Annotated in this window: 99 protein-coding genes, 1 tRNA gene, 1 pseudogene and 2 riboswitches (1 of these 103 only partly in view); of the genes and pseudogenes, 59 read left to right on the top strand and 42 right to left on the bottom strand. The window is 61.2% G+C overall.

The features are described 5' to 3' along the window. The 3 genes from MA884_RS12330 to glgB all read left to right on the top strand — a co-directional run. A protein-coding gene (locus MA884_RS12330; protein ID WP_256230795.1) for an alpha-1,4-glucan--maltose-1-phosphate maltosyltransferase crosses the window boundary here: on the top strand, positions 1–1519 show its 3' portion. The gene continues 479 nt to the left of window position 1, outside the view; 1519 of the gene's 1998 nt are visible here — the last part of the coding sequence; its start codon lies beyond the left edge, outside the window; its stop codon occupies positions 1517–1519. Between the two features lie 203 nt (positions 1520–1722). After that, on the top strand, positions 1723–5067 hold the full coding sequence (gene treS, locus MA884_RS12325; RefSeq protein ID WP_256230794.1) for a maltose alpha-D-glucosyltransferase: 3345 nt from the start codon (positions 1723–1725) through the stop codon (positions 5065–5067). A gap of 11 nt (positions 5068–5078) precedes the next feature. Beyond that, entirely contained in the window at positions 5079–7313 is a 2235-nt protein-coding gene (gene glgB / locus MA884_RS12320; protein ID WP_256230793.1) for a 1,4-alpha-glucan branching protein GlgB, read from the top strand. A 131-nt stretch (positions 7314–7444) separates the two neighbouring features. Here glgB and gudD read toward each other — a convergent pair whose 3' ends face one another. Beyond that, entirely contained in the window at positions 7445–8788 is a 1344-nt protein-coding gene (gene gudD / locus MA884_RS12315) for a glucarate dehydratase (protein WP_160894147.1), read from the bottom strand. A 304-nt stretch (positions 8789–9092) separates the two neighbouring features. Here gudD and MA884_RS12310 point away from each other — a divergent pair, with 304 nt between their 5' ends. Next, positions 9093–9806: a FadR/GntR family transcriptional regulator gene (locus MA884_RS12310; protein WP_256230792.1), complete on the top strand. Its 714-nt coding sequence runs from the start codon at positions 9093–9095 to the stop codon at positions 9804–9806. Positions 9807–10238: 432 nt separating this feature from the next. Here the strand turns inward: MA884_RS12310 and MA884_RS12305 are convergent, their stop codons facing one another. Genes MA884_RS12305 through MA884_RS12295 form a run of 3 tightly spaced genes read right to left on the bottom strand, consistent with a single transcriptional unit; the run spans position 10239 to position 12829 of the window. Further along, the gene (locus tag MA884_RS12305; RefSeq protein ID WP_256230791.1) at positions 10239–11420 is read right to left on the bottom strand and encodes an acetyl-CoA C-acetyltransferase; all 1182 of its coding nucleotides are present in this window, start codon (positions 11418–11420) and stop codon (positions 10239–10241) included. An 11-nt stretch (positions 11421–11431) separates the two neighbouring features. Continuing rightward, positions 11432–12097 (bottom strand): CoA transferase subunit B, encoded by a 666-nt coding sequence (locus tag MA884_RS12300; RefSeq protein WP_003180355.1) that lies wholly within the window; start codon positions 12095–12097, stop codon positions 11432–11434. 33 nt (positions 12098–12130) lie between these two features. After that, positions 12131–12829, bottom strand: coding sequence for a CoA transferase subunit A (locus MA884_RS12295; RefSeq protein ID WP_047227779.1), 699 nt, complete (start codon positions 12827–12829; stop codon positions 12131–12133). A gap of 166 nt (positions 12830–12995) precedes the next feature. Between MA884_RS12295 and MA884_RS12290 the strand changes: the two genes are divergently transcribed. Further along, on the top strand, positions 12996–13898 hold the full coding sequence (locus MA884_RS12290; RefSeq protein ID WP_256230790.1) for a LysR family transcriptional regulator: 903 nt from the start codon (positions 12996–12998) through the stop codon (positions 13896–13898). Positions 13899–14017: 119 nt separating this feature from the next. On the opposite strand, the gene MA884_RS12285 is transcribed toward MA884_RS12290, so the two are convergent. Then, entirely contained in the window at positions 14018–14857 is an 840-nt protein-coding gene (locus MA884_RS12285; RefSeq protein WP_256230789.1) for an NAD-dependent protein deacetylase, read from the bottom strand. 194 nt (positions 14858–15051) lie between these two features. Here MA884_RS12285 and MA884_RS12280 point away from each other — a divergent pair, with 194 nt between their 5' ends. The 11 genes from MA884_RS12280 (at position 15052) to MA884_RS12230 (ending at position 23779) form a co-directional block, all read left to right on the top strand. Next, complete coding sequence (locus tag MA884_RS12280; RefSeq protein WP_256230788.1) at positions 15052–15561, top strand: ferritin-like domain-containing protein; 510 nt, start codon at positions 15052–15054, stop codon at positions 15559–15561. Between the two features lie 57 nt (positions 15562–15618). After that, entirely contained in the window at positions 15619–15882 is a 264-nt protein-coding gene (locus MA884_RS12275; protein WP_092402906.1) for a hypothetical protein, read from the top strand. A gap of 42 nt (positions 15883–15924) precedes the next feature. Beyond that, positions 15925–16119 (top strand): metallothionein, encoded by a 195-nt coding sequence (locus tag MA884_RS12270; protein WP_256230787.1) that lies wholly within the window; start codon positions 15925–15927, stop codon positions 16117–16119. A gap of 292 nt (positions 16120–16411) precedes the next feature. Further along, a complete protein-coding gene (locus MA884_RS12265) occupies positions 16412–16726 on the top strand; it encodes a general stress protein (RefSeq protein ID WP_256230786.1) in 315 nt (104 codons plus the stop codon). A gap of 332 nt (positions 16727–17058) precedes the next feature. After that, positions 17059–17940, top strand: coding sequence for a manganese catalase family protein (locus MA884_RS12260; RefSeq protein WP_256230785.1), 882 nt, complete (start codon positions 17059–17061; stop codon positions 17938–17940). A 109-nt stretch (positions 17941–18049) separates the two neighbouring features. Beyond that, on the top strand, positions 18050–18979 hold the full coding sequence (locus MA884_RS12255) for a ZIP family metal transporter (RefSeq protein ID WP_256230784.1): 930 nt from the start codon (positions 18050–18052) through the stop codon (positions 18977–18979). A gap of 249 nt (positions 18980–19228) precedes the next feature. Then, positions 19229–19882, top strand: a complete 654-nt coding sequence (locus MA884_RS12250; RefSeq protein WP_256230783.1) for a hypothetical protein — start codon at positions 19229–19231, stop codon at positions 19880–19882. Beyond that, on the top strand, positions 19882–20313 hold the full coding sequence (locus MA884_RS12245) for a phage holin family protein (protein WP_256230782.1): 432 nt from the start codon (positions 19882–19884) through the stop codon (positions 20311–20313). Before MA884_RS12250 ends, MA884_RS12245 begins: the two co-directional genes overlap by 1 nt. Continuing rightward, positions 20310–21110: a DUF3618 domain-containing protein gene (locus tag MA884_RS12240; protein ID WP_256230781.1), complete on the top strand. Its 801-nt coding sequence runs from the start codon at positions 20310–20312 to the stop codon at positions 21108–21110. Before MA884_RS12245 ends, MA884_RS12240 begins: the two co-directional genes overlap by 4 nt. A 126-nt stretch (positions 21111–21236) precedes the next feature. Next, the gene (locus MA884_RS12235) at positions 21237–22643 is read left to right on the top strand and encodes a saccharopine dehydrogenase C-terminal domain-containing protein (protein ID WP_256230780.1); all 1407 of its coding nucleotides are present in this window, start codon (positions 21237–21239) and stop codon (positions 22641–22643) included. A 116-nt stretch (positions 22644–22759) separates the two neighbouring features. Next, a complete protein-coding gene (locus MA884_RS12230) occupies positions 22760–23779 on the top strand; it encodes a hypothetical protein (RefSeq protein ID WP_256230779.1) in 1020 nt (339 codons plus the stop codon). Positions 23780–23787: 8 nt separating this feature from the next. On the opposite strand, the gene MA884_RS12225 is transcribed toward MA884_RS12230, so the two are convergent. Beyond that, complete coding sequence (locus MA884_RS12225; RefSeq protein WP_256230778.1) at positions 23788–23982, bottom strand: hypothetical protein; 195 nt, start codon at positions 23980–23982, stop codon at positions 23788–23790. A 268-nt stretch (positions 23983–24250) separates the two neighbouring features. Between MA884_RS12225 and glsB the strand changes: the two genes are divergently transcribed. Then, positions 24251–25159, top strand: coding sequence for a glutaminase B (gene glsB / locus MA884_RS12220; RefSeq protein WP_047227793.1), 909 nt, complete (start codon positions 24251–24253; stop codon positions 25157–25159). Between the two features lie 54 nt (positions 25160–25213). Here glsB and MA884_RS12215 read toward each other — a convergent pair whose 3' ends face one another. Then, positions 25214–25543 carry a hypothetical protein gene (locus MA884_RS12215; protein ID WP_256230777.1) on the bottom strand — a complete coding sequence of 110 codons (330 nt, stop codon included), beginning with the start codon at positions 25541–25543 and terminating at the stop codon, positions 25214–25216. 692 nt (positions 25544–26235) lie between these two features. Further along, complete coding sequence (locus tag MA884_RS12210) at positions 26236–28182, bottom strand: DNA topoisomerase III (RefSeq protein WP_256230776.1); 1947 nt, start codon at positions 28180–28182, stop codon at positions 26236–26238. Positions 28183–28424: 242 nt separating this feature from the next. Between MA884_RS12210 and MA884_RS12205 the strand changes: the two genes are divergently transcribed. Continuing rightward, positions 28425–28832, top strand: coding sequence for a response regulator (locus tag MA884_RS12205; RefSeq protein ID WP_256230775.1), 408 nt, complete (start codon positions 28425–28427; stop codon positions 28830–28832). 249 nt (positions 28833–29081) lie between these two features. Here the strand turns inward: MA884_RS12205 and MA884_RS12200 are convergent, their stop codons facing one another. Both MA884_RS12200 and MA884_RS12195 read right to left on the bottom strand, forming a co-directional pair. After that, positions 29082–30704, bottom strand: coding sequence for an MFS transporter (locus tag MA884_RS12200; protein WP_256230774.1), 1623 nt, complete (start codon positions 30702–30704; stop codon positions 29082–29084). A gap of 206 nt (positions 30705–30910) precedes the next feature. Beyond that, a complete protein-coding gene (locus tag MA884_RS12195) occupies positions 30911–32554 on the bottom strand; it encodes a GMC family oxidoreductase (RefSeq protein ID WP_256230773.1) in 1644 nt (547 codons plus the stop codon). 129 nt (positions 32555–32683) lie between these two features. Here MA884_RS12195 and MA884_RS12190 point away from each other — a divergent pair, with 129 nt between their 5' ends. From MA884_RS12190 to MA884_RS12160, 7 genes and pseudogenes are all read left to right on the top strand, one after another. Then, the gene (locus MA884_RS12190) at positions 32684–33568 is read left to right on the top strand and encodes a LysR family transcriptional regulator (protein ID WP_256230772.1); all 885 of its coding nucleotides are present in this window, start codon (positions 32684–32686) and stop codon (positions 33566–33568) included. Between the two features lie 70 nt (positions 33569–33638). Continuing rightward, positions 33639–34256, top strand: a complete 618-nt coding sequence (lexA, locus tag MA884_RS12185) for a transcriptional repressor LexA (protein ID WP_256230771.1) — start codon at positions 33639–33641, stop codon at positions 34254–34256. After that, entirely contained in the window at positions 34256–34888 is a 633-nt protein-coding gene (gene imuA, locus MA884_RS12180; RefSeq protein WP_256230770.1) for a translesion DNA synthesis-associated protein ImuA, read from the top strand. The genes lexA and imuA overlap by 1 nt, the downstream gene beginning before the upstream one ends. Positions 34889–34895: 7 nt before the next feature. Then, positions 34896–36317 carry a DNA polymerase Y family protein gene (locus tag MA884_RS12175; RefSeq protein WP_256230769.1) on the top strand — a complete coding sequence of 474 codons (1422 nt, stop codon included), beginning with the start codon at positions 34896–34898 and terminating at the stop codon, positions 36315–36317. After that, complete coding sequence (locus MA884_RS12170) at positions 36314–39391, top strand: error-prone DNA polymerase (protein WP_256230768.1); 3078 nt, start codon at positions 36314–36316, stop codon at positions 39389–39391. The genes MA884_RS12175 and MA884_RS12170 overlap by 4 nt, the downstream gene beginning before the upstream one ends. Positions 39392–39560: 169 nt before the next feature. Next, positions 39561–41672, top strand: a complete 2112-nt coding sequence (locus tag MA884_RS12165) for a PAS domain-containing sensor histidine kinase (RefSeq protein ID WP_256230767.1) — start codon at positions 39561–39563, stop codon at positions 41670–41672. A 48-nt stretch (positions 41673–41720) separates the two neighbouring features. Next, positions 41721–41965, top strand: a pseudogene (locus tag MA884_RS12160) (hypothetical protein). Positions 41966–42017: 52 nt separating this feature from the next. Here MA884_RS12160 and MA884_RS12155 read toward each other — a convergent pair. Continuing rightward, positions 42018–42539, bottom strand: coding sequence for a DUF4142 domain-containing protein (locus tag MA884_RS12155; RefSeq protein ID WP_256230765.1), 522 nt, complete (start codon positions 42537–42539; stop codon positions 42018–42020). A 217-nt stretch (positions 42540–42756) separates the two neighbouring features. Between MA884_RS12155 and MA884_RS12150 the strand changes: the two genes are divergently transcribed. Beyond that, positions 42757–42993 carry a YdcH family protein gene (locus tag MA884_RS12150; protein ID WP_256230764.1) on the top strand — a complete coding sequence of 79 codons (237 nt, stop codon included), beginning with the start codon at positions 42757–42759 and terminating at the stop codon, positions 42991–42993. 79 nt (positions 42994–43072) lie between these two features. Here the strand turns inward: MA884_RS12150 and MA884_RS12145 are convergent, their stop codons facing one another. The 3 genes from MA884_RS12145 to MA884_RS12135 all read right to left on the bottom strand — a co-directional run bounded on the left by MA884_RS12145 (position 43073) and on the right by MA884_RS12135 (position 45290). After that, on the bottom strand, positions 43073–43936 hold the full coding sequence (locus tag MA884_RS12145) for a LysR family transcriptional regulator (protein WP_256230763.1): 864 nt from the start codon (positions 43934–43936) through the stop codon (positions 43073–43075). 274 nt (positions 43937–44210) lie between these two features. Beyond that, a complete protein-coding gene (locus tag MA884_RS12140; protein WP_256230762.1) occupies positions 44211–44528 on the bottom strand; it encodes an SCP2 sterol-binding domain-containing protein in 318 nt (105 codons plus the stop codon). Positions 44529–44579: 51 nt separating this feature from the next. After that, positions 44580–45290, bottom strand: coding sequence for a histidine phosphatase family protein (locus tag MA884_RS12135; RefSeq protein WP_256230761.1), 711 nt, complete (start codon positions 45288–45290; stop codon positions 44580–44582). A gap of 229 nt (positions 45291–45519) precedes the next feature. On the opposite strand from MA884_RS12135, the gene sohB reads away from it, so the two are divergent. Beyond that, the gene (gene sohB / locus MA884_RS12130) at positions 45520–46551 is read left to right on the top strand and encodes a protease SohB (RefSeq protein ID WP_256230760.1); all 1032 of its coding nucleotides are present in this window, start codon (positions 45520–45522) and stop codon (positions 46549–46551) included. Positions 46552–46753: 202 nt separating this feature from the next. Here the strand turns inward: sohB and MA884_RS12125 are convergent, their stop codons facing one another. The 4 genes from MA884_RS12125 to metH all read right to left on the bottom strand — a co-directional run bounded on the left by MA884_RS12125 (position 46754) and on the right by metH (position 53480). Then, positions 46754–47248 carry a DUF934 domain-containing protein gene (locus MA884_RS12125; protein WP_256230759.1) on the bottom strand — a complete coding sequence of 165 codons (495 nt, stop codon included), beginning with the start codon at positions 47246–47248 and terminating at the stop codon, positions 46754–46756. Further along, on the bottom strand, positions 47232–48890 hold the full coding sequence (locus MA884_RS12120; protein WP_256230758.1) for a nitrite/sulfite reductase: 1659 nt from the start codon (positions 48888–48890) through the stop codon (positions 47232–47234). The genes MA884_RS12125 and MA884_RS12120 overlap by 17 nt, the downstream gene beginning before the upstream one ends. A gap of 537 nt (positions 48891–49427) precedes the next feature. Further along, a complete protein-coding gene (locus tag MA884_RS12115) occupies positions 49428–49646 on the bottom strand; it encodes a DUF2970 domain-containing protein (RefSeq protein ID WP_092396051.1) in 219 nt (72 codons plus the stop codon). A gap of 123 nt (positions 49647–49769) precedes the next feature. After that, positions 49770–53480 carry a methionine synthase gene (metH, locus tag MA884_RS12110; protein WP_256230757.1) on the bottom strand — a complete coding sequence of 1237 codons (3711 nt, stop codon included), beginning with the start codon at positions 53478–53480 and terminating at the stop codon, positions 49770–49772. Positions 53481–53633: 153 nt separating this feature from the next. Here metH and MA884_RS12105 point away from each other — a divergent pair, with 153 nt between their 5' ends. After that, the gene (locus tag MA884_RS12105) at positions 53634–55925 is read left to right on the top strand and encodes a fatty acid cis/trans isomerase (RefSeq protein WP_256230756.1); all 2292 of its coding nucleotides are present in this window, start codon (positions 53634–53636) and stop codon (positions 55923–55925) included. Positions 55926–56019: 94 nt separating this feature from the next. Beyond that, positions 56020–56604 carry a Fe-S biogenesis protein NfuA gene (nfuA, locus tag MA884_RS12100; protein ID WP_003225494.1) on the top strand — a complete coding sequence of 195 codons (585 nt, stop codon included), beginning with the start codon at positions 56020–56022 and terminating at the stop codon, positions 56602–56604. Between the two features lie 186 nt (positions 56605–56790). Here nfuA and cobM read toward each other — a convergent pair whose 3' ends face one another. From cobM to MA884_RS12080, 4 genes are all read right to left on the bottom strand, one after another. Beyond that, entirely contained in the window at positions 56791–57537 is a 747-nt protein-coding gene (gene cobM, locus MA884_RS12095; protein WP_256230754.1) for a precorrin-4 C(11)-methyltransferase, read from the bottom strand. A gap of 74 nt (positions 57538–57611) precedes the next feature. After that, on the bottom strand, positions 57612–58016 hold the full coding sequence (locus MA884_RS12090; RefSeq protein ID WP_256230753.1) for a cobalamin biosynthesis protein: 405 nt from the start codon (positions 58014–58016) through the stop codon (positions 57612–57614). Continuing rightward, entirely contained in the window at positions 58013–58708 is a 696-nt protein-coding gene (locus MA884_RS12085; RefSeq protein ID WP_256230752.1) for a CbtA family protein, read from the bottom strand. The genes MA884_RS12090 and MA884_RS12085 overlap by 4 nt, the downstream gene beginning before the upstream one ends. Before the next feature lie 11 nt (positions 58709–58719). Then, on the bottom strand, positions 58720–58908 hold the full coding sequence (locus tag MA884_RS12080; RefSeq protein WP_047227828.1) for a CbtB-domain containing protein: 189 nt from the start codon (positions 58906–58908) through the stop codon (positions 58720–58722). Between the two features lie 99 nt (positions 58909–59007). Beyond that, a riboswitch (cobalamin riboswitch) is annotated at positions 59008–59244 on the bottom strand. A 202-nt stretch (positions 59245–59446) separates the two neighbouring features. Further along, positions 59447–59662, top strand: a riboswitch (cobalamin riboswitch). 98 nt (positions 59663–59760) lie between these two features. Between MA884_RS12080 and cobW the strand changes: the two genes are divergently transcribed. The 7 genes from cobW (at position 59761) to MA884_RS12045 (ending at position 68892) form a co-directional block, all read left to right on the top strand. After that, positions 59761–60825, top strand: coding sequence for a cobalamin biosynthesis protein CobW (gene cobW / locus MA884_RS12075; protein ID WP_305518849.1), 1065 nt, complete (start codon positions 59761–59763; stop codon positions 60823–60825). A gap of 3 nt (positions 60826–60828) precedes the next feature. Then, entirely contained in the window at positions 60829–64590 is a 3762-nt protein-coding gene (cobN, locus tag MA884_RS12070; RefSeq protein WP_256230751.1) for a cobaltochelatase subunit CobN, read from the top strand. Between the two features lie 201 nt (positions 64591–64791). Continuing rightward, a complete protein-coding gene (locus MA884_RS12065) occupies positions 64792–65793 on the top strand; it encodes an ATP-binding protein (RefSeq protein ID WP_256230750.1) in 1002 nt (333 codons plus the stop codon). A 53-nt stretch (positions 65794–65846) separates the two neighbouring features. Next, positions 65847–66470, top strand: coding sequence for a VWA domain-containing protein (locus MA884_RS12060; RefSeq protein WP_256230749.1), 624 nt, complete (start codon positions 65847–65849; stop codon positions 66468–66470). Positions 66471–66659: 189 nt separating this feature from the next. Next, positions 66660–68306: a phospholipase D-like domain-containing protein gene (locus MA884_RS12055; protein ID WP_256230748.1), complete on the top strand. Its 1647-nt coding sequence runs from the start codon at positions 66660–66662 to the stop codon at positions 68304–68306. A gap of 66 nt (positions 68307–68372) precedes the next feature. After that, entirely contained in the window at positions 68373–68621 is a 249-nt protein-coding gene (locus MA884_RS12050) for a type II toxin-antitoxin system Phd/YefM family antitoxin (protein ID WP_107322657.1), read from the top strand. After that, complete coding sequence (locus MA884_RS12045; RefSeq protein WP_256230747.1) at positions 68611–68892, top strand: type II toxin-antitoxin system RelE/ParE family toxin; 282 nt, start codon at positions 68611–68613, stop codon at positions 68890–68892. Before MA884_RS12050 ends, MA884_RS12045 begins: the two co-directional genes overlap by 11 nt. On the opposite strand, the gene MA884_RS12040 is transcribed toward MA884_RS12045, so the two are convergent. Then, positions 68868–69341, bottom strand: a complete 474-nt coding sequence (locus MA884_RS12040; protein WP_256230746.1) for a thioredoxin family protein — start codon at positions 69339–69341, stop codon at positions 68868–68870. The two genes, MA884_RS12045 and MA884_RS12040, sit on opposite strands and share 25 nt — an antisense overlap. A 350-nt stretch (positions 69342–69691) precedes the next feature. On the opposite strand from MA884_RS12040, the gene MA884_RS12035 reads away from it, so the two are divergent. The 8 genes from MA884_RS12035 (at position 69692) to MA884_RS12000 (ending at position 76407) form a co-directional block, all read left to right on the top strand. Then, on the top strand, positions 69692–70540 hold the full coding sequence (locus MA884_RS12035; protein ID WP_256230744.1) for a transporter substrate-binding domain-containing protein: 849 nt from the start codon (positions 69692–69694) through the stop codon (positions 70538–70540). A gap of 54 nt (positions 70541–70594) precedes the next feature. Then, a complete protein-coding gene (locus MA884_RS12030; protein WP_256230743.1) occupies positions 70595–71257 on the top strand; it encodes an amino acid ABC transporter permease in 663 nt (220 codons plus the stop codon). Between the two features lie 9 nt (positions 71258–71266). Next, positions 71267–71929, top strand: a complete 663-nt coding sequence (locus tag MA884_RS12025; protein WP_256230741.1) for an amino acid ABC transporter permease — start codon at positions 71267–71269, stop codon at positions 71927–71929. Further along, complete coding sequence (locus MA884_RS12020) at positions 71926–72747, top strand: amino acid ABC transporter ATP-binding protein (RefSeq protein ID WP_305518845.1); 822 nt, start codon at positions 71926–71928, stop codon at positions 72745–72747. Before MA884_RS12025 ends, MA884_RS12020 begins: the two co-directional genes overlap by 4 nt. Before the next feature lie 42 nt (positions 72748–72789). Then, on the top strand, positions 72790–73179 hold the full coding sequence (locus MA884_RS12015) for a RidA family protein (protein WP_047227837.1): 390 nt from the start codon (positions 72790–72792) through the stop codon (positions 73177–73179). Positions 73180–73319: 140 nt separating this feature from the next. Then, a complete protein-coding gene (locus MA884_RS12010) occupies positions 73320–74084 on the top strand; it encodes an IclR family transcriptional regulator (protein ID WP_256230740.1) in 765 nt (254 codons plus the stop codon). Between the two features lie 28 nt (positions 74085–74112). Next, on the top strand, positions 74113–75330 hold the full coding sequence (locus MA884_RS12005; RefSeq protein ID WP_256230738.1) for an amino acid deaminase: 1218 nt from the start codon (positions 74113–74115) through the stop codon (positions 75328–75330). 153 nt (positions 75331–75483) lie between these two features. Next, a complete protein-coding gene (locus tag MA884_RS12000; RefSeq protein WP_256230737.1) occupies positions 75484–76407 on the top strand; it encodes a sugar kinase in 924 nt (307 codons plus the stop codon). A 135-nt stretch (positions 76408–76542) separates the two neighbouring features. On the opposite strand, the gene MA884_RS11995 is transcribed toward MA884_RS12000, so the two are convergent. Beyond that, positions 76543–76818, bottom strand: coding sequence for a peptidylprolyl isomerase (locus MA884_RS11995; protein WP_019690952.1), 276 nt, complete (start codon positions 76816–76818; stop codon positions 76543–76545). 48 nt (positions 76819–76866) lie between these two features. After that, positions 76867–79404, bottom strand: a complete 2538-nt coding sequence (locus tag MA884_RS11990) for a PAS domain-containing protein (protein ID WP_256230735.1) — start codon at positions 79402–79404, stop codon at positions 76867–76869. 134 nt (positions 79405–79538) lie between these two features. Between MA884_RS11990 and MA884_RS11985 the strand changes: the two genes are divergently transcribed. After that, positions 79539–80657 carry a PilT/PilU family type 4a pilus ATPase gene (locus MA884_RS11985; protein WP_256230733.1) on the top strand — a complete coding sequence of 373 codons (1119 nt, stop codon included), beginning with the start codon at positions 79539–79541 and terminating at the stop codon, positions 80655–80657. A gap of 195 nt (positions 80658–80852) precedes the next feature. Here the strand turns inward: MA884_RS11985 and MA884_RS11980 are convergent, their stop codons facing one another. The 10 genes from MA884_RS11980 to MA884_RS11935 form a co-directional block, all read right to left on the bottom strand. Next, positions 80853–82808, bottom strand: a complete 1956-nt coding sequence (locus MA884_RS11980; protein WP_256230732.1) for an acetoacetate--CoA ligase — start codon at positions 82806–82808, stop codon at positions 80853–80855. Positions 82809–83010: 202 nt separating this feature from the next. Beyond that, the gene (gene hbdH / locus MA884_RS11975; protein WP_256230731.1) at positions 83011–83787 is read right to left on the bottom strand and encodes a 3-hydroxybutyrate dehydrogenase; all 777 of its coding nucleotides are present in this window, start codon (positions 83785–83787) and stop codon (positions 83011–83013) included. A gap of 7 nt (positions 83788–83794) precedes the next feature. Beyond that, on the bottom strand, positions 83795–85186 hold the full coding sequence (locus MA884_RS11970) for a GntP family permease (RefSeq protein ID WP_256230730.1): 1392 nt from the start codon (positions 85184–85186) through the stop codon (positions 83795–83797). Positions 85187–85488: 302 nt separating this feature from the next. Beyond that, positions 85489–86904: a sigma-54-dependent Fis family transcriptional regulator gene (locus tag MA884_RS11965; RefSeq protein WP_256230729.1), complete on the bottom strand. Its 1416-nt coding sequence runs from the start codon at positions 86902–86904 to the stop codon at positions 85489–85491. Between the two features lie 146 nt (positions 86905–87050). After that, a complete protein-coding gene (locus MA884_RS11960; RefSeq protein ID WP_256230728.1) occupies positions 87051–88631 on the bottom strand; it encodes an ABC transporter ATP-binding protein in 1581 nt (526 codons plus the stop codon). A 27-nt stretch (positions 88632–88658) separates the two neighbouring features. Continuing rightward, positions 88659–89681, bottom strand: coding sequence for an ABC transporter permease (locus MA884_RS11955; protein ID WP_256230727.1), 1023 nt, complete (start codon positions 89679–89681; stop codon positions 88659–88661). Continuing rightward, positions 89681–90739 (bottom strand): microcin C ABC transporter permease YejB, encoded by a 1059-nt coding sequence (locus MA884_RS11950; RefSeq protein ID WP_256230726.1) that lies wholly within the window; start codon positions 90737–90739, stop codon positions 89681–89683. The genes MA884_RS11955 and MA884_RS11950 overlap by 1 nt, the downstream gene beginning before the upstream one ends. After that, positions 90739–92607 (bottom strand): extracellular solute-binding protein, encoded by a 1869-nt coding sequence (locus MA884_RS11945; RefSeq protein ID WP_256230725.1) that lies wholly within the window; start codon positions 92605–92607, stop codon positions 90739–90741. Before MA884_RS11945 ends, MA884_RS11950 begins: the two co-directional genes overlap by 1 nt. A gap of 130 nt (positions 92608–92737) precedes the next feature. Then, on the bottom strand, positions 92738–93019 hold the full coding sequence (locus MA884_RS11940; RefSeq protein WP_256230724.1) for a peptidylprolyl isomerase: 282 nt from the start codon (positions 93017–93019) through the stop codon (positions 92738–92740). A gap of 96 nt (positions 93020–93115) precedes the next feature. After that, positions 93116–93994, bottom strand: a complete 879-nt coding sequence (locus tag MA884_RS11935; protein WP_256230723.1) for a triacylglycerol lipase — start codon at positions 93992–93994, stop codon at positions 93116–93118. Between the two features lie 328 nt (positions 93995–94322). Here MA884_RS11935 and MA884_RS11930 point away from each other — a divergent pair, with 328 nt between their 5' ends. Then, positions 94323–95384 carry a hypothetical protein gene (locus tag MA884_RS11930; RefSeq protein ID WP_256230722.1) on the top strand — a complete coding sequence of 354 codons (1062 nt, stop codon included), beginning with the start codon at positions 94323–94325 and terminating at the stop codon, positions 95382–95384. A gap of 31 nt (positions 95385–95415) precedes the next feature. Here the strand turns inward: MA884_RS11930 and MA884_RS11925 are convergent, their stop codons facing one another. Beyond that, complete coding sequence (locus MA884_RS11925) at positions 95416–96483, bottom strand: 3-deoxy-7-phosphoheptulonate synthase (RefSeq protein WP_256230721.1); 1068 nt, start codon at positions 96481–96483, stop codon at positions 95416–95418. Positions 96484–97175: 692 nt separating this feature from the next. Here MA884_RS11925 and MA884_RS11920 point away from each other — a divergent pair. From MA884_RS11920 to MA884_RS11900, 5 genes are all read left to right on the top strand, one after another. After that, positions 97176–97610, top strand: a complete 435-nt coding sequence (locus MA884_RS11920; protein ID WP_256230720.1) for an N-acetyltransferase — start codon at positions 97176–97178, stop codon at positions 97608–97610. A gap of 127 nt (positions 97611–97737) precedes the next feature. After that, entirely contained in the window at positions 97738–98379 is a 642-nt protein-coding gene (gene uvrY, locus MA884_RS11915) for a UvrY/SirA/GacA family response regulator transcription factor (protein ID WP_024781217.1), read from the top strand. A 2-nt stretch (positions 98380–98381) separates the two neighbouring features. Further along, complete coding sequence (gene uvrC / locus MA884_RS11910) at positions 98382–100205, top strand: excinuclease ABC subunit UvrC (protein ID WP_256230719.1); 1824 nt, start codon at positions 98382–98384, stop codon at positions 100203–100205. A 32-nt stretch (positions 100206–100237) separates the two neighbouring features. Further along, a complete protein-coding gene (gene pgsA / locus MA884_RS11905) occupies positions 100238–100798 on the top strand; it encodes a CDP-diacylglycerol--glycerol-3-phosphate 3-phosphatidyltransferase (protein WP_256230718.1) in 561 nt (186 codons plus the stop codon). Between the two features lie 63 nt (positions 100799–100861). Continuing rightward, positions 100862–100937, top strand: a tRNA-Gly gene (locus tag MA884_RS11900). 127 nt (positions 100938–101064) lie between these two features. Here the strand turns inward: MA884_RS11900 and MA884_RS11895 are convergent. Both MA884_RS11895 and MA884_RS11890 read right to left on the bottom strand, forming a co-directional pair. Then, positions 101065–102642, bottom strand: a complete 1578-nt coding sequence (locus tag MA884_RS11895) for a GMC family oxidoreductase (protein WP_256230717.1) — start codon at positions 102640–102642, stop codon at positions 101065–101067. A gap of 65 nt (positions 102643–102707) precedes the next feature. Then, complete coding sequence (locus MA884_RS11890) at positions 102708–103481, bottom strand: alpha/beta fold hydrolase (protein ID WP_256230716.1); 774 nt, start codon at positions 103479–103481, stop codon at positions 102708–102710. 88 nt (positions 103482–103569) lie between these two features. Here MA884_RS11890 and MA884_RS11885 point away from each other — a divergent pair, with 88 nt between their 5' ends. Then, positions 103570–105009, top strand: coding sequence for an HD domain-containing phosphohydrolase (locus MA884_RS11885; protein WP_256230715.1), 1440 nt, complete (start codon positions 103570–103572; stop codon positions 105007–105009). A 21-nt stretch (positions 105010–105030) separates the two neighbouring features. Here the strand turns inward: MA884_RS11885 and MA884_RS11880 are convergent, their stop codons facing one another. Continuing rightward, entirely contained in the window at positions 105031–105948 is a 918-nt protein-coding gene (locus MA884_RS11880; protein WP_256230714.1) for a LysR family transcriptional regulator, read from the bottom strand. Between the two features lie 106 nt (positions 105949–106054). On the opposite strand from MA884_RS11880, the gene MA884_RS11875 reads away from it, so the two are divergent. Together MA884_RS11875 and MA884_RS11870 are read left to right on the top strand one after the other, a co-directional pair. Further along, the gene (locus tag MA884_RS11875; protein WP_256230712.1) at positions 106055–106387 is read left to right on the top strand and encodes a nuclear transport factor 2 family protein; all 333 of its coding nucleotides are present in this window, start codon (positions 106055–106057) and stop codon (positions 106385–106387) included. After that, positions 106381–107157: an SDR family oxidoreductase gene (locus MA884_RS11870; protein ID WP_256230710.1), complete on the top strand. Its 777-nt coding sequence runs from the start codon at positions 106381–106383 to the stop codon at positions 107155–107157. The genes MA884_RS11875 and MA884_RS11870 overlap by 7 nt, the downstream gene beginning before the upstream one ends. A 187-nt stretch (positions 107158–107344) precedes the next feature. On the opposite strand, the gene MA884_RS11865 is transcribed toward MA884_RS11870, so the two are convergent. Continuing rightward, on the bottom strand, positions 107345–108394 hold the full coding sequence (locus tag MA884_RS11865; protein WP_256230709.1) for a LacI family DNA-binding transcriptional regulator: 1050 nt from the start codon (positions 108392–108394) through the stop codon (positions 107345–107347). 162 nt (positions 108395–108556) lie between these two features. Here MA884_RS11865 and MA884_RS11860 point away from each other — a divergent pair, with 162 nt between their 5' ends. From MA884_RS11860 to MA884_RS11845, 4 genes are read left to right on the top strand one after another with little or no spacing between them, the layout of a single operon-like run. Then, on the top strand, positions 108557–109645 hold the full coding sequence (locus MA884_RS11860) for a fatty acid desaturase family protein (protein ID WP_256230708.1): 1089 nt from the start codon (positions 108557–108559) through the stop codon (positions 109643–109645). Between the two features lie 36 nt (positions 109646–109681). Then, positions 109682–110002 carry a MocE family 2Fe-2S type ferredoxin gene (locus MA884_RS11855; protein ID WP_060742985.1) on the top strand — a complete coding sequence of 107 codons (321 nt, stop codon included), beginning with the start codon at positions 109682–109684 and terminating at the stop codon, positions 110000–110002. 18 nt (positions 110003–110020) lie between these two features. Beyond that, positions 110021–111253, top strand: coding sequence for an NAD(P)/FAD-dependent oxidoreductase (locus MA884_RS11850; protein ID WP_305518836.1), 1233 nt, complete (start codon positions 110021–110023; stop codon positions 111251–111253). Between the two features lies 1 nt (position 111254). Then, on the top strand, positions 111255–112091 hold the full coding sequence (locus MA884_RS11845; protein ID WP_256230705.1) for a sugar phosphate isomerase/epimerase: 837 nt from the start codon (positions 111255–111257) through the stop codon (positions 112089–112091). A 251-nt stretch (positions 112092–112342) separates the two neighbouring features. Here MA884_RS11845 and MA884_RS11840 read toward each other — a convergent pair whose 3' ends face one another. Further along, complete coding sequence (locus MA884_RS11840) at positions 112343–113572, bottom strand: NAD(P)/FAD-dependent oxidoreductase (protein ID WP_256230704.1); 1230 nt, start codon at positions 113570–113572, stop codon at positions 112343–112345. A 155-nt stretch (positions 113573–113727) separates the two neighbouring features. Here MA884_RS11840 and MA884_RS11835 point away from each other — a divergent pair, with 155 nt between their 5' ends. After that, on the top strand, positions 113728–114297 hold the full coding sequence (locus MA884_RS11835) for a TetR/AcrR family transcriptional regulator (protein ID WP_256230823.1): 570 nt from the start codon (positions 113728–113730) through the stop codon (positions 114295–114297). A gap of 58 nt (positions 114298–114355) precedes the next feature. Here the strand turns inward: MA884_RS11835 and MA884_RS11830 are convergent, their stop codons facing one another. Beyond that, positions 114356–115099 carry an SDR family NAD(P)-dependent oxidoreductase gene (locus MA884_RS11830; RefSeq protein WP_256230703.1) on the bottom strand — a complete coding sequence of 248 codons (744 nt, stop codon included), beginning with the start codon at positions 115097–115099 and terminating at the stop codon, positions 114356–114358. Positions 115100–115343: the final 244 nt, after the last annotated feature.

The following is a 115343-nucleotide window of genomic DNA, read 5'->3' as shown; positions in this document are numbered from 1 at the left end:
GCACCATGAGCTTTCCGGCCTGTTGCCAGCCGAGCAGGTGGCATTATTCCTGGCGCCCCGCAGTGCTGCTCTCATGTCCCAGGCCGATCATCGGCCCTACTTGAGTATCAGCCCGCAATACCCTCTGGACGTGGAACGCACGTTGGCCGAGTTCGCCAGCTGGTACGAACTGTTCCCCCGCTCGATCACCGATGATCCCAAGCGTCATGGCACCTTCAATGACGTGCATTCGCGTCTGGCGATGATCCAGGACATGGGCTTCGATGTGCTGTACTTCCCGCCGATTCACCCCATCGGTCGCAGCTTTCGCAAGGGCCCGAACAACTCCCTCACCGCCGGCCCCGACGACCCGGGCAGCCCCTACGCCATCGGGAGCGAGGAGGGCGGTCACGAAGCGATTCACCCGCAGTTGGGCTCTCGCGAGGATTTCCGGCGCTTGGTGTCGGCGGCGGCCGATCACGGCCTGGAAATTGCCCTCGACTTTGCCATCCAATGTTCCCAGGACCACCCGTGGCTCAAGCAGCACCCAGGCTGGTTCAGCTGGCGGCCGGACGGCACGATCAAATATGCGGAAAACCCGCCGAAGAAATATCAGGACATCGTCAACGTCGACTTCTACGCCGCCGACGCGATTCCCAGCCTGTGGCTGGAGCTACGGGACGTGGTGGTGGGTTGGGTCAATGAAGGCGTGAAGATTTTTCGCGTCGATAATCCCCACACCAAGCCGTTGCCATTCTGGCAGTGGTTGATTGCCGATGTGCGGGCCCAACACCCTGAAGTGATGTTCCTCGCCGAAGCCTTTACCACGCCGGCCATGATGGCACGCTTGGGCAAGGTCGGTTATTCCCAGAGCTACACCTATTTCACCTGGCGTAATACCAAGGCCGAGCTGGCGACGTATTTCACCGAACTCAACGAATCGCCGTTACGCGAATGCTACCGGCCGAATTTTTTCGTCAACACGCCGGACATCAACCCGGCGTTTCTCCATGAGTCGGGGCGCGCCGGGTTTCTGATCCGCGCGGCCCTGGCGACCATGGGCTCTGGCCTGTGGGGCATGTATTCGGGGTTTGAGTTGTGCGAATCGGCCCCGGTGCCGGGCAAGGAGGAATACCTCGACTCGGAAAAGTATGAGATCCGCCCCCGGGACTTCACCGCACCCGGCAACATCATTGCCGAAATCGCCCAGCTCAACCGCATCCGTCGGCAGAACCCTGCGTTGCATACACACTTGGGCCTGACGATCTACAACGCCTGGAACGACAACATCCTGTATTTCGGCAAGCGCACCCCCGACGGCAATAATTTCATCCTGGTGGCGGTGAGTCTTGATCCGCACACCCCGCAGGAAGCCAATTTCGAGTTGCCGCTGTGGGAGATGGGTCTTCCGGACGACGCCCAGACCCAGGGCGAGGATTTGATGAGCGGGCATCGCTGGACCTGGTACGGCAAGTACCAGTTCATGCGCATCGACCCGGCGTACCAACCGTTCGGAATCTGGCGGATCAGCGTGGCGTAAGGCTGTGGGAGCAAGGCTGTGGGAGCAAGGCTTGCCCGCGATGAAGTTGACGCGGTCTTCAGGGGAATCGAGGCGCCTGTATCGCGAGCAAGCTTTGCTCCCACAACGTGAGGATAAATCCCCTCGCCACACATAGACCTCGCCCCATAAAAGACCTCACAAGCCTGTTTCAGCGGCTTTACAGAATTTCTCAGGAGTTGCAAATGGCGAAGAAACCCCGGTCTGCCACTTTTATCAAAGACCCGCTCTGGTACAAGGACGCGGTGATTTATCAGGTCCACGTCAAATCCTATTTCGATTCCAATAACGACGGGATCGGTGATTTTCCCGGGTTGATCGCGAAGCTCGACTACATCGCCGATCTGGGCGTCAACACCATCTGGCTGCTGCCGTTCTACCCTTCGCCCAGGCGCGACGACGGTTACGACATCGCCGAATACCGGGGCGTCAGCCCGGACTACGGGACCATGGCCGATGCGCGGCGTTTCATCGCCGAAGCCCACAAACGCAATCTGCGAGTGATCACCGAGCTGGTCATCAACCACACCTCGGACCAGCATCCGTGGTTCCAGCGCGCGCGCAAAGCCAAGCCGGGTTCGAAGGCGCGGGATTTCTACGTCTGGTCCGACGACGATCACAAGTACGATGGCACGCGGATCATTTTCCTCGACACCGAGAAATCCAACTGGACCTGGGATCCGGTGGCCGGCCAATACTTCTGGCACCGCTTCTATTCCCACCAGCCGGACCTCAACTTCGATAATCCCCAGGTGATCAAAGCCGTCCTGTCGGTGATGCGCTACTGGCTGGACATGGGTATCGACGGTCTGCGTCTGGATGCGATCCCGTACCTGATCGAGCGCGACGGTACCAACAACGAGAACCTGCCCGAGACCCACGACGTCCTCAAGCAGATCCGTGCCGAGATCGATGCCAATTACCCCGACCGCATGCTGTTGGCCGAAGCCAACCAGTGGCCGGAAGATACCCAGCTGTACTTCGGCGATGTCGACGCCCAGGGTTTGAACGGTGACGAATGCCACATGGCGTTCCACTTCCCGCTGATGCCGCGCATGTACATGGCGCTGGCCCAGGAAGACCGCTTCCCCATCACTGACATTCTCCGGCAGACCCCGGAAATTCCGGCCAATTGCCAATGGGCGATTTTCCTGCGCAACCACGATGAATTGACCCTGGAGATGGTCACCGACAAGGAGCGCGACTACCTGTGGAATTACTACGCGGCCGACCGTCGGGCGCGTATTAACCTGGGGATTCGCCGACGTCTGGCTCCGCTGATGGAGCGCGACCGTCGCCGTGTCGAGTTGCTCAACAGCCTGCTGCTGTCGATGCCCGGTACGCCGACCTTGTACTACGGCGATGAAATCGGCATGGGCGACAACATCTACCTGGGCGACCGTGATGGTGTGCGCACGCCGATGCAGTGGTCCATCGACCGCAACGGTGGTTTCTCCCGCGCCGACCCGGCCAGCCTGGTGTTGCCGCCGATCATGGACCCGCAATACGGCTACCAGTCGGTCAACGTCGAGACCCAGGCCGGCGACCCTCATTCATTGCTCAACTGGACCCGGCGAATGCTCGCGGTGCGCAAGCAATCCAAGGCCTTTGGCCGTGGCACGCTGAAGATGCTGTCACCGAGCAACCGACGGATCCTGGCTTACACCCGCGAATACACAGGCCCCGATGGCAAGCACGAAATCATCCTGTGCGTGGCCAACGTGTCCCGTAGCGCCCAGGCCGCTGAGCTGGACCTCTCTACCTACGCCGGCATGGTCCCGGTGGAAATGCTGGGGGGAAACGCCTTCCCACCCATCGGCCAGCTGAATTTCCTGCTGACCCTGCCGCCATACGGTTTCTACTGGTTTGCCCTGGCGACGGAAAACCAGATGCCAAGCTGGCACGTGGAGCCGGCCCAGAGCCTGCCGGACTTCACCACCCTGGTGTTGAAAAAACGCCTGGAAGAACTGCTTGAAGCACCGTCGCGCACCACGCTGGAGCAAACCATCCTGCCGAGCTGGCTGCAGAACCGTCGCTGGTTCGCCGGCAAAGACAGCGCGATCGAGAAGGTCAACATTGTCTATGGCGTGCGCTTCGGCGATCCGCAGCATCCGGTGCTGCTGAGCGAAGTCGACGTTACCAGCGGTGGTCAGACACTGCGTTACCAACTGCCGTTCGGTCTGCTGGCCGAGGACCAGGTGGGCGCGGCGTTGCCGCAGCAATTGGCGCTGTCCCGGGTTCGCCGGGTTCGCCAGGTCGGTTTGATCACCGATGCGTTCAGCCTGGAAAGTTTCGTGCGGGCCGTTTTGCAAAGCATGCAGACCGCTACGGTGTTGCCATGCACCGAGGGCGAGTTGCGCTTCGAGCCGACTGAAGGGCTGACCGAACTGAATCTGGGAGACGAGCCGGAGGTGCGTTACCTGTCCGCCGAGCAGTCCAACAGTTCAGTGGTGGTGGGCGGCAGTCTTGTACTCAAGCTGATCCGTAAAGTGGCTTCGGGCGTACACCCGGAACTGGAGATGAGCGCCTATCTGACAGCCGCAGGTTTCAGCAACATTTCGCCGCTGCTGGGTTCGGTGATCCGCCGCGACAGCGAGGGCGAAGAGGCGCTGCTGATGATCGCCCAGGGTTATCTGAGCAATCAGGGCGACGCTTGGGAATGGACGCAGAACAACCTCGAACGCGCTCTGCGTGATGAGCTGGCCGATGCGGTGTCCGAGCAGGAGCAACACTACAACGCCTTGGGCGAACTCAAGGACTTCGCCGGCATGCTCGGCCAGCGCCTGGGGGAAATGCACGAGGTACTGGCCCAGACCACCGACGACCCGGACTTCGCGCCCCAGGCCACCAATGCCAAGGAAGCCCAGGCCATCGGCAAGGACGTGGCCGCCCAGGTAGAGAACGCCTTGCGTCTGCTCAAGCAGAACCAGGGCCAATTGAATCAAGCGGACCGAGGCCTGGTTGCGCGCTTGCTGGAACACAAGAAAACCGTCCTTGCGCACGTCCAGGAACTGGCCGGCAAGGCTGTCGGTGGCTTGCGCATCCGCGTCCATGGCGACCTGCACCTGGGGCAGGTGCTGGTGATCAAGGGCGATGCCTACCTGATCGACTTCGAGGGCGAGCCGGCACGGCCACTGCATGAACGCCGGGGCAAACACAGCCCGTACAAGGACGTCAGTGGTGTGCTGCGCTCCTTCGATTACGCGGCGGCCATGGCGATTCACCTGAACAACGTCGACAGCACCGCCGACGCCGATGCGGCGCGACAAAGGGTGGCTGATCGTTATTTGAAAGAGGCCCGTCAGGCATTTGTTGAGGCATATCGGCTGGCGGCAGCTAGTCTTGCCCATGAGTGGAAGGATGCTGAAGGCGAAGACGCCGCACTGGCGTTGTTCGGCCTGGAGAAGGCGGCCTATGAAGTGGCCTATGAAGCCGAGAATCGCCCCGCCTGGCTGCCTGTGCCATTGCACGGTCTGTACGGGTTATTGAGCGGGCTGAAACCCTTTTCCGACTTAGCCGGACCGATTTAGTGGAGAGAATCATGAGTGTCTCGAACAAAGAACCACAGGGGCAGGCCAAAGAGTCGTTACTGCCGTCCCCCCATGACATCGACGCGCTGGTGCGCGCAGAACATCAGGACCCGTTTTCCATCCTCGGTCCCCACGGCGATGGCGCCGGCGGGCAGTTCATCCGGGCGTACCTGCCCGGCGCCTTGAGCGTGCAAGTGCTGGCCCGCGATGGTGGCGAAGTACTGGGCGATTTGCAGCTCAGCGAAACCCCGGGTCTGTTCGTCGGCCATTTCGACCGCGCCCAGCCCTACCTGTTGCGCACCCGCTGGGCCGGCGGTGAGCAGGTGGCCGAAGACCCCTACAGCTTCGGGCCACTGCTGGGAGAAATGGACCTTTACCTGTTTGCCGAGGGCAATCATCGCGACCTCAGTTCCTGTCTGGGCGCGCAGTTGACCACTGTCGATGGTGTCGACGGCGTGCGCTTTGCCGTATGGGCACCGAATGCGCGGCGAGTTTCGGTGGTGGGCGATTTCAACGTCTGGGACGGGCGTCGGCATCCAATGCGTATCCGTTATCCGTCCGGTGTATGGGAGTTGTTCATCCCGCGGCTTGGTGCGGGCGAGGGTTACAAATATGAAATCCTCGGCGCCCACGGCATTCTGCCGCTCAAGGCCGACCCGGTGGCGCTGGCCACCCAGATGCCACCGGACACAGCCTCGAAAGTGGCCGCGCCGTTGAAGATCGAGTGGCAGGACGAGGAGTGGATGCAGCATCGCGTTGAGCGGCATCTGCCCAGTGCGCCGTTATCGATCTATGAGCTGCACGCCGGCTCCTGGCAGTGCGAAATCGACGAGGCGGGGGAGGTTGCCCGGCAATACACCTGGCATGAAATGGCCGAACGGCTGATTCCCTATGTCAAGGACCTGGGTTTCACCCATATCGAGCTGATGCCGATCATGGAGCATCCGTTCGGGGGTTCCTGGGGTTACCAGCCGCTATCACAATTTGCCCCGACGGCGCGTTTCGGCTCGCCGGACGATTTCGCGGCGTTCGTCAACGCCTGTCACCAGGCCGAGATCGGCGTGATTCTCGATTGGGTGCCGGCGCATTTTCCCACCGATACTCACGGTCTGGCGCAGTTCGACGGCACCGCGCTGTACGAATACGGTAACCCGCTCGAAGGCTTCCACCAGGATTGGGACACCCTGATCTACAACCTGGGCCGCACTGAAGTCCATGGTTTCATGCTCGCTTCGGCCCTGCATTGGCTAAAGCATTTCCACATCGACGGGCTGCGTGTGGATGCCGTTGCCTCGATGTTGTATCGCGACTATTCACGCAAGGCTGGCGAGTGGGTGCCCAATCGCCACGGTGGACGGGAGAACCTGGAAGCCATCGACTTCCTGCGGCACCTCAATGACGTGGTGGCGCTGGAAACCCCCGGTGCATTGGTGATCGCCGAAGAGTCCACCGCCTGGCCCGGCGTCAGCCAGAGCACGCAACAGGGTGGCCTGGGTTTCGCCTACAAGTGGAACATGGGCTGGATGCACGATTCGCTGCATTACATCCAACAGGACCCGGTGTACCGCGCCCATCATCACAACGAGCTGAGTTTCGGCCTGATGTATGCGTGGTCCGAGCGGTTTGTCCTGCCGATTTCCCATGACGAAGTGGTGCACGGCAAACGCTCGTTGATCGACAAGATGCCGGGCGATCGCTGGCAGAAATTCGCCAACTTGCGGGCCTACCTGAGCTTCATGTGGGGCCATCCCGGCAAGAAGCTCCTGTTCATGGGTTGCGAGTTCGGCCAATGGCGCGAGTGGAACCACGACCAGCAGTTGGACTGGTATCTGTTGCAATACCCGGAGCACCGTGGGGTGCAGAAGCTGGTGACCGACCTGAACCGTCTCTATCGCGAAGAGCCGGCGCTGCACGATCAGGACGACGCGCCTCAGGGTTTCCAGTGGCTGATTGGTGACGATGCGGTCAACAGCGTCTACGCCTGGCTGCGCTGGAGCAAGGAAGGTCGGCCGGTGCTGGTGGTCGCCAACTTCACCCCGGTGCCGCGCGCGGCTTATCGGGTCGGCGTACCGTTTGCCGGACGCTGGGTGGAGCTGCTCAACAGCGATGCCGACACCTATGCCGGTTCCAACTACGGCAACGGCGGCGGTGCCTTCACCGAAGAAGTCGCCAGCCATGGCCAGGCGCTGTCGCTGGAGCTCAATCTGCCGCCATTGGCGGTGTTGATTCTGCGGCCGGAGGGTTAGTAGCAGGTCCTATCATGCACTAACCCTGTGGGAGCGAGCCTGCTCGCGATGCTGTTGCGATGTTGGATGTGCCGCCTTCATCGCGAGCAGGCTCGCTCCCACCTGGATAGGTGCTCAACCAGAAGGTTCGTTCAGCGCACCAGGCACGGCTGCTTGTTGTTGAACGTCCAGCCCGGAATCAGATACTGCATTGCAACCGCATCATCCCGCGCGCCAAGTCCCATCCCTTTGTACAGTTCATGAGCCTTGGCCAATTGGTCGGTGTCCAGCTCGATTCCCAGTCCCGGTTTTTTCGGCACCTGTACGCAGCCACCCTGGATCTGCAGCGGAGCCTTGGTCAACCGCTGGCCATCCTGCCAGATCCAATGCGTGTCGATCGCCGTGATCTCACCCGGTGCTGCGGCGGCCACGTGGGTGAACATTGCCAGGGAAATGTCGAAGTGGTTGTTGGAATGCGAGCCCCAGGTCAGGCCCCATTCGTTGCACATCTGCGCCACTCGAACCGAACCCTGCATGGTCCAGAAGTGGGGGTCGGCCAGGGGAATGTCCACCGACTGCAAGGTGATGGCATGGCCCATCTCGCGCCAATCGGTGGCGATCATGTTGGTGGCGGTTTTAAGACCGGTGGCGCGACGGAACTCGGCCATCACCTCACGGCCCGAATAACCATTCTCGGCACCGCAAGGGTCTTCGGCATAGGCCAGGACCTTGTGCTGGTCGCGGCACAGGCGGATGGCCTCCTTGAGTGACCAGGCGCCGTTCGGGTCCAGGGTGATACGTGCCTGAGGGAAGCGTTCGGCCAGGGCGGTGACAGCTTCGATTTCTTCGTCGCCCTTGAGCACGCCGCCCTTGAGCTTGAAGTCCTGGAAGCCGTAACGCGAATGAGCGGCTTCGGCCAGGCGCACCACGGCGTCGGCGTCCAGGGCCTTTTCGTGGCGTACGCGGAACCAGTCGTTGTCGGCGTCCGGCTCGCTGCGGTAGGGCAGGTCAGTCTGCTGGCGATCCCCCACATAAAACAGATAACCGAGCATTTTCACTTCATCACGCTGCTGGCCTTCGCCGAGCAGGGCGGCTACCGGTACATCCAGGTGCTGGCCCAGCAGGTCCAGCAACGCCGCTTCCAGGCCGGTGACCGCGTGGATGGTGATGCGCAGGTCGAACGTCTGTAAGCCACGGCCACCGGCATCCCGGTCGGCGAAGGCCTGGCGTACGGTGTTGAGAATTTTTTGATAAGTGCCGATGGGGCTGCCGACCACCAGCGAGCGGGCGTCTTCGAGGGTCTGGCGAATGCGCTCGCCGCCAGGCACTTCACCCACGCCGGTGTGGCCGGCGTTGTCCTTGAGAATGACGATGTTGCGGGTAAAGAACGGGCCATGGGCGCCACTGAGATTCAGCAGCATGCCGTCATGACCGGCTACCGGCACGACCTGCATGCTGGTGATGATGGGAGCTTTGGTGGCTTCTTGGGTCTGCATGTTTTTCCCACTCGTTGTTTTTATGCGGGGCATCGCAGGAGGGCGATGTTGATAGACATCATACAACTTGAATTTTTTATCTTACAAGAGAGTCTGGTCGGTTTTTTGGGTGGTTTACGCTAAAAAAAATCGCCATCGCCTTTACTTGCAGGAGTTTTTAGCAAGGAAAAGAAATATCGGGAGGCTCGGTTTAGCACTGGCGAAACCGCTCGCTGACTGCGATGATTGCACTTGTCATACAAGCTAAGGGTTGTGAAGTCTTTACCTCACGACCCGCCTGCTCCGTTTCGAGGACCCACGGCCCATGCAGCCAGACATCGAGGCACCGCCGCGCAAACGCACCCACAACCTGGCCCATGACCTGGTGGCGAAGTTGAGCCAGAGCATTTTGCTGGGGCAGTTGAAACCGGGGGAAAAACTGCCGTCCGAAGGTGCCATTGTGCAGGCCCATGGCGTCAGCCGCACGGTGGTGCGTGAGGCGATATCCAAGCTGCAGGCTTCCGGGTTGGTGGAGACTCGCCATGGCATCGGCACCTTTGTGCTGGAACAGACCGGCGAGCCGGGCCTGCGGCTCAATGTCGACACCGCCGCAGGTGTGCGGGGGATCCTGGAACTGCGCCTGGGCCTGGAAACCCAGGCAGCGGCCCTGGCCGCCGTGCGCCGTAACGAACGCCAACTGCAGCGGATGCGCCAGGCCCTGGATGATTACCAGCGGTTGCTCAGCAATAACGACAGTTGTGTCGACGCCGACCGGCGCTTTCATTTGCTCATCGCGGAAGCCACGGACAACACCTGTTTTGTCGAAATCATGCAGCATCTGGGCAGTGCGATGATTCCCCGAACCCGGGTGAACGTGGTGGAACGCGGTCAAGCGGACCTGGGAAAGCTGGCGCAGTTGGCTAATCTGGAGCACGAGGCAATTTTCAATGCCATCAAACGCCAGGACCCGGACGCCGCCCGTGCCGCCATGTGGCTGCACCTGACCAACAGCCGCGACCGGTTTGGCGCGGGGGCCTGAAGGCTCATCGTCGCCTGACCTACCGGCATCGCGAGCAGGCTCGCTCCCACAGTGGATCAATGGTGTTCTTCGATTTTGTGCTCAAAACCCAATCCCCCTGTGGGAGCGGGCTTGCTCGCGAAGGGGCCGGTACATTCAGCATCGATGCAAGCTGACCCGCCGCCATCGCGAGCAGGCTCGCTCCCACAGTGGATCTGTGGTGGACGCTGAATCTGTGAACACCCAAGAACCACAGTGGATCTGTGGTGAACACCAATCTTGCAACCGCCCGAGATCCCTGTGGGAGCGAGCCTGCTCGCGATGGGGGCGGCAAGTCGTGCTCAAAACCTGCAGGCAAAAAAAACCGGCGCAACCCAGGTTGTGCCGGTCGTGTTGCCAGTGAATGTGCGGATGTTCGTGGGTCCGCGCATTCACTGTCGGGCTCTTTGCCGCTTACGCTCGTTCCAGCGCCAGGGCCACGCCCTGTCCGCCGCCGATGCACAGCGTCGCGAGGCCTTTCTTGGCGTCGCGCTTGATCATTTCGTGGAGCAACGACACCAGCACCCGGCAACCCGAAGCACCGATCGGGTGGCCCAGGGCGATGGCGCCGCCATTGACGTTGACCTTCTCCATGTCCCATTTCAGCTCTTTGGCCACGGCCAGCGACTGGGCGGCGAAGGCTTCGTTGGCTTCGATCAGGTCCAGTTGATCCAAAGACCACCCAGCCTTGTCCAGGCAGCGACGGGTGGCCGACACCGGGCCGATGCCCATGATTGCCGGGTCTACGCCCGCGTTGGCATAGGCGCTGATTTTCGCCAGTACCGGCAAGCCCAGTGCCTTGGCTTTTTCCGCGCTCATCAGCAGCACGGCGGCGGCGCCATCGTTCAGCGACGAGGCATTGCCGGCGGTCACGCTGCCGTCCTTCTTGAACGCCGGTTTGAGCTTGCCCAGGGATTCGGCGGTGGTGCCGGCCCGGGGCTGTTCGTCGGTGGCGAAGGCCACGGGATCGCCTTTGCGCTGTGGAATCAGGATCGGCGTGATTTCATCGGCAAACCGGCCACTTTCAATCGCCGCCACGGCCTTCTGCTGGGAAGCGGCGGCAAAGGCGTCCTGCTCTTGGCGGCTGATGTCGTACTTGTCCACCAGGTTCTCGGCGGTGATGCCCATGTGGTAATCATTGAACGCATCCCACAGACCATCGGTGATCATGCTGTCGATCATCTGCGCGTGGCCCATGCGCAGGCCAGTGCGGGCAGCCGGCAGCACGTACGGGGCCAGGCTCATGTTTTCCATGCCGCCAGCGATGATCACCTCGGCGTCGCCACAGCGGATCGCCTGGGCGCCCAGGTGCAAGGCCTTGAGCCCCGAACCGCAGACCTTGTTCAGGGTCAGCGCCGGCACCGCGTGAGGCAGGCCAGCGAGGATCGACGCCTGGCGCGCCGGGTTCTGCCCGCTACCTGCGGTCAGCACCTGGCCAAGGATTACCTCATCGACCTGCTCGCCCGAAAGACCCGTCTGTTCCAGCAACCGACGAATCACCGCAGCACCGAGTTGCGGTGCGGGAATGGAAGCCAACGAACCCTGGAAACTGCCAATGGCAGTACGGGTAGCGGCGACAATCACGACTTCTTGCATCGAATCTCTCCTCACTGGGCAGCGAATTGCATTTCAGGCACGTGGTCCGGCACGATCAGTTTGCCGGCAGTCTTGGCGACGATTTCCTCGACGCTGACGCCTGGGGCACGTTCTTTGAGAATGAAGGCGCCGTCCTGGATTTCCAGGTAGGCCAGGTCAGTCAGCACGCGCTTGATGCAGCCGGCACCGGTCAGCGGCAGACTGCAACGTGGCAGCAGTTTCGACTCACCGTCCTTGGACGCGTGAGTCATGGTGACGATGATGTTCTCGGCACCGGCCACCAGGTCCATCGCGCCGCCCATGCCCTTGACCAGCTTGCCAGGAATCATCCACGAGGCAATGTTACCTTCCACGTCTACCTCGAAGGCGCCCAGCACGGTCAGGTCGATGTGCCCGCCACGGATCATGGCAAAGGATTCGGCCGAAGAGAAGATCGAAGCACCAATGCGCGCGGTGACGGTCTGCTTGCCAGCGTTGATCATGTCGGCATCGACTTCGGCTTCGGTGGGGAACGCGCCCATGCCGAGCAGGCCGTTTTCCGACTGCAGCATGACTTCCATGCCTTCGGGGATGTAGTTGGCGACCAGGGTCGGAATGCCGATGCCCAGGTTCACGTAGTAGCCGTCCTGCATTTCGCGGGCGACGCGTTGAGCCATTTGTTCGCGGGAAAGTGCCATGTTGTTATTCCTTCATTCGGGCTGGGGGCGGGGTCACTTGCGCACGGTGCGCTGTTCGATACGCTTTTCGAACGTACCGCAAATGATCCGGTCGACGTAGATGCCTGGGGTATGGATCTGCGTCGGGTCCAGCTCGCCGGGTTCGACGATTTCTTCGACTTCCACCACGGTGATCTTGCCGGCCGTGGCCGCCAACGGGTTGAAGTTCTGGGCGGTGTGGCGATAGACCACGTTGCCGAAATGGTCGGCTTTCCAGCCTTTGACGATGGCGAAGTCGCCTGTGATGGATTCTTCCATCAGGTACTGGCGGCCATGGAATTCACGCACTTCCTTGCCTTCGGCCACTGGCGTGCCGACCCCGGTGGCGGTGAAGAACGCCGGGATGCCTGCGCCACCGGCGCGCATTTTTTCCGCGAGGGTGCCTTGGGGGGTAAGCACGACTTCGATTTCGCCGCTCAGCAGTTGCTTCTCGAAAAGAGCGTTTTCGCCGACGTAAGACGCGACGACCTTGCGGATCTGCCGATCTTCCAGCAATACACCCAGGCCGAAGCCGTCAACACCGCAGTTATTGGAAACCACGGTGAGGTCGCGGATGCCCTTGCGCTTGATCTCGGCGATCAGATTCTCCGGGATGCCGCAGAGACCGAAGCCACCGGCAATCACCGTCATGCCGTCTTGCAAGCCTTCCAGCGCTTCTTCGTAGCTACTCACACGTTTGTCGAAACCTGCCATAGACACCTCTTTTATTCTTGATGGGGTCGCAATGAAATGCAGTGTTGCGCCAAGTCATATATTTGTTAAGTTGATTTTTAGGTTGGATTGATTGATAAAACTCACTAATGGCCGCTATCCGCTTGCGGCTTGACACTTACCGCTTGCCGCGGGGAGCACTGCGCCCATGACCCTCAAGCAAATCCGCGCTTTCCTCGCCGTGGCCCAAAGCCTGAGCTTCGCCGTGGCGTGCGAGCGGCTGCACCTGTCCCAGTCGGCCCTGAGCCTGACGATCAAGGCCTTGGAAGAGGGCTTGGGCGGGCGTCTGTTCAGTCGCAACACTCGCAACGTGGCGCTGACGCCCGAAGGCGAATCGCTGCTGCCCCTGGCCCGGCGCCTGATTGCCGATTGGGACAACGCCGAGGATGAAATGCGCCAGCGCTTCACCTTGCAGCGCGGCCGTGTCACGTTGGCGGCGATGCCGTCCTTTGCCGGCAACCTGCTGCCGCCCATTCTCAAGACCTTCCGCGCCCGCTATCCGAATGTCAACGTCACGGTCAACGATGTGATCAACGAACAGGTGCTGGAAATGGTTCGTGATCGGCACGTCGAACTGGGAGTTGCGTTCGAGCCGATGCAGAGTTCGTCCCTGGCCTTTACCCCGTTGTACCTGGACCGTTTCGTCGCGGTGGTACCGCTGGATTCGCCATTGGCCCAGCGCAGCGAGATCCAGTGGCAGACGTTGCTGGAGCAGCCGTTTATCACGCTGCAGCGGCCTTCCACCGTGCGGGTGATGCTGGAAGAGCATTTGCAAAGCCGAGGCATGAAACTGCCAGTGGAATTCGAGAGCCATCAGTTGGCGACGGTCGGCCGAATGGTCGCCAGCGGGTTGGGGGTGAGCGCGGTCCCGGCGTTGTGTGTCGGGCAGATGCATGAGCTGGGCGCCCGCTGCATCACCCTGAGCGATCCAGTGATAGAGCGGGCTATCGGCGTGCTGACCAAGCCGGGGCATGAACTGTCGGCGGCGGCGCAGGCGTTGTTCGATACGCTCAGGGAGCAGGATATCGGTGCGCAGTTGACCACACGATAATCCGCTGTTCCCCTGTGGGAGCGAGCCTGCTCGCGATAGCGGTGGTTCAGCTAGCCTCTATGCTGGATGTGCCGCCGCTATCGCGAGCAGGCTCGCTCCCACAGGGATCTACTGTGCTGTTAGAGCTGGCGGTGTGTCAGCAGTGGCAGCAGTTGCTCACACGGCTCTTCAAGCTTCAGATCCAGCAACTCATCGGCCCGTGTCTTGCCTCGGTTGATCGCCAGCAATGGCTTGCCCTGTTCCTTGATCGTCCGGCACAGGCGAAACGCCGACCAGGCCATCAGCGACGAGCCCACTACCAGCAGGCCGTCCGCCTGTTCGACGGCGTGCATGGCGCGAATGGCGGTGGCGGCGGCGACATTTTCGCCGAAAAACACCACGTCGGGTTTCAAGCGCTCGCCGTCGCAATGGGGGCAGCGGGGCACCTGGAAGCGCGCTTCGAACGCGGCGTCCAGCAGGGTATCGCCGTCCGGCGCCTGTACCGCGTCGACACCGGCCAGGTAAGGATTCTGCGCTTGCATCAACAACTGGATCTGCTGGCGCTCACTGCGCTGTTCGCAATCCAGGCACAACACCCGATGCAGACTGCCGTGAAGTTCGATCACATCGTGGCTGCCAGCCTGGTCATGCAGGGTGTCGACATTCTGGGTGATCAGGCCGCTGATGCGTTGGTGTGCCTGCAACATCGCCAAGGCCTCGTGGGCCACGTTCGGCCGGGCCTGGTGAACCCGCGGCCAGCCAAGCATTGCCCGAGCCCAGTAGCGCCGCCGCGCCTCGGGTTTGGCGAGAAATTCCTGGTACATCATGGGTTGTCGACCCCGTCGCACACCGTCGCTGTCCCGATAGTCGGGGATGCCTGACGGGGTGCTGATGCCGGCACCGGTAAGCACCAGGAAACGGCGCCCGGCCATATGCTCCAGCAATTGATCGATCGGTTGACGGTGGAGATCGTCGGGCATAGGTATCGCTCCGCTGGCCTGGAGTCGTAGAGGTTAGCACCGTGAGTCAGCGAGAGGGCCGCCGTAGCGCCTTTCGTCGCCCTGCGTTGTTGTTTCTTCAAACTTTCTCCGGTCCCGCGACATCCACCCCTATGTACGGTACTTCAGAACTGTCGGCCTGCAATGCAGTGACGACCACAGGTAAGGAGAAGCAAATGGCTACGCCTCAAGAGAACCTGTTGGACTGGCTCAACGACGCCCATGCCATGGAACAGCAGGCGGAAAAAATGCTCAAGGCCCAGGCCGAGCGCCTGGAGCACTATCCACAGCTCAAGGCCCGGATTGAGGAGCACCTGCAGGAAACCCTCGGGCAACAGAAACTGGTGGAACAATGTATCCAGCGCCTGGGCGGCAGTACGTCGATGCTCAAGGACATGGCCGGCAAACTCATGGCCTTCGGTCAGGCGGTGGGCGGCATGACGATGAGTGATGAGGTGGTCAAGGGTGCCATGAGCGGGTATGTATTCGAGAACCTTGAGATCGCCTCCTACACGATCCTCATCGAAGCCGCAAAAGTGGCCGGCGATGCTGAAACACAGCGGGCGTGCGAGCAGATCCTGCCGCAGGAAGTCGCCATGGCCGAGTGGCTGCGCGAGCACCTGCCGCAGATCACCCAAGCGTTCCTGGAGCGTTCGGCCAACCCGCACACCGAAGCCAAACGCTGAACGTGACAAGCGGCCGGCAAGGTGTTTCGGTCGCCTTTAACCGAGAAGAGGAGGCGTATGAAACAGACCACCGGTGAAGTACGGGCCATCAATCGACAGAGGGCAATGGTCGGTGTGTACGTCGAGCAAGAAGATAACCACACAGTCCTTGAGCTCGGTTCAGCCAATGACATCGATATTGGCGACGTCATGGAGTGGGACAGTGGCAAGGCCTTGGGCACCCAGTCTTATCGCAACCTGACCAAAGGCTGGACCGCCGAGGTCTATGTGGCGAACCATGGCGTTGCGGCGGCGAACCTTGAGGTTCAATTGCTGGTGTGATCCTGACGACAACTTTAAAAACCGGAACCCAGGAGAACGAACATGAGCGAGTTAAAGTGCGCTTGCCCCGATTGCCAATGCGATGTGAACCCGCAACAGGTGTTCAACCACGACGGCGAGGCCTATTGCAGTCAGGCCTGCGCCGAGCAACATCCCAACGGCGAACCTTGTCCGGCACCGGATTGCCATTGCGAACGCAGCGGCAAGATTGGCGGGCCAGACGTGAATGGCAATTAACTGGATGACGCGCTGGAGGAAATATTTCCGCCCCGCGATCCCATGTCACCCTGAATATAAATCGGGATAGCGGCCCGTTAACGATTGGCATCGCTCAAGTTGAGTACTTGAATTCATTATCGGACGCCATTTGTTTGATAGGCCGTTGCAACTCGACACCGCGGTCAGAGCGTTGGATTACATGAGCCGTTCGTCGCCATTTGCAAGATATGTTTAAAACCTTGTCGACGCCAGGTTTTCCGAATGCTACGAGCCAGCGGGTTCGCAAACATCAGCTAACGAGGTGAATGAAATGGCTAACACAGGAAATAAGAATCCTGGCAATTTCGCTAACGATCGTGAAAAGGCATCGCAAGCGGGGAAGAAAGGCGGCCACGCGTCAGGTGGCAACTTCGCGAATAATCCGCAACGAGCATCCGAGGCCGGGCGCAAGGGTGGCCAAGCCTCGGGTGGGAACTTCGCCAATGACCCTGAACGTGCAGCCGAAGCGGGCCGCAAAGGCGGCCAAGCCTCGGGCGGCAATTTTGCCAAAGATCCTGAGCGGGCCTCCGAGGCCGGTCGAAAAGGCGGTCAGGTATCCGGCGGCAACGTTACCAACGACCGCTAGCCAGTTTTCGAGCGGGTGGAAAAGGCAATGAAAAAACAGCCAGGATGATGGCGCAACTCTTAATGTCCAATGACCTCGCGGGCCCTATGTTAATAGCATGGGGCCTGGTGGATTTATATATAGCGGGGCTGGTGGTAATTAGTATTCACCCCACGTAAGCGGCCGATAACTTGTTCAGTTGTCGAGCGTTTCTGCAAGTGCGCCTTACCCATTACCGTTCGTCTCGTTTATTAAATAAAAGATAAATTTTAATTGTTTAACTTCTTCAGATTTTCTGTGGGCCTGCCCCGGCAGTGGCCCCTTGGCTTGTGTCCTGAACGAGGAGTTTCATCATGTTCTTACATAACAAACGACTGCAGTACACCGTGCGTGTCGCCGAGCCTAACCCAGGGCTGGCTAATCTGTTGCTTGAGCAGTTCGGCGGTGCCCAGGGCGAGTTGGCGGCGGCGTCGCGCTACTTCACCCAGGCCCTGTCCGAGGATGATCCCGGCCGCAAGGATCTATTGATGGACATTGCCACCGAAGAACTCAGCCATCTGGAGGTGATCGGCTCGATCATCGTGATGCTCAATAAAGGGGCCAAGGGCAGAATGGCCGAAGGTGTGGAAAAGGAAGGCCAGTTGTACCGGGACATCAACGGCGCCGGTAACGACTCTCACATCACCAGCCTGCTTTATGGAGCCGGGTCCCCGCTGACCAATTCGGCCGGTGTACCCTGGACAGCCGCTTACGTCGACACCATAGGCGAGCCGACAGCGGACATGCGGTCCAACATCGCCGCCGAAGCACGGGCGAAAATCATCTATGAGCGCCTGATGAATCTGACCGATGATCCTGGGGTAAAGGAAGCGCTGGGCTTTTTGATGACCCGTGAGATCGCTCACCAAATGTCCTTCGAAAAAGCCCTGCACTCGATCCAGCCGAATTTCCCTCAAGGTAAATTGCCAGGCATGCCAGAGTTCACCAATGTGTACTTCAATATGTCCCAGGGCGAGCCTTCGGTGCGTGGTCCCTGGAACCAGGGCGAGGCGTGGGAATTCGTCGAGAATCCAACGCCGGCGGTGGATGGCGGTGATGGTTTGGCGAGTGTGCAACTGAGTAAAAAAGACGAAGCACTGCTGATGGATATGCAGGCACGCACCCTGTCCAACCCGGAAAGCGACCCCATGACAGGTGCCGACTTGGGTTCAGGGATGCAAGGTGACAAACTGTAGGAAACCGGCGAGGGAGCTTGGCTCCTTCGCCTGAAAATTGCGTCTGATCGTTCCTGGCGTTGCATGAACGATCCGACATGACCTGGCAAAAAACCAGTAAGGATGTTCGATGGACCAGCCCACCTCCCGGATCCGATCGCCCTGGCGTACCTGGCTGGATCCTGTGCAAAACAACCTGCTGCTGGGGGTGAGCTTCTGGCTGGGGCTGGTGGTGGTCGCCGCGTTATTGCTCTACAGCGGTTACAACGCATTGGTGGGGGCCGACCGTCATAATCTGGGGTATGCGGTACTGGGCGGCACCGCCGGTTTTGCCGCCACCGCCCTGGGCGCGTTGATGGCGGTGGTGCTGCGGGATATCTCTTCGCGCACCCAGGACATCATGCTCGGTTTCGCCGCGGGCATGATGCTCGCCGCCAGTTCGTTTTCGCTGATCCTGCCGGGTATCGAAGCGGCACAAAATATCGTTGGCAATCAGTTGCTCGCCGCGTTTGTCGTGGTGCTCGGCCTGGGCCTGGGCGTGGCCCTGATGATCGGCCTTGACCGTTTCGTGCCCCACGAACACGAGGTGAGCGGCCGGCGCGGTCCGCAATCGGAACGCATCAACCGTGTCTGGTTGTTCGTACTCGCCATCACCTTGCACAATTTGCCCGAAGGCATGGCCATCGGCGTGAGTTTTGCGAATGGCGATCTGAAGGTCGGCATGCCCCTGACCACCGCCATTGCGATTCAGGACATCCCCGAAGGACTTGCCATTGCCATGGCGCTGCGGGTCACCGGGATCAGCGCGCTGCGTGCCGCGCTGATCGCGGTAGGCTCGGGGCTGATGGAGCCGCTGGGCGCGGTGATCGGGCTGGGCATGTCCTCGGGCGTGGCCGTGGCGTATCCCATCAGCCTGGGGTTGGCGGCGGGGGCGATGATCTTTGTGGTGTCCCACGAAGTGATTCCGGAAACCCACCGCAACGGCCACGAAACGCCAGCCACGCTGGGGTTGATGATGGGGTTTGCGGTGATGATGTTTCTCGACACGGCACTGGGTTAGCAGGCCGTCGAGCACTGGACCCACGAAGGTTTTAGCGAGATTGGAATCGGGCCTGGCGAATACGTCAGCGCCCGATTTTTTTGTGCCCGCAAACAAACCAGCGGCCTTTGATACCGCGCGGCGTCCCGCAGTGAAACTCGTTTGAACTACGCCCCAACCTGCTCCGTCATCTGTACTGAGAGGCACGTCATCGGGCACCCCTCGGGGCTTCCCGGTATCGAGTATTCATCACGGAGGCGATGGACAGACATGACTATCCCGGACAACAACCCCGAGCGAGAAAGCGGCACTTCGGGCCAGACCCGACCCGAGGATCACCTGAACCACATCAAGGAGGACGTGAGCGAAGCCATCGGCAGCGCTCGTGAGCAGGCCGATACGCATTTCGGCCAATACCGCGATACGGCAGCGGATCAGATCGATGCACTGGCGCGTGGTGCCAAATCGGCCGTGTCGGAGATTGAGGCCAGCGACACCCTGGGTCTATCCCACTATTTGGCAGACATGGCCGATTCGATGAGTGGCCTGTCCAGCAAATTACGCCACATGAGCGCCGAACAATTGCTGCACGACGGTTCTCGGCTGGCTCGGGAAAATCCGGGCCTGTTCCTGGCCGGCAGTGTAGCGGTGGGTTTCGGCCTGTCGCGGTTTCTGAAGGCCGGCAGCTCGCCCGTCCCGGCCGAAGTAGTTGATCCCGCCGCCGGCCGTTCAAGCCCGCCAAGCGGAGGATTTGCCGCCCGTGGACCCTTTGATCCGAACCCTGATCCCATAGCCCCTGGCACCCACACCGCCGGTGGCCTGGCCAGCGGCATCACTCCCGCTTCGCCCAGTACCCAGGACCATCCCAGTGATGCCGCTACTGGCTCGTTGCCAGGTTCGGCCAATACCCGAGGAGAATTGTAATGAACCGACCAGACCCAGATATTCAGCGTCCCGTCGGGACGTCGGTGCCCGATAACGATGCTTCGGTGGTGGGGTTGTTGAAGCAGTTGACCCATGAAGTCCCCTCGCTCTTTACCAAGGAGCTGGCGCTGGCCAAGGCCGAGTTCCAGGCCAGCCTGAATACCCTCAAGGCCGGTATTGCCGGCGTGGCGGGTGGAGCAATCGTGCTGCTGGCCGGTTTTATCATTCTGTTGATGGCGGTGGTCTATGGCTTGAGCACGATCATGCAGCCCTGGCTCGCGGCGTTGATCGTCGGCGGGGTGGTCATGATCATTGGTTTTATCATGGTGCAGTCGGGGAAGAAGCAATTTGAACCCTCCCATTTCAAGCCTGACCGAACGCTCGATGCGCTGAACAAAGACCAGGAAGCCCTGCGGAGGAAAGTCTCATGAAGGATGAACTCAAAACCGAATCCCAAAAGAGCCCGGAAACCATCGAGCGCGAGATCGACGAGCAACGGGCCCACATCAGCCATATCGTCGATGCTTTGGGCAGCAAGTTCACGCCGGGGCAGATGCTTGACCAGGCGCTGACCCTGGTCAAAGGTAACGGGTCGCAGTTTTTCGGCAATCTGGGCACCACGGTACGTAACAACCCGGTGCCCACCGTGCTGACCACGGTGGGGTTGTGCTGGCTGATGCTCGGACAGAACCATCCTCCACGTGTCGGCTATCGCGTCGGCCCGGACCAGGATGCCAGCGGCTGGAGCGAAGGGCTTGCCGGTGGCCTGGACAGTGCCAAGGAGCATCTGCACAGCACCACCGATTCGTTGCGCGACGGGTTTCATCAATTCAAGGACAAGGCTTCGCATCTGGCCGACGGTTTGGGCGCCAGCGCCAGTCATGCCCGAAGCAAAGCTCACGAGACGGGTGAGCGCATGGCCCATGGCTCGCAGGACCTGGGTGATCAATTCAGCCGTCTGCTCAAGGAGCAACCGTTGATGATGGCGGCCGCGGGAATCGCGCTGGGCGCCATGCTCGGCGCCGCACTGCCCAGTACCGCCACTGAGCAGCGGGTGATGGGCAAGACCAGCGCCGATCTGGCCGACAAGGCCAGGCAAGCAGCGCGCGAGGGTTATGCGACGGTGCGCGATAGCGTGAGCAAGACCACTGAGCATCGTGACGAAGCCCCCGCGCGTGCTCAGGCGTCTTCCGGCACGGACCTGTCTGAGGGGCTGGGCACGTCTTAAGTTGAGCGCGGTCCACGGCGCAGGGCCGGCAACGCCTGCGCCGGGTGCCTGTCGTGCCTGACAGTAGCCAAAGTCCGGTGACCGGTATTTCATGGCTCCATCGTTAAAGTTCCGGGGAGACTGCACATGAAGCACCGGGTCAGATTTTCGGGCCATCTGATCTTCATCGGATTTGGCTCCATTACCCGGGCCACGCTGCCGCTGCTGTTGCGGCAGGATCACGTCCCGGTCAATCAAATCACGGTCATCGCGCCCGTGATCGAGAAGAATATCTGGTTCAAGGAGCGGGGCATTTGCTTTGTCCGCAAAGCGCTGACTGAACACACCTTCACTCAAACCCTGGACCGCTTCATCAAACCCGGCGACTTCATCGTCAACCTGTCGGTGGAAGTCAGTTCGCTGGCTTTGATGACGTATGCCTTCGACAAAGGCGCGCTGTACCTGGATACCTGCATCGAGCCTTGGGCCGGTGGCTACGATGATCCGTTATTGGATCTCTCCCATCGCACCAATTATGCGTTGCGTTACCAGATGCTGGGCCTGCGCAAAAAACTGGGCAAAGGCCCGACGGCAGTCGTGGCCCATGGTGCCAATCCCGGTTTGATCAGCCATCTGCTCAAGGCTGGCCTGGTGGAACTGGCGGTGCAATTGAACCATCGCTTGCCACAGAACCGCGAAGGCGTGGACTGGGCCAGGTTGTGCAAGGAGACAGGCATCAAGGTGATTCATTTTGCCGAGCGCGACACCCAGCGCTCCAGCCGTCTCAAGCAGGACGATGAATTCGTCAATACGTGGTCGGTGGAAGGACTGATCAACGAAGGCCGTCAACCGGCCGAGCTGGGCTGGGGCACCCACGAGCGTACCTGGCCGACATCAGCCAGGCGCCACCGCTTCGGCAGCCGCAACGCCATTTACCTCGAGCGCCCCAGCGCCACCGTGCCGGTCAAGACCTGGACACCGTTGGGCGGGCCGTGCCTGGGGCTGATGATCACCCACCACGAAACCGCCTCGACCGCCGACCTGCTGACACTCAAGGACGAGCAGAAACTAATCTATCGCCCCACACTGCATTACGCCTATCACCCGTGCAACGATGCCTTGCTGTCGATCCATGAGTTGATCGGCCGAGGCTGGCAGAGCCAGCATCAGCAACGCATTCTCAACGGTGAAATCGACAGCATCGGGGCCGATGCGCTCGGCGTCTTGCTGATGGGGCATGAACTCAATGCCTACTGGTTCGGCTCGGTATTGACCATCGATGAAGCCCGGGCGCTCTTGCCCTTCAACAATGCCACCAGCTTGCAAGTGGCGGCGGGGGTTTTGTCAGGGATTGTCTGGGCGGTGGAAAATCCGGATCGCGGCATCGTCGAGCCGGAGCAAATGGATTACGAACGAGTGCTGGAAGTGGCCAGGCCTTACCTCGGTACCCTGGTGGGCAAGCAGACCGACTGGAGGCCGACCGGCGCGGCGCACACGTCTTCCCTGGACGGCGCGGCGGATGATTGGCAGTTCGAGCATTTCACGCGGTTTTGAACTGCCATCGCGAGCAAGCCCGCTCCCACATTGGTTTTGTGTGTTTCCTCCAAGCCCCTGTTACTCGCCACCTATACTCAACCCCGTGGATGACTTGAATCCGGGGTGGGGCAATCGTGCTGCGTTCGCTGATGCTGGCCGCTTTGATCGTCCTGGCGGGATGCGCCACGTCGCCGCGCGAGCAGCAGGTCGCCACCGTGGCGGTTTCACAGGACACCTGGCGACAGGTCGACCGGCAGATCATCGCCGCGTCGAAAAGCGCTATTGAACAGGCCGGGCTCTACGCGCGCGGCTCGATGGAGCATTGGCGGCGGTTGGTATACGAACGGACTGAGGTCCAATTCATCCCCTGGTTCAGCAGCTACTGGACCCAGGAATGGCTGGCGGTGAAGGTCAGTTGGTATGCCGCCAATGCCGAAGGCGAAGAGGACGCCGCGGCCAGGCGCTTGGCGATATATCTGCAAGAGCAATACCGCGAGCAGGTGCTGGCACCTGTGGCGGTGGAAATCGACCCCGAGGCGATCAGGGCCAACGCGACAGGCTATTACGTGCGCCTGCTCAATCAACAGGTCCAAGCTATAGCACAACGGCATCGAATCCCGCCTGAGCTGATGAGCCGGCGTTTGCACGGCATTCCTGCCATCAGCTTGGGGCCGCCAGCGGCGCGTAATGCCTCGTTGTACGAGATGGCATATACCGAGCCGCTCAATACACTGCCGGCCTACGCCGCGCTGATCGATCACGTCAACAAGGCCGCCATCACAGGTTCAGGGCCATCGGATGCAGTGATCGCCACGGTGGCACAACGCACCAGTGAAAAGATCGAAGCGCAATTCGCCACGCGAGGTGCGGCCGGTGCGGCGGCAGCCGTGGCCGGGAAAGCGGCGGGGGCGCTGATTTCAGTTGGCGTGGCGGGGATTCGCGCGATCATTCATGAGGGCGAGCGCCCGGAAATGGAAACACAGATCCGCAAGAGCCTGAGCGCCGCGTTCGACGAAGCCTGGTTCCAGTCGCTCAAACATCCCCTCAGCGGGGTGATGGCACCGGTGTACTATCTGGCCGAGGAAATCGAAGGCAGCCTGGTGGCGGCGGACCTGGCCAATCGGGCGGTGGAGTTGCCGGTCATTAAACCGTGACGGACGGTTCATTCTGCCCCGAGGGTGACGCGGCAACCCTTGCGATGGCGGATCTGTTCGTCTGAGGGGCGCTCCTTGATGAATTCGAAGCGTGGCTCACCTTCGCTGTAAATCACCAGCCAGCCCCATTCCAGTTCATTTTCATCCTGCCCGGGCTTGGGGGGCGAGGCCCACCAGGGTTCTTTCTGCATGATCTGACGCATCGATGTCTCCTGCCGATTGATCCCTTCAACTATAGACCGCTCGATTTGATGACAAGCGCCCGCGAAATCTCATGAATTGTGTGGGAGCAAGGCTTGCCCGCGAAGCAGCCGACTCGGTTCCAGACAAACCGCGTGAGCTTCATCGCGAGCAAGCTTTGCTCCCACGGATCGCCTCGCAACAGATGTTGAGTGTGCTCTGATCGCCCCCATCAGCGTCTAGCGTCTGTATCCCCGCACTCGAACGGGGAATGACCGGACCCATGCGCACATGCAAGCATTGTTGAACGAGATCCTCGATGCGGTTCGCCCCCTGATAGGTCAGGGTAAGGTGGCCGACTACATTCCAGCCCTGGGCACCGTTGCGGCCAATCAGTTGGGCATCGCCGTCTACGGCAACGACGGCGAGATGTATTGCTCAGGCGACGCCGAAACGCCGTTTTCGGTGCAGAGTATTTCCAAGGTTTTCAGCCTGGTGCAGGCCATCGGCCATTCCGGTGAGGCAATCTGGGAGCGATTGGGCCATGAGCCGTCCGGCCAGCCCTTCAATTCTTTGGTGCAACTGGAGTTCGAACGCGGTCGACCGCGCAACCCGTTCATCAACGCCGGTGCCTTGGTGATCTGTGACATCAACCAGTCGCGTTTCGCCGCACCAGCCCTTTCGATGCGCGATTTCGTACGACGCCTGTCGGGCAATCCGCAGGTCATGGTCGACGGCAAGGTCGCTGAGTCGGAATACCAGCACCGCGCCCGCAATGCGGCGATGGCCTACCTGATGCAATCCTTCGGCAATTTTCATAACGACGTGGAGGCAGTGCTGCGCAGCTACTTCAGTCACTGCGCATTGCGCATGAGTTGCATCGACCTGGCCCGAGCATTCTGCTTCCTGGCCAACGACGGGTTCTGCAAACACAGCGGCGAACAGATCCTGAGTGCCCGCCAGACCCAGCAGGTCAATTCCATCATGGCCACCAGTGGGCTGTACGATGAGGCCGGCAATTTTGCCTATCGCGTTGGCCTGCCGGGCAAGAGCGGGGTGGGCGGCGGGATTGTTGCCGTGGTGCCGGGGCGTTTCACGGTGTGCGTCTGGTCGCCGGAACTCAATGTCGCCGGCAATTCCCTGGCAGGCATGGCGGCGCTGGAATTGCTCAGCCAACGGATCGGCTGGTCGGTGTTTTAACGCCCAAAAAAAGGGCCCGTTCCAATCAGGAACGGGCCTTTGTTTTAAGCGCGATCAGCAGAGGCGGTCGATGACCCGAACTTCAGAGGTATTGTGCATCGATTGCCACGCCTGGGTCAGCGTTTGCAACACGCGACCCATGAAGTCTTTGTCGGCCGCCGCCTTCTTGCCTACGTAGCCCTGGCCACGACGATACATCTTCAGCCGGGCACACAGGTCTTGCCGGTTCTTCTCGAATTCGTCTTCCTGGGTGAACGGCGACAGGCAGTCCATATGGACCTGGCCATTCTTGCTGATCCACAGGATGTGGCTGTCCAGGGTGTCTTTGTGTGCTGCGAACATGCGAGCCAGTTCATCAATAGATGGTTGATTATTCAGATTCATGTGTAAGCCCCTTGACCATTTGGTTGATCTGTCTGGTGGTTCGCAAAACTTCGCTTCTTTCGGTAAGTGCCTGCCCAGTGCTGTATGGCTAGCACCGAAACCAGGCCGTCAGCGCTCGTCCGTCGTACTTCGACGGGGTCGTGCATCGGTTGTGTAGTGTTATCGAAGGGCTGCTACGCAAATGCGCTACAACGAAGAGAAACAGCGAAAAACCTTCAGGCATTGTCAACTTCGAGGGTCGACCACGCGCGTCATGAGGATCTTCGCCGACGTTTCTCGTCCTTGTCACCGGACGGTCATGCCAGGTCAGCACCTTCAATCTGCCTTGTGGGCAGTCCCTTATCCAAAAAACAGCTCGGCGGTCAGACGAGCTTGCTCAAGCATTTACCTGTACTCCCGATCGGGGAGACGTCTGCATCATGCAAGGCCAAATCGGAGGCGTCAACGGTTTTGTAGTGAATATTTTTTAGCACTACATATTGTCGGACAAAATGGTTTGGGTATGAAAAATTTGGCTGAGCCAACCTCCGTGGCGAGGGAGCTTGCTCCCGCTGGGGCGCGAAGCGGCCCTTAAAACCAAGCCTTCAGGCTTCAGTTTTCGTTGCGTCTTCAGGATTGTGGGGCTGCTGTGCAGCCCAGCGGGAGCAAGCTCCCTCGCCACAGGGGAGCATCGCTGAGTTCTGCTTCCCGACTCAGGTCGCCTTGGCTTTGCTCGTCTTGCGCGGTGTACCGCCGGCCTTGCGCTTGGCTGGCTTGCGTTTGCTTTTCCATGGGGTAGCACCACGACCGGCGGGGCTGGCCGGACCGCTGATGGTCAGGCTCATGCCCTGGCAGCGGGCGATGTGTTTGCTCATCCAGGCGGCCTGGCGGGTCACGAATTCTTCCAGGCTCATCTCACCGTTTTGCACCATGTCCAGCGCCTGCTCCCAGATGGCGGTGGTGCCTGGATCGGCGATGGCACGGGGCACCGCATCGATCAGGCTGAAGGCCGCCGGTGTCGCGGACAAGGCCTTGCCGTTTTTCACCAGGTAACCGCGGTCAAGCAGGCCCTGGATGATCGAGGCCCGGGTCGCTTCGGTGCCGATGCCGGTGGTGTCCTTGAGCTTTTGCTTGAGCAGCGGATCCTCCACCAGTCGGGCAACGTTCTTCATTGCCTTGATCAGGTCGCCCTCGGTGAACGGCTTGGGGGGTTGGGTCCACAGGTCCTTGGGTTTCACCTCGTCGACGGCGCAGTCGTGACCTTCGATCAGGGCCGGCAAGGTTTGTGGTGCCGGTGCTTCACGGCCTCGCGCTGGGGCCAGCGCTTCGGGCAGGGCGCGCTTCCAGCCGGGTTCGACGATCTGCTTGCCCACGGCCCGCAGTGCCTGGGCGGCGCAGTCGAAGTCGGCCTGGGTCCGGTCGTATTCGTGGTTGGGCAGGAACTGCGCCAGGTATCGCGCCCGTATCAGCGTATAGACGGCCCGCTGCTTGCCGGCAAGCTTGTCGAGGTTCTTCGCCGCCGCGGTAGGGATGATGCCATGGTGGGCGCTGACCTTGGCGTCGTTCCAGGCCCGGGATTTGCGCTGCGGCTGCAAGTGCTCGCGCAGTGGCGCAAGACCCGGATCGGCCTGGGCGAGGGCGGCGAGGATGGCCGCAGCTTCGCTGTGCTGGCTCAAAGGCAAAAAACCGCAATCGCTGCGCGGATAGGTGATGAGCTTGTAGGTCTCGTACAGCGACTGGGCAATGTCCAGGGTCTCCTGGGCACCCAGGCCGAGTTTCTTCGAGCAGACCTCCTGCAGGGTACCCAGGTCGAACGGCAACGGCGCCGCTTCGCGCAGGCGCTCGGTGCGCACTTTCATCACCCGGGCGGTAGCGGCGTTACCCATGGCCTGGGCGGCGTCGCGGGCCAGGGCCTGGTTCAGGCAACGCTCCTGGTCGTCGCAAGCATCCGGGGCGGCGCGCCACTGGGCGGTAAAGGCGGTGCCTGCGTGGCTGAGCTGCACGTCGATGGCCCAATAGGCGACCGGCACGAAGTTGGCGATGCTGCGGTCGCGATCCACCACCAGTCGCAGGGTGGGTGTCTGCACGCGGCCTACCGGCAGCACGCCCTGATAACCGGACTGGCGCCCGAGCAGTGTGAACAGGCGGCTCATGTTCATGCCGATCAGCCAGTCGGCCCGGGAGCGGCCGAGGGCCGAATGGTAGAGGTTGAAGGTTTCGGCGCCCGGCTTGAGGGCGGCGAGGGCCTTGCGGATCGACGCTTCGTCCAGGGCTGACAGCCACAGCCGCTGGATCGGCCCGCGATAGCGGCAATGCTCCACCAGTTCCCGGGCGATCATTTCGCCTTCACGGTCGGCGTCGGTGGCGATGACCAGCGACTTGGCTTCTCCCAACAGGCGCTTGACCGCCTTGTACTGGCCGGCGGTTTTCGGCTTGACCGTCATTTTCCACTGGGTCGGCACGATAGGCAGGTCTGCCAGTACCCAGCGCTTGTAGCGGGCATCGTAGGCGTCGGGCGGGGCGGTCTCCAGCAGATGGCCGATGCACCAGGTGACCGTGACGTTCGCGCCCAGCCAGCAACCGTCACCGCGCCGCGTGGCACCGAGCACGGCAGCGATGTCCTTGGCCTGGGACGGTTTTTCACACAGGTACAGCTGCATAGCGCCCTTTTTCCTAAGCAGATTTCATGGGGCTGTAGCATGGTCATGGATGGGCGTCTGAGCAAGTTTTATCTGTATGGATATACAGATAAAACGTTGCGGTGCGTTGCATCAAGGGGGCTGGTGCAACGTTCGGCGGTGTATTCGCACGTAGAATGAATTTCTCGCCAGGGCATCGCTCATAACTTGCAGAGCGGCTGAAACCGCAAAGAACGTTTATGGGGTCAAGGAGAGTCACTTACATGAATTCGATGCCAAAGGGCAACGGACAGGCGACCACACGTTTGATTCTCGTCGTTGAAGATGATCAGACCATTCTGGAATTTCTGTGCGAAATCCTGCAGGACGAGGGCTTTGTCGTTGAACCTAGGGAAAGCGCCGATGCGGCGCTGGAGTTCCTTGAGCGGAGCGCTGGCGAGGTGGACTTGTTACTCACCGATATCACCATGCCGGGCAAGCTGGATGGTGCCGATCTGGCCAACCTGACTGGCGACCGGTGGCCGCAGATCCCTTTGTTGATCATGTCCGGTTTCGAAACCCCGGAAAGCGCCGGGATCAAGCATCACGCCTCGTTCATCGCCAAGCCCTGGGCGCTGGGGCAGATGCTGGATCTGGTGGAGAGCACGGTGAAAAATCATCAGGTGCACTGAGCGTTTGATCTGAGCAACCTTGTGGCGAGGGAACTTGCTCTCGCTGGGCTCTGTAGGAGCTGGCGAAGCCTGCGATCTTTTGATCTTGATCTTGATCTTGATCTTGATCTTGATCTTGATCTTGATCTTGATCTTTCGCTCTTGACTCAATTGTCAGTGGAAAGATCGCAGCCTCGTTGCACTCGACAGCTCCTACGCAGCTCTACGCAGCTCCTGCGGTTTAGTCCTGCGGGGACACGCTTCAAGTCCTCAGTTGGTATCCAGATCCACGTTCCGGGTTTCCCGCAGGCAAATCATGCCCACCACCAGGCTCACCCCGGTAATCACCACCGGGTACCACAGCCCGTAGAAAATGTCCCCGGTGTAGACCACCAGGGCAAACGACACGGTGGGCAGGAAGCCACCGAACCAGCCGTTGCCGATGTGGTAGGGCAGGGACATGGAGGTGTAGCGGATGCGGGTCGGGAACAGTTCGACCATCAGCGCCGCCAGTGGCCCATAGCACATGGCTGAAATGATGATCAGCGCAACGATCAGCGCCACGATCATCGGCCGGTTGATCTGCTGGGCATCGGCCTGTTGCGGGTAGCCCGCCAGGGTCACCGCACCGCGCAGGGCGGCTTCGTCGTAGCCTTCAAGCTTCACATCACCGACGCTGACCTGCACATCACTGCCGGCCGGCGCCGCGACGCTGCTGTAGGGCAGGCCTTGCTTGACCAGGAAGGTCTTGACCTTGTCACATGGGCTATCGAAACGCGCCTTGCCCACCGGGTCGAACTGGAAGGTGCATGTGGCCGGATCGGCGATCACCGTGATCGGCGCCTGACGGCTCGCCAGGTCGATGGCCGGGTTGGCGTAGTGGGCCAGTGTCTTGAAGATCGGAAAGTACAACGCCGTCGCCAGCAACAGGCCAATCATCAGCACCGGTTTGCGCCCGACCTTGTCCGACAGCCAACCAAAAAAGATAAAGAACGGGGCGCCGATGACCACGCTGACGATCAGCAGGCTGTTGGCCAGGGCCGGATCCATCTTCAGGAACTGGGTGAGGAAAAACAGCACGTAGAACTGCGCGGCGTAGAAGGTCACCGCTTGCCCGGCGTTGATACTGAACAGGGCAATCAGCACCACCTTGAGGTTTTCCCACTTACCAAAGGATTCGCGGATCGGTGCCTTGCAGCACTTGCCTTCTTCTTTCATTTTCAAAAAGGACGGTGATTCGTGCAGGCTCAGGCGAATCCAGGTGGAGATGCCCAGCAACACGATCGACAGCAGAAACGGAATGCGCCAGCCCCAGACTTCGAACTGATCTCCCGTGAAATAACGACAGCCCAGTACCACCAGCAGCGAGAGCAGCAGCCCGAGGGTGGCAGTGGACTGAATCCAGCTGGTGTGGAAGCCGCGCTTGCCCATCGGCGCGTGTTCGGCGACATAGGTGGCGGCGCCGCCGTATTCACCGCCCAGGGCCAGGCCCTGGAGCATGCGCAGTACCACCAGGATGATGGGTGCGGCAATGCCGATGCTGGCGTAGTTGGGCAGCAGGCCGACGCAGAACGTCGCCAGGCCCATGAGTACGATGGTGGCCAGGAAGGTGTATTTGCGTCCGATCATGTCTCCCAGCCGTCCGAACACCAGTGCGCCGAAAGGCCGCACGATAAAGCCGGCGGCGAATGCCATCAGGGCGAAGATGAATGCCGTGGTGTCGTTCACCCCGGCAAAGAACTGCTTGCTGATCACCGCCGCCAGGGCGCCATAGAGGAAAAAGTCGTACCACTCGAACACCGTCCCCAAGGACGAGGCGAAGATGACTTTCTGGGTTTCCTGGCTGGTGCCGGCGCTGCGCGTGGCTTCCAGGGACTGAACATGTTCAGACATTTGGGTATCCCTCACAGTGATTGTTTTTGTTGTTCCACTGTCGACGCCGGTCCAGCGTCTCCTGTTTTGCTGCATACCTTGAATTCAAACGTTTCCCCTTGTGGGAGCGAGCCTGCTCGCGATGACGGCAGCACATTCAACCTACTAGGTGACAGATAGACCGCTATCGCGAGCAGGCTCGCTCCCACAAGGGACTTGCTTGTTCTTCAGACCGTGACAGGTTCTTTTTGGGGCGTGGTGCTCCTGGTGTCCGCCTCGAGGATCATCTGTGCGGCCTTCTCGGCAATCATCAGCGTCGGCGAGCAGGTGTTGCCCGAGGTGATGCGCGGCATGATCGAGGCGTCGGCGACGCGCAGGCCGTTGACGCCGTGGACCCGCAGTTGTGCATCCACCACCGCGTCACGATCCTGGCCCATGCGGCAGGTGCCCACCGGGTGGAAAATCGTCGTGCCTATACGGGCTGCGGCCTGGTGCAGTTCTTCCTCGGTTTGCAGGCTGGGTCCCGGCAGGTATTCCACCGGCTTGAAGGCGCTCAACGCCGGGGCGGCGACGATGCGTCGGGTCAGGCGGATGGCGTCGGCGGCGACCCGCAAGTCTTCGGGATGGCTCAGGTAATTGGGTTGGATCAGCGGTGCCTCGTGCGGGTCGGCCGAGCGAATGTCCACCCGGCCACGGCTTTGCGGACGCAAGTCACAGACCGACGCAGTGAACGCCGGGAAACTGTGCAATGGTTCGCCAAAGCGTTCCAGCGACAACGGCTGCACGTGGTACTCGAGGTTGGCCGAGGCCTGTTCCGGCCCCGAGCGGGCGAACGCACCGAGTTGGCTGGGGGCCATGGACAGTGGGCCGCTGCGATCATAGAGGTAGCGCAGCCCCATGCCCATCTTGCCCCACCAAGTGCCGGCGATCTGGTTCAGGGTACGGGCGTTTTCCAACTGGTAGATCAGCCGCAGTTGCAAGTGATCCTGCAAGTTACCGCCCACGCCGGGCAGCTCATGAACCACGCCAATGCCCAGACGTTGCAACAGGTTGCGCGGACCGATCCCCGAGCGCTGCAAAATACCCGGCGAGCCAACAGCGCCGGCGCACAGCACGATTTCCTTGCGTGCCTTGAAAGTCATGCTTTTGCCTTGCCAGCGGGCGCTGACGGCGTGGGCCCGGTTGTCACGCAACAGCACGCGGTCGACTTCGACATCGGTCATTACCGTGAGGTTGGGGCGCTGGCGAACCGGTTTGAGGAAGGCCTTGGCCGCGTTCCAGCGCACCCCGGCTTTCTGGTTGACCTGGAAGTAGCCGCAGCCTTCGTTGTCGCCGCCGTTGAAGTCGTCGACGCTGGGGATGCCGCTCTGTTCGGCGGCGGTGCGAAACGCATCGAGAATTGGCCATGACAGGCGCTGGCGTTCGACCCGCCATTCCCCGGCGGCACCATGGCACTCGGAGTCTCCGGCAAAGTGGTTTTCGCTCTGTCTGAACAACGGCAGCACGTCTTTCCAGGCCCAGCCAGGATTGCCCTCGGCGGCCCAACTGTCGTAATCCGCGGCCTGGCCGCGCATGTAGATCATGCCGTTGATGGAGGAGCAGCCACCCAGCACCTTGCCCCGTGGGTAACTCAGTGCGCGCCCTTGCAGACCCGGTTGCGCCTCGGTCTTGAAGCACCAGTCGGTGCGCGGGTTGCCGATGCAGAACAGGTAGCCGACCGGGATGTGAATCCACGGATAGTTGTCGCGACCGCCCGCCTCAAGCAATAACACCCGGTGTTGCGCGTTGGCGCTAAGCCGGTTGGCCAGCAGGCATCCGGCAGGGCCGGCGCCCACGATCACGTAATCGTATTCATCGACGACAGGTTGCATTCGCGACCTCATTTTTGTTCTTGTGGGATGCATCCTAGTTGTTAGGTTTCGTTAAAAGAATGTTAGTTTTTGCGCAACCGTTGTGCGTTTTTAAACAGTCCTGCCTTCAGGCGTGTTCAAGGATGGCCCATGTTTGACTGGAATGACCTGCGCTACTTTCTGGAACTGCAACGCAGCGGCCGTTTACTCACCGCTGCACGACGCCTGAACACCACCCATGCCACGGTGGCCCGGCACATTGAAGCCATCGAGAAAAGCCTGGGCACCGCGCTGTTTGTCCAGCATGCCCAGGGTTATGAACTGACCCCCGCGGGCGAATCGTTGCTCAAGCACGCCGAAGCCATGGAAAACGTGGCGCTGCTGGCTCAGGAGGACATCACTCAGTCCAGCGCGCCCTTGGGCAAGATCCGCGTGGGGGTGACGGAAGGGCTGGGCATCATGTTTTTAGCCAGCCGCATGGAGGGTCTGTTCCAGCGCTATCCGGGGCTGGAAGTGGAGTTGGTGGCGGTGCCACGTTTTGTCAGCATCCTCAACCGCGAAGCGGAAATCAGCATTCACCTTGAACGCCCGGTGGCCGACCTGCTGGTGACCCGAAAACTGACCGACTACAGCCTGGCGCTCTACGCCAGCCAGGCCTATCTGGACCGCTCGCCGCCGTTGCGCAGTCGCGAGGACCTGGCCCGCCATGCCTGGATCGGCTACGTCGATGACCTGCTGTTCAGCCAGGAGCTGATGTTTCTCAACAGCTTTTGCCGCAACCCTCGAGTGGTGTTCCACAGCACCAGCGTCATCGCCCAGCAACAGGCTGCACGTTCGGGATTGGGGATCGCCGTACTGCCTTGCTACATGGCCAGCAGCGACCCGGCCTTGGTCCCATTGCTGCCGGATGAAAGCATCCGCCGCAGTTACTGGATCAGCACCCGCCGCGAACTGCACAAGTCCGTGCGCCTGCGGGTGCTCTGGGATTACGTGGTGCAGTTGTGCGAGCGCGAGCAGGGACTGCTGCTGCCCTGATCACGCAGTAACCCGTGGGGGTTGTTGACTGACTGGCGGTGCTTGTCAGAAAAAACCGAGAGGAGTACAAATGTACTCCATGACGACTCTCACCCCCCGCCGTACCGCCATCCTGACCTTCATCCGCGAACGCATCGCCGAGCAGGGCCAGCCCCCCAGCCTCGCTGAAATCAGCGAGGCGTTCGGTTTCGCCTCCCGCAGCGTGGCGCGCAAACATGTGCTGGCGTTGACCGAAGCCGGTTTCATTGAAGTCAATCCGCACCAGGCCCGGGGTATCCGCTTGCTGAACCAGCCGCCGCGTCCCGAGTGGCTGGACGTGCCTGTGCTGGGGCGGGTGGCCGCCGGTCTACCGATCGGTGCGGATGCCGAGGTCCACAGTCGCCTGATGCTCGACCCGGCGATGTTCACCAAGGCGCCGGATTACCTGCTACGGGTCCAGGGTGACTCGATGATCGAGGATGGCATTCTCGATGGCGACCTGGTGGGCGTGCAGCGCACGCCCCAGGCCTCCAACGGCCAGATCGTCGTGGCGCGCCTGGACGGTGAAGTCACCATCAAGCGTTTCGAGCGAATCGGCGAACGGATACGTTTGCTGCCGCGCAACCCGGCCTACCAGCCGATCATTGTCGAAGCCGACCAGGACCTGGCCATCGAAGGCGTGTTCTGTGGCTTGCTGAGGCAAGGCTGATGGGCGCTGTCGTTGCGCTGGACACGCTGTTCAACGGTGGTCAGGTCTGGAAGGGCCGGCCCGCGGCCCCGGCCGCCAGCCCACAACCCACCGGTCATGCGGCACTGGACGCGGCGTTGCCCAGTGGCGGCTGGCCGGAAGCGGCGCTGACGGAACTGCTGGTCGCCGCACCAGGCGTGGGCGAGTTGCAATTGGTCTGGCCGACCCTGGCGCGGCTGACGGCGGCGGGGGAGCGGATCGTGCTGGTGGCGCCGCCATTCGTGCCCTATCCCCAGGCCTGGCAGAGCGCCGGGGTAGATTTGCGCCAGTTGTCAGTGATCCGGGCCGATGAGCGCGATGCCTTGTGGGCCGCCGAACAATGCCTGCGTTCGGGCAGTTGCGGCGCGGTGCTGTGCTGGCCCCGCCAGGCTGACGACCGCGCCCTGCGCCGCTTGCAAGTGGCGGCGGAAACCGGCCAGACCCTGGCGTTCGCCTGGCGCTCGATCCAGGAAGCCATCAACCCGTCGCCGGCGGCCCTGCGCATCGCCATCGATGGCCGGCCAGGGCAATTGCGGGTGCTCAAGTGCCGGGGCGGGATGGCCCGGTCGACGCCCATTGCCTTCGCCACGCTCAGCACACAGACCGAGCATTGAGGTTGCGATGCGCTGGGTCTGCATACTCTTCCCGCAACTGGCGCTGGACGCCGCGCTGCGTCAGCGTTCCGATCCCGACGAGCCCTTGGCGCTGTTGACCGGTCCGGCCCAGCGTCGGGTGTTGCAAGCGGTCAATGACCCGGCACGGGCCCTGGGCTTGCGTCCCGGCCAGACCATGACGGCCGCCCAGGCCCTGAGCAAAGGGTTTGCCACGGCTGAATACGACGCGGCGCAGATCGAACACTGGCAACAGTTCCTGGCGGCCTGGGCCTACCGTTTCAGCTCCCAGGTCAGCGTGCATTACCCGCGCACGGTGGTGTTCGAAATCGAGTCGAGCCTGGGCTTGTTCGGCCCCTGGCCGGCGTTCGAGACGCGCCTGCGGGCCGAGCTGACGCAACTGGGATTCCGGCATCGCATTGTCGCCGCCCCCAACCCGGTGGCGGCGCGGGTGTTGGCCAATGCCTACGACGCCTTGGTGGTGCCCGACATCGAAACCCTGCAAGCCTGCCTGGGACAGATGCCGGTTGAGCGTATCGGCCTTGCGCCCGAGGTCGCCACGGCGCTGTCGCGCATGGGGCTGCGCCAGTTGAGCCAGGTCCAGGCCTTGCCCCGGCACACCCTGGCGCGGCGGTTTGAAGCCCAGGTGCTCAAGCACCTTGACGCGCTGACGGGCAACCGTACCCTGGCATTGTCGTTTTACCTGCCGCCGGACCGGTTCGATGTGCGCATCGAGCTCAACTACGACGTGCAATCCCACCAGGCGTTGTTGTTTCCGTTGCGTCGGTTGACCGGTGATCTTTCGGCTTTCCTGTGCGGTCGTGACAGTGGTGTACAACGCTTTGACCTGCACCTGGAGCACGCCGGGTTACCGGACACGCTGATCAAGGTCGGCCTGCTCAGCGCGGAGCGGGATCCTTCGATGCTTTTCGAGCTGGCCCGTGGTCGGCTGGAGCAGGTGCAGGTCGAGGCGCCGGTACGGGGCTTTCGTTTGTGTGCCGAAGACCTGCCCAGTTTCGTGCCCCAACGCCTGGAGCTGTTCGACGAGCGTCCTCAGCAGTCCTTGCCCTGGGAGCAATTGCGCGAACGACTGCGGGCCCGGCTGGGGGACGACGCGGTGCAGGGCCTGGGGTTTCGCGATGACCATCGGCCTGAATGTGCCTGGCAGAAGACCTCTCAACGCCAGCCCCAGGCATGTCCGGTACGCGAGGGCGTCCGACGTCCCGGCTGGCTGCTGGACGAACCCCAGGCCTTGCAGGAGAGCCAGACGCGAATCCTCATGGGCCCGGAGCGCATCGAATCCGGCTGGTGGGACGGTGCCGACGTGCGCCGTGATTACTATCTGATCGAAACCCGTGCGGGCCAACGGGGCTGGGCCTATCGACCGGTGGGCGAGGGCGGTCCGTTGTGGCTGCAGGGCTGGTTCGCATGAACATCGAATATGCCGAACTGCATTGCCTGTCGAACTTCAGTTTCCAGCGCGGTGCCTCCAGCGCCCTGGAGCTGTGCCGTCGTGCGCAACAACAAGGTTACAAGGCCCTGGCGATCACGGATGAGTGCACCCTGGCCGGGATTGTCCGGGCCTGGCAGGCTGCCAGGGAGCTGGACTTGCACTTGATCGTCGGCAGTGAGATCCAGATCGAAAACGGTCCGAAACTGGTGCTGCTGGTGGAGAATCTGCAAGGCTATCAGGCCTTGTGTCGGCTGATCACCCGCGCCCGCCGCCGCAGCGAGAAAGGTCGCTATCGCATCGTGCGCGAAGACTTCGACGAGCCGTTGCCGGGGTTACTGGCGTTGTGGGTGCCCGGTGACAAGGATCCCGAAGGGCAGGGGCGCTGGCTCCGACAGATATTCGCCGAGCGCTTGTGGCTGTCGGTCCAGTTGCATTGCGGGCAGGACGACCGGCGTCGGCTGGCGGACTTGTTGGCATTGGCTGAACGCCTGCGTCTTGCAGTCGTCGCCACGGGGGACGTGCACATGCATGTGCGCGGCCGGCGCGCCCTGCAGGACACCATGACCGCTATCCGGCACCACGTCACGGTGGCCGAGGCCGGCCAGCGCCTGCACCCCAACGGCGAGCGCCATCTGCGCAGCCGCAAGGATCTGGCCGACATCTACCCGCGCGCCTTGCTCGACGAAACGTTGAACATCGCCCGGCGCTGTACGTTCGACCTTGGTCAGTTGCGTTATCAATACCCACGTGAACTGGTGCCTGAGGGCCATACACCTGCGTCCTGGCTGCGGGAGTTGACCGAGCGCGGTATGCGCCAGCGATGGGGAAAAGGTGTGCAGGACAAGGTCCGCCAGCAGATCGACAAGGAGCTGGCCCTGATCGCCGAGCTGCGCTACGACAGTTATTTCCTGACCGTGCAGGACATCGTCAGCTTCGCCCGCGACCGGCATATTCTCTGCCAGGGCCGTGGTTCGGCGGCCAACTCAGCGGTGTGCTACGCCTTGGGTATCACCGAAATCGACCCGAGCCAGACCAGCATGCTGTTCGAGCGATTCCTGTCCAGGGAGCGCAACGAGCCGCCGGACATTGACGTCGACTTTGAACACGAGCGTCGTGAAGAAGTGCTGCAGTACGTGTTCCAGCGCTACGGTCGCCATCGTGCGGCATTGACGGCGGTGGTCAGCAGCTACCACGGTGCCGGCGCGATGCGGGATGTCGCCAAGGCCCTGGGCCTGCCGCCGGATCAGGTCAATGCGTTGGCCGACTGTTGTGGGCGCTGGAGTGACGAGGCGCCGCCCGTGGATCGCCTGCGCGAAGGTGGTTTCGACCCGGACAGCCCTGTGTTGCGTCGGATCTTGAGCCTGACCCGACAACTGATCGGTTTTCCCCGACATTTGTCCCAGCACCCTGGCGGCTTCGTGATTTCCGAACAGCCCCTGGACACCCTGGTGCCGGTGGAAAACGCCGCCATGGCCGAGCGCACCATCATCCAGTGGGACAAGGACGACCTGGACGCGGTCGGGTTGCTCAAGGTGGATATCCTGGCCTTGGGTATGCTCAGTGCGATTCGTCGCTGTTTTGATCTGATCGCGCATTACCGCGGCCAGCAGTACACCTTGGCGACGTTGCCCAAGGACGACGCGGCCACCTACGAAATGATCACCCGCGCCGACACCATTGGCGTGTTCCAGATCGAGTCGCGCGCGCAAATGGCGATGTTGCCTCGGCTCAAACCCGAGTCTTTTTATGACCTGGTTATTGAAGTGGCCATCGTGCGACCGGGGCCGATCCAGGGCGGGATGGTGCACCCGTATCTGCGGCGTAAAAACAAGGAAGAGGCGGTGACATACCCCTCCAAAGCGTTGGAAGAAGTGCTCAAGCGCACCCTGGGCGTGCCCCTGTTTCAGGAGCAGGTCATGCAGATCGCCATCGTTGCGGCTGATTACAGCCCGGGCGAAGCTGACCAATTGCGTCGTTCCATGGCTGCCTGGAAACGCCACGGCGGCCTGGAACCGCATCGGGAACGCCTGGCGGCCGGGATGGCGAAAAACGGCTACACAGCCGAATTCGCCGCGCAGATATTTGAACAGATCAAGGGGTTCGGCAATTACGGTTTTCCTGAATCCCACGCCGCCAGCTTCGCCTTGCTGACCTACGCCAGCAGTTGGCTCAAATGCCATGAACCGGCGGCGTTCGCCTGTGCCCTGATCAACAGCTGGCCCATGGGGTTCTACAGCCCGGACCAGATTCTGCAGGATGCCCGCCGGCATCAGTTGCAGATACGCCCGGTGGACGTGCGCGCCAGTGACTGGGATTGCAGCCTCGAACCCATGGAAGGCCGACAACCGGCGCTCCGCCTGGGGCTGCGCATGATCAAGGGCTTTCGCCAAGAGGATGCCCATCGTATCGAAGCGGCCCGCCGGCATCGGGCCTTCAATGACGTGGCCGACCTTGGCGAGCGCGCGCAACTCGATGCCCGGGCCCAGGCGCAACTGGCCGACGCCGGTGCCTTGCGGGGCCTGGCCGGTGATCGTCATCGCGCTCGCTGGGAAGTGGCTGGGGTACAGAAACAGCTGGGCTTGTTCGCCGGATTGCCCAGTCAGGAAGAGCCACTAGTGGATCTGCCAAAACCCACGGTGGGGGAGAACCTGTTCGCCGATTACGCCAGCGTCGGTACGACACTGGGGCCCCATCCGCTGGCCTTGCTGCGCCCCGAGCTGCGCGCCCGACGCTGTCGCAGCTCACGGGAACTGCAGGATGTGGAGCATGGCCGCAACGTCAGCGTTGCCGGACTGGTCACCGGCCGCCAACGGCCAGGCACGGCCAGCGGCGTGACGTTCGTCACCCTGGAAGATGAGTTTGGCAACCTCAATGTGGTGGTCTGGCGCGATCTGGCCGAGCGCCAACGCAAAGCCTTGGTGGGTTCGCAATTGCTCAGGGTCGACGGACGCTGGGAAAGTGTCGGTGAAGTTCGTCACTTGATCGCCGGCCGCCTGAGCGACCTGACCGAGTTGCTGGCGGGTATCCAGGTGCATAGCCGCGATTTCCGCTGAACCCAACGGCCACACAGCAAGCATGTCCCCAGCCCGGACAGGTTTGCATCATGACCTGCCATGACTTGCCCATGAAACCAAATGCCAGCGCCGCGCTCGAAGCTCTGAGCACAAGGGACTTGTGGTATGCCGATTCCCTGCTGGCATTTTCGAGGTTCAGAATCGACTCATGCAGTTCTTATCCCAGAATCATGGATGCCCCGGTTGGGGCGGTGAAATGGCCGGGCGTATCCAGGCGTTCGATTGGAGCCAGACCGAACTGGGCGCCATCGAGCACTGGTCCGCCAGTCTGCGCAGCGCAGTCCAGATGCTGCTGGCATCGCCTTTGCCGATGGTCATGTTATGGGGCCGTCAGGGCTTCATGATCTACAACGATGCCTATGCCGAGTTCGCTGGTGGACGTCATCCGTACCTGCTGGGCTGCGCGGTAGAGTTGGGCTGGCCGGAAGTGGCCGAATTCAATCGTCACGTACTGGATGTCTGCCTGGCCGGTGGCACCTTGTCCTATCGCAGCAAAGAACTGGTATTGCTACGCAACGGCAAGCCCGAAGATGTATGGATGGACCTTTATTACAGCCCGGTGCCTGACGATGATCAGTCTCCGGGCGGCGTGTTGGCGATCGTTGTGGAAACCACCGAGCATGTGCTGACCGAGCGCGCCCGCCAGGTGGCGGAACGCAGCTACCGCGCCGTCAATGAGCGCATTCAATTGGCCCTCTCGGTCGGGCCACTGCTGGGGTCGTTTGTCTGGGATATCCAGAACGACACACTTTCCGGCGATGAGCGTTTTTCCCGCACCTTCAATTACCCGCCAGACACGCCACTGGATGCATTGCCTGTCGAGGTTGCCCGCCAGAACATCCACCCCGATGACCTTGAAGAAGTAAACCGGCGTGTCGAGCTGACCTTGCGCACCGGGACACCCTATAACGCTGAATATCGAGTGCGCCGCCTGGGTGGTGATTACCTGTGGGTGCTGGCCAGCGGGCGATGTGAATTCGATATGTCGGGTAGGCCCCTGCGTTTTCCCGGTGTGCTGATTGATATCAACGAACGCAAGGCGGCTGAAGCCTCACTGCTCAAGTTCACCCGTGATCTGGAGCAGCGTGTCGCCGAGGAAGTGCATGCGCGGTTGACGGCCGAAGAACAGTTGCGCCAGTCGCAGAAACTCGAAGCCATTGGCGGACTCACCGGCGGTGTGGCGCATGATTTCAACAACTTGCTGCAGGTGATTGCCGGCAACCTGCACCTGCTGGCTCGCCACGAACCGGACAACGTCAATGTGCAACGACGGGTCAGTGCCTCCATCGAAGCGGTGGAGCGGGGCGCCAAACTGTCGTCGCAATTGCTGGCATTTGCCCGACGCCAGCCGTTGTCACCGGCGGTCTACAACCCACGGCGGATCTTCGATGGCCTGGGCGAATTGCTGCAACGGGCCTTGGGCGAAACCATCCAGGTCGAAGTGGCCTTGCCTGCCGAACCCTGGTGCATTCATGTCGATCGCAATCAACTTGAAAACGCTTTGCTGAACCTGGCGATCAATGCCCGCGATGCCATGGGTGGTGAGGGCACCATTGGCCTGATTGGCGAAAACATTGTGCTCGACGAATCCTCTTGCGTCGGCAAAGGCATTCCAGCCGGCGACTATGTGCGTTTGTCGGTGATCGATCGCGGCGCAGGCATGCCTCCCGATGTCCTGAATCATGTGTTCGAGCCGTTTTTCACCACCAAGACCGACGGCCAGGGCACCGGGCTTGGGCTGAGCATGGTGTTCGGGTTCGTCAAGCAAAGTGGCGGACATATCGAGATTATCAGCGACGTGGGCAAGGGCACGCAGGCGCAGATGTATTTCTCCCGCAGTCTGCAGCCTGAAACAGGGGAAGAGACGCCACACGGCCCGCTTCAGCCCGGCGGGCAAGAGACGATTTTGGTGGTGGAGGATAACGAAGAGGTGCGCAGCGCGTCGGTAGAGCTGCTGGAACAATCCGGCTATCGGACACTCACGGCCGCCAACGCTGATGCGGCCATGGAGCTTTTGCTCGAAGGCACCTTGGTTGACCTGATTTTCACCGATGTGGTCATGCCCGGTCTGATCAAGAGTTCCGACCTGGCGGCCTGGGCCAAGGTACAGACCCCGCCGGTACCCATACTGTTCACCTCGGGCCACACCCGGGACATCATCTCCCGCAACCACCAATTGAGCCCCGATACCCATCTGCTGAGCAAACCCTACGGCCCGGAGGCATTGATCACTATGGTGAGGACTGTATTGGGGCGTTGATCGCGGCGCGGTAAACAAATGGAACCGAAGCCGCCGTGTCACCTTCAAATGACCATGACCGGTCATCAATCCGGCCTGTCATGAACGAGGTGTCTATGAACCAAGATCCTGCAAACCCCCAGCCAGTCAGCCCCGCCGGGGAAGACCAGGCCCAAAGCGCCGACAACGAGGTCGATCAAAAAAATCACCACCAGGACAACGACAACACTTTCAGCCCTGGTTTCAAGCCTGACCCGGACCGCCCGGAATCCGGTGAGAGCACTGACGCCGATATCGACACGGACGGCGGCTAGCAGAGCCCATGACAAGCCCGACTCGATGGTCGGGCTTTTCCATGCTCAAGCTTTATTTGCTCGGATGAGCGGCCTGGAGTTTCTTGGCCATCTCCAGATGTTTTTCCAGGTCTGGAAGCATCTTCTGAGCGAACGCCTTCAGCTCGGTGTTGCCGGGCTTCTTGTCGTCAGTGACGGTTTCTGCTTCTTTCTTGAACAGGGCAATGGTTTCTTCGTGGGCCATCACCTGGTTGTTGGCGTAGGCCGCATCAAACGACTCCTCGCGCATATCGAGAATCTTGGCCTTGGCCTGCTTCACCAGCGTGGTTTCGTCCGGCACTTCGATATCGTGTTTTTTCGCCAGCGAGATCAACTCCTCGTTGGCTTTGGTGTGGTCGGAAATCATCATGTTGGCGAAGTCCTTGACGTCCGCCGAGCTGCTTTTTTCCAGGGCCAGTTTGCTGGTTTCGATTTCCGCGATACCACCGGCCGCCGCGTTGTCGACGAAGTCGTTGGAAGTCGCGGCCCAAGCCATGCCCATGCTGGTACTCAAGGCAACTGCCAGGCCGAGTTGACGCAGGGTAAATCCGTCCATAGGTAAGTCTCCACACAGGTTATACAAGGGACTTGTGTCGTCCTGTTCAATGGAGAGCGACGGGCGGACAAAGGTTTGATCGCAAAGCGTGCCGGTACGACGAACGGTCACCGCTGGTCGGATTGACGGTCGACAGAACCCCGTCGGCGAGGCCATTCTGATGGTCGACGAGCGCCGTAGACGGCGTTAGCCATCGTTCTACCAAAGGAGGTGTTCCATGCCGGTGAACCACGATTTGTGCCAGGATCTCAACTGCACAAAAGACGACATCCAGCAAAAACGCAGCGAGAATCCAAGGCTCGACTCGTTACTTCTCAAATACTCCCAAATTGATGCCGAAGTGGTCGACGCCGAGAAGCCGTCGTCCGCCGCACTGTCCGATGTTGCCCTGAAGACGCTCAAGGAGAAACGCTTGCAGGTCAAGGACGAGATCGCGCAGTACTTGCAGGAATAGCCATACGGCCGGGCTAGTGGTGAGGGGCCCTTGGTTTCGCAAGGGCCCTTTGGCTAGAGGCTTGTGTACCGCAAATCCGTCAGGTCAGCGGGTCCCAGCGCTGGGACCAGTCGCTGCCGCTCGTGACGATCTGGCGCAGCACTTCGAACGCTTGCTGCAACGCCGCTGAATCCCGATCCCGGGAGTACACGAGGTAAGTCGGGTAGTTGAATTCCGGCGCCTTGGGCACCCGCTCCAGGATGCCGCTGTCCAGGTAGCTCTGCACGACCCGGGTACGGAAGTAGCCGCTGCCGCCGTTTTCCAGGATGTACTGCAGGGCCAGTGGGCCGAGGTTGAAGGTCACGGCCGCCTTGGCCTTGTCCGGCAACGCGGTGTCGTGCTGGCGACGGAAGTCTGCACTCCAGTCGATGTACACGTAGGGCTCGGGACGGCTGGCCAGGCGTACCAGGATCAGTTTCTCCTCCAGTAACTGTTCCACTTGCAGCCTCGGCCAGTATTCGGGCTGATACACCACGGCGGCATCCAGCAGGCCCAGTTCCAGTTGTTCCAGCAGTTTCTCGCCGTCGCGGATGTCCATGCGCAGGGCATGGCCGGGGATTTTCTGGCGCAGTTCCTCAGCCCAGGCGAGCATCAAGGGATTGCACAGGCTGACCTCGCCACCGAGGTGCAGAACGTTGCGAAAGCCTTCGGGCAAGGGCAGGTCCCGGCGGGCCGCTTCCCAGGTCTGCACCAGTTGATTGGCATACACCACGAAGGCTTCACCGTCGGCGGTCAGGCGCGCGCCGGCACGGTTGCGCACAAACAGCACGCAGCCGAGCTGGCTTTCAAGCTTCTGGACCCGCGCTGTGATGGCTGTCTGGGTGACGTGCAGCTTGTCGGCAGCCGCGGCGAGACTGCCGTGGCGAACGATTTCCAGAAAGGTGCGGGCGAGGTCGATGTCCATGGTCAGGCCGATGCGGGGAAAGCGGGGATTGTACGATACCTGCGAACCGACGCAGGGCCCTTTGCCGGATGTGCCGGCGCTATCGCGAGCAGGCTCGCTCCCACAATTGCTCCGGGTGATGAAGATTGAGCTTCGCCCCAGATCCCTTGTGGGAGCGAGCCCGCTCGCGATAGCGCTGGGTCAGCCAGTGGAGATGCTCAAGTGAAAACACAAATCCCGCCACAGGGGCGGGATTCGTTTGCAGCCAGGGCGCCCGGAGAAAGGGCGGGCAGACTCAGGCCGGGAACAATTCGGACAGTTTCATCGCCAGCATCATGTCGCCTTCGGCGCGCAGTTTGCCGCCCATGAACGCTTGCATACCGTCGGTATCGCCGCTGACGATGCCCTTGAGGGTTTCGCTGTCCATGATCAGCGTGCAGTTGGCGCTTTCATTTTCACCTTCTTGCAGCTCACAGGTGCCATCCTTGACGATCAGGGCGTATTGCTTGTCTTCATCGGTGATGTTGAAACCAAATACCAGGTCCAGGCCGGCAGCGGCGGCAGGGTTGAACTTGGCTTTCATGGCTTGTACGGCGTCGGCTACGGAGGTCATGGTTTCGATCCTTATTTGGGTTATACAGCAAGGGTCTACAGTAATCCGGACTCAGCGAAAGGTGATGAGGTCCGGGGCCTTCAGCAGTTGCAGGTGGGCATGACTGTTGAAGGAAGCCAGGGCCACCTCGCGGCCCCTGAATTTCAAGTGGTTGAGCGAGGTGTTGACGATTTGCCAATTCAGTTCGAAGGCCTGCCGCGCAGGCATCTGGGTGATCAGGTGGAGCAGGGCGGTGATGGTCCCGCCGGAGGTGAATACGGCGATTTTCTGGGAATTGTCGGCTTGCTCCAGAATGCGCTGCAGGCCGGCCTGGACCCGGTCGACGAAGCCCAGCCAGCTTTCCAGTTCGGGCGGGTCGTATTGGCCGCCGAGCCAGCGTTCGATGATCAACGCGAAGATGCGCTGGAATTCGGCGCGGTTTTGTGCGGCGTTGCGCAGGATGTACAGGGCTTCGGGTTCCTGGGGGAGCATGTCCGGCAACAGGGCGCGGATTACCGCGTCGGCGTCGAACTCATTGAACGCCGAATCGATTTCCAGTTCGGGAACCGGTAGCCCGGCGGCGGACATCCGGTCCAGCGCACCGGTGGCGGTATCCTGCTGGCGACGCAGGTCGCCCGAAAGACAGCGATCGAACACGACACCCAGCTCGGCGAGGTGGCTGCCCAGCACTTGCGCCTGGCGTACACCGTTTGGCGAAAGGACATCGTAGTCGTCCGCACCGAAGGAGGCTTGGCCATGTCGAATCAGATAGATACTGCCCACGTCCGCGTCATCCCGGTACGTTGAAGGTTTGGCGAGGTTATGAGGATGGCGGTGAGCTGTCAATGAAAAAACATACGCTTGTTTGAAATGCCCGTTACAGCCTTGTCCAGCTGCCCTTGCGTTAAGGTAACCATAGGTTTCATGGCTGGTCGCGGCGCAGGCGCATGGGTATGCTGGACGCGTTGAGTGCCCGCGCTTGAGCGGCGTTTTGAATTTATTAGGAGCCATCGTGGAGTTTTTCATCGAATACGCCAGTTTCCTGGCCAAGACTGTGACGCTGGTGATTGCCATCCTGGTGGTGCTGGCCAGTTTTGCTGCCCTGCGCAGCAAGGGGCGGCGCAAGTCTGCCGGCCAGTTGCAGGTGAGCAAACTCAACGACTTCTACAAGGGGCTGCGCGAGCGCCTGGAGCAGACGCTGCTGGATAAAGACCAGCTCAAGGCGCTGCGCAAGACGGAAGGCAAGGCTGAAAAGGCCGCCAAGAAAAATAAGGACAAGCCGGCAGCCAAGCCTCGGGTATTCGTGCTGGATTTTGACGGTGACATCAAGGCTTCGGCCACCGAAAGCCTTCGTCATGAAATCACCGCATTGCTAACCCTGGCGACCCCGAAGGATGAAGTGGTGTTGCGCCTGGAAAGCGGCGGCGGCATGGTCCACAGCTACGGCCTGGCCTCGTCGCAACTGGCCCGGATTCGTCAGGCCGGCGTGCCGCTGACGGTGTGCATCGACAAGGTCGCGGCCAGCGGCGGCTACATGATGGCGTGCATCGGCGAGAAGATCATCAGCGCACCTTTTGCCGTTCTTGGCTCCATCGGCGTCGTGGCCCAGTTGCCTAACGTCAACCGTCTACTGAAGAAACACGACATCGATTTTGAAGTGCTGACGGCCGGTGAATACAAGCGCACGTTGACGGTGTTTGGCGAAAACACCGAGAAGGGCCGGGAAAAGTTCCAGGAAGACCTGGACATCACCCATGAGTTGTTCAAGAACTTCGTGTCCAACTACCGTCCGCAACTGGCCATTGATGAAGTGGCGACCGGAGAAGTCTGGCTGGGCGTCGCGGCACTGGACAAGCGCCTGGTGGACGAGCTGAAGACCAGCGATGAATACCTGGCCGAACGAGCCAAGAGCGCCGAGCTGTACCACCTGCACTATGCCGAACGCAAAAGTTTGCAGGAGCGCATCGGCATGGCGGCCAGCGGTTCGGTGGACCGGGTGCTGCTGAGCTGGTGGAGCCGCCTGACCCAGCAGCGGTTCTGGTAACGGCTAATCCCTGTGGGAGCGAGCCTGCTCGCGATGACGGTGGCACATCCAGCATCACCTGCTCAGGCGAGCCGCTATCGCGAGCAGGCTCGCTCCCACATTGGGTTCAGGGTGGGCTGAAGATCAGGTTCCGCACCAATCATCCATCCATAAAAAAGCCCTGAACCGGAACACCCGGATCAGGGCTTTTTTGTATCAGGTTTCAGCGACGACGAAACAACGGCAGCGGTTCGTCAGTAGCCGCCTGGTAGGTCACCGAGAAGTCCTTGAGGCTTTCGAGGGCCTCAAAGGGGTCCTTGTCGGCGCGCAAGGCAAAGGCGTCGAAACCGCAACGGCGCATATAGAACAATTGGTCACGCAACACATCGCCAATCGCCCGCAATTCACCCTTGAAACCATAGCGGTCACGCAGCAGGCGGGCGTTGGAGTAGCTACGCCCGTCGGTGAAGGCCGGGAAGTTCAGGGCGATGACCTGGAGCTGATTGGCGTCATCACCGATTTCCTCCGCCTCTTCGTCAGCGTCCAGCCACACACCCAGGCCGCCATCGCGGGCCTTGAGGGCGTGAGCATGATCGCGCCACAGGGCCAGAGGCACGATCAGGTCGTCGCAGTTGGAAATACCATCGAGGGTCGCGTCCTTGGGCAACAAGTGCCAGGTTTCGTCGATAACCTCGTCGTTCTTAATTATTCGCTGCATAGACGCGTTCCTTGAAGAGGTCGATGCCGATACGTTGGTAAGTGTCGATGAAACGCTCGTCTTCGGTACGTTGTTCGATGTACACGTCGATCAGCTTCTCGATCACGTCAGGCATGTCGTCCTGGGCAAACGACGGGCCGAGGATCTTGCCCAGGCTGGCATCGCGGCTGCCGCTGCCACCCAGGGAAACCTGGTAGAACTCCTCGCCTTTCTTGTCCACGCCGAGGATGCCGATGTGGCCGACGTGGTGGTGGCCACAGGCGTTCATGCAACCGGAAATGTTCAGGTCCAGCTCGCCGATGTCGAACAGGTAGTCCAGGTCGTCGAAACGACGCTGGATCGACTCGGCGATAGGGATCGACTTGGCGTTGGCCAGGGAGCAGAAGTCACCGCCCGGGCAGCAGATCATGTCGGTCAGCAGGCCGATGTTCGGCGTGGCGAACCCTTGCTCGCGCAACTCGCCCCACAGGGTGAACAATTGGCTCTGTTCAACGTCCGCCAGGATGATGTTCTGTTCGTGGGAGGTGCGCAGTTGACCGAAGCTGTAGCGCTCAGCCAGGTCGGCCACGGCGTCCAGCTGCTTGTCGGTGATGTCGCCCGGCGCGACGCCGGTCGGCTTCAGTGACAGGGTCACCGCGACGTAGCCCGGCTTCTTGTGGGCCAGGGTGTTGCGGGTGCGCCAGCGGGCGAAGCCCGGATGTTCCTTGTCGAGTGCGGCCAGCTCGGCGTCTTGGTTGCCCAGGGCCTTGTAGTCCGGGTCGACGAAGTGCTTGGCTACGCGATGGACTTCGGCTTCGGTCAGTGTGGTCTGGCCGCCGCGCAGGTGAGTCATTTCAGCCTCGACCTTCTCGGCGAACACTTCTGGCGTAAGGGCCTTGACCAGGATCTTGATCCGCGCCTTGTACTTGTTGTCACGACGGCCGTAGCGGTTGTACACCCGCAGGATGGCGTCGAGGTAGCTCAGCAGGTCTTGCCATGGCAAGAACTCGTTGATGAACGCGCCGACCACCGGCGTGCGGCCGAGGCCGCCGCCCACCAGCACCCGGAAGCCCAGCTCGCCCGCGGCGTTGTAGACCGTTTCCAGGCCGATGTCGTGGACTTCAATGGCCGCACGGTCCGACGTCGAGCCGTTGATGGCGATCTTGAACTTGCGCGGCAGGTAGGCGAATTCCGGGTGGAAGGTGGTCCACTGGCGAACGATCTCGCACCAAGGGCGCGGGTCGATCAACTCATCGGCCGCGACACCGGCGAACTGGTCGGTGGTGACGTTGCGCAGGCAGTTGCCGCTGGTCTGGATCGCGTGCATCTGCACGGTGGCCAGCTCGGCGAGGATCTCGGGCACATCTTCCAGGGCCGGCCAGTTGTACTGGACGTTCTGGCGGGTACTGATGTGGGCATAGCCTTTGTCGTAGTCGCGGGCAATCTTGGCCAGCATGCGCACCTGACGCGAGGTCAGTTGGCCATAAGGCACCGCTACGCGCAGCATCGGGGCGAAGCGCTGGATATACAGGCCATTCTGCAAACGCAGAGGGCGGAATTCTTCTTCGCTCAGCTCGCCTGCCAGATAGCGTCGGGTCTGATCACGGAACTGCTTGACGCGGTCCTCAATGATTCGCTGATCGTACTCGTCATATACGTACATATAAGTCTCGGTCTCAGGCTTGGGCCGATCAGAAACAGCTGCATGTTGGCTCGCTGGAATCGGGTTCTGCCTCGGCAATTCTGCGCGCACGGCCGCGCACTCCTAGGGAGCCGGTGCAAGATACCTGTTTTGGGTTATGCGCAAAAGTGATGTTTGAGTATATGTAAAGAACCAAATCGACTAATGAGATTGATTATTGCCTAACCCACATTTGTCGTGCGGGCAATCATCGTCTTAACTGTGGACGAGTCCCTATGCAATCACCTACAAAACCGACAAGAGGCGATGCAATGAGCAATCCGACCAAAGCAAGGAAAAGCGACAGTTCTGTTGATGCCTGGGCCATTTTGTTTCTGATTATCCTGGTGGTGGGCACCGCGGTGTTCTGGGTCAGTCACCAATAGAGCGGTGGTGAAAAAACTGTGGGAGCGAGCCTGCTCGCGATAGCGGTGGTTCAGTCAATCATGAAGTGACTGACAAACCGCTATCGCGAGCAGGCTCGCTCCCACAGGGGGGGTAGGTGTGTCGTAGATAGATTTACAGCCCCGCCAGGTGCACCACCAGCTTGACGATGCCAAACAGCGTCAGGGCGAAGATCACCGTGAAGACGATGCCCAATACCACGAAGTGACTCGGCTTGCCGTGGGTGAAGTCACGGGCGCGGTTCTTGCCGCTCTGCACGCCGAAAGCGGCAGCCAGCACGCTGTGCATCATCTGCCACAGGGTCGGCGGCTTGTTGTCGATCGGATCGTCCATAAATCCCTCGTCTGCCATGGGTTTGGAACAAGCATAGACAAAAAAAGATCGCAGGCTGCGCCAGCTCCTACAGGAACACACAAAACCCTGTAGGAGCTGGCGCAGCCTGCGATCTTTTTCTTGTTAGTTGTCGTAACCCAAATTCGGCGCCAGCCAGCGCTCAGTCACACTCAAGTCCTGACCTTTACGCGCGGTATAGCTCTGGACCTGATCCTTGTCGATTTTGCCCACGGCGAAATATTGCGCCTGGGGATGGGCGAAATACCAGCCGCTGACGGCTGCCGCCGGGAACATGGCGTAATGTTCGGTGAGGAACACGCCGCTGCGTCCAGCCTTCAGTTCGCTGGCCGCGGGGTCGAGCAGGCGGAACAGGGTGGCCTTCTCGGTGTGATCCGGGCAGGCCGGGTAGCCGGGGGCAGGGCGGATGCCGGTGTATTGCTCCTTGATCAGGGCGTCGTTGTCCAGGCGCTCGTCCTTGGCGTAGCCCCAATGTTCCTTGCGCACCTGCTGGTGCAACCATTCGGCACAGGCCTCGGCCAAGCGGTCGGCCAGGGCCTTGACCATGATCGAGTTGTAGTCGTCGCCGGCTTCCTGGTAGGCCTTGGCGACTTCTTCGGCGCCGATGCCGGCGGTGGTGATGAAGCCGCCCACGTAGTCGGTCACGCCGCTGTCCTTGGGTGCGACGAAGTCGGCCAGGGAGAAGTTCGGCTTGCCGTCGGTCTTGATGATCTGCTGGCGCAGGTGATGCAGGCGGGCCAGTGGCTTGCCATCCTCGCCATAGACTTCCAGATCGTCGTCATGCACTTGGTTGGCCGGCCAGAAGCCGAACACGGCGCGGGCGCTGATGAGTTTCTCGTCGATCAGCTTGCGCAGCATCGCCCGGGCATCGGCGTACAGTGCGGTAGCCGCTTCCCCGACCACTTCGTCGGTCAGGATGCGCGGGTACTTGCCGGCCAGGTCCCAGGAGATGAAGAACGGTGTCCAGTCGATGTATTCGGCCAGCACGTTGAGGTCGATATCGTCCAGCACCCGGGCGCCGGTAAAGGTCGGCTTGACTGGCTGGTAGCTGCTCCAGTCGAACTGCGGCTTCTTCGCCACGGCGGCCGGGTAGCTCAAACGTTCGGTACGGGCGCTGCGGTTGGCGGTGCGCTCGCGAACGTCGATGTACTCCAGGCGGGTTTTCTCGACGAATGCCGGCTTGAGTTCCTTGGACAGCAGCTGGGTGGCTACGCCCACGGCGCGCGAGGCGTCGGTGACATAGATCACCGCATCGTTGCTGTACTTGGGTTCGATCTTCACCGCCGTGTGGGCCTTGGAGGTCGTGGCGCCACCGATCATCAGGGGCAGGTGGAAGTCCTGGCGCTGCATCTCGCGGGCCACATGCACCATCTCGTCCAGGGACGGAGTGATCAGGCCGGACAGCCCGATGATGTCGCACTTCTGCTCCTTGGCCACCTGCAGGATCTTCTCCGCCGGCACCATCACGCCCAGGTCGACCACGTCATAGCCGTTGCAACCGAGCACCACGCCGACAATATTCTTGCCGATGTCGTGGACGTCGCCCTTGACCGTCGCCATGAGGATCTTGCCCTTGGCTTCCGGCTTGTCGCCTTTTTCCGCCTCGATGAATGGAATCAGGTGAGCCACGGCCTGCTTCATCACCCGGGCGGATTTCACTACCTGGGGCAGGAACATTTTGCCGGCGCCGAACAGGTCACCGACGATGTTCATGCCGGCCATCAGCGGGCCTTCGATGACTTCGATCGGGCGGGCGAAAGACTGGCGAGACTCTTCAGTGTCTTCGACGATGTGCGTGGTAATGCCCTTGACCAGCGCGTGTTCCAGGCGCTTGTTCACTTCCCAGCCACGCCACTCTTCGGTCTCCGCTTCCTTGACGCTGCCGTCGCCCTTGTACTTGTCGGCGATGGCGAGCAGGGCGTCGGTGCCTTCAGGCGTGCGGTTGAGGATCACGTCTTCCACGGCGTCGCGCAGTTCCAGCGGGATCTGGTCGTAGATCTCCAGTTGGCCGGCGTTGACGATGCCCATGGTCAGGCCCGAGCGGATTGCATACAACAGGAACACCGAGTGAATCGCCTCGCGCACCGGGTTGTTGCCCCGGAACGAGAAGGACACGTTGGACACGCCACCGGAGGTCAGCGCATAAGGCAGTTCGTCGCGGATGTAGGCGCAGGCGTTGATGAAGTCCACGGCATAGTTGTTGTGTTCTTCGATACCGGTGGCGACGGCGAAGATGTTCGGGTCGAAGATGATGTCTTCCGGCGGGAAGCCGACTTCATTGACCAGGATGTCGTAGGAGCGCTTGCAGATTTCCTTCTTGCGCGCTTCGGTGTCGGCCTGGCCGGCCTCGTCGAAGGCCATCACCACCACGGCGGCACCGTAGCGCTTGCACAGCTTGGCATGATGGATGAACTGCTCGACGCCTTCCTTCATGCTGATGGAGTTGACGATGCCCTTGCCCTGGATGCACTTGAGGCCTGCTTCGATCACTTCCCATTTCGAGGAGTCGATCATGATCGGCACGCGGGAGATGTCCGGTTCGCCGGCAATCAGATTGAGGAAGGTCACCATGGCCTTCTTCGAATCGAGCATGCCCTCGTCCATGTTGATGTCGATCACCTGGGCGCCGGCCTCGACCTGCTGCAGGGCCACTTCCAGGGCTTCGGTGTAGTTGTCGTCGCGGATCAGCCGGGCGAACTTGGCCGAACCGGTGATGTTGGTCCGCTCGCCGACGTTGACGAACAAGGAGCTGCGATCAATGGTAAACGGTTCCAGGCCCGACAGGCGGCAAGCCCGGGGAATCTGTGGAATCTGTCGCGGCGCGTAGCCGGCCACGGCCTTGGCGATGGCTTCGATATGCGCAGGCGTGGTGCCGCAGCAGCCGCCGACGATGTTCAGGAAGCCGCTCTGGGCAAACTCTTCGATGACCTTGGCGGTGTCCACCGGCAGTTCGTCGTATTCACCGAATTCATTGGGCAGACCGGCGTTAGGGTGCGCCGATACGTGGGTGCTGGCCTTGTTCGACAGCTCTTCGAGGTACGGGCGCAACTCGCTGGCGCCCAACGCGCAGTTCAAGCCCACGGAAATCGGCTTGGCGTGGGCGACGGAGTTCCAGAAGGCTTCGGTGGTCTGGCCGGACAGGGTGCGGCCGGACGCGTCGGTGATGGTGCCGGAGATCATGATCGGCAGTTCGACGCCTAATTCCTCATACACCCCTTGCACGGCGAAAATCGCTGCCTTGGCGTTCAGGGTGTCGAAAATGGTTTCGATCAGGATCAGGTCGGCGCCGCCTTCGATCAGGCCCTTGGTGGCCTCGGTGTAGTTCTCCACCAGTTCGTCGAAGGTTACGTTGCGATAGCCGGGGTTGTTCACGTCCGGCGACAGCGAGCAGGTGCGGCTGGTCGGGCCTAGCACGCCGGCAACGAAGCGCGGCTTGTCCGGTGTTTCCAGGGTCTTGGCGTCGGCCACTTTTCGGGCCAGGCGCGCGCCTTCCAGGTTCAGCTCGTAGGCCAGGCTCTGCATGCCGTAGTCGGCCTGGGACACCTGGGTGGCATTGAAAGTATTGGTTTCCAGGATGTCCGCGCCGGCATCCAGGTAGGCTTTTTCGATGGCGCCGATCACATCCGGGCGACTCAGTACCAACAAATCATTGTTGCCCTTGACGTCGCTCGGCCAGTCGGCGAAACGCTTGCCGCGGTAGTCTTGTTCCTCAAGCTTGTAGCTCTGGATCATCGTGCCCATGCCGCCGTCGAGGATCAGAATGCGTTCCTTGAGGGCCTGCTGGAGAAGATAAAGGCGAGCGCTGCGATCGGACATAGGACTACCTGGAAAAAGACCATTACGAAGGCGGGGATGATAGCAAACCTGTACAGGATTTGATCATGGGCGGTTTTTCATGAATTTTGCTCATGTTTGCAGGGCGATGCCAGCCCGGTAGAATCGCTGCACTATCTCTTAGGGACCCGAGACATGCCGTACCGCGTCTTATTCGGCAGTCTGTTGCTGCTGTTGGCTTTTAACTCAGCGGCAAAGGATCCCGCCCCGGCGATTTCCTACACGCGCGACATCCAGCCGATCTTCACGGAAAAATGCGTGGCCTGCCACGCTTGCTATGACTCTGCGTGCCAGCTGAACCTTGGCAGTGGCGAAGGTGCGTCCCGGGGTGCGAGCAAGCTGCCGGTCTATGACGGTGAGCGACGCCAGGCTGCCGAGCCTACCCGCTTGTTCTATGACGCCTCCGGCCAGCGCGCCTGGCAGCGCAAAGGCTTCTATTCCGTGCTTGATGCGCAAGGCACCCAGGCCGCGCTGATGGCGCAAATGCTCGAACTGGGGCACAACACACCGTTGCAACCCAACGCGAAGTTGCCGGAGGAAATCGTGTTGGGTCTGAACCGTAACAACAGCTGCCCAATGCCGGGGCAATTCGACGAGTACGCCGCCGCGCATCCCAAGGAAGGCATGCCCCTGGCGGTCACTGGCCTGACCGATCAGCAATATCAGACCTTGCAGCGCTGGCTCGCCGCCGGGGCTCCCATCGATCAGCAAGCGCTGGCGCCGAGCGCCGCCGAAGCCTTGCAGGTGCTGCAGTGGGAAAACCTGCTCAATGCCCCCGGCGCCCGGGAAAGCCTGGTGGGCCGGTGGTTGTTCGAGCACTGGTTCCTGGCGCACATTTATTTCAAGGATGGCGAGCCGGGGCATTTCTTCCAGTGGGTACGTTCGCGCACGCCTACCGGCCAGCCAATCGACCTGATCAACACCCGCCGCCCGAACGATGACCCTGGCACCCACGTGTATTACCGGCTCTGGCCGGTGCAAGGGGTGATCGTGCACAAGACCCACATCACCTACGGGTTGAGCGCGGCGAAAATGGCGCGGATCAAGAGCCTGTTCTACAGCGGCCGTTGGCAGGTCACTGCGTTGCCGGGGTACGGGCCGGAGCGCCGGGCCAACCCGTTCTCAACCTTCGAAGCGATCCCGGCCCAGGCTCGCTATCAGTTCATGCTCGATAACGCCGAGTATTTCGTGCGCACCTTTATCCGCGGCCCGGTTTGCCGGGGCCAGATCGCCACGGATGTGATTCGCGACAACTTCTGGGCGCTGTTCCAGGCTCCCGAACATGACCTGTACATCACCGACCCCAATTACCGCGGCCAGGCCACACCGTTGCTGGCGATGCCTGGGCAGAACGACGATGTGGGCAGCGTCCTGAGCCTGTGGCTGGACTACCGGGACAAGCGCAACGAATACGAAGCCTTGCGTCGCGACAACTATGCCGACCTGCCTGCGCCCAGTTGGTCGACGCTGTGGGCCGGCAACGACAATGCCTTGCTGAGCATTTTCCGGCATTTCGACAGTGCTTCAGTCACCAAGGGCCTGATTGGCGAGGTGCCGCAGACGATGTGGCTGTTCGACTTTCCATTGCTGGAGCGCACTTATTATCAGTTGGCGGTGAACTTCGATGTGTTCGGCAACGTGTCCCACCAGGCCCAGACCCGACTTTACTTCGACCTGATTCGCAACGGTGCGGAGCAGAACTTCCTGCGCTTGATGCCAGCCGACTCCCGCGAGGATTACCTCAACGATTGGTATCAGTCGGGTGGAAAATTCAAGATGTGGCTCGATTACGAGGCCATCGACGACGACAAACCGACCGCTTTCAAGCTTGACGAAAGGGACCCCAAGCGCGATTTCGTCCGGCAACTGCTGGTCCGTTACGGCGACTTGAACGCGCGGCCCGATCCGATCAACCGCTGTGAGGGCGCCTATTGCTCGCGTCCGAACATTGATCCGGCCTTACAGAACGCCGAACAGGCCCTCAGTCGCCTGGCTTCCAGGCCAGCGGCGGGGCTGAGCGTCATCAACCAGTTGCCCGAAGCGACCATGCTGCGCATCGAAACCGTCGGCGGCCGCCGTGAGGTCTACAGCCTGCTGCGTAACCGCGCCCACAGTAACGTGGCATTTTTGCTGGGCGAGGCGCTGCGTTACCAGCCGGGGCTGGACAGCTTGACGGTCTATCCGGGCGTGCTGAGCAGCTACCCGAACTTCATCTTCAACATCCCCGCCGAGCAAGTGCCGGCCTTTGTCGACGCCATGGAAAGTGCCCGGGACGGGCAGGCGTTCGAGCGGGTTGTCGAGCGCTGGGGGATTCGGCGCAGCCACCCGCAGTTCTGGCAGTACTTCCATGACCTGAGCCTTTACATGCAGGAGGTGGAGCCACTGGAAAGTGGCGTATTGGACATGAATCGCTACCAGAACCTCTGATCAGGATATCCGGGTGCTTTTCCGACAAAAATACTAGGACTTTGTCCGGCGCGATGATTGGCGTAAACTGCCGGCAAGCCTGCGAGGAATTTCCATGACCGCCATTACCATTACCGATGCTGCCCACGATTACCTGGCTGACCTGCTGTCCAAGCAGAACACGCCGGGTATCGGGATCCGCGTCTTCATCACCCAGCCCGGCACCCAGTACGCCGAAACCTGCATTGCCTACTGCAAGCCGGGGGAAGAGAAGCCCGAAGACACCGCGTTGGGGCTCAAGAGCTTCACCGCTTACATCGACTCGTTCAGCGAAGCGTTCCTGGACGATGCGGTGGTCGACTACGCCACCGACCGCATGGGCGGCCAGTTGACCATCAAGGCGCCGAACGCCAAGGTGCCGATGGTCAATGCCGACAGCCCGGTCAACGAGCGCATCAATTATTACCTGCAAACCGAAATCAACCCGGGGCTGGCCAGTCACGGCGGCCAGGTTTCGCTGATCGACGTGGTGGAAGACGGCATCGCCGTGCTCCAGTTCGGCGGCGGCTGCCAGGGCTGCGGCCAGGCTGACGTGACCTTGAAGGAAGGCATCGAGCGCACCTTGCTCGAGCGTATCCCGGAGCTCAAGGGTGTGCGCGACGTGACCGACCACACGCAGAAAGAAAACGCCTACTACTGATAGGTGTTCGCTGCGAATACAAAAAACGGTGTGTGGCGAGGGAGCTTGCTCCCGCTCGATTGCGAAGCAATCGCAAGGCAACCGGTGTGTTCTTCGTGATGGGCGCATGAATTGCCGGGGGCCGCTTCGCGGCCCAGCGGGAGCAAGCTCCCTCGCCACAATTACTTGAGAGTCTGTCAGATCGAGTCAGGGTCTGTAGAGATGCGCATGCCCGGCGCGGTACAGTGACGACTCACTGAACACATCATTACCCAGCACGCGTCCCACCAGGATCAGCGCCGTGCGCCGAAAGCCCCTGGCCTGGACCTTTTCGGCGATATCAGCCAGCGTACCCACCACCCAATCCTGATCCGGCCATGTCGCCCGGTGAATCACCGCAATCGGGCAATCCGCGCCGTAGTGGGGCAGCAGTTCGCTGACAATTTTTTCCAGATGATTGACGCCCAAGTGAATCGCCATGCTCGCCCCGTGCTGCGCCAGGCTGCCCAGTTCTTCGCCGGCAGGCATCGCGGTTTTGTCCGCATAGCGGGTGAGGATCAGGCTTTGGGAAACGTCCGGCAAGGTCAGTTCGGCGCCCAGCAGGGCGGCGCAGGCTGAGGTCGCGGTCACGCCGGGAATGATCTCGAAGGGGATGTCCAGTTCCCGCAGGCAACGAATCTGCTCGCCGATGGCACCGTACAGGCTCGGGTCGCCGGAGTGTACCCGAGCCACGTCCTGGCCCTTGAGATGGGCAGTCCTGATCAATTCGATAATCTGCTCCAGGTGCAGCTCGGCGCTGTTGACCACCTGTTCGGCGCTGTGGCCTTCCAGCACGGCCATGGGCACCAGGGAGCCGGCATAGATGATCAGCGCGCAGCTACGGATCAGTCGCTGGCCTTTGACAGTGATCAGTTCCGGGTCGCCAGGGCCGGCGCCAATGAAATAAACGGTCATGACCGGTTCCTAAAAGGTGAGTGAGCGACGCTGAATGAAGATCGCTCATGATTGAGGGCGCGAATTATCGGGATTCAGGCCGTGACCGCCAATGCCAACGTGACGCTGGGGCCTTTCTGGCGGGGAATCAGCAATGTTGCGGGCGTCGTGCCCAACCGATCGGCCAGGGCCAGGGCAGCGCTTTCGGCGATGCCATAGCAACCGGTGTGCTCAAAAGCGATCTCGGAGCGGTGACTGAGCCGCTCCTGGTAGCTGGACAATTGCCCGGCATTGAAACAGGTCAGCGGCAACTTCAGTTGCTCGGCCAGCTCCAGGAGACCCGGCTCGTCTTGCTTGAGGTCGATACTGGCCAAGGCTCGAACCCCAGAGAGCTCAATGCCGTGCGCCAGCAACGTCTGGTCAAGCAATGCCCGCAACCTGCTGGCAGGGCAGCCGCGCTGACAGCCCAGGCCGACCACCAGGATCGGCCCGTTGCTCATGCGTCGTGGCGAGCCTGGTCGCCGCGACGGAACAACCATGCGCTGACCAGGCCCAGGGCCAGCCAGAACGCGACGTTGGTCACTTGCGAGGCGAGCTTGAACTGGCTTTCAAGTGCTTCGGGCGCCAGCATCGAGTGGACCTCAGGCTGCGGCGCGCCGATGACATGGGGCACCAGCAAGGTCGCCACGCCCAACAGTTTGAGCAACCAATGCCTGCCGAAGACAATCAGGGCGATGCCCACCGCAGTGGACGCCGCGGTGCCGATCCACCACATCTGCCGCTGGGCCAGATCGGCCGCTGCCGTGCCGGGCAGCTCCGGTGGCAGGCCGAGGGTAGGCGCCAGGACAAAAGTGGCATAACCGGCCAGACCCCAGAGCAATCCCTGGGACGTGCGAGTCGGCGCACGCAAGGTGTACAAGCCCGCCAACATCAGGGCGAAACCCACCGCGACCACCAGATTGCCGCCCGTGGTGGAGAGCACTCGTTGCCAACCGTCTTGCGGCTCCCACGCTTGGGCGTCATGGGCATGGGCAACCCCAGCGGCGTGCTCATGGAGCTCGGTAGCCGGGGCGCTTTCGTAGGTCTCGGCCTGCAGAATCAGCGGCGATACCCAGAAACTCTGGAGGAGGGTCAGCAGCAGGGCGGCCAGCAGTCCGCTGAAACCGGCGGTTTGCGCGATACGCTTGATCATGTCGTCAGGTCTCAATGGCACGGGAATGCGGCGCTGTGGCGGGTGTCGTGGGCCGCGTTGTGCACCGCTTCGATATGGGAGAAACCGGCGAAATAGACAAGGCCCGCGCCGAGGATCGAGGCGAAAATCGCTGCGCTCAGGCGCTGGCTCAGGGTTGTGGAACTGCTGGCGGTACGGGCGGTGCTGCTGATGGTCGACATGGCGCTTCCCTATGGTCTTGTCATCGGGTGAATCGAGCGCAATGAAACCCCGGGCGCAGGCCCGCCAAGGTTCGAACAGCGCCCGCCCACCGCGGGTTTGTTGATGCATGAGTCATGGGCCGGTCTCCGGGCTCGCGAGGGGCAGGGCTTGTACCTGGCCGGCAGCGTCACCTTCCCATGCGCCCTTGTTGTAGCAGGGCATGCACAGTGGATCTGACGCTTCTCTCGCTTACCGTTGCGGGGGCAGCACCGGACTGACGTGGCTTGCAAGCAAGCACACGATTCACCGGTTTCCCGTTTCACCCTGTGAAGGGCACCCAAAACTAGGCGCACAGGAGAGCATGGGCGGGGGCTGGGCGTCAATTGGCGGATACCCCGTTGTGCCCATCGCGAGCAGGCTCGCTCCCACAGTTGAGCTTTGTTGAACATGCAATTGTGTGATCGGCGAGATTTATTGTGGGAGCGAGCCTGCTCGTGATAGCGCCCGCAAGACACCACAGAACTCACCAGCGGAGATTGACCCGCCCCCACACCCTGCGTAGCCTTGCGCCTTCGAGGTTCTTCGGCATTGGCCGAAGCTAAGAAGGGAACGCGGTCCAAGCCGCGGCTGCCCCCGCAACTGTGAACGGTGATGTTTCTGCAAGGCCACTGTGCATGCTCTTTTACCAAGGGTGCACGGGAAGGCGCAGCAACTGCCAGTCGAATGACTGGCCCACCGTCAGCCAGGAGACCTGCCTCGACACAGATTCTCACTACAACCGGGCGGGGTGACCCGGTGGCGAAATCTTCCGCGTGCGCCCAAGCGTGCGGGTTGTCGTCCCGTTTGCCCGCCACCTTGCCAAAGGGCATCCGATGAAAACACTGGCCAAACTCCCTGTCACCATCGTCACCGGTTTCCTCGGCTCGGGTAAAACCACCTTGCTGCGGCACATGCTCGATAACGCTCAAGGGCGGCGCATCGCGGTGATCGTCAACGAATTCGGTGAGCTGGGCATCGACGGCGAAATCCTCAAGCAGTGCTCGATCGGCTGCACCGAAGAAGAAGCCAACGGTCGCGTCTATGAGCTGGCCAACGGTTGCCTGTGCTGCACCGTGCAGGAAGAGTTTTTCCCGGTGATGCGCGAGTTGGTGGCGCGGCGCGGTGACCTCGATCACATCCTTATCGAAACCTCCGGCCTGGCGCTGCCCAAGCCGCTGGTCCAGGCTTTCCAGTGGCCGGAAATCCGCAGCGCGTGCACCGTCGATGCGGTGATCACTGTGGTCGACAGCCCGGCCGTGGCCGCCGGCACGTTCGCCGCGTTCCCGGATCAGGTCGATGCCCAGCGCAAACTTGACCCCAACCTGGACCACGAATCACCGCTGCACGAGCTGTTCGCCGACCAACTGGCGAGCGCCGACCTGGTGATCCTCAACAAAGCCGACCTGATCAGCCCTGAAGACCTGGCCAAGGTGCGCCTGGAAGTGGCCGAAGAGCTGCCGCCGGCGGTCAAGGTCATCGAAGCCAGCAGCGGCCGCTTGCCTCTGGACGTGTTGATCGGCCTGGGCGCCGGCTCCGAGGAACACATCGACAGCCGTCACAGCCATCACGACCATCACCATGACGGCGACGATGACGACCATGATCATGACGCTTTCGACTCCATTTCCATCGAACTGCCCCAGGCCGACGAAAGCCTGTTGCTGGACGCGCTGACCCAATTGGTGGTCCAGCACGGCGTGCTGCGGGTCAAGGGGTTCGCGGCACTTCCTGGCAAGCCGATGCGTTTGCTGATCCAGGGCGTGGGCACGCGCTTCGACAAACATTTCGACCGCCAGTGGGGCGCCGATGAAGCGCGGGTCACCCGTCTGGTGCTGATTGGCCAGGCGCTGGATGCCGGGTTGCTCGAAGCGCAGTTGCGCGCCGCCCTCAGCGTCTAAACCATGCACCTGCTCAGGACCCAGCCCGGCGGTTTCGTGTCGGACGACAACATTGCCGATCTCGGACAAACCCCCGCCGAGCTGGTGATCCTGTGCAGCGGCGACTCCAGCCTGGCGCTGCTGGCCGAAGCGGCGCGGCAGTTGCCAGACGACTATCCGCAGTTTCGCCTCGCCAACCCGATGCAGGTGCAGAACCACGCCTCGGTGGATCTGTATTTCGACGACGTGTTGCGTCACGCCAAGGTCATCCTGCTTTCCCTGCATGGTGGCATCGGCTATTGGCGCTACGGCATTGAACGCCTGATGGAACTGGCCGGGCGCGGGGTGAAGCTGATCCTGGTGCCGGGGGACGATCGGCCGGACCCGGAACTCAGCGACCTGAGCAACGTACCCAATGAGGATCGGGACCGGCTCTGGCAGTTCCTGCGCCAAGGCGGTTTGGGCAATGCCCTGGATCTGTTCCATAACCTGGCCAGCCAATGGTTCGGTCGCGACTATCCTTGGGGCGAACCCCAAACCCTGCCGCGCACGGCGATCTACCATCCGGAAAGAACCAACGCGACCCTGAGCGATTGGCAAAGCGACTGGCGGGCCGGGCAGCCGGTGGCGGCGGTGCTGTTTTATCGCTCCCACCTGCAAGCGGCGAACACGGCATTCATCGACGTGTTTTGCCAGCGCCTGCAAGCGGCGGGGCTCAATCCCTTGCCAATTGCCGTGGCGAGCCTCAAGGAGCCCGGTTGCCTGGCCTTGGTCGAAGACTGGCTGGATGAGGTGGCGGCGGGGGTGATCCTCAACACCACCGGCTTCGCCCAATCGAGCCCCGAAGCGCCACACCTGCGACCGTTTCGCCGCAACATCCCGGTGATCCAGGCGATCTGCGCCCAGGACAACGAGCCTGGCTGGCGCGCCAGTGAGCAGGGCCTGGGCCCGCGGGATCTGGCGATGCACATTGCCCTGCCGGAACTGGACGGGCGGATCATCAGTCGCCCCATCAGTTTCAAGGACCTGGCCTGGCGCAGCGAGCGCAGCCAGAGCGATGTGGTCTGCTACCGCGCCGTGCCCGAACGCATGGATTTTGTCGCTGAGCTGGCGTGGCGCTGGACGAACCTGGCGTGCCTGCCCAATTCGCAAAAGCGCGTGGCGCTGATCCTCGCCAACTACCCGACCCGGGATGGGCGCATTGGTAACGGCGTCGGCCTGGACACCCCCGCAGCGGCGGTGAATATCCTGCGCGCCTTGCAGGCCGAGGGCTATCCGCTGCCGGCTGAACTGCCTGCGAGCGGCACCGCGCTGATCCAGCAACTGCTCGGCGGGGTGAGCAACGACCTGGACAGTCTCGACCAGCGGCCCTGTCACCAGAGCCTGGCACTGGAGGCTTACCGGACCCTGTTCGACGCATTGCCCGAGGCCAATCGCCAGGCGGTGCTGGAGCGCTGGGGCGCGCCCGAACAGGATCCGATGTTCCGCGATGGCCGGCTGATGATCGCTGGCGTGCGCCTGGGCCTGACGTTCGTCGGCATCCAGCCGGCCCGAGGCTATCAGGTCGATCCGAGCGCCGTGTACCACGACCCGGATCTGGTGCCGCCCCACGGCTACCTGGCGTTTTATTTCTGGCTGCGTAACACCTACGGCGTCCACGCGCTGATTCATGTCGGCAAGCACGGCAACCTCGAATGGCTGCCGGGCAAGGGCGTCGGGCTCTCGGAAAACTGCTGGCCGGATGCGCTGCTGGGACCGTTGCCGAACATTTATCCGTTCATCGTCAATGACCCGGGCGAGGGCGCCCAGGCCAAGCGTCGCACCCAGGCCGTGATCATCGATCACTTGATGCCGCCGCTGACCCGGGCCGAAACCTATGGGCCGCTGCGTAACCTCGAGCTGTTGGCTGACGAATACTACGAAGCGCAACTGCTCGACCCACGCCGCGCCCGGGAACTGCAGCGAGACATTCTGAATCTGGTGCGCGAAACCCACATCGACCGCGAGTTGCAACTGGACGGCGATGCTGATGTGGCAATCTGGCTGCCACGCCTGGACACCTACTTGTGCGATCTGAAGGAGTCGCAGATCCGCGACGGCCTGCACATTTTTGGCGAGTCGCCCACACAACGGTTGCGCATCGACACCTTGCTGGCCTTGCTGCGCATTCCCCGGGGTGATGGCAAGGGCGCGCAGTCGAGTTTGCTGCGGGCGCTGGCCAAGGCCTTCGCGCTGGGTTTCGATCCGCTCGATTGTGCGCTGGCCGAACCCTGGGCCGGCGCTTGTCCCGAAGCCTTGCGTCGGATCAGCGACGAACCTTGGCGTACGGCTGGCGATACGCGTGAACGTCTGGAATTGTTCGCCGGGCAATTGATCGAGCAGGCCCTGGAAGGCGTGGTCGCGCAACTTGAGGCGCCGGGTTGGGAGACGGTGAACAGCATTATCGAAAACCTGCGCGGCGTCGTAGCTCCGCGTCTGGACGCCTGCGGCCCGGCGGAAATGCGCGGTTTGCTCGATGCCTTGAGCGGGCGCTTCGTGCCGGCTGGCCCTAGCGGTGCGCCCAGTCGCGGACGCTTGGATGTACTGCCCACTGGGCGCAACTTCTTCTCGGTGGACGTGCGCAACCTGCCGACTACCACGGCGTGGCGCATCGGTTTTCAGTCGGCGTCCCTGATCCTTGAACGGCACTTGCAGGACCACGGCGATCACCTGCGTCAATTGGGGCTTTCGGTGTGGGGCACCGCCACCATGCGCACTGGCGGCGACGACATGGCCCAGGCCATGGCGTTGATGGGCGTGCGTCCGGTGTGGGCTACGGGCAGCCAGCGAGTCGATGATTTCGAGATCCTGCCGTTGAGCCTGCTGGACCGGCCTCGGGTCGATGTCACGCTGCGGGTCTCCGGGTTCTTCCGGGACGCCTTTGCCAATCTGATCCGCCTGTTCGATGCGGCGGTGCAGGCCGTCGCCGCCCTCGACGAACCGGATGACATGAACCCCTTGGCGGCGAAGGTGCGCAGCGAGCGCCAGGCCCTGTTGGAATCGGGCCTTGAACCGGAGGTCGCGGCCCGTCAGGCCGGGTGGAGGATCTTCGGCGCCAAGCCCGGCGCCTACGGCGCGGGTGTGCAGGGCGCCATCGACGGCCGTCTGTGGCAGAGCCGCGAAGACCTGGCGCAGGTCTACCTGAATTGGGGCGGCTACGCTTACGGCGCCGGCGATGAAGGCACCGCCGCCCGGGAGCAGTTCTCCCGGCGCCTGAGCCAGGTGCAGGCGGTGTTGCAGAACCAGGATAACCGCGAACACGACTTGCTCGATTCCAACGATTACTACCAGTTCCAGGGCGGCATGCTGGCGGCGGTGGAGACCCTCGGCGGCGCAACGGCGGCCAGTTACCACGGCGATCACAGCCAGCCGGACTTGCCCAAGATCCGCACGTTGAAAGAAGAGCTCAACCGCGTCATTCGTTCCCGGGCGGCCAATCCGAAGTGGATCGACGGGATCAAACGCCACGGCTATAAAGGTGCATTTGAACTGGCGGCGACGGTGGACAACCTGTTCGCCTTCGACGCCACCACGCAGTTGATCGACGATCACCAGTACGCCTTGCTGGCCGATGCTTATCTGCTGGACCCCGATACCCGAAATTTCGTCCGCCAGCACAACCCCGATGCCTTGCGCGACATGACCGAGCGCATGCTCGAGGCGCAGCAACGGGGGATGTGGCAGGCGCCTGGGGAGTATCGTGAGGCGTTGGAGAATTTGTTGCTGGATATAGAGGAAGATGGCTGAGATGGGGACAACAGACGCGCATGTGTGGTGTGCTGTAGGAGCTGCCGAAGGCTGCGATCTTTTGATCTTTCGCTTGATACTCAAGCATCAGGAAAATATCGCAGCCTCGCTTCGCTCGGCAGCTCCTACAGGCCGAGCGGGAGCAAGCTCCCTCGCCACAGGTCCATGTTTGGGCCTTTGAACATGCATGAGATATTCAACATGACCGACACCCCTCATTTCCCGCTCTGCGCCGTGGTCGGGGCCGATGACCTGAAACTGGCCCTGTGCCTGGCTGCGATCGATCCGAAAATCGGCGGTGTACTCATCGAAGGCCCACGGGGCATGGCGAAGTCCACGCTGGCCCGGGGCCTGGCGGACCTGTTGGCCAGCGGCCAGTTCGTTACCTTGCCTTTGGGCGCCACTGAAGAGCGGCTGGTGGGCACCCTGGATCTGGATGCGGCCCTGGGGGAAGGGCGCGCGCAGTTCTCTCCCGGCGTTCTGGCCAAGGCCGACGCAGGGGTGTTGTATGTCGATGAAGTGAACCTGCTGCCCGATCACCTGGTGGACCTGCTGCTGGACGTGGCCGCCAGCGGCACCAACCTGATCGAGCGCGACGGTATCTCACACCGGCATCCGGCGCGTTTTATATTGATCGGCACCATGAACCCGGAAGAGGGTGAATTGCGTCCGCAGTTGCTCGACCGTTTCGGCCTGAACGTGGCCCTGGACGGCCACACCGCACCGGTTGAGCGCGGGCAGATTATTCGTCGTCGGCTGGATTTCGACAGTGATCCGGCGGCGTTCTGTGCGCAGTGGGAGCCGGCCCAGCAGCAGTTGCGTGAACGCTGCCAACAAGCCCGCGATCGGTTGATGCAGATTCCTCTGGATGACCAGGCGTTGGCGCAGATCACCGAGCGTTGTTTTGCCGCCGGAGTCGATGGTTTGCGCGCCGACCTGGTCTGGCTGCGGGCCGCCCGGGCCCATGCTGCGTGGCGGGCGTCGGATGCCATTGCCGCAGAGGACATTGATGCGGTCGCCGAGTTTGCGCTGCGTCATCGCAGGCACGAGCCTTCGGCCCCTGCGCCGTCCCAAACGCCGCCATCCACCGCCAATCAAACCGCCAGGCCCGACGAAGGCCAGGGCCAGTGGGGTGACCTGCCGGCCCGGGCATTGCCCATCGGTACTCGGCGTGATGTGCCGAGCTGGCCAAAAAAGCCCTAGGCATTCGCCCCCGCTCGCCCGCGGGGGGGAATGCCAGACCCCGTGCGGGGCGGTTGGACCAGGGTCGCCAGGGCCGCAGCAAGGCGGCGCCCAGCGGGGCGGTGAACTGGCCGGGCACCTTGCTCGTTGGCCGTCCACGCCTGCGTGAAGACCTGCGTTTCCAGCAACGCCATCGTTCGCCCCATGAGCTGTGGCTGGTCATCGTCGACGCCTCAGCCTCGACTCGTCGTCATCAAGCCTTGAGCGATGGCAAAGGCCTGCTGGCACAACTGTTCGATGACGCCTACCGCCAACGCGCCCGGCTGGCACTGCTGACGGCCAGCGGCAGCGCACCGGCCTGGCAGGTGCAAGGGCTCAAGGCCTCGGCCGGGCTACGAGACTGGCTCGACGGGCTGGGCGCCGGCGGTGGCACGCCGTTACTGGCGGCGCTGAACGAGGCCGGCCGCTGGTTGACGGCCCGGCGCAAGCGCTACCCGGCTGAGCAACAGCGGGTGTTGCTGATGACCGATGGGCGAGTCAAAGAGCCGCTGTCACTGCCGCCCCTTGATTGCTCATGTTTGTTGATCGACATCGAACGCGGGCCGATTCGCCTGGGGCGGGCCCGGCAATTGGCGGGGCAGTTGGGGGCGCAGTATCGGCATATTGATGAAGGGCTACCGGGCTCGGATGTTCGGTGACTGACAGGGCCTCATCGCGAGCAGGCTCGCTCCCACATTTGTTCTGTGGTGAACACACGATCAATGAACCCCACAACTCCCCCTGTGGGAGCGAGCCTGCTCGCGATAGCATCGCCCCGGTGTCAGATATCCGCACGCTCAATAAGCATCGCTGTTCTATGCTCAGCCAGCCCCCCACAGGAGTGAACCATGCGCGTACTCGTCACCAATGCCCAGGACGATTTTCGGGTCAAGGCCTACGCCGGCACCAACGGTGTGTTGCTCGCCATGGACCTGGCCGAACCCCGGCGCAAGGGTTTGCTCGGCTTTGCCATCGAGAAACAGCACGGCGCCAAGCCCTGGCTGTTCCTGTTCAACAGCCTGACCTTCCCTGACAAGGTTCACACGTTCCCGCAGTTTCGCGCCACGCCGAGCGATAAAGCACCGTTGCAGAAATTCCGCTGGGCCGACTACGCCATCAACCCCGGCGTGGCAATTCACTACCGCGTGCACCTGGCCTATGGCAGCCCTGATGCGCCGCAACTGGGGGAATCACTTGAGGTGTCAGTGACCAGTGACGATGGCCAGCCAAGCAACCAGGGAGTCATCTTCAACCGCGCCGTGGCCGCCAGCCAGGCCTTCCAGCGCAAATTTCCGGAGATTGACGCGCTGATCGATGCCAACAAAAACCTGTCCATCGATGCTTGGCCCGACGCACCGCGTCGCTGGCTGGAAAACGGCTTGCTGGGGCGCTTGACCGGTTTCATCGACCGGGCTCTGAATGCCAGCTGGGCCCTGGACGTTGCCATCTATGAATATGAGCTGCCGGTGATCGTCGAGGCTGTGAACGCCGCTTTCGCACGGGGTGCGCGGGTACGGGTGCTGTATCACGCCGAGCCGGGGGACGACGGTACGTTGCGCAATGAAGCGAGCTTGGCGACACTGCCGGCGGCCAACAAGCGCGGGCGTGTCACGCACAATATTTTCCACGACAAGTTCATCGTGCTGAGCAAGGTCGATGACGCCGGTTCATTACACCCCGAGGCCGTGCTGTGCGGCAGCACCAATTTCACCGCCAATGGCGTTTACCGCCAGGCCAACGTTATTCACGTGCTGGACGACCCGCGCGTCAGCAACAGCTATCGCCAGGTGTTCGAGCAGATCTGGGCCGCACCAGAGGACGTCGGAGCCACGCGCCAGTGGATCAACCGGAACAACCCCCTGGCCCCCGAGGAGCCATTATTCACCGGGTTCTCGCCACGTACGGGAGAGGGCGACCTGGATCGCTTCGTCGATATCATCAATGGCGCCCGAAAAGACCTGCTGTTCGTCACGGCCTTCGCCTTGCCCGACCGGATCCTCGATGCCTTGCTCGGCCAACCCAACGACGACGTGCTGCGTTACGGCCTGCAGAACACCAGCAGCCGCATCACCGGTTTTCATGCCGACCGCACCGCCGAGTTCGCCGCCACCGCGCTGCTCAATACCGGCCTGGAGGGCTGGCTCAGGGAAAACATGAAAGGCCAGAAAGGCAACTTGCTGGTGCATACCAAAGCCGTCGTCACCGACTTCACCAGCGACACGCCGACCATCATCAGCGGCAGCCATAACCTCAGCGCCGCGGCCAGCAGCGGCAACGACGAGAACTACCTCATCATCCAGGGCGACACCGACCTGGCCGACCGCTACGGGCTTGAACTGCTGCGCTTCTATGAGCATTACCGCTTTCGCTATTTCGTGAAAAAACTGGCGCTCAAGCAGGTCAAGCCGCTGGCGGTGGATGACAGCTGGACGGACGATTATTACCGCGACGGGGATTTGCGGATGTTGTCCAGGGTGAGGTTTTGCGGACGCTGAACTGTGATAAGAGATGTTTTAGAGTGCTATTTTTAGCGCCATTAAGAGTGCTCAAGGACTCACCTCATGACACATATTGTGCTTTCTCAAGTTGTAGCCAGCATTTCCGAACTCAAGAAAAATCCGATGGGCACTGTTGCTGCCGGTGGAGGATTATCCGTAGCAATCCTCAACCGCAATGAGCCGGCATTTTATTGCGTCCCCGCTCGAGAATATGAAGCCATGATGGATCGGCTTGAAGATCTGGAGCTGGTTGCTCTTTGCCGCGAGCGTGAAAATGATCCAACGATAAAGGTTTCTCTTGATGACCTATGAGTTGGAATTTTCTGATAAAGCCTGGAAGGAATGGCAAAAACTGGGTGTAACACTCAAAGAGCAGTTCAAGAAAAAGCTCGAGGAGCGACTGGTGAATCTGCATGTCCAGGCAGACCGTCTGCATGGGCTGGGCAACGCCTATAAAATCAAGTTACGTAGCGCCGGCTATCGATTGGTTTACCGAGTGGTAGATGATTTGCTAGTTGTTACAGTGTTTGCGGTTGGTAAGCGCGAGTGCGGCCAGGTTTATGACGAGGCAGCCAAGCGGTAGGCGCCCGGCTTTCCTCGCCGCAACCTTTGGAGTCCCCGCGCCCGAGAGACCAGGCACAAGGTTCGCAGTTGTTCGCGCAACCAGTGCAAGTCACGACGAGGCGAGCGACGCGGCCGTCTGGGTTTGGTTCGGCCGATGTGTTCGGCAAAGTTCTGGGTTAGCGAGGCCTGATCACCGACGCCCTTGAGCTTGCGGCGTAACTTCCCATCCTTATAAAACAGCACCGTGGGTGTCCCGGTAACGTCCGGGTGTCGGGGCGATTCGCTGGTACTCAATGTGTAGATCACCGCCCGGTCCTTGAATGTCTCGGCAACGCTGCAAAACAGCGGCTCGGCCCAGCTACAGGCGTAGCAGTGGGGATGGCCGAAATAGAAGACCACCGGGCGCCAGGTCTTGAGAGCCGTGCGGTAGTCCTTCGATGAGGCGATGTGGGTGATGAACGAACTCATGGCGGGCTTCCCTTCATCGACAGAGTGAGTGTTTGCAACCATAAGCAACACGGCCGGGCATCGCTACTGTCAGAGTTGACAGTTGAACGGCTCCCTTTTGGTGCGCAAAAGCATCGCTTGCTCCCTGTATGGGGCCTTGCTACCCGGAGGCTGTAGCCAACAGTAGCAGTGCCTGCGCAGATACCTTTGCCCGTATCGGTACGTCTGGGCTTGCCATCCCTATGATTTCATTAGCTTTCCATTTTCCTTGTCCATACAGCGCAAGCCTGTGGCACACTTTCTGCTGTCTATTCCGTTGTTACATACTAAATTCCGGTATAGCGGAATAAACTGACTCAGGAGTGCTTGCCATGCATCGCCGACCTTCCTTGTTCAAAGCGTGTGTTTTTATCTTCGCGGCCACGACGGCTGCCATGGGTGTCGCTCAGGCGGCGGACAGCAAGCTTGATAGCGTGCTGCAACGCGGGAAATTGATCGTGGGCACGGGCAGTACCAATGCGCCGTGGCACTTCCAGGGAGCGGATGGCAAGTTGCAGGGGTTTGATATCGACATCGCGCGGATGGTCGCCAAGGGGCTATTCAATGACCCGGAGAAAGTCGAGTTTGTGGTGCAGTCGTCCGATGCTCGGATTCCGAACCTTCTGACCGACAAGGTCGACATTAGCTGCCAGTTCATCACCGTCACCGCCAGCCGTGCCCAGCAGGTTGCGTTCACCTTGCCGTATTACCGTGAAGGCGTGGGCCTGCTGCTGCCGGCCAACAGCAAGTACAAGGAAATCGAAGACCTCAAGGCCGCCGGCGATGACGTCACCGTGGCTGTGCTGCAGAACGTCTACGCCGAGGAGTTGGTGCACCAGGCGCTGCCCAAGGCCAAGGTCGACCAGTACGACAGCGTCGATCTGATGTACCAGGCGGTGAACTCCGGCCGTGCCGATGCGGCCGCCACCGACCAATCATCGGTCAAATACCTGATGGTGCAGAACGCCGGTCGCTACCGCAGCCCGGCCTACGCCTGGAGCCCGCAAACCTATGCCTGCGCAGTCAAGCGCGGCGACCAGGATTGGCTGAACTTCGTCAACACCACCTTGCATGAAGCCATGACCGGCGTGGAATTCCCCACCTATGCGGCATCGTTCAAGCAATGGTTCGGTGTCGAATTGCCGTCGCCGGCCATCGGTTTCCCCGTCGAATTCAAATGATCCCGTGAGCCCGGGGCGCCCCTTCAAGGCGCCCCGTTGAAGGTACTGCCGACCATGAATTATCAGTTGAACTTTGCCGCCGTCTGGCGCGATTTCGACACCTTGCTGGCGGGGCTCGGCCTGGGGCTTTCCCTGGCGCTGGTGTCGATCGCCATCGGTTGCGTGATCGGCCTGCTGATGGCGTTCGCGCTGCTGAGCAAGCACCGCGCGTTGCGGCTGCTGGCCTCGGTGTATGTCACGGTGATCCGCAATACGCCGATCCTGGTGCTGATCCTGCTGATCTACTTCGCTTTGCCGAGCCTGGGTATTCGCCTGGACAAAATTCCCTCGTTCGTCATCACGCTCTCGCTGTACGCCGGGGCCTATCTGACCGAAGTGTTCCGCGGCGGACTGCTGAGCATTCACAAGGGCCAGCGTGAAGCGGGGCTGGCCATCGGTTTGGGCGAGTGGCAAGTCAAGGCCTACGTCACCGTGCCGGTGATGCTGCGCAACGTGTTGCCGGCGTTGTCGAACAACTTCATTTCGCTGTTCAAGGACACCTCACTGGCGGCGGCGATTGCCGTGCCGGAGCTGACCTATTACGCCCGCAAGATCAACGTAGAGAGCTACCGGGTGATCGAAACCTGGCTGGTGACCACGGCCCTGTATGTCGCGGCCTGTTACCTCATTGCCATGCTGCTGCGCTATTTCGAGCAGCGTCTGGCGATCCGCCGTTAGGAGTGTTCCATGTACGAATCCCCCAGTTGGTTACATGAGTTGTGGGTTGCCCGGGAGACGCTGTGGGCCGGGTTCCTGACCAGCGTGCAGTGCTCGTTGCTGGCGATTTTGTTAGGCACGTTGATCGGCCTGTTCGCCGGACTGGTACTGACTTACGGTCGCTTCTGGATGCGCGCGCCGTTTCGTTTCTACGTCGACGTGATTCGCGGCACACCCGTGTTTGTGTTGGTGCTGGCCTGTTTCTACATGGCTCCGGCCCTGGGCTGGCAGATCGGCGCATTCGAGGCCGGTGCCCTGGGCCTGACGCTGTTTTGCGGCTCCCATGTGGCCGAGATTGTGCGCGGCGCCTTGCAGGCCTTGCCCCGTGGACAGATGGAAGCGAGCCAGGCCATCGGCCTGACGTTCTTCCAGGCGTTGGGTTATGTGCTGCTGCCCCAGGCGCTGCGGCAGATCTTGCCGACCTGGGTCAATTCCTCCACCGAAATCGTCAAGGCTTCGACCCTGTTGTCGGTGATCGGCGTTGCCGAACTGCTGCTCAGCACTCAGCAGATCATCGCCCGGACTTTCATGACCCTGGAGTTTTACCTGTTCGCCGGTTTTCTCTTTTTCATCATCAACTACGCCATCGAATTGCTCGGGCGGCACATTGAAAAGCGGGTGGCCTTGCCATGACTGATGTTTCGAATCTCTCCAATACGGGGCTCTCCAACACGGAGCACTCCAACACCCAACCGCTGCTGGACATTCGCGGTCTGCGCAAACAATACGGCCCGGTGGAAGTGCTCAAGGGCGTGGACCTGAGCATGCAGCGCGGCAATGTCGTCACCCTGATCGGCTCCAGCGGCTCGGGCAAAACCACGCTGCTGCGTTGCGTGAACATGCTTGAAGAGTTCCAGGGCGGACAGATTGTGCTCGACGGCGAGGCCATCGGTTACGACGAGGTGGACGGCAAGCGCGTGCGCCACCCGGAGAAAGTCATCGCCCGGCACCGGGCCATGACCGGCATGGCCTTCCAGCAATTCAACCTGTTCCCTCATCTGACGGCGTTGCAGAACGTTACCCTGGGCCTGCTCAAGGTGAAAAAGCTGGCCAAGGACGAAGCCGTGGCCCTGGCCGAGAAATGGCTGGAGCGGGTCGGCTTGCTGGAACGGCGCGATCATTATCCCGGTCAGTTGTCCGGCGGCCAGCAGCAGCGTGTGGCGATCGCCCGGGCGATTGCCATGAACCCCAGCCTGATGCTGTTCGACGAAGTGACCTCGGCCCTGGACCCGGAATTGGTGGGCGAGGTGCTGAACGTGATCAAGGGCCTGGCCGAAGACGGCATGACCATGCTGCTGGTGACCCACGAAATGCGTTTCGCCTTCGAGGTGTCCGACAAGATCGTGTTCATGAACCAGGGCCGCATCGAAGAGCAAGGCCCACCGAAGGAACTGTTCGAGCGGCCGCAGTCACCGCGACTGGCTGAGTTTCTCAAGAACACCCGTTTTTAATCCTATTGAACCTTTGATTGATACAAGCAAGGAGAAACACCCATGAGCATTACGCGCTACGGCACCGGCAGCACCGCAGGCGGCGGCCAGCCACGGCCCTTCGCCCGGGCCGTGGAGGCCGACGGCTGGCTGCACGTGTCCGGTCAGGTGCCGGCGGTGAACGGCGAGATTATTGTCGGCGGGATCGTCGAGCAGACCCACCAGACCATGAAGAACCTGATCGCGATTCTTGAAGAGGCCGGATATGGCCTTGAAGATGTGGTGCGCTGCGGCGTATGGCTGGAAGATCCGCGGGATTTCTGGAGTTTCAACAAAGTATTTGGTGAATACTTCAGCCCCGAACACGCGCCGGCCAGGGCTTGTGTGCAAGCGAACATGATGGTGGATTGCAAGGTTGAGATTGATTGTATCGCCTACAAGAAAAAGGCCTGAACCGTTGTAGGAGCTGCCGAAGGCTGCGATCTTTTGATCTTGATCTGTCGGGCTTTCACTCAAGGCTCAACTGACTGGGGAAAGATCGCAGCCTCGTTACACTCGACAGCTCCTACGACCAATGAACGGGAACGCAATAAATGACCGAAGACACCATCAAGCGCCGGGCCCGAGGGTTGGACCGGGCGTTCGATATCCTCGATTTCCTCAAGGAAATCGGCCAGCCGTTGCGCCCCAATGACATCGCCAGCGGCATCGGCAGCCCCAAATCCACGGTCTACGAACTGGTGGCGTCGTTGCTGGAACGACGCATCCTGGAGCCGGTGGGCAAGGACGGCCACGTCTACCTGGGCCGTCAGCTGTACTTTCTCGGGCAGGCGCACCTGCGGCATTTCGACCTGAGCCGCGAGGCCGATCACGCCTTGCAGGAAATCGTCAGCCAAACCCGGGAAACCGCCCAGATGTGCCTGCTCAACGGGCGCAAATACACGGTGGCGCTGATGAAGGAGGGGGAGCGGCACTTTCGCATTTCCTCGGACATTGGCGAGAACGCGCCGATTCCCTGGACCGCATCCGGACGCCTGCTGCTGGCGCATCTGAGTGACCAGCAAATCGTCGACCTGATCGACCCCGACGACTTCATCCTGCCGGACGGCGAGCGCCTGCCCCTGGAGCTGTTTCTCGCGCAGATCCGCCAGGCCGGCCTCGATGGATTTTTCTCCTTCGACAGTGTGGCCGACACCTTCACCCACTGCTTCGCCGCACCGGTCAAAGACGCCAATGGCGTGGCCATCGCGACCCTGTGCATTGTCGCCCCACGGGCCGACGCCAAGAACAACTACGCCGACTACCGCCGGGTGCTGATCGATAGCGCCAACAACCTGGCCCGTCGCATCAATGAATAGACAGCCGCGGCTGTGTGAGGAGTGTGAAATGTCTTCTGCCATTCATAACGCTACCGTGGAGAAGGGGGCAGCCCAAGCGGGCGATCACCTGCTGCGGGACATCAGCCTGCCGGCGCTGGTTTTGCATCGCCAAGCGTTGGAGCACAACATTGGCTGGATGCAAAAGTTCGTCACGGACAGTGGCGCCGAACTGGCGCCCCACGGCAAGACCAGCATGACCCCGGCGCTGTTTCGTCGCCAGCTCGAGGCCGGCGCCTGGGGGCTGACCCTGGCCACCGCGGTGCAGACCCGTGCCGCTTACGCCCATGGCGTGCGCCGGGTGCTGATGGCCAACCAACTGGTGGGCACGCCAAACATGGCGCTGATCGCTGATTTGCTGACAGATCCTGCGTTCGAATTCCATTGCATGGTCGACCATCCCGACAACGTTGCCGAACTGGGTGCATTCTTTGCCTCGCGCGGTGCGAAGCTGAACGTGATGATCGAGTACGGTGTGGTGGGTGGCCGCTGTGGCTGCCGGACCGAAGCCGAGGTGCTGGCCCTGGCCAAGGCGATCGGGGCGCAACCGGCGCTGGCGCTGACCGGTATCGAAGGCTATGAAGGCGTGATCCATGGTGACCACGCCATCAGTGGCATCCGCGCGTTTGCCGCCTCCCTGGTGGGGCTGGCGGTGCAGTTGCAGGACAACGGTGCGTTTGCCATCGACAAGCCGATCATCACCGCCTCAGGTTCAGCCTGGTACGACCTGATCGCTGAGTCTTTCGAGGCCCGGAACGCCCACGGACGTTTCCTCAGCGTGCTGCGCCCCGGCAGTTACGTAGCCCATGATCATGGCATCTACAAAGAGGCCCAGTGCTGCGTGCTGGAGCGGCGTAGCGACCTGCACGAAGGCCTGCGGCCGGCCCTGGAAGTCTGGGCCCACGTGCAATCACTGCCTGAACCCGGCTTCGCGGTGATCGCCCTGGGTAAACGCGACGTGGCCTACGACGCCGGGCTGCCGGTGCCGCTCAAGCGTTACCAGCCCGGTTCCGACTCCATAGCGGGGCAGGACCTGGCCGGCTGCAAGGTGACGGCGGTGATGGACCAGCATGCGTTCATGACGGTGGCGACCGGGGTGGAATTGCGGGTAGGCGACATCATCTCGTTCGGTACGTCGCATCCGTGCCTGACTTTCGACAAATGGCGGGTGGCGTGCCTGGTGGATGAGCAGTTGCGGGTGGTCGAGAGCATGGAGACTTGTTTCTAGCCTTGAAACCGAGTCGCGGCTATCGCGAGCAGGCTCGCTCCCACAGTGGGGGCGGTTGTGAACAGAGGATTTATGTTCACCGATATCCCCTGTGGGAGCGAGCCTGCTCGCGATAGCGGCCTTGCAGACACTATCGAAATATCAGGATCGCCCATGAGCTACCCCAACCCAAAACCCCGCATCGCCCTGATCGGCGAGTGCATGATCGAACTGCAGCAACGCGCCGATGGCAGCCTGCAACAAAGCTTCGGCGGCGACACCCTGAACACCGCTGTGTACCTGTCCCGCGCCCTCGGCGACAAGGGCGCGGTGGATTACGTGACCGCCTTGGGCGACGACAGTTTCAGCGAAGCCATGTGCCAGAGCTGGGCCGCTGAAAATATCGGCCTGGATAGGGTTCAGCGCCTGCCCGGTCGCTTGCCGGGTTTGTATTGCATCCAGACCGACGCGGCGGGTGAGCGGCGGTTTTTGTACTGGCGCAACGAGGCGGCGGTGCGTGATTGCTTCACCACCCCGGCCGCCGCACCGATCCTGGCGGCGCTGCCGGATTACGACGTGCTGTATTTCAGCGGCATCACCCTGGCCGTGCTCGGCGAGCAAGGTCGCGGCAAACTCATCGAAACCCTGATCCAGGCCCGCCAGCGCGGGGCTGAGGTGGTGTTCGACAATAACTACCGGCCAAGGCTCTGGGCCTCAGTCGATGCGGCCCGTGCGGCCTATCGCAGTGTCTTGCCTTACGTAGAGGTGGCGCTGCTGACGGTGGACGACGAGCAGGCGCTGTTTGGTTATGCCAGCAGCGATGAAGTATTCGCCGCGTACGCGCAGTTGGGCACGTCGGAAGTGGTGCTCAAGCGCGGTGCCGAGCCCTGTCTGATCTGTTGTGATGGTGAGTCTTTCGAGATTCCTGCCCAGCGCGTGGAGCGGGTAGTGGACACGACCGCGGCGGGGGATTCATTCAGTGCCGCGTACCTGGCAAGCCGCCTGCTCGGTGGCAGCCCGGTGGAGGCCGCCGAGGCTGGACACCTTCTGGCAAGCCGGGTCATCCAGGTGCCGGGGGCGTTGATCCCCAGGGACTGACTGGGGGATCGATGTGCCTGTGGGAGCAAAGCTTGCTCGCGATCCAGGCGACGCAGTTCTTCAGACCTTCCGCGTTATCGTTCATCGCGAGCAAGCTTTGCTCCCACAGACAGGCTTCGCTGACAACGTGACCGATCAATCCCGGTAGAACACCTGCACCAGGTGATACCCGAACTTGCTCTTGATCGGCCCATGCACCACCCGCAGGGGCTTTTTGAAGATCACCGCATCGATCGCACCGACCATCTGCCCGGGCCGCACTTCACCCAGATCACCGCCGCGTTTGCCCGAGGGACAGGTGGAGTATTTCTTGGCCAGTACATCGAAGGCTTCGCCCTTGGCGATGCGTTGCTTGAGCTGTTCGGCTTCTTCGGCGGTTTTCACCAGGATATGGCGGGCTTGGGCTTTCATTGCAGCAGTGACCTGAACGGTGCGACGGGGCGGCGATTATGCCTTAAGTCAGGCGCCATGGTTGATCATCGTCCGAATCTTGTTCGCCAGCAGATCAAGGGTGAAGGGCTTGGCAACCATGTCCATGCCCTGCTCAAGAAAGCCCTGGCGCTCGGTGGCTTTTTGCGCATAGCCGGTCATGAACAGCACCTTCAGATCGGGCCGATGCTGGCGGGCGATCTCCGCCAGTTGCCGGCCATTCATGCCTGGCAGGCCGACATCGGTCACCAGCAAGTCGATGCGCTGGCTGGACTCCAGTAGCCCAAGGGCAGCCTTGGCGTCCTGGGCTTGAAGGGTGGTGTAGCCCAGGGCGTCGAGCAGATCGAGCACCAGCATGCGCACGGCCGGCTCGTCTTCGACCAGCAACACGGTTTCTCCGGCGATCGCAGCCGGCGCATTCTGCGCGACCGGCGCCGCAGTCTGCTGGACAGACGCGACGTACAGCCGCGGCAGGTACAACTGCACCCGCGTACCCTGGTCCGGCACACTGTCCAGGCTCAGCAGCCCACCCGACTGCTGGGCAAACCCGTAGATCATCGACAAGCCCAGGCCGGTGCCCTGGCCGATGGGTTTGGTGGTGAAAAACGGATCAAAGGCCTTGGCCAGCACGGAAGGGCTCATGCCGCTGCCGTTGTCGCTGACGGCAATCATCACGTAGTCCCCGGGCGTGACCGGTTCCAGGGCGTTGAGGTCATTGCCGTCGAGGTAGACGTTGGCGGTTTCGATGGTCAACTCGCCACCCTCCGGCATGGCGTCCCGAGCATTGATCACCAGATTGAGCAGGGCGTTTTCCAACTGGCTGGCATCGGTGCTGACCGGCCACAGTTCAGCGGCCAACTGCAAGCGCAGCACGATGTGATCACCGGTGGTTCGGCTCAGCAGGTCTTCAAGTGAATGCACCAGGTCATTGGGGTCCAGCGGTTTGCGGTCCAGCGACTGGCGTCGGGAAAACGCCAGCAGGCGGTGTGTCAGGGCCGCCGCACGGTTGGCCGAGGACACGGCCGCTTCGGTGAAACGACCGATCTCGGCGGTGCGTCCGCTGGCGATGTAGCGTTGCATCAGGTCGAGGCTGCCGAGGATGCCGGTGAGCATGTTGTTGAAGTCATGGGCGATGCCGCCGGTGAGCTGGCCCACGGCCTCCATCTTCTGAGCGTGGCGCAGCGCCTCCTCGGCACGTTCGCGTTCGACCATCTCGTTTTGCAGGCGGTGGTTGGCTTCGGCCAGTTGCTGGGTGCGGGCGATGACGCGCTCTTCGAGCGTTTCGTTTAGGTTGCGCAGGGCCTCTTCGGTTTTCTTGCGCTCGGTCTCGTCGATCACAAAGATGTAGAAACCGTTCACCGCGCCGTCGGCCCCATGGCGCGGCAGGTAGTTGATCAAGGCATGGCGGGAGCGGCCGTCGCGATGATCCGACTGCGCGGTGAAGCTGCACGGCTTGCCTGCCAAGGCGTCGGCGACCTGCTCGGCGCGGGCGGCGTAGGCTGAATCGCCGAGCACTTCGCGAATGGTCTTGCCGTAAAGCTCCTGGGGTGTCAGGCCATACCAGTCCAGATAGGCGCTGTTGTTGAGGCGAAAACGCTCTTCCCGATCCACGTAGCTGATGAGGATCGGCATGGCATTGATGATCAGTTGCAGTTCGGTCTGGCTCTGGCGCAGGGCCTGCTCGGTGCGCTTGCGTTCGGTCAGGTCCAGGGCTGCGCCGAGAAAGCGTTTGGGCCGGCCGTGGCGATCCTTGTAGCAACGACCGCGCACGAACACCCAGCGCAGTTCGCCGTCGGACTGCAGCAGACGGTACTCCTCGGCGTATTCGGTGCCGTGGGTGATGCAATGCTTGATGCTGCGGGTGACCATGGCCCGGTCTTCCGGATGCACGCCTTCAAGGTAGGCGCTGATGGGCAACTGACGCGACAGGCTCGGATCGACGCCATGCAGCACCGCGAAGTGCTCGTCGGCAACAAAGCGGTCTTCGCTGATGTCCCAATCCCAGGTGCCTAGCGTATCGGCAGCCGCCAGGGCCAGTTGCAGGCGTTCTTCACTTTCCTGCTGGGCCTTGAGGCTGGCCTCTGAGCGTCGCTCGAATTCCAGGGCCAGGCGTCGCCGTTCACCGGTCTCGATGGCCGTAACCAGAATACCGGCCACGGCGCCATCTTCATCGCGCACGGGGCTGTAGGTCAGGTCCAGCCAGACATCGCAAAGGCGCCCGGCGAAGGGCACCCGCCAATGCTGATCGCGACAGGTGTGCGTGCGGCCTTGCAACACGTTGTGATAAATCGGCTCGCTCACGTCTTTGAGTTCGGGCCATGCTGAATGGGTCGGCTGGCCGAACGCCTGGGGGTGTTTGTCGCCGGTCAACCGGGTAAAGGCGTCGTTGTAGAAATGGATCAGCTGTGGCCCCCACAGCAGGGACATCGGCATCGGCGAGTGGAGCACGATGTCCAGGGCGGTACGCAGGCTCTGGGGCCAGGTCTGGGCAGTGCCCAGCGGGCTGTCGGTCCAGTCGCGTCGGGCGAACAGGCTCTGTATGTCACTGCCGGCGGGTGTGGCGTTCATCACGCAAGCCCTGCAAATCGTGTCGCAGCCACGGTGTCTACTATCCTCTGAAGAAGGTAAGCGCGGGTTGGTCTGAAAGGTTTGCTCATCGGGTCAGCTTGTTTCATTGAAGTCTCGCGGAAGTCAATCAGGCCATGGAAATCGATCCCTTGTTACGCATCCTGGCGAGCCAGGATGGCTCCGACCTCTACCTGTCCACCGGCGCGCCGCCCTGCGCGCGTTTCGAGGGGCTGCTCAAACCCTTGAGCAACCAGCCGTTCAAGGTTGGCGAGATCGCCGGGCTCGCCGAGTCTTTGATGGACGCCGAACAGCGGCTTGAGTTCGATCGGGAATTGGAAATGAACCTGGCCATCTCCCTGGCCGGGGTCGGGCGGTTCCGCGTCAATATCTTCAAGCAACGCAATGACGTGTCCATGGTGATCCGCAACGTCAAGCTCGACATCCCGCGGTTCGAGGACCTGAAACTGCCGAATGTGTTGCTGGACATCATCATGCAGAAACAGGGGCTGATGCTGTTCGTCGGGGCGACAGGGTCGGGCAAGTCGACCTCCCTGGCGGCGCTGATCGATTACCGTAATCGCAACAGCAGCGGCCATATCATCACCATCGAAGACCCGGTGGAGTATATCCATCGGCACAAGAAATCGATCATCAATCAACGCGAAGTCGGTGTCGACACCCGCAGCTTTCATGCGGCCTTGAAGAACACCCTGCGCCAGGCGCCGGACGTGGTGCTGATCGGCGAAATTCGTGATCGCGAAACCATGGAACATGCCCTGGCCTTCGCCGACACCGGGCACCTGGTGATTTCCACCCTGCATGCTCACAATGCCAATCAGGCGTTGGACCGGGTGATCAATTTCTTCCCGGAAGAACGCCGGCCGCAACTGCTCAATGATCTGGGCAACAACCTCAAGGCGTTCGTGTCGCAACGCCTGGTGCGCACTCGCAACGGCCAGCGCCGGGCCGCGGTGGAGGTCATGCTGGGCTCGCCCACGGTGGCCGACCTGATCCGCCGCAATGAGTTCGGCGAGCTCAAGGGCATCATGGAAAAGTCAGAAGAACTCGGGATGCAAACCTTCGATCATGCCCTGTACAACCTGGTGGTGGAGGGGGCTATCGATGAGGCGGAAGCACTGAAAAACGCCGACTCGGCGAACAACCTGCGGTTGCGGCTGAAGTTGCATGCCGAATCGGGCGCGACGGTGCCCCCAGCCGATCCGGCGGCGGGTGAGTGGGGGTTGATGGATTGAGTCTCTGGGTGAGAACAACACTTGTAGGAGCAAGGCCTGTAGGACAAAGACCTGTAGGAACAAGACCTGTGGGAGCAAAGCTTGCTCGCGATGAACGGTAATGCGGTAGGCCTGAAAAGCCGCGTCGCCTGTATCGCGAGCAAGCTTTGCTCCCACAAGTGTTTTTGCTCCCCACAGGTTTGAGGTTCGCTCAAGTCAGTTGCTAAGCTCCGCCCGATCACGAAACTGCTCCAGCGCCTCGGGATTGGCCAGGGCATCGGTGTTTTTCACCACCTCGCCATGCACCACGTTGCGCACCGCCAGTTCCACCACCTTGCCGCTGATGGTCCGCGGGATGTCGCTGACTGCCAGGATCTTCGCCGGCACATGACGCGGCGTGGTATTGGCGCGGATCACCTGGCGGATCTGTTGTTCCAGGGCTTCATCCAGGGTCACGCCGTCGCGCAGGCGCACAAACAGCACCACGCGCACATCACCCTGCCATTGCTGGCCGATGGCAACGCTGTCCAGCACCTGCTCGACCTTTTCCACCTGTCGATAGATTTCCGCCGTGCCGATGCGCACACCACCGGGATTGAGCACCGCATCCGAGCGCCCGTGGATCAAGAAACCGCCGTGCGGCAGCTCCTCGGCATAGTCACCCTGGGCCCACACACCGGGGAACTGGCTGAAGTAGGAGGCCCTTAGCTTTTCCTGCTGCGGATCATTCCACAGGCCAATGGGCATGGCCGGGAAGTGTCGGGTGCAGACCAGTTCACCTTTTTCACCCATGACCGCTTGGCCTGCCTCGTTCCAGACCTGCACCGCCATGCCCAGGCTCTTGCCCTGCATCTCGCCACGGCGAACGGCGGACAACGGATTGCCGTTGACGAAGCACGACACAATGTCGGTGCCACCGGACATCGAGGCCAGGCACACCTGGGGCTTGAAGTCGCGATACACGTAGTCGTAGCTATGGGGCGCCAGGGCCGAGCCGGTGGACAGGATGGTTTTCAGGCTGCCCAGGTCATGGGTCTGTCGCGGTTTAAAACCCTGGCTTTCCAGGGCCGCCAGGTATTTGGGGCTGGTGCCGAATACGCTGATGCGCTGCTGGTCGATCAGGTCCAGCAGGCGCTCGGGGCCAGGGTGAAAGGGTGAGCCATCGTAGAGCACCACCGCACTGCCCACGGCGAGGGCCGACACCAGCCAGTTCCACATCATCCAGCCACACGTGGTGTAGTAGAACAGACGATCTTCGGGGCCAAGGTCAACATGCAGGCCATGTTCCTTGAGGTGTTGCAGCAGCACACCGCCGGTGCTGTGGACGATGCACTTCGGCACGCCAGTAGTGCCACTGGAATAAAGGATGTACAGCGGATGATCGAACGGCACGCCAACGAACGCCGGTTCGCCGCCACAGTGGTAGAAGTCGCTCCACAACGCGACGCTGGCCGCTGTCTGAAAGTCTTCGACGCAGGCGTTGGGGCACGCATAGGGCAAGATGATCAGTTGCTGCAGCGAAGGCAGGCGCTCTAGGATTTCGTTGACCTTGGCTCGCTGGTCGATGACCTTGCCGGCGTAGCGGTAACCGGCGCAGGTGATCAGCACCTTGGGCTCGATCTGGCCAAACCGGTCGATGACCCCCTGGGTGCCGAAGTCAGGCGAGGAGCACGACCAGATCGCCCCCAGGCTGGTGGTGGCGAGCATGCCGACCAGGGTCTGCCAGGTGTTGGGCATGCACGCGGCTACCCGGTCGCCCTTGCTTACACCCGCCGCTTGCAGGCTTTTTTGCAGGCCGGCGACGTGGGCGGCAAGTTCGGCCCAGGTCAGTTGTTCCTGCCCGCCACTTTCGTCGAGGGCGATCACGGCCACGGCGTCATCGCGCCGGCGCAGCAGGTGTTCGGCAAAATTCAGTGTCGCCCCGGGAAACCACCGGGCGCTGGGTATTTGCTCACCTTCGACCAGCACAGCGCTGGGCGCCTGGTGAAAACCGATCTCGAAGAAGTCGACGATGGCCTGCCAGAAGGCTTCACGCCGGTCGATGCTCCAGGTATGCAGGGTGGGGTAGTCGCTCAGGCGCAGTTGATGCCGCGCGTTGACGAACCGGCGAAAGGCGTCCATGCGTGACTGGGCGATGCGATCGGCGGTGGGCTGCCAGAGGATGTCGGACATGGGGTGCCTCTTATTTTTTATGTACACACAAACTATAGAGCGACCCAATCTTGTGACGAGGAGATTTATCCCCGACTTGTGGGAGCAAGGCTTGCCCGCGATGAACGAAAACGCGGTTTAGCTGTTAAACCGCGGTGCGGCCATCGCGGGCAAGCCTTGCTCCCACAGATAAATCCCCTCGCCACAAGGGATCGCAAGAGATTTATTGAGCCAGCCAGCCACCATCAATATTCCATGCCGCGCCGCGTACCTGGCTGCCGGCTTCGCTGCACAGAAACAGCACCAGCTCCCCCAGTTGCGGCGGGGTGACGAATTCCAGGGAGGGCTGCTTCTCGGCCAGCAGGTCATGCTGTGCCTGTTGCGGGTCGACGCCGCTGGCAATGCGGTCGTCGATCTGTTTTTGCACCAGCGGTGTCAGCACCCAGCCAGGGCAGATGGCGTTGCACGTCACGTGGCTGGTGGCGGTTTCCAGGCCGACCACTTTGGTCAGGCCGATCACCCCGTGCTTGGCCGCGACGTAGGCGGCCTTGCCTACCGAACCGACCTGGCCATGCACCGAGGCAATGTTGATGATCCGCCCCCAGCCCTTGGCGCGCATGCCTGGCAGGCTCAAGCGCGTGGCATGGAACACCGAGGACAGGTTGATGGCGATGATCGAGTCCCAGCGCTCCACCGGAAAATCTTCCACGGCGGCCACGTGCTGGATACCGGCGTTGTTCACCAGAATGTCCACGCCGCCGAACTCCCGCTCGGCGTAGGCGAGCATGTCGGCGATCTGCGCCGGGTCGCTGACATCCGCCGGATGATGACCGACCCTGCCACCGAACTGTTTCACTTCGGTCATGACCGCCGAAGCGTCGCCAAAACCGTTGAGGATCAGGTCGGCGCCGGCCTTGGCCAGGCTCAGGGCAATGCCCAGGCCGATGCCGCTGGTGGAACCGGTCACCAGGGCGGTCTTGCCGGATAAAGTTGCCGTCATACGAACCTCACACAATACCAGTGGCGTAGAACACACCGATCACCACGAAAACCGCGAGGGTCTTGATCAGCGTAATACAGAAAATGTCTTTGTAGGCTTCACGGTGGGTCAAGCCGGTCACCGCCAGCAGGGTGATCACCGCGCCGTTGTGGGGCAAGGTATCCATGCCTCCGCTGGCCATGGACGCGACCCGGTGCAGCACTTCCAGGGGAATGTTGGCGGCGTTGGCGGCGCTGATGAACGTTTCCGACATCGCCGCCAGGGCGATACTCATGCCGCCCGAGGCTGAACCGGTGATGCCTGCCAGCAGCGTTACGGTCACGGCTTCATTGACCAATGGATTGGGAATGTTCTTGAGCCAGTCGGCCAACACCAGAAAACCCGGCAAGGACGCGATGACCGCGCCGAAACCGTATTCCGAAGCGGTGTTCATTGCCGCCAGCAGCGCGCCGCCCACCGCGCTCTTGCTGCCTTCGGCCAGCTTGCTGCGAATGGTGCTGAAGGCAAACAGCAGCACCAGGACAATACCCACCAGCAACGCGGCTTGCACGGCCCATATCGCGGTGAGCTTGGCGATGTCGCTGGTCACCGGTGTGGTCATGCCTGGCAGCGCCAGGCTGTGGGTCTTGCCGTACCACTGGGGAATCCACTGGGTGAACAGCAGGTTCATGATCCCGACCGCCAACAGCGGTGAAATGGCGAGCCAGGGATTGGGCAGCTGGATGTCTTCGGCGGTCTCCGGCTCGTTGCGCAGTTCGGTGCCGTAGCCTTCGCCAACGCGCTGGGCCTTGTTGCGCTGGCGTTGCAGGAACAGCATGCCGAAGCTGAACACGAAGATCGTGCCGATCACTCCCAGCCATGGCGCGGCCCAGGCGGTGGTGTTGAAGAAGGTGCTGGGGATGATGTTCTGGATCTGCGGCGTGCCGGGCAGGGCGTCCATGGTGAACGAGAACGCGCCAAGGGCAATGGTGGCCGGGATCAGCCGCTTGGGAATATTGCTCTGGCGGAACATCTCGGCGGCGAACGGATAGACCGCAAACACCACGACGAACAGCGACACGCCGCCATAGGTCAGCAAGGCGCAGACCAGCACGATCACCAGCATGGCCTGGCGCGTGCCCAGCAGGCGAATCGCCGCCGCGACGATGGAGCGGGAGAAGCCCGACAGCTCGATCAGCTTGCCGAACACTGCGCCGAGCAGGAACACCGGGAAATACAGTTTGATGAAACCGACCATCTTCTCCATGAACACCCCGGTGAAGGCCGGTGCGACGGCGGAAGGATCAGTCAGCAAGACGGCGCCGAGGGCGGCGATGGGGGCAAAAAGGATAACGCTGTAGCCACGGTAGGCGGCCACCATCAGCAGCGTGAGAGCTGCCAAGGCAATGATCACACTCATGGTGTGTCTCCTGGATTGTTATTTTTGTGGTGAAACGGTGCGGAGGGCCTTAGCGAGTTTTGTGCCAGGTATGTAATTTATTGAAATATAAGGGAATTATTTATTTTGGTGGGGATGGTTCGAGGGTTTTGTCTCTGTTTTGAGATTTTCAGGGGCTGTGCTGGCCTCATCGCGAGCAGGCTCGCTCCCACAGGTTGGCTGTGTCATTCATGAGAATGCTTTCCAGTGTGGGAGCGAGCCTGCTCGCGATGAGCGCAAAGCGCTCAAAAAGAGATCGTCCAGCTAAGGAGACTAAAGTCTCTTTATTGAGACTCTGCGATCCCCAGCGCCACCATCTTCTTGTACAAGGTCGACCTGCCCAACCCCAATCGCTCGGCCGCTTCGACCACCTTGCCGTCGCATTGCGCGAGGGTGGTTTCGATCAAATGGCGGTCGAATCGTGCCCGGGCCTGGCTGAAGGTTTCTTGCGCCAGTGGTTCCTGATGTGGATTCAACGCACGGGTGACTGGCGTGAAAGTCCCAATGGCCGCTCGGATATCGGCGGCAGTGAGCAGCAGGTCGTCGCTGAGCAGCGCGGTTCGTTCCAGCACATTGCGTAGCTCCCGGATGTTGCCCGGCCAGGCGTGTTGCCCCAGCAGGTCGAGTGCGTCGCGGTCCAGTTCGTGCTGGCTGCGCAGTTCTTCGAGGATCGCCTCGCTCAGGGCCGGCAAATCATCCAGGCGTTCGCGCAGCGGCGGGACCTGGATCGGCAACACATTGAGGCGGTAATACAGGTCGGCGCGAAACTCTCCGCGTTTGATCGCCGCTTCCAGATCCATGGACGTGGCAGCGATGATCCGCACGTCGCTTTGCAACACCTCGTTGGAGCCCACCGGTTCGTATTCTTTTTCCTGCAAGACCCGCAGCAGTTTGCTTTGCAGCGGCAGTGGCATGTCGCCAATTTCATCCAGGAACAGTGTGCCGCCCTGGGCGATCTGCAGTTTGCCGGCGCGGCCTTTGCGGTCGGCGCCGGTGAAGGCGCCCGGGGCGGTGCCGAAGAACTCGGCTTCCAGCAGGGATTCCGGAATCGCGGCGCTGTTGATACTGACGAACGCCTTGTGCGCTCTCGGCGAAGCACCGTGGATTGCCTGGGCCAGCAGTTCCTTGCCGGTCCCGGTTTCGCCGAGCAGCAGCACCGGCGAATCGGCGCTGGCGCTGCGCCGGGCACGACGTTTGACCTCAAGGCTGGCGCGGCTGGTGCCGATGAAGTGGGCGAAGTTGTACCGGGTCTGCCGTGCCCGCAGCAGTGAGCGGGTGGAAGCCAGTTCTTCCTGCATGCTCAGGTAGCGCTTGAGCATCGGCGACAGGCTGCGCAGTTCATCGAACAGGGCAAAACCGATGGCGCCAATCACCGCGCCCGCGCTGTCGTGGATCGGCAGGCGCATCACCACCAGTGGCTCCTTGGGCGTGTCCTGCATGTCCAGCAGAATCGGCCGGCCCGTGCGCACCACTTCGCGCAGCAGGCTACCGGGGATCACGCTCTCGCACGCTCGGCCGATGGCTTCTTGCGCCGAGTTCAGGCCGAAGCGCCGGGCGTAGCGTTCGTTCATCCAGACGATATTCGCGTCACGGTCGACAATCACCGTGCCTTCGCTGGACTGTTCGATGATCTCGAACAACGAGCGGATCGCCAGCGTGCGCACGCGCTTGTAATCCTTGAGGCTTTCGGTGGGGTTCATGGTCGAAATCCGGATTTTTTAGGGGCTGTCAGGCCGTCATCGCGAGCAGGCTCGCTCCCACACGGAGGGCTGCGTCGCCCTGAAGATCAAATGTGGGAGCGGGCTGCTCGCGAAGGCCGCGCCGCGGTCCAACTGCATAGTGCCGATTATGCCCACCCCGGATGCGCCGCCGCCAACAACTCCTTGGTATACGGGTGCCGGGGCGCGTCGAACACTTCCTGGCTGGCGCCGTGCTCTACCACTTTACCGTCCTTGATCACGATCATGTCGTGGGCCAGGGCGCGGACCACCGCCAGGTCATGGCTGATGAACAGGTAGGTCAGGCCATGCTTTTCCTGGAGCTGGCGGAGCAGGGCGACCACTTGCTTTTGCACGGTGCGGTCCAGGGCTGAAGTCGGTTCGTCCAGCAGAATCAGGGCCGGCTTGAGCACCAGTGCCCGGGCGATGGCGATGCGTTGGCGCTGGCCACCGGAGAATTCGTGGGGGTAGCGGTGGCGGCTCTGCGGGTCGAGGCCGACTTCCCGCAGCGCCTGGATCACCTGCGCTTCGCACTGCTCGGAACTGGACGAGCTGTGGACCTCAAGGCCTTCACTGATGATCTGCTGCACCGACATGCGGGGGCTGAGGCTGCCGAACGGGTCCTGGAACACCACCTGCATCTGCTTGCGCCACGGTCGCAGGTCTTTTTGTGACAGATGATCGAGGGCTTGTCCCTGGAAGCGGATGCTGCCTTCGGACTCGATCAGTCGCAGGATCGCCTGGCCGAGAGTGGATTTGCCGGAACCGGATTCGCCGACGATGCCCAGGGTCTTGCCGCGTTGGATCGTCAGGCTGATGCCGTCCACGGCGCGCAAGTATTCCTTGCGCCGGAACAGCCCGCCGCCCAGGGCAAAGCTGACGCGCAGATCCTGCACCTGCAAGACGTCTTCGCGTTCATCACGGGGCGGGGCTTCGCCTTCCGGCTCGGCGTGCAGCAACTCGCAGCTGTAGGGGTGCTTCGGCGCGCTGAAGAGCGTCTCGCACGATGCCTGTTCGACGATTTCTCCGGCTTTCATTACGCAGACCCGTTGCGCGATGCTGCGCACCAGGTTCAGGTCGTGGCTGATCAGCAGCAGTGACATGCCGAGTCGTTGCTGCAGGGACTTGAGCAGCAACAGAATCTTGCGCTGCACCGTCACGTCGAGCGCGGTGGTCGGTTCGTCGGCAATCAAAAGCTCCGGTTCGCAGGCCAGGGCCATGGCAATCATCACCCGCTGTCGTTGGCCGCCGGAGAGTTGATGCGGGTAGGCCTTGAGCCGTTCGGTGGGTTTCTGGATGCCCACCAGGGCCAGCAACTCCAGAATGCGCTGGCGCGCCGCCTTGCCACCCAGGCCCTTGTGCAGCATCAGGGTTTCACCAATCTGCTTTTCGACGCTGTGCAGCGGGTTCAGCGACGTCATCGGCTCCTGGAAAATCATTGCGATCCGGTCCCCTCGCAGTTGGCGCAGGACCTTGGCCTCGGCGCCCACCAGCTCCTGGCCGCGATAGCAGATGCTGCCGGTGGTACGGCTGCCGGTTTGCGGCAGCAATTGCAGGATCGAATGGGCTGTCACCGACTTGCCGGAGCCTGACTCGCCCACCAGGGCCAGGCATTCACCGGGGCGGATGTCCAGGCACAGGTTGCGCACCACGGTTTGGTCGTTGAAGGCCACGCTCAAGTCGCGGATTTCGATCAGGTTGTCGCTCATCTCAGGGTTCCGCTTCATGGCCGTGGATCAGGATCGGGGGTCGAACGCATCGCGCAACGCCTCGCCAATGAACACCAGCAGAGAAAGAATCAGCGCCAGGGTGAAGAACGCCGTCAGGCCCAGCCACGGCGCTTGCAGGTTCTGTTTGCCCTGGCCGATCAGCTCGCCCAGCGACGCGCTGCCCGCCGGCATGCCGAAGCCGAGGAAGTCCAAAGCGGTGAGGGTGGAAATCGCCCCGGTGAGGATGAACGGCAGATAACTCAGGGTGGCGTTCATTGCGTTGGGCAGGATATGCCGCACGATCACTTTGCGGTCGGACAGCCCCAAAGCTCTGGCGGCCTTGACGTATTCAAGGTTGCGCCCGCGCAGGAACTCGGCGCGTACCACGTCCACCAGGGCCAGCCAGGAAAACAGCGCCATGATTCCCAGCAGCCACCAGAAATTCGGCTCGACGAAGCCGGACAGAATAATCAGCAGATAGAGTACCGGCAGCCCGGACCAGACTTCCAGCAGACGTTGCCCCAGCAGGTCCACCCAGCCGCCGTAATAACCCTGCAACGCACCGGCGGTGATGCCGATCAGCGCGCTGATGGCGGTCAGGGCCAGGGCGAACAGAATCGACACCCGTGCCCCGAAGATCACCCGGGCCAGCACGTCCCGGGCCTGGTCATCGGTGCCCAGCCAGTTCACCGACGAGGGTGGGCTTGGGGTCGGCTGGTTCAAGTCGTAGTTGGGTGTGTCGTCGCTGAACGGGATTGGCGGGAATAGCAGCCAGCCGCCGTCCTTGTGGATCAGATCCTGCACGTAGCTGCTGCGGTAATCGGCCTGGAACGGCAGTTGCCCGCCAAACTCCTGTTCGGTGTAGCGCTTGAACACCGGGAAATACAGCGACCCCTGGTAACTCACCAGCAGCGGCTTGTCGTTGGCGATCAATTCGCCGCCCAGGGTCAGCATGAACAGGCCGATGAACAGCCACAGCGACCACCAACCCCGGCGGTTCTTCTTGAAGCGCTCAAAACGCCGACGGCCCAAGGGTGACAACTTGAACATCAGGCGTTCCTCGCGGCGAAGTCGATACGCGGGTCCACCAGGGTGTAGCACAGGTCGCCGATGAGTTTGATCAGCAAACCGAACAGCGTGAAGATGAACAGCGAGCCGAACACCACCGGGTAGTCCCGGGACACCGCGGCTTCGTAGCTCATGCGCCCCAGGCCATCGAGGGAAAAGATCACCTCGATCAGCAAGGAACCGGCGAAAAACACGCTGATGAACGCCTGGGGAATCCCCGAGACCACCAGCAGCATTGCATTGCGGAACACGTGGCCATATAGCACGCGCCGTTCGCTCATGCCCTTGGCCCGCGCGGTGACCACGTACTGGCGGGTGATTTCGTTGAGGAACGAGTTCTTGGTCAGGATCGTCAAGGTGGCGAAACCGCCGATCACCAGCGAGGTGACCGGCAGGACCAGGTGCCAGAAATAATCGGTGATCTTGCCAAGTGTCGACAGCGACTCGAAGTTATCCGACACCAGCCCGCGCACTGGAAACCAGTTCAACGAGGTGCCGCCGGCAAACATCACGATCAGGAACATGGCGAACAGAAATGCCGGCATGGCGTAGCCGATGACGATCGCCGTGCTGCTCCACACGTCGAAGGCCGAACCGTGGCGCACGGCCTTGCGGATGCCCAAGGGAATCGACACCAGGTAGGTGATCAGCGTGGCCCAGAGCCCGAGGGAAATGGTCACCGGCATCTTTTCCAGGATCAGGTCGGTCACCGTGGCGCCGCGAAAGAAACTCTTACCGAAGTCCAGCCGGGCGTAGCTGCTGAGCATCAACCACAAACGCTCATGGGCCGGTTTGTCGAAGCCGTATTGTTTTTCGATGTCCTTGATCAGCTGTGGATCGAGGCCACGACTGGCTCGCGAACTGCCGGTCATGGCATTGCCCGAACTGCCGACGCTGGCGCCGCCGATGCCTTGCAGGTGGGCGATGGCCTGTTCCACCGGCCCACCCGGAGCGGCCTGCACGATGACGAAGTTCACCAGCAGGATGATCACCAGCGTCGGAATGATCAGCAGCAAGCGCCGCGCGATATAGGCCCACATCAATGCCGCCCTCCAGGGGCGCCGCGCTTGATGCGTTCGGCGGCCATTTGCTCGTTGGTCAGCGGTGTGGTGCTCATTTCCCACCAGCTCTCGATGGCTTCGTCATTGCTGGCCTGCACTTTTGGTCTGCCAAAGCGGTTCCACCAGACGGTCGAGCTGCCCGGCGGGTAATAGTTGGGGATCCAGTAATAATTCCATTGCAGCACCCGGTCCAGGGCGTGGGCATGGCGGAGCATGTCGCGCTGGGTGTTGGCTTTGACCAGGCCGTCGATCAGGGTGTCGACGACGGGGTTCTGCAGGGCCATGTAGTTGTTGGCGCCCGGATCTTTGGCCGCCGCCGAGCCAAAGTAGTTGTAAAGCTCCATGCCCGGCGAGGTGCTGACGGGGTAGCCGGTGATGATCATGTCGTAGTCGCGACTCATCAGGCGATTGACGTATTGGGAGGCATCGATGCGCCGGATGTTCATGTCGATGCCGATTTGTGCCAGCGTTCGCTTGTAGGGCAGCAACAGTCGGTCGAGACCGTTCTGGCTGATCAGGAACGTGAAGCTCAGCGGTTCCCCCTCGGCATTCACCAGGCGGTCGCCATCAGGCTTCCAGCCGGCCTGTTGCAGCAGCGCCAGGGCTTGCAGTTGTTTGTCACGGATCACGCCGCTGCCGTCGGTTTTCGGCGCGTGGAATACCTGGGTGAAGACTTCCTCGGGCACTTTTGCGCGCAACGGCTCAAGAATCGCCAGTTCGTCGGCATCGGGCAGTTGTCGGGCGGCGAGGTCAGTGTTGGAGAAAAAGCTCTGCTGGCGCACATAGAGGTTGCGCATCATCTGGCGGTTGCTCCACTCGAAATCCCACAGCATGGCCAGGGCCTGGCGGACACGACGATCCTGGAACTGCGGTTTTTGCAGGTTGAACACGAAACCCTGGGCCGTCTGGGGGGCTTCGGTGGCCAGGTGGGCCTTTTGCAGACGGCCATCATGCAGGGCCGGGCTGTCATAGCCGATGGAATAACCGGTGGCGGAGAACTCGCGGTTGTAGTCGTAGGCGCCGCCACGCAAGACCTGCCGCGCTACATCGGTGTCACCGAAATACTCGATGCTGAAATGGTCGAAATTGTAGAGCCCGCGACTGACCGGCAGATATTTGCCCCACCAGTTGGGGTTGCGCTCGAAGGTGATGCTGCGTCCCGAGTCGATCCGGCCCACCCGATAGGGGCCACTGCCCAGCGGGGCTTCGTAGCCGCCTCCACTGGCAAAGTCGCGGGTTTTCCACCAGTGCTCGGGAAACACCGGCAGTGTGGCGATGTCCAGCGGCAGGGTGCGGCTTTCGTTGTTCTTGAAGTCGAAGCGAACGGTGCGCTCGGATTCCACCTCGACGCCTTTGACGGCGGCGAACTGGGTGCGATACCGCAGGCTGCCCTTGGTCATCAACAGTTTGAAGGTGTAGCGCACGTCCTCGGCGGTGATGGGCTTGCCATCGGCAAACCGGGCCTTGGGATTGAGGTAGAAGCGCAAGGACAGGCCATCGTCGGCGCGTTCCATCTTCTGCGCTACCAGCCCATAGACGGTGTAGGGCTCGTCCAGCGAGCGCTGGGCCAGCGGCGAATAAAGCATCCCGTCGATCTGGCTGACGCCGATGCCTTTGTCGATGTAGGGCAGTACGTGGTCGAAATGACCGATCTCGATGGCCGAGCGACGCATGGTGCCGCCTTTGGGGGCTCGGGGATTGACGTAGGCGAAGTGGCTGAAGCCTTGGGGGTACTTGGCCGGTTCGCCGTACACCGTCAGGGCATGTTGCGGTGCGGCATTCACACCGGCGGCGCCTGTCAGCAGGACCACGGCAGTGAACAGCAGTGAAGGGAACACCAGTCGCATTTTCAGCCTTAAAGCCGGGTGATGGATGACCACGATTTGTACGCGAGCTACGCCTTGATCGCTAGCCCCTTGGCCTGACACAAACACAACGGCCCACCGAAGGGCGGGCCGTTATGCCGATAAACCGGGATCAGTCCTGGCGACTGGTCACTTCCAGCAGGTGATAGCCGAACTGGGTCTTGACTGGACCCTGCACCACATTGATCGGGGCGCTGAATACCACGGTGTCGAATTCCTTGACCATCTGGCCTGGACCGAACGAGCCCAGGTCGCCGCCTTGACGGCTGGACGGGCAGGAGGAGTTGGTCTTGGCGACTTCAGCGAAATCGGCGCCGGCTTCGATCTGGGTCTTGAGTTCGTTGCACTTCTCTTCGCTGGAAACCAGGATGTGGCGGGCAGTGGCTTTGGCCATGGGTAAAATTCCTTTCAATAGCTTTAAAGGTAATGAGCCTACCGGAATCACTGACCGGGTGTTGTCAAAAATGCGTCAAAACCTTGAGTCTGTCGATCAAAGGCCGGCTTTGCGCAGGCGTTCGGCGTGGCGCACGTAAAGCTCTACCGGGTCTATACCCGTGCGGCTGCGCTCCGTTGTCTGGTTGATGACGTCCATGTGGTTCAGCGGATAGTCAGAGCGAATGACCTTGCCCAAGTGCGAACTGAAGCGTCCCACCAGCCCATCGTTCTGCCCGGCTTCGGTGATGAAGTATTCGGAAAAGGCCTGGCAGAAGGCCGGCAGCGGATCCATCGCATTGAATGCTCCGCTCTGTGTGTCCTGCAACGTGCCGCTCCATGAGTAGTAGCGTACGCCGTTGACCCTATGCGCTCCGTTGCCTCCCCAATGCTTGGGCAGCCCTTGGGGGTATTTGTCATTGAACGCGCCCACGCCTTCGGTGGTCAGCGCCGCCAACGCTGCGATGGCCGCGTGTGGCAGTTGTGCCTGGCCGCTCAGCAACGAGATGAAATCTGCAAAAAGCGTGGCCACTTTATTCGCCACATGTTCTGGCAGGCGCCCCGGGGTAAGGGCCTTGTACAGGAAATCAATCAGTTCGGAGCCGTGATTGGGGCCGCTGACCGAGGTTACCGAGGCCACCCTGTCGGGGGCAATGGCGCCGGCGTATCGGGCGGCCAGCGCGCCCTGGTTGTGGCCGATCAGGTTGACCCTTTCGGCGCCGGTTCCGCTCAGGATCCGTTCGATCTGAGCCAGCAATTGCTCGCCACGGGCTTCATTGGAGTGTGTTGCCGACAAATAAGGGATGAACACCCGGACACCCGCGGCGCGTAATGCCTGTTTGATTCCGTGGAACAGTTCGAAGCCGCCGACCCGGTCAAACCCGAACAACCCATGGACCAGCAGGATGGGAAATTGAGTGGTTGCATTCCGTTGCATGTTCGTACCTTTTTCGAAGAGGTTCCTGTTGAGTTCGCGACCTCACTCTAATGCAGGCCTGTGCTGGGCGGTGTAGGAAGAAACCGCGGTGATCTGCTGAAAGAGGAATAGAAGAAGTGGGAAGGGTCGGACAGGAAGCGGGACGGAACTGAACGTATCGGGATACTTCCGATAGCCCCTGGGGTTTGCAGCTACAGGTTTTAAGGGTACGAGACCACTCTTGTGGTCGTCTTGTCTGACTGTGGGTTCGGGACGGTCGAGGTTTAATGGCTTCACCGGGCGCCGTTATGTGAAAACGGTGCCTTCATCCAAGGACTGGAGCCTATGTATGACCACTTACCCATCTGCCCCCCGAGCCCGGATCGCACCCCTGGCGAAATTGCCGGCACCGTCTCTGGCAGCGGCCAGGGGAGGGGTGATCAACCCCGCCTGGCGCAAGACCGTCATCACCGTTAAGCCTTATCCGATGATGGCGTGCGGAGATGAAGTTCGGCTGTTCTGGCACGGACTCAATTCAGACACCGAACCCTACCGTCATGAAGTACGACGGTTCATCACTGAGCGACACGTGGGACGAGACGTCGTTTTTGTCGTGCGCGAGCCGCATATCGCCGAGCTGGATGGCGGCTCGCTGGAAATCTCCTACCAAGTGACGGGCAAACGGTTACCGGCAACGCTGGTGTCTCAGCCCCTGCAACTGGACATCGGCGATGTAGCCTTGCAGCTACCGCCAGCCGTTGCCAACGATGCAGTTGGTGGCAGCCTTGATCCGGCGCGGGTGCCTGAAGGAACGTGCCTGACCATCAAGCCCTATTCCAGAATGGCCGTCGGCGATCGGCTGATCCTGATAGCCAGCAAGGATTCCAAGGCTCTGTGGCGCGATGTGCTGGATATCGAAGCTCATGCCGTCGGCCGCGAGGTATCGCTCTGGATTGATCATTCGCTGATTGCCCCTCATGTGGGGGATGGCCTGACCCTGACCTACATCGTCAGGCGCGGACATTCAGTGCGCCGCGCCGAGCCCTTGTCGTTGCTCATAGGTCCTTTGCTACGTCCTGCGCTGACGGCGCCCCGGCTTCTGGGGATGAGTGAGGGGTGGCTGGATGTCGACGATCTTCAGGAAGGGGTGACGGTCGTCATCGACGGTGCCGGACTTGAGGCCGGCGAACTGGTCTGGCTGCAGTGCAACGGGAATTCTGCTCATGTCTCCGAGCGCGAAATCACCGAGGCGACGGCAGGTCAATCGCTGACCTTTGTGGTGCCTGCGGCGTTCTGGCAAGAGCAGCGCGGTCGATCGGTGCGCCTGTTTTATCAGGTCGAGCGCCTGGACGATGTCAGTCAGCATTCGGAATGGGTCACCGTCCAGGTTCGTTCCGCGACGAAAAGTTGAGCGCCCTCGCCGGGGAGGGCGCTTTCAGGATTCAGGCCGACACCAGCTGACGATGAGCCTGACGCAGCAGTTGCTCGGTGGACGCCCAACCCAGGCAACCATCGGTCACCGATACGCCGTAACGCAGCGACGAGCCCAACGATTGGCAACCTTCGAACAGGTGGCTTTCCAGCATCATGCCGATGAGGGAGTGGTTACCTTGCAGGCGCTGTTCCAGGACGTCGTTGAACACCTGCGGCTGCCGCAACGGGTCTTTGCCGCTGTTGGCGTGGCTGCAATCCACCATGATCCGCGCCGGTATTTTCAGGCCGGTCAGGTCATTGTGTATCTGCGTGACGCTCTGGCGGTCATAGTTCGGCCCGCGATGGCCGCCGCGCAACACCAGATGAGTGTCGGGGTTGCCCTGGGTCTGGATGATCGCGGGATGCCCTTGGCTGTCGACGCCGAAATGCCGATGAGGATGGGCGGCCGAGCGCATGGCATCACAGGCGATGCCGACGCCGCCGTCCGTGCCGTTCTTGAAGCCGACCGGCATGCCCAGGCCGCTGGCCATTTCCCGGTGGATCTGCGATTCGGTGGTGCGCGCGCCGATGGCGACCCAGCTGAGCAGGTCATCGAAGTAGTTGGCGGCCATGGGTTGCAGCAGTTCGGTGGCCACAGGCAGGCCAAGCTGGAGCATTTCGCGCATCAGTTCCCGGGACAACGTCAGGCCGGCGGCCATGTCATCGCTGCCATCCAGGCCAGGGTCGTAAGCCAGGCCTTTCCAGCCTACCGTCGTGCGGGGTTTTTCCACGTAGGCGCGCATCACCAGCAGCATGCTGTCGCTCACTTCCTGGGCCACGCGAGCCAGGTTGGCAGCGTATTCGAGGGCCGATTTCGGGTCGTGGATGGAGCAAGGGCCAACAATGACCAGCAGGCGGGAGTCCTCACCGTCGAGGATGGCGCGGATTGCCTGGCGATGGGCATTGACCTGTTGGCTCAGCGCCGTGCTGAGGGGCAATTGTTGCTTGAGCTGCAATGAGCTGGGCAGACGCAGGGTCAGCGCTTCATTGGCGGGGTTGAGCGTGGACAGCGGCAAAGCAGAGACGGACGAATTCATGATCTGGTTTCCTGGGCGGGCAGCGGGTTCATTCCCGCGCGCCGGCCCTATTGGGGTGTTCGACAATTGGCCGTATTGGCCCGCAATTGAGGCTTGCCACCGGCAGGTGACCGATCGGAGGCGGCAGGCTGTCCCGAGCGGTGGCTGGTAAATCGCCAGGCGGAAAAACTGTCGTAACGGTAATAAGTGGCGTAGTTCATGGCTCAATCCTCAAGTTTGTCTGGTGTCGCAAAAATGTCTGGGGCTGAAAAAACAAAACCCCCGGTCGGGAGGCCGACCGGGGGTTAGAAAACTCTGGAAGGCGACCCGTTTAAATTGGGCGCCGGTTGGGTATCAGGCGCGCCAGTGGCTAAACCAATACCCAAAATAAAAGCTGACCGGAGTCTGAACACTGTTCGCCCAGGCAGCCGCGACCGAGCGCGGGGCGCTGGCGGTTTGAAGCGATGCGAGGGCGTTGAACATGGTCTGTCTCCGATGAATGGACCTAAGCTTACTAGAGCAGGGCGGGCCGGTTCAATCAGAAAATTCTATCGTGGGTATGTGATTGCTCATCCTGGCTTGAGTCCGGTGGGCTTTGTGAGAAACTTTGGGTTTGCATCTTCTTTCAACCTGGCTTTCGGTTTCAGCGAGTTTCGGTGCCCGACGGTTGTCGGGCCCAGTCGTATGGGTGACAACGCTTTGAAGAGGTACACATGAATTTCCAGTGGCGTGCTGCAGCCGCCGAGGACATCGCCTTTGCCCGGCAACTGACGTGCGTCAACATGCTTCCCTATTACTTGCACCATGATTTGTTATGGCAAGACGAAGCATTCGATCTGGCCTGGATCATTCGCCAGAACTGGATCATCTGCCGCGAGGGGCAAGCGTTGGGTTTTGTCAGCCTCAGTCGTGATGCCCGGGCGTTGTATATCCGGGAACTACAGATTGCCGAGGCGTTCCGGGGGCAGGGCGCCGGCACTTGGGCGATCGGTCAGGTTTGGGACATGGTGAAGCAGGAGCGTCGTCCGGCGCTGCGCCTGACGGTTTTCAAGAACAATCCGGCCAGAGTGCTCTACGAGCGCCTGGGGCTGCAGGTGGTCGGCGAGGATGAATGTTTCCTGCGGATGGAGCGGGAAGCCAGGCCTTGAGGCCTCGGATTGTGGGCCTGTGGAAGACGCGCTGTAACTTTTATATGTCCCTTTGCGCTAGGTCTGCCGGATGGTTTTTGCTAAGGTGTTGGGCAACCCAAATAAGACCAAATCGTGAGGTGTCTGCTTGATTAGGGTGTTAGTGGTCGACGACCATGATCTCGTCCGTACGGGCATTACACGAATGCTGGCTGATATCGACGGTCTGCAGGTGGTTGGTCAGGCTGAATCCGGGGAAGAGTCCCTGATCAAGGCGCGTGAACTGAAACCCGACGTGGTGCTGATGGACGTCAAGATGCCAGGCATCGGCGGTCTTGAAGCCACGCGTAAACTGCTGCGCAGCCACCCGGACATCAAGGTGGTCGCGGTGACTGTGTGTGAAGAAGATCCGTTCCCGACCCGGTTGTTGCAGGCAGGCGCTGCGGGCTACCTCACCAAGGGCGCTGGCTTGAACGAGATGGTCCAGGCCATTCGCCTGGTGTTTGCCGGTCAGCGTTACATCAGCCCGCAAATTGCCCAGCAACTGGCAATCAAGTCGTTCCAGCCGACCAATGAATCGCCCTTCGATGCGCTGTCGGAGCGGGAAATCCAGATTGCCCTGATGATTGTCGGTTGCCAAAAGGTGCAGATCATCTCCGATAAGCTGTGCTTGTCGCCTAAAACCGTCAACACCTACCGATACCGAATCTTCGAGAAGCTGTCGATCAGCAGCGATGTCGAGTTGACGTTGCTGGCGGTGCGCCACGGCATGGTCGATGCCAGCGCCTGATAATGACTGAACTGTTTGATCCAAGTGCTTTCCTGTCCACATGCAGCGGTCGCCCCGGCGTCTATCGCATGTTCGACAGCGATGCGCGCCTGCTTTACGTCGGCAAGGCCAAGAACCTCAAGAAGCGTCTGGCCAGCTACTTTCGTAAAACCGGCCTTGCGCCGAAGACCGCTGCCCTGGTGGGGCGCATCGCGCAAGTCGAAACCACCATCACCGCGAATGAAACCGAGGCCTTGCTGCTCGAGCAGACGCTGATCAAGGAATGGCGGCCGCCGTACAATATTCTGCTGCGTGACGATAAGTCCTACCCGTACGTGTTCCTGTCCGACGGGGCATTTCCGCGCCTGAGCATTCATCGGGGGGCCAAGAAGGCCAAAGGCCGGTATTTCGGTCCTTACCCCAGCGCCGGGGCGATCCGTGAAAGCCTGAGTCTGCTGCAAAAGACCTTCTTCGTTCGCCAATGTGAAGACAGCTATTACAAGAACCGTACCCGACCGTGCCTGCAATACCAGATCAAACGCTGCAAGGCACCCTGCGTCGGGTTCGTCGAACCCCAGGTCTACGCCGAAGACGTGCGGCACTCGGTGATGTTTCTTGAGGGGCGCAGCAATGCACTGACCGACGAATTGTCGGCGGCGATGGAGGACGCGGCGGTCAATCTCGAGTTCGAGCGGGCCGCCGAGCTGCGCGACCAGATCGGGCTGCTGCGCCGCGTGCAGGATCAGCAGAGCATGGAAGGTGGCAGCGGCGACGTTGACGTGATCGCCGCGTTCATCAACCCGGGCGGCGCCTGCGTTCACCTGATCAGCGTGCGCGGCGGTCGGGTGCTGGGCAGCAAGAACTTCTTCCCCCAGGTGGGTATCGAGGAAGACGTGGCCGAAGTCATGGCGGCGTTTTTGGGGCAGTACTACATCAGCAGCCCGGAACGCGACCTGCCTGCCGAGTTAATCGTCAATGTGGTCCACGAAGACTTCCCGACCCTGATCGAGGCCATTGACAAGCTTCGTGGTCGTGAACTGACCATCAGCCATCGGGTGCGTGGCACCCGGGCGCGCTGGCAGCAACTGGCCGTGACCAACGCCGAGCAGGCTCTGGGCGCGCGTTTGGCCAACCGCCAGCATGTGGCGGCACGGTTCGATGCCCTGGCTGACGTTCTTAACCTGGACGAGCCGCCGCAGCGGCTGGAGTGCTACGACATCAGTCATTCCAGTGGCGAAGCGACCGTGGCGTCTTGCGTCGTGTTTGGTCCGGAGGGCCCGATCAAGTCCGATTACCGGCGCTACAACATCGAAGGCGTTACCCCGGGCGATGACTATGCGGCGATGCATCAGGCGCTGATGCGCCGGTTCGGCAAGCTCAAGGACGGGGAGGGCAAGCTGCCGGACATCCTGCTGGTGGACGGCGGCAAAGGCCAGTTGTCCATGGCTCGCGACGTATTGAATGAGCTGATGGTCCCCGACCTGATCCTGCTGGGCGTGGCCAAGGGTGCAACCCGCAAGGCCGGCTTCGAGACCCTGTACCTGAACGATGCGGCCCATGAGTTCACCCTGAAGGGGGATTCGCCGGCGCTGCACCTGATCCAGCAGATCCGTGACGAAGCTCACCGTTTTGCCATCACCGGACACCGCGCCCGCCGGGGCAAGACCCGCCGCACATCGACGCTGGAAGGTGTGGCAGGGGTCGGCCCGACGCGACGTCGCGATCTATTGAAACATTTTGGTGGATTGCAGGAGCTGTCTCGTGCCAGCATCGAAGAGATAGCCAAAGCTCCCGGTATCAGTAAAAAGCTCGCTGAGTCGATTTATGCAAGCCTGCATAGCGAGTAGAATGCCCGTCAACCTCGCAGCCAGTTGTGCCGATGAATATCCCAAATCTGATTACCGTACTCCGCGTCCTGCTCATCCCGATCTTCATTTTGCTGTTCTATTTGCCGTACCACTGGAGCTATGTGGCCTCCGCCTCGGTCTTTGCCTTCGCCGCCGCCACCGACTGGCTGGATGGCTACCTGGCCCGACGCCTGGAGCAGAGCACGCCTTTCGGCGCCTTCCTGGACCCTGTGGCCGACAAGCTGATGGTCGCGGTCGCCCTGGTACTGCTGGTGCAGGAACACGCCAACCTCTGGCTGACCCTGCCGGCGGCGGTGATCATCGGCCGCGAAATCGTCGTATCGGCACTGCGCGAATGGATGGCCGAACTGGGCGCCCGGGCCCAGGTAGCGGTATCGAACCTGGGCAAATGGAAAACCGCCGCGCAAATGCTGGCGCTGGTGATCCTGCTGGGCAACCCGGCCAACTTCAATTTCTGGGTGCTGTTGGGCTATGCACTGCTGCTGATCTCCGCAGGCCTGACATTGTGGTCGATGGTTCAGTACCTGCGCGCCGCCTGGCCGCATCTGCGCACTGACGTAGACCCGAAATAAAAGTTTTTTGAATCAAAGGGTTGACGGCGTAATCTGAGTCTATAGAATGCGCCACACCAAGACGCGGGAATAGCTCAGTTGGTAGAGCACGACCTTGCCAAGGTCGGGGTCGCGAGTTCGAGTCTCGTTTCCCGCTCCAAGATTCACAAAAAAGCCACTCAGATGAGTGGCTTTTTTGTGCCTGAGAATTGCCCCCATTCATATCGCCAGACTGTGACTGAACCATTTCTGCCACGGAGCATGGGCTGTATCAGTATTCTCATGAACTACCGGTGCAGCGCTGTCGCCGCAGCCGTCACACCCTGCGCAGCGAGGACAAGATCTGCTGCTCGTTCGCCGATGACGACGCACGGCGCCATCGTGTTGCCAACGGTAATTCGCGGCATGATCGAGGCATCAGCGATGCGCAGTTTATCGATGCCGTATACGCGCAGTTGATGGTCGACCACCGACATCGTATCTCGGCCCATTTTCGCGGTGCAGGACTGGTGCCAGTAAGTCACGGCCGAGCGGCGGATGAACTGCTCCATAGCGCGATGTTCTTTTGGCCCGGGCACAACTTCGCGTTTGACCAGCCCGTTGAAGGCTTCGCTGTTACCGAGCGCCCTGCACAGGTCGATCGACGCATACGCCGCTGCCATATCCTCGGGCGCGCTCAGTGAGTTCGGCTCAATGAGTGGGGCATCCAGTGGCCCGGCACCCGACAGGCGCACGCGTCCTCGACTGGCAGGCCTGGCCAGCCCTGCGAACATTGTCCAGCCATGTTGTGGCGGCTCAATCGCGACCTCAGGCGGAGAGGGTACCGCAAACGCCAGCTGACACTGCAACAGGTCCGGGACATCCAGGCGACTGTCGCTTTTCCAGTACAACGTGGTTTCACACCCGCTGCCACCGACTGCCTGGGGTTGCAGGTACTCCCATGTGCAGCCAAAGGCGAGGTGATCCTGAAGATTCTCGCCTACGCCAGGAAGGTGATTGATCGGGACGATGCCGTGACGTCGCAGTTCATCTTCCGGGCCGATCCCCGATTGCATGAGCACCTTGGGTGTTTGCACCGCGCCCATGGACAGGATGACCTCGGCTGCGGCATAGAAGCACTGACGTTCGCCTGCGATCACCACTTCGACACCGATAGCCCGTGTACCGACAAGCAATACGCGGGTCACCAATGCCCCTGGCAGAACCGTCAAGTTCGGATAGTGCGACCGTGGCCGGAGGTAGGAGTCGTAAACGGATTCGCGCTTGCCCTGGTTAATGCGCAGGTCGGTAATAGCGACCCCGCCCGGGCCTTCCATCATCTCGCCATTGGGACTGTCGAATGTGGGGATACCCAGACGGCTGGCCGCCTCCAGCGTTGCCCACGCGAGGGGTTGAGGCGTGGCCGGTTGTTCGACATGCACGGGGCCACCTGAGCCACGCCGAGTGGCATCAGGGCTGCCTTGCCAGTTTTCGATCCTGCGGTAGTAATTGAGTACCGAATCGTAGCCCCACGCCGGGTCGCCGGACTCGGCAGCGAAATGGTCCCAATCGGAGCGGTGCCCGCGCGACCAGACCATCACATTGATGCTGGAGCCACCGCCGAGTCCCTTACCCATGTTCAGGGATAGCCGTCGGCCATTGAGGTGTGGGTTGGGTTGCCCCTCGAATGCCCAGTCGCGCGTTGAACCGAGGTTCATCGGCCATTGCGCCGGTTCAGTAACCTCGGGGCCCGAGTACCCCTCGCCAGCTTCAATCAGCAAGACGCGTGCGCTTTCCTGGTCGGCAAGACGGGCAGCGACCACGCAGCCCGCCGTACCTGCACCGCACACGATGAAGTCATAGTGTTGATCACGCAGATGATTCATGCAGGACGCTCCGTATCGATGCAGTAATTGAGTTTGCGGTTATCAGTGGTGTCATTTCCCTGCGATCACTGCTTGCCAACGCTCTGCACTGCCTTAAGAATCACGGCGGCGACCTCGGTTGGCTGCGACTGCTGGGGAACATGGCTGGTGTGCACCTCTGCAAGGGTGGCACCGATACGCTTGGCGGCAGAGCGCTGGACGTCGGGGTGGATCATCCGGTCTTCTGTGGCGAGCAGATACCAGGACGGTTTGGCCTTCCAGGACGACACGGTCGTTTTATCTTCGAAGGCAGATGCCTTGATGGGACCTTGCGTGGCGGTCATGACGGCGGTCTGCACTGCCGGGAGATCCTGGGCGAAGTCCTTGGCCATGCCTTCCGGCGTCAAATAGAGGAAACCGTTGCCGTCTGCCTTGATCTGACTGATGCCAGGGGGCGTGGGCGCGCCTTTACCTTGTTCGCCGCTGGTTTGCCCGGCCTCTGGCGCGAAGGCGGCGACATACACCAGCGCGCTGACCTTCGGGTCGCTACCGGCCTCGGTAATCACGGTGCCGCCCCAAGAGTGCCCGACTAAAACCACCTTGCCCTGCTGGTTGTTCAAGGCGCGGCGCGTCGCGGCAACATCGTCGGCAAGCGAGGTGAGCGGGTTTTGCACAACCGTAACGGCCACCCCTTGGGCTTGGAGCAGTGGCACCACTTTGGCCCAATCGGAGCCGTCGGCGAACGCGCCGTGTACGATCACCACGGAGGGCGTTGTATCCTGCGCGTGACTGGCGCTTGCGATAAAGGTACCGGCCAGGGCAAAGGCGACGGTAGCGATTTTCGATTTGAATGTTTTCATTGGATGAGCTCCTGTTCGGGAGTTCAAATTCTGCTGACTGGCCTGCGATGTGGGCATCGGTCAATTATCCGACCCCGGGACATTTTTCATGGATAGTGAGTTGCAACTGGACATCTCCCTGGGCGGGGCACTGGCGACGATCGCCCAGGTCGGTGACCTCAGCATGGGACAACCACTCGGTCATTCCCGGCGCGTTGCCGCACTGGCGCGGATGCTTGCGCAGGCCCGGCACGGCGACGGTGAGCACCTGAGGGTAGCGGAACAGGTTGCCTTGCTGCGCTGGTCCGGTTGCACCGCCAATGCCGAAGGCTTTGCGGATCTGCTGGGCGACGACGTCGATGGCCGCCGCGCGATGCTCGATTTGACGCTGGGCAATGAGCAAATGAACGCGGTGCATCAGGCAACCCCGCTTGCCGTCGTGCACTGTGAGGTGTCTGGAGCCATCGCCAAAACCCTCCAGCTCGGTGCCGCCGTCGAGGCGGGCTTGTGTCGCGTGTTCGAAACCTACGACGGCACTGGCCGGCCGCTGGGCCTGACCCATGAGCACATTCCGGAGGTCGCCTATCAGGTAGTACTTGCCGGCGATCTGGATATTCTCAGTCGTGCACACGGCCTGGACGCGGCGCTACGCTGGATCAGGGAGCAGTCGGATCGGCGCTATCCCGCGTCGCTGGTATCGTTGCTTCTGGAGAACGCAAAGGACTGGCTGGCGGATCTGGAAACGCTTTCGAAAACGGTTGACCACGGGCATGAGCAGCGTTGCGTCTCACTGACGTTGGTGGGGGACATAATCGACTTGAAGCTCCCGTGGTTGGCAGGGCATTCGCGGCAGGTCGCGCATGTCGCCGTGGAAGCTGCACGCCTGTGGGGGCTGCGTGAACCGACTTTGACAGACATTGGCAAGTCCGCCCTCATCTATGGTCTCGGCCGGGCAGCCGTTTCGAACCACCTTTGGAATACCGCAGGAACGCTGCCATACGGCGCTGCGGAGCGAGTGCACCTAGTCCCTTACTGGACGCAACAGGCGCTTAGACCTATCACTGAACTGGCTGTGCCCGCAGAGATTGCAGCTCATGCCTATGAACGGCTCAACGGCAGTGGCTATTTTCGAGGCGTAGCGGGTGATGCGCTGTGTGCCGAGCATCGCCTGTTTGCCACATCGGTAGCCTGGGTCGCGCTACGGGAGGCCAGGCCATGGCGATCGGCCCACGGCGAAGCGGATGCAGCCAGGCTGCTCAAACAGGATGCTGGCAATGGCTTGTTCGACAACGATGTTTGCGAAGCAGTCATTGCCGCCGCAGGTGGCGAGCGTCGGGTGCGTCAACCGAAGGCTTCGTTACTCACGACTCGCGAGTGCCGCATCCTGCTGGAGATCAGCCGTGGCGCCAGCAACAAGCAGGTGGCGCGGCTGCTGGATATCAGTCCGAGCACGGTTCGCACGCACATGGAAAGCATCTTTCGCAAACTGGAATGCTCGACCCGGGCAGCCGCTACCTTGAAGGGACTGACACTGGGATTGATTGCCTGAGCCAGGTCGGGTTGGCCTGAATCAGGCGAGCGCGTCCTGACCGGCTTGACTGGCGCGTGCCAGGTCGATGAAGGCCTTGGCTGCGGCGCTGGGGTTGCGGCGGTTTGGGTAGTACAGGCACAACTTGTCTCTGGGCGGTGTCCAGTCCTCGAGAGTCCGTACGAACTGTCCGGTGCGGATTTCGTCGTGAACGTCCTGCTCCATGAAAAAGCCGAGCCCCATGCCTTCCTGCACCGCCACCTTGACCACGCTGGATTCATCCAGCGTAAGCGGCCCGCTCACATCGAGACGAGTCACTTCTCCGTCCCGCTCGAAATGCCACGGGAAAATCGCCCCATTCGGTAGTCGAACGCGGATGCATCGATGCTGGAGCAGCTCGGATGGCGTTCGCGGTTTGCCGTGTTTTTCGAAGTACGCCGGCGAACCGACCACAGCGTAGCGTTGCGGCTGGCCGAGAGGGATCACAATCGCGTCGTTTGGAACGAGGCTCGCTGAGCGCACGCCGAAATCGAAGCCGTCAGCCACGATATCCACCAGACGGCCTTCGGTGACGAGGTCGATGTGTACTTTCGGATGCTGCTGCAGGAACTCCAACACCAGCGGCAGGAGCGCCGATCGGGCAGCGCTGGCGAACGCATTGATACGCAGCGTACCCGAGGGCCCGACGTTATGCGATCGCACTGCATCGAGTGCAGCACGCAGATCCTGCAAGGCTGGCCCCACCTGCTCCAGAAATATCCTGCCCGCTTCGGTGATGGCCACGCTACGGGTCGTGCGATTGAACAGCCGCGATTCGAGGCGGGCTTCCAGTTGCGCAATGGTGTTGCTCAATGCGGTGGTGGAGACGTCGAGATCGATAGCGGCTTGCCGAAACGAACCCCTGCGTGCGACCGCTATAACAGCGTCCAGCTCACTGAGGCCTAAACGATCTTGTGCCATGGATTGTCCTGAATTTCGGGATTGGTCATAAAGGTTTGTCCCAGTTGAACAAACTATCCATCAGGCAGCAAGATCGCTCCAGGACATCCATCCAGGAGATCGGCAAATGACCCTCCAGCTTCCCGACGTCGTGCAGACGTACTTTGCAATCAGCAATGGTGGCGATACAGCGCAACTTGCGAGCTGCTTGCGCTCTGACGCCACGGTTTACGATGAAAGAAAAACGTACGAAGGAACGGCTGCCATCGAAGCCTGGCAACAGGAGGCACGCAGAGCCTTCATCTATCAGGTCCAACCACTGCAAGCCCTGCAAGGGCAGGGCAGACTGACTGTCGTTGCGCGCCTTGTAGGGAATTTTCCCGGTAGCCCGGTTCAACTGAGTCACGTCTTCACACTGGAAGGCGGTCGAATCCGTTCCCTGGAGATCACGCCATGCTGAATCTAGGTTTGACTGGCAAGCGGGTCCTCGTCACCGGTGGCACCAAAGGCATTGGCAAGGCTGTCGTCGAGTTGTTACTGGCCGAGGGTGCGAAGGTCATTACCTCGGCCAGGCAGGTGGACGTGGAAATGCCGGGCGCTCTTCTGATTGCGGCTGATCTTTCGACCCGGGAAGGTTGTGACGTACTGATCGCCGCGATCCAACAGCAGCTGGGTGGCGTGGACATCATGATCCACGTCCTGGGTGGTTCGTCGGCACCCGGCGGCGGTTTTGCTGCGCTGGACGAGGAACAGTGGCAACGAGAGCTCAGCCTGAACCTGTTGCCGGCGGTGCGCCTCGATCGCGCCTTGCTCCCGGGGATGCTGGAGCGCAAGGACGGGGTCGTCATCCACGTCACCTCCATCCAGAGTCGGCTGCCACTGCCGGAAGCTACAACAGCTTACGCGGCAGCCAAGGCCGCGCTTTCGACGTACAGCAAAAGTTTATCGAAAGAGGTTTCACCCAGAGGCATCCGCGTGGTTCGGGTTTCGCCGGGCTGGGTTGAAACCGAAGCATCGGTCGCGTTGGCCGAGCGACTCGCGCAGGAGGCAGGTACTGATTATCAAGGTGGCAAAGAGATCATCATGAAAGCACTTGGGGGGATCCCGCTCGGCCGCCCATCAACGCCTTGCGAAGTTGCTGACCTGATCGGTTTCCTGGCTTCGCCGCGAGCGGCATCTATCACGGGAAGTGAGTTTGTGATCGACGGCGGAACAGTACCAACGGTTTAGCCGTGACGTAGATCCGACAGGCATAAGCAGGAAGGTCGCGTGAATTACCCCGGTAGATCTGCTCGTTTGCCACTGTGCTACCGAGCGTCGAGGGGGGACGAGATGAATGTGCAGAAGTCAGCTGAAGCCGTCGTAAGTGGCAGTTAACCACGCCATCAAAGGTCGAGCAGGTTGTACCGCCAGCCCATCAGCTTTGGGAATTCTCCGATGTCACAATCTGCAGCGGAATATGGACCCGGTGACGCGCAGGATCGAACGGCTGCGCAGTCTGCAATTCCACCAATAGATGCACCAGCGCCGTTGCAGTCTGACGCGGCTGAGAGTCGATCACCACGTCGACCAAACCCTGGGCCAGGGCTTGGCGTGACAGCTCGGTGGACTCCTGCAAAATGCAGCACAGCGTCGGGCGCTTGGGCAGTTGCGCCAACGCGTTGATGATCCCGTCGCCACCGCCGCCTACCACGCATAACCCGCGCAAATCGTTATGCCGAACCAGCAGGTCGAGGGTTGCTTCTTCGGTGATGTCGCAGTTATCCAGATTGATCAGCGGCTCCAGCGGGCGCAATCCAGGTGCGTGTTCGGCCAAGTAGCTGTGCAAACCTTCGACCCGCTCCTGGTGGCCAAGAAAGCGATGGCCACCGAGCAGAATGCCGATGCTGCCTTTGCGCGCGCCACAGGTGCGGGCCAGCAGCCACCCCATCGTGCGCCCGACTACCTGATTGTCCTGGCCGACATAGGGCTCGGCCGCCGCCTCATGAATGCCCGACAGTAGTGCCACCACGGGCACTCCGGCCTCGCGAATCTGGGCAAGGGCGGCGTTGATCAGCGGGTGGGCGAAGCTGACCACCGCCAGGCCGTCGCATTGCACCGCTAACTGTTCGATCTGGGCAATGATGGCGCTGGGGGTGCGATCAAAAACGTATTCGAATTGGCAGGTCAGGTTGGCCCCGGCCTGGCGCTGCGCGGCCTCGGTGATGGCTTGGGCCAGGTTGGCGTAGAACGCCTGGGCGGTGCCCAGCAGCAGGATGCCGAAACGGTACGTGGGGCGGCGTTCGAGAATGCGTTGGCCGATCAGCCGCGCGGCAAAATAACCCACGGCTTCGGCGGCCTGGAGCACCTGTTCGGCAGTGGCTGGATTAACCGGGGCGCGAGCGTTGAGCACGCGGTCGACGGTGGCGACACTTAAGCCTGCGTGTTCGGCGACCGTGGCGATGGTGGGGCGTTTATTGTTATTCATGATGAACCTTCAAAGCGTCTTGATAGAAAACTATCAAGCCCCGCAGGAGCTGGATGATAGCTTGATAGGGAATGTATTCAAGACCTTGAGGGGGCCTTCCACGCTCTCTATATTTTCTTACGCAAAGCACCTGACATCTCACGCTTGCGGAGAACAATAACAATGTCTCAAGACAACACAGCCTCTACTCGGGACTATCGCCTGACCGGCCCTGAAGCCGCCCGCGCGGCTGAAAAAGGCCTTGTATCGGCCAGTTGGTACCAGTCGCCCATCTCCCGTCAACGCATGAAGCAACTGATGCAGCGCCGCGACGGCCCGGCCTTGCTCGACACCGCCATCTGGCTGCTGGCCCTGCTGATCACCGGCTTCGGCGGCTACTGGTTCTGGGGCACTTGGGCTTGTGTGCCGTTTTTCCTTGCGTATGGGGTTTTGTACGCCACCGCCTCCAACCCGCGCTGGCATGAAACCGGTCACGGCACCGCCTTCAAGACCCGCTGGATGAATGATGCGCTCTATCAGGTGGCGAGCTTCATGTGCATGTTCGAGCCCCATGTGTGGCGCTGGAGCCATGCCCGGCACCATACCGACACCATCGTCGTCGGCCGCGATCCGGAAATCGTCGAACCGCGTCCACCGAGCTTGTTCATGATGCTGCTGAGCCTGTTCCAGATCCCGTTGCTGCTGAAGACGATGAGGGGCGTGTGCCGGCACGCGGTTGGCAAAATGGATGCCGAGGAACAGACGTTCATCCCTGAGTCCGAATGGTCCAAGGTGTTCCTGGCGGCCCGTATCTGGCTGGTGATTTACGCCGTTGTCTTTGGCGCGGCGCTTTACCTGCACAGCTGGTTGCCGCTGATGTATATCGGCCTGCCCATCCTGTATGGCGGCTGGCTGTCCTACCTGTTCGGCCTCACCCAACATGTGGGCCTGGCGGAAGATGTGCTGGACCACCGCAGTAACTGCCGCACCATCTACATGAACCGGGTGCTGCGCTTTCTGTACATGAACATGAATTATCACCTTGAGCACCACATGTACCCGATGGTGCCGTACCACGCCCTGGCGCAACTCCATGAAGAGATCCGCCACGACTGCCCGCCGCCTTACGCCAACATAGGTGAGGCCTTCAAGGAAATCATTCCGACCCTCTTGAAGCAGCGCAAGGACCCGACGTATTTCGTGCGACGCCCTGTCGGTAGCTCAAGGCCTGCCACCGACGCTCATCCACAGGCTGAAGCCACCTTGGGCTGACACCTTCCGGCTGTATCCCGAACAAGAGAAAACGCCATGAACGATCAATGGATCGATGTATGCGCCGTGGGCGAAATCAATGAAGAAGACGTCATTCGCTTCGACCACGGTCCGCATACCTATGCCATCTACCGCTCTGCTGACAACGAGTTTTTTGCCACTGCAGGCCTGTGTACTCACGAGTCGATCCACCTGGCTGACGGTCTGGTGATGGACCACGTCATCGAGTGCCCCAAGCACAACGGGCGCTTTGACTATCGCACCGGCAAAGCCTTGGGGGCGCCAGTGTGCGTCAATCTCAAGACCTATCCGGTACGGGTCGACGCGGGGCGGGTTCTGCTCGCCATTTCGGTTTGACCGCCAGGAGTGCACGCCATGAATGCTCCACTGATTATCGTCGGCGCCGGCCATGCCGGTGGCCGCGCGGCGCTGACCTTGCGCGAGCAGGGTTATACCGGTCGGCTGATCCTGATCGGCGATGAACTCCATTTGCCGTACGAGCGTCCTCCGCTGTCCAAGGGCTTGCTGCAGGGCACGATGGACCTGGACGATTGCAGCCTGTGGCGGGATAGCCGGCTCACTGAACTGAACATCGAACACCTGGCGGGCAACCCGGTAAAAAGCCTGGATCCGCAGCACCACCGCCTGCGATTGACCGACGGACGTTGGCTGTCCTACAGCCGATTACTGCTGGCGACCGGAGGGAGAGCGCGTCGCTTGCCCCAGGTGCCTGAATCTCTGGCCAACGTGCTTTACCTGCGCACCCATGACGAAGCCCTGGCCCTGCGCAGCGCATTGAGGCCCGGCACGCGCCTGGTGATCATCGGCGGTGGCTTTATCGGCCTCGAAGTCGCGGCAACGGCCCGAACCCTGGGCTGTCAGGTGACGTTGCTGGAAGCCGGGCCACGACTGGCCGGGCGAGTATTGCCTGAAGCCGTGTCCCAGGCCTTGTTGGAGTTGCATCGGCAACAGGGCGTTGACGTGCGGCTGAACGTAGCGCTTGAAAGGGTACAAGGCATCGAACGCGCTGAGGCGGTGCAACTGGTGGACGGCCAGGAGCTGCCCTGTGACTGGGTGGTAGTCGGTATCGGCATGCAACCCAACATCGAATTGGCCGCGGCGGCGGGGCTTGAGGTGGGCCAGGGTATTCGAGTCGATGCCCAGTTGCGCACCAGCGCGCCAGACATCTTTGCTGCCGGCGATGTGTGTGAGTTTCGCCTGCACGCCGACGCGTTATTCCAGCGCCAGGAAACCTGGCGCAACGCCGAGACCCAGGGCCGTCACGCGGCATTGAATCTGTTGGGCGGCGAGCTGCCGTTCGAGGGGGTTCCCGGCTTCTGGTCTGATCAGTACGACTGGGGCTTACAGACGGTGGGCGTGATCCCTCCGACGCCACCTTCGGCCGTTCGCACCTTGGCAGGCGGTGGTCTGCTGCTGTTCTACCTGGACACCGAGCAACGTTTGCAAGGCGCCTGCGGCTGGGGGCAGGGCAACAGCGTTGCCAAGGACATCAAGTTGTGTGAACGGCTGATTGCCACCTTGACCCCACTCTCTGTGAACGCATTGGCCGATGCCGATGTGTCGCTCAAACATCTGCTAAGGCCCTGACATGCGTGAGTTCCTGGTATTTCAGTCCCTGTGGGCCATGCAAGATCACCGTGGTCAATGCGATCTGTCCCTGGAGGCGCAGGTGGAGAAGATTGCCGCTGCTGGCTTCGATGGGATCACCGACCATTTCTGGATCGCGCCACAGGCCGAACGTCTGCATGCCGCTGCCAAGGCGCAAGGCCTGCAGATCGAAGGTCAACTGTTTCCCCGCACCGTGAGTGACTTGGCGCAAGCACTTGAGGTTGCCTCCCGTTACGGCTGCCACCACCTCACGCTGCAAGCCGACGTCCGGCCGCGCACGCTGGCACAGGCGATCACCCTGATCGAAGGCTGGCAGCGTCTGGCCGAGCAGGTGGACTTTCCGATCCTGCTGGAAACCCACCGCTATCGTCTCACCAGTGACCTGTTGTTCACCCTCGATTTGCTCGCGCAGATGCCCGACCTCAAGTTGTTGGCTGACTTGTCCCATTACGTCGTGGGCCGCGAATTGCCTGAGTCGGCCACGGCCGAAGACGACGAACAGATTCACACCATTCTGCGACACAGTTGGGGTTTTCACGGGCGGGTCGCCAATAGTGAGCAGGTCCAGGTGCCCTTGACCTTCGCCCAGCATCGCCCCTGGCTGGACCGGTTTCTAGGCTGGTGGCGCTACGGAGTCAAGGATTGGCTGGCGCGACCGAACACACCCGCGAGCCTGTCCTTCACCTGCGAACTTGGCCCACCACCCTATGCGATCACGGGGAGTGATGGGCGCGATATAACGGATCGCTGGGGCGAGGCGCTGCTGCTGAAGGAACTGATGCGTGGTGTTTGGGATGAGTGTCAGGCGGGGCGCTGATCTAAGGCATGATGGGTTGTGACGGTCTGTATCAGTGGATAAACGAGTGAGGTCCAGATTAGAAAACCGCTGTTGCGGTGTGTCAATTGAATAGGTTAGTGATAAGCATGGCGGCTCATAGCTGCTGATGCACTTCAGTGACAGAAAGGGTGAAGATCAGCTTGGACTTGCTGGCGCTGGAGAAGGAGGGGGGAACCCTACAGAACCTGCAGGGCATTGACGATTTTAATCGACCAGGCTCCCATTTCTACTTAGCCGACTGGTTTGAGCTGGGGAGGTCGCTGTAGGTCCAGCGCCGCTGCTGCCAAGATCTGCTCGCGTGTACCTGAGCGAGGCGGGTAAATACGCTCGCGATTGATCAAGGATTTGGTGTTCTTGGCTTCCATACCCTGAGCAACAGCCACGCGATTCCAGCCTTGGGTATACACCGCCCCCCAAGGGCCGAGGTCGATGATGTTGGTGTACCAGTCGATGTTCAATGGCTCCAAGGGACGACCGAATAGTTCACTGGCGGCGTTATGACCGGCAAAACGGCCCATGGGCCGGGCGTGCTGGCACGACATCACTGAAGGGCGTTCGCCATCGATCAAAGCGTGTGCGACATCGCCGGCGGCAAACACATTGTCAATCCCATTGACGCGCATGCAGTCATCGACTTTCAGTCGACCCTGAGTGTCACGATTAGCATCGATACACTCGGTCAGTTCATTCGCCTGCATGCCGGCGCACCAGATCACGGTCGCAGCGGGCAGTCGGGTGCCGTCGGTGAGTAGCGCACCTTCGCTGTCAACGCTGCTCAGTGAAAAATTCGTCATCAATTCAATACCCAGTTCACGGCAAGCGCGCTCGATTACAGGTTGTCCGCCCCCCAGTCGTCCTGCGATCGTCGGTCCCCGATCAGCGAGAATTACCCGCACCTGTTCTACAGCCGCAGGGTTGTTGCTGGCGAGGGCTGAGGCACGAAGGCGGGCGGGCAGCTCGCAAGCCAGCTCCACGCCCGTAGCCCCGGAACCTACCACCAGAGCGGTATAGCGGCCGGTTGTAGCAGAGATGGTTGACAGGTTGTCAATGTGTTGCTGAAGCCGTAATGCTGCCGGATAAGAGTCGACATCGAAGGTGAATTTGTTCACGCCGCAAGTGTCTGGGCGTATCAAGTGACTGCCGCTTGCCAGGATCAGCTTGTCGTAGTACAGCCTCGTAGAGTTGCCCTCCACATTGGCGTGGACGACCTGACTACGGTGATCAATAAACGTCGCTTTGCCAATTAAAAGCGTTACGTCAATCGGTGTTAATACGGTCGCCAGATCGACCCGGGTATCGGACAGATCACTTTCGTAATTGCGTACGCGGATGCTGTGCCAAGGATCAGGGTTGACCAGGGTGATGTCAGCCACTTCACCCAATGCTTCAAGTTGTCGAGCGGCAGATGCAGCGCTCCAAAGACCGGCGAAGCCCCCACCAATAATCAAAATGCGTTTCATGGTATTCCTCTTTAAGTCAGGCCTGCTTGTTGACGCGGGACACTGGAGTGTCAACAATACGAGTCATCATTCGTGTTCTCAACTCGCGCCAGACCATGCCTGTACCCCACCTGACAAAGCCTCGAAAACTCCCGCGCCAGAGCCGCTCTGTGGCAATGGTCGATGCTATTTTGCAAGCCAGTGCTCGCGTTTTGCTCAAGCACGGCTACGCCGGCATGAGCACCAATGTGGTTGCGCAGCAGGCAGGCGTCAGCATCGGGTCGCTCTACCAGTATTTCCCTAACAAGGCGTCTCTACTGACCGCGCTGCATAACCGTCATGCTGAACAAATGGCGCAGTCTATTGAGGCGATTCTCGCTGCACCTGGTGGGCACGGTTTACGCGGTGAGGTGGTTCGTTTGGTGCGGGCAGCCATGGCCGCCCATGAAATGGAGCCAGAGTTGCACCGTCAACTGGAGAAGGAACGACCTTTTTTTGAAAGCCCCACTGATGAGCCAGGTTTGAGCGGGGATATTCATCGGCATATCCTGCGCCTGCTACAAGAGCATCCGGATGTTGTTGCTCATTCAGACTTGGCGCTGGCGGCATGGATGACGATGCGTATGACGGAGTCACTGGTTCATACGGCGGTGCTTCATCCTCCCCATGACCTGGATGCAGTGCGCATTGAGGCGGCAATCGTCGATGCCATCCACGCGTTCCTGACCTACCCACGAGCGGGTTGATCCAGTCGCCGTAGCCCGAACGCGGCACGGGCCCGTGCCGCGCATCGTGTACGAAATCTCAACGCAGGGTGTAACCGCCATCGACCACCCAGTCCTGGCCAAACACACTGCGTGCACCCTGGCTCAACTGGAACAGGATGACATCGGCCACCGAACCCGCCTCAAGGAACTGGCCACTGAGCAGGCGCTGGTTGACGGTGGTGGCGACAGAGTCCAGAGCCTCGGCGTTGAGCCCCAAGGTGCCCCAGATGGGTGTAGCGGTGGGGCCGGGCGACACCATGTTCAGGCGAATACCGTGAGGCGCCAATTCCACCGCCAGTGTCCGTACCTGAGCCCGCAGCGCCGCCTTCGAGGCGATGTAGGCGGCCAGCCCGGGGAAGGTCACCTGTTCCAGGAAGGTGCCGATAAATACCACCGAGGCCTGTGCGGAAAACTGCCCGCGCAGGCTGCCCAAGGTGTTGAGCGCCCCCGCACCATTAACCGCCCACTGTTGGTCAAAGGCCATAAGGTCGAGGCCCTCGGCCAGTTGCGCAACCCCGGCATTGGGCACCAGGAAATCCACTGGGCCGATGGACGCCGCCAGTTGCGCCAGGCGCGCCTGATCGGCTGCCTGGGTAACGTCACCCGCCAGCCAGACCAGCTTGTCGCCGAAACGCTCGACCAGCTGGCCCAGTTCGCCAATCTGCCGCGACATCGCGATCACCTGGGCTCCACGCTCAAGCAATCGTTGAGTGACGGCCAGGCCAATGCCCGAACTGGCACCGGTGACAACAGCCAGGCGATGGTTGAATTCATTACTCATGGGGATCTCTTTAAAGGTTGTGTAGGGAAAGGCGATTTGCATTGATCAGAAATCGTGCCAGTTATTTATCGTTTAAAAATCAACTAGTTAGTATTTTTAATGGTCGTTTTGACTCGTTCTGCCTGTAGTCGTAATGACATGGTGTAGTCCTTCTGACACCGTGCTGGGAAGGGGGTGCTCCGGGGCTTGGCACCTTTGCGATGTTTATTGACGCGATGACGATGACGTGGCGCAAGTTTTCCTT

The sequence above is a fragment of the Pseudomonas sp. Q11 genome (assembly GCF_024494355.1).
GTDB classification, from domain to species: domain Bacteria; phylum Pseudomonadota; class Gammaproteobacteria; order Pseudomonadales; family Pseudomonadaceae; genus Aquipseudomonas; species Aquipseudomonas hefeiensis.
Note: the sequence above shows the minus strand (reverse complement) of the source record. Positions and strands in the feature narration are given on the sequence as shown.

Excerpts from the sequence above, each read along its gene's own strand:
- treS (WP_256230794.1), top strand. The coding sequence starts at position 1,723 with ATGGCGAAGAAACCCCGGTCTGCCACTTTTATCAAAGACCCGCTCTGG.
- glgB (WP_256230793.1), top strand. The coding sequence starts at position 5,079 with ATGAGTGTCTCGAACAAAGAACCACAGGGGCAGGCCAAAGAGTCGTTA.
- gudD (WP_160894147.1), bottom strand. The coding sequence starts at position 8,788 with ATGCAGACCCAAGAAGCCACCAAAGCTCCCATCATCACCAGCATGCAG.
- MA884_RS12310 (WP_256230792.1), top strand. The coding sequence starts at position 9,093 with ATGCAGCCAGACATCGAGGCACCGCCGCGCAAACGCACCCACAACCTG.
- MA884_RS12305 (WP_256230791.1), bottom strand. The coding sequence starts at position 11,420 with ATGCAAGAAGTCGTGATTGTCGCCGCTACCCGTACTGCCATTGGCAGT.
- MA884_RS12300 (WP_003180355.1), bottom strand. The coding sequence starts at position 12,097 with ATGGCACTTTCCCGCGAACAAATGGCTCAACGCGTCGCCCGCGAAATG.
- MA884_RS12295 (WP_047227779.1), bottom strand. The coding sequence starts at position 12,829 with ATGGCAGGTTTCGACAAACGTGTGAGTAGCTACGAAGAAGCGCTGGAA.
- MA884_RS12290 (WP_256230790.1), top strand. The coding sequence starts at position 12,996 with ATGACCCTCAAGCAAATCCGCGCTTTCCTCGCCGTGGCCCAAAGCCTG.
- MA884_RS12285 (WP_256230789.1), bottom strand. The coding sequence starts at position 14,857 with ATGCCCGACGATCTCCACCGTCAACCGATCGATCAATTGCTGGAGCAT.
- MA884_RS12280 (WP_256230788.1), top strand. The coding sequence starts at position 15,052 with ATGGCTACGCCTCAAGAGAACCTGTTGGACTGGCTCAACGACGCCCAT.
- MA884_RS12275 (WP_092402906.1), top strand. The coding sequence starts at position 15,619 with ATGAAACAGACCACCGGTGAAGTACGGGCCATCAATCGACAGAGGGCA.
- MA884_RS12270 (WP_256230787.1), top strand. The coding sequence starts at position 15,925 with ATGAGCGAGTTAAAGTGCGCTTGCCCCGATTGCCAATGCGATGTGAAC.
- MA884_RS12265 (WP_256230786.1), top strand. The coding sequence starts at position 16,412 with ATGGCTAACACAGGAAATAAGAATCCTGGCAATTTCGCTAACGATCGT.
- MA884_RS12260 (WP_256230785.1), top strand. The coding sequence starts at position 17,059 with ATGTTCTTACATAACAAACGACTGCAGTACACCGTGCGTGTCGCCGAG.
- MA884_RS12255 (WP_256230784.1), top strand. The coding sequence starts at position 18,050 with ATGGACCAGCCCACCTCCCGGATCCGATCGCCCTGGCGTACCTGGCTG.
- MA884_RS12250 (WP_256230783.1), top strand. The coding sequence starts at position 19,229 with ATGACTATCCCGGACAACAACCCCGAGCGAGAAAGCGGCACTTCGGGC.
- MA884_RS12245 (WP_256230782.1), top strand. The coding sequence starts at position 19,882 with ATGAACCGACCAGACCCAGATATTCAGCGTCCCGTCGGGACGTCGGTG.
- MA884_RS12240 (WP_256230781.1), top strand. The coding sequence starts at position 20,310 with ATGAAGGATGAACTCAAAACCGAATCCCAAAAGAGCCCGGAAACCATC.
- MA884_RS12235 (WP_256230780.1), top strand. The coding sequence starts at position 21,237 with ATGAAGCACCGGGTCAGATTTTCGGGCCATCTGATCTTCATCGGATTT.
- MA884_RS12225 (WP_256230778.1), bottom strand. The coding sequence starts at position 23,982 with ATGCGTCAGATCATGCAGAAAGAACCCTGGTGGGCCTCGCCCCCCAAG.
- glsB (WP_047227793.1), top strand. The coding sequence starts at position 24,251 with ATGCAAGCATTGTTGAACGAGATCCTCGATGCGGTTCGCCCCCTGATA.
- MA884_RS12215 (WP_256230777.1), bottom strand. The coding sequence starts at position 25,543 with ATGAATCTGAATAATCAACCATCTATTGATGAACTGGCTCGCATGTTC.
- MA884_RS12210 (WP_256230776.1), bottom strand. The coding sequence starts at position 28,182 with ATGCAGCTGTACCTGTGTGAAAAACCGTCCCAGGCCAAGGACATCGCT.
- MA884_RS12205 (WP_256230775.1), top strand. The coding sequence starts at position 28,425 with ATGAATTCGATGCCAAAGGGCAACGGACAGGCGACCACACGTTTGATT.
- MA884_RS12200 (WP_256230774.1), bottom strand. The coding sequence starts at position 30,704 with ATGTCTGAACATGTTCAGTCCCTGGAAGCCACGCGCAGCGCCGGCACC.
- MA884_RS12195 (WP_256230773.1), bottom strand. The coding sequence starts at position 32,554 with ATGCAACCTGTCGTCGATGAATACGATTACGTGATCGTGGGCGCCGGC.
- MA884_RS12190 (WP_256230772.1), top strand. The coding sequence starts at position 32,684 with ATGTTTGACTGGAATGACCTGCGCTACTTTCTGGAACTGCAACGCAGC.
- lexA (WP_256230771.1), top strand. The coding sequence starts at position 33,639 with ATGTACTCCATGACGACTCTCACCCCCCGCCGTACCGCCATCCTGACC.
- imuA (WP_256230770.1), top strand. The coding sequence starts at position 34,256 with ATGGGCGCTGTCGTTGCGCTGGACACGCTGTTCAACGGTGGTCAGGTC.
- MA884_RS12175 (WP_256230769.1), top strand. The coding sequence starts at position 34,896 with ATGCGCTGGGTCTGCATACTCTTCCCGCAACTGGCGCTGGACGCCGCG.
- MA884_RS12170 (WP_256230768.1), top strand. The coding sequence starts at position 36,314 with ATGAACATCGAATATGCCGAACTGCATTGCCTGTCGAACTTCAGTTTC.
- MA884_RS12165 (WP_256230767.1), top strand. The coding sequence starts at position 39,561 with ATGCAGTTCTTATCCCAGAATCATGGATGCCCCGGTTGGGGCGGTGAA.
- MA884_RS12155 (WP_256230765.1), bottom strand. The coding sequence starts at position 42,539 with ATGGACGGATTTACCCTGCGTCAACTCGGCCTGGCAGTTGCCTTGAGT.
- MA884_RS12150 (WP_256230764.1), top strand. The coding sequence starts at position 42,757 with ATGCCGGTGAACCACGATTTGTGCCAGGATCTCAACTGCACAAAAGAC.
- MA884_RS12145 (WP_256230763.1), bottom strand. The coding sequence starts at position 43,936 with ATGGACATCGACCTCGCCCGCACCTTTCTGGAAATCGTTCGCCACGGC.
- MA884_RS12140 (WP_256230762.1), bottom strand. The coding sequence starts at position 44,528 with ATGACCTCCGTAGCCGACGCCGTACAAGCCATGAAAGCCAAGTTCAAC.
- MA884_RS12125 (WP_256230759.1), bottom strand. The coding sequence starts at position 47,248 with ATGCAGCGAATAATTAAGAACGACGAGGTTATCGACGAAACCTGGCAC.
- MA884_RS12120 (WP_256230758.1), bottom strand. The coding sequence starts at position 48,890 with ATGTACGTATATGACGAGTACGATCAGCGAATCATTGAGGACCGCGTC.
- MA884_RS12115 (WP_092396051.1), bottom strand. The coding sequence starts at position 49,646 with ATGGACGATCCGATCGACAACAAGCCGCCGACCCTGTGGCAGATGATG.
- metH (WP_256230757.1), bottom strand. The coding sequence starts at position 53,480 with ATGTCCGATCGCAGCGCTCGCCTTTATCTTCTCCAGCAGGCCCTCAAG.
- MA884_RS12105 (WP_256230756.1), top strand. The coding sequence starts at position 53,634 with ATGCCGTACCGCGTCTTATTCGGCAGTCTGTTGCTGCTGTTGGCTTTT.
- nfuA (WP_003225494.1), top strand. The coding sequence starts at position 56,020 with ATGACCGCCATTACCATTACCGATGCTGCCCACGATTACCTGGCTGAC.
- cobM (WP_256230754.1), bottom strand. The coding sequence starts at position 57,537 with ATGACCGTTTATTTCATTGGCGCCGGCCCTGGCGACCCGGAACTGATC.
- MA884_RS12090 (WP_256230753.1), bottom strand. The coding sequence starts at position 58,016 with ATGAGCAACGGGCCGATCCTGGTGGTCGGCCTGGGCTGTCAGCGCGGC.
- MA884_RS12085 (WP_256230752.1), bottom strand. The coding sequence starts at position 58,708 with ATGATCAAGCGTATCGCGCAAACCGCCGGTTTCAGCGGACTGCTGGCC.
- MA884_RS12080 (WP_047227828.1), bottom strand. The coding sequence starts at position 58,908 with ATGTCGACCATCAGCAGCACCGCCCGTACCGCCAGCAGTTCCACAACC.
- cobW (WP_305518849.1), top strand. The coding sequence starts at position 59,761 with ATGAAAACACTGGCCAAACTCCCTGTCACCATCGTCACCGGTTTCCTC.
- cobN (WP_256230751.1), top strand. The coding sequence starts at position 60,829 with ATGCACCTGCTCAGGACCCAGCCCGGCGGTTTCGTGTCGGACGACAAC.
- MA884_RS12065 (WP_256230750.1), top strand. The coding sequence starts at position 64,792 with ATGACCGACACCCCTCATTTCCCGCTCTGCGCCGTGGTCGGGGCCGAT.
- MA884_RS12055 (WP_256230748.1), top strand. The coding sequence starts at position 66,660 with ATGCGCGTACTCGTCACCAATGCCCAGGACGATTTTCGGGTCAAGGCC.
- MA884_RS12050 (WP_107322657.1), top strand. The coding sequence starts at position 68,373 with ATGACACATATTGTGCTTTCTCAAGTTGTAGCCAGCATTTCCGAACTC.
- MA884_RS12045 (WP_256230747.1), top strand. The coding sequence starts at position 68,611 with ATGACCTATGAGTTGGAATTTTCTGATAAAGCCTGGAAGGAATGGCAA.
- MA884_RS12040 (WP_256230746.1), bottom strand. The coding sequence starts at position 69,341 with ATGAGTTCGTTCATCACCCACATCGCCTCATCGAAGGACTACCGCACG.
- MA884_RS12035 (WP_256230744.1), top strand. The coding sequence starts at position 69,692 with ATGCATCGCCGACCTTCCTTGTTCAAAGCGTGTGTTTTTATCTTCGCG.
- MA884_RS12030 (WP_256230743.1), top strand. The coding sequence starts at position 70,595 with ATGAATTATCAGTTGAACTTTGCCGCCGTCTGGCGCGATTTCGACACC.
- MA884_RS12025 (WP_256230741.1), top strand. The coding sequence starts at position 71,267 with ATGTACGAATCCCCCAGTTGGTTACATGAGTTGTGGGTTGCCCGGGAG.
- MA884_RS12020 (WP_305518845.1), top strand. The coding sequence starts at position 71,926 with ATGACTGATGTTTCGAATCTCTCCAATACGGGGCTCTCCAACACGGAG.
- MA884_RS12015 (WP_047227837.1), top strand. The coding sequence starts at position 72,790 with ATGAGCATTACGCGCTACGGCACCGGCAGCACCGCAGGCGGCGGCCAG.
- MA884_RS12010 (WP_256230740.1), top strand. The coding sequence starts at position 73,320 with ATGACCGAAGACACCATCAAGCGCCGGGCCCGAGGGTTGGACCGGGCG.
- MA884_RS12005 (WP_256230738.1), top strand. The coding sequence starts at position 74,113 with ATGTCTTCTGCCATTCATAACGCTACCGTGGAGAAGGGGGCAGCCCAA.
- MA884_RS12000 (WP_256230737.1), top strand. The coding sequence starts at position 75,484 with ATGAGCTACCCCAACCCAAAACCCCGCATCGCCCTGATCGGCGAGTGC.
- MA884_RS11995 (WP_019690952.1), bottom strand. The coding sequence starts at position 76,818 with ATGAAAGCCCAAGCCCGCCATATCCTGGTGAAAACCGCCGAAGAAGCC.
- MA884_RS11990 (WP_256230735.1), bottom strand. The coding sequence starts at position 79,404 with ATGAACGCCACACCCGCCGGCAGTGACATACAGAGCCTGTTCGCCCGA.
- MA884_RS11985 (WP_256230733.1), top strand. The coding sequence starts at position 79,539 with ATGGAAATCGATCCCTTGTTACGCATCCTGGCGAGCCAGGATGGCTCC.
- MA884_RS11980 (WP_256230732.1), bottom strand. The coding sequence starts at position 82,808 with ATGTCCGACATCCTCTGGCAGCCCACCGCCGATCGCATCGCCCAGTCA.
- hbdH (WP_256230731.1), bottom strand. The coding sequence starts at position 83,787 with ATGACGGCAACTTTATCCGGCAAGACCGCCCTGGTGACCGGTTCCACC.
- MA884_RS11970 (WP_256230730.1), bottom strand. The coding sequence starts at position 85,186 with ATGAGTGTGATCATTGCCTTGGCAGCTCTCACGCTGCTGATGGTGGCC.
- MA884_RS11965 (WP_256230729.1), bottom strand. The coding sequence starts at position 86,904 with ATGAACCCCACCGAAAGCCTCAAGGATTACAAGCGCGTGCGCACGCTG.
- MA884_RS11960 (WP_256230728.1), bottom strand. The coding sequence starts at position 88,631 with ATGAGCGACAACCTGATCGAAATCCGCGACTTGAGCGTGGCCTTCAAC.
- MA884_RS11955 (WP_256230727.1), bottom strand. The coding sequence starts at position 89,681 with ATGTTCAAGTTGTCACCCTTGGGCCGTCGGCGTTTTGAGCGCTTCAAG.
- MA884_RS11950 (WP_256230726.1), bottom strand. The coding sequence starts at position 90,739 with ATGTGGGCCTATATCGCGCGGCGCTTGCTGCTGATCATTCCGACGCTG.
- MA884_RS11945 (WP_256230725.1), bottom strand. The coding sequence starts at position 92,607 with ATGCGACTGGTGTTCCCTTCACTGCTGTTCACTGCCGTGGTCCTGCTG.
- MA884_RS11940 (WP_256230724.1), bottom strand. The coding sequence starts at position 93,019 with ATGGCCAAAGCCACTGCCCGCCACATCCTGGTTTCCAGCGAAGAGAAG.
- MA884_RS11935 (WP_256230723.1), bottom strand. The coding sequence starts at position 93,994 with ATGCAACGGAATGCAACCACTCAATTTCCCATCCTGCTGGTCCATGGG.
- MA884_RS11930 (WP_256230722.1), top strand. The coding sequence starts at position 94,323 with ATGACCACTTACCCATCTGCCCCCCGAGCCCGGATCGCACCCCTGGCG.
- MA884_RS11925 (WP_256230721.1), bottom strand. The coding sequence starts at position 96,483 with ATGAATTCGTCCGTCTCTGCTTTGCCGCTGTCCACGCTCAACCCCGCC.
- MA884_RS11920 (WP_256230720.1), top strand. The coding sequence starts at position 97,176 with ATGAATTTCCAGTGGCGTGCTGCAGCCGCCGAGGACATCGCCTTTGCC.
- uvrC (WP_256230719.1), top strand. The coding sequence starts at position 98,382 with ATGACTGAACTGTTTGATCCAAGTGCTTTCCTGTCCACATGCAGCGGT.
- pgsA (WP_256230718.1), top strand. The coding sequence starts at position 100,238 with ATGAATATCCCAAATCTGATTACCGTACTCCGCGTCCTGCTCATCCCG.
- MA884_RS11895 (WP_256230717.1), bottom strand. The coding sequence starts at position 102,642 with ATGAATCATCTGCGTGATCAACACTATGACTTCATCGTGTGCGGTGCA.
- MA884_RS11890 (WP_256230716.1), bottom strand. The coding sequence starts at position 103,481 with ATGAAAACATTCAAATCGAAAATCGCTACCGTCGCCTTTGCCCTGGCC.
- MA884_RS11885 (WP_256230715.1), top strand. The coding sequence starts at position 103,570 with ATGGATAGTGAGTTGCAACTGGACATCTCCCTGGGCGGGGCACTGGCG.
- MA884_RS11880 (WP_256230714.1), bottom strand. The coding sequence starts at position 105,948 with ATGGCACAAGATCGTTTAGGCCTCAGTGAGCTGGACGCTGTTATAGCG.
- MA884_RS11875 (WP_256230712.1), top strand. The coding sequence starts at position 106,055 with ATGACCCTCCAGCTTCCCGACGTCGTGCAGACGTACTTTGCAATCAGC.
- MA884_RS11870 (WP_256230710.1), top strand. The coding sequence starts at position 106,381 with ATGCTGAATCTAGGTTTGACTGGCAAGCGGGTCCTCGTCACCGGTGGC.
- MA884_RS11865 (WP_256230709.1), bottom strand. The coding sequence starts at position 108,394 with ATGAATAACAATAAACGCCCCACCATCGCCACGGTCGCCGAACACGCA.
- MA884_RS11860 (WP_256230708.1), top strand. The coding sequence starts at position 108,557 with ATGTCTCAAGACAACACAGCCTCTACTCGGGACTATCGCCTGACCGGC.
- MA884_RS11855 (WP_060742985.1), top strand. The coding sequence starts at position 109,682 with ATGAACGATCAATGGATCGATGTATGCGCCGTGGGCGAAATCAATGAA.
- MA884_RS11850 (WP_305518836.1), top strand. The coding sequence starts at position 110,021 with ATGAATGCTCCACTGATTATCGTCGGCGCCGGCCATGCCGGTGGCCGC.
- MA884_RS11845 (WP_256230705.1), top strand. The coding sequence starts at position 111,255 with ATGCGTGAGTTCCTGGTATTTCAGTCCCTGTGGGCCATGCAAGATCAC.
- MA884_RS11840 (WP_256230704.1), bottom strand. The coding sequence starts at position 113,572 with ATGAAACGCATTTTGATTATTGGTGGGGGCTTCGCCGGTCTTTGGAGC.
- MA884_RS11835 (WP_256230823.1), top strand. The coding sequence starts at position 113,728 with ATGGTCGATGCTATTTTGCAAGCCAGTGCTCGCGTTTTGCTCAAGCAC.
- MA884_RS11830 (WP_256230703.1), bottom strand. The coding sequence starts at position 115,099 with ATGAGTAATGAATTCAACCATCGCCTGGCTGTTGTCACCGGTGCCAGT.